This window comes from Actinomyces sp. ICM47 (assembly GCF_905369875.1).
Classification (GTDB): Bacteria; Actinomycetota; Actinomycetes; order Actinomycetales; family Actinomycetaceae; genus Pauljensenia.
In genome coordinates this window covers 1-113,730 of record NZ_CAJPJE010000001.1, presented here as the reverse complement: position 1 = coordinate 113,730, position 113,730 = coordinate 1, and the positions used below count along the sequence as shown (strand labels likewise).

105 protein-coding genes, 1 tRNA gene and 4 pseudogenes (1 of these 110 only partly in view) are annotated in these 113,730 nt (G+C 64.7%); 42 read left to right on the top strand and 68 right to left on the bottom strand.

Translation table 11 applies throughout. From position 1 onward, the window contains the following. Positions 1 to 1,578 carry the 5' portion of an MtrAB system histidine kinase MtrB gene (gene mtrB, locus QZ149_RS00555; RefSeq protein WP_291448597.1) on the bottom strand. The gene continues 30 nt to the left of window position 1, outside the view, so only the first 1,578 of its 1,608 coding nucleotides appear in the window; its start codon is at positions 1,576 to 1,578; the stop codon falls past the left edge of the window. After that, a complete protein-coding gene (gene mtrA / locus QZ149_RS00550) occupies positions 1,571 to 2,254 on the bottom strand; it encodes an MtrAB system response regulator MtrA (RefSeq protein WP_291448594.1) in 684 nt (227 codons plus the stop codon). Before mtrA ends, mtrB begins: the two co-directional genes overlap by 8 nt. 143 nt (positions 2,255 to 2,397) lie before the next feature. Here mtrA and QZ149_RS00545 point away from each other — a divergent pair, with 143 nt between their 5' ends. The 5 genes from QZ149_RS00545 to QZ149_RS00525 are packed head-to-tail and all read left to right on the top strand — an operon-like array spanning position 2,398 to position 7,931. Beyond that, a complete protein-coding gene (locus QZ149_RS00545; protein WP_291448592.1) occupies positions 2,398 to 3,636 on the top strand; it encodes a glycerophosphoryl diester phosphodiesterase membrane domain-containing protein in 1,239 nt (412 codons plus the stop codon). 3 nt (positions 3,637 to 3,639) lie between these two features. Continuing rightward, the gene (locus tag QZ149_RS00540; protein WP_314736456.1) at positions 3,640 to 4,272 is read left to right on the top strand and encodes a DUF4129 domain-containing protein; all 633 of its coding nucleotides are present in this window, start codon (positions 3,640 to 3,642) and stop codon (positions 4,270 to 4,272) included. Next, the gene (locus QZ149_RS00535) at positions 4,269 to 5,417 is read left to right on the top strand and encodes a DUF4350 domain-containing protein (RefSeq protein ID WP_291448590.1); all 1,149 of its coding nucleotides are present in this window, start codon (positions 4,269 to 4,271) and stop codon (positions 5,415 to 5,417) included. The genes QZ149_RS00540 and QZ149_RS00535 overlap by 4 nt, the downstream gene beginning before the upstream one ends. Next, complete coding sequence (locus tag QZ149_RS00530) at positions 5,410 to 6,591, top strand: MoxR family ATPase (RefSeq protein WP_291448589.1); 1,182 nt, start codon at positions 5,410 to 5,412, stop codon at positions 6,589 to 6,591. The genes QZ149_RS00535 and QZ149_RS00530 overlap by 8 nt, the downstream gene beginning before the upstream one ends. Positions 6,592 to 6,599: 8 nt before the next feature. Further along, on the top strand, positions 6,600 to 7,931 hold the full coding sequence (locus QZ149_RS00525; protein ID WP_291448587.1) for a DUF58 domain-containing protein: 1,332 nt from the start codon (positions 6,600 to 6,602) through the stop codon (positions 7,929 to 7,931). A gap of 80 nt (positions 7,932 to 8,011) precedes the next feature. On the opposite strand, the gene QZ149_RS00520 is transcribed toward QZ149_RS00525, so the two are convergent. Continuing rightward, entirely contained in the window at positions 8,012 to 9,007 is a 996-nt protein-coding gene (locus tag QZ149_RS00520) for a stage II sporulation protein M (RefSeq protein ID WP_291448585.1), read from the bottom strand. Positions 9,008 to 9,025: 18 nt separating this feature from the next. On the opposite strand from QZ149_RS00520, the gene QZ149_RS00515 reads away from it, so the two are divergent. After that, entirely contained in the window at positions 9,026 to 9,859 is an 834-nt protein-coding gene (locus QZ149_RS00515; protein WP_291448583.1) for an RDD family protein, read from the top strand. A gap of 3 nt (positions 9,860 to 9,862) precedes the next feature. Here the strand turns inward: QZ149_RS00515 and QZ149_RS00510 are convergent, their stop codons facing one another. After that, a complete protein-coding gene (locus QZ149_RS00510; RefSeq protein WP_291448581.1) occupies positions 9,863 to 10,315 on the bottom strand; it encodes a DUF3499 domain-containing protein in 453 nt (150 codons plus the stop codon). Positions 10,316 to 10,501: 186 nt separating this feature from the next. On the opposite strand from QZ149_RS00510, the gene QZ149_RS00505 reads away from it, so the two are divergent. Then, complete coding sequence (locus tag QZ149_RS00505) at positions 10,502 to 10,807, top strand: metallopeptidase family protein (RefSeq protein WP_291451799.1); 306 nt, start codon at positions 10,502 to 10,504, stop codon at positions 10,805 to 10,807. Between the two features lie 62 nt (positions 10,808 to 10,869). Here QZ149_RS00505 and QZ149_RS00500 read toward each other — a convergent pair whose 3' ends face one another. From QZ149_RS00500 to QZ149_RS00490, 3 genes are read right to left on the bottom strand one after another with little or no spacing between them, the layout of a single operon-like run. Further along, positions 10,870 to 12,408, bottom strand: a complete 1,539-nt coding sequence (locus QZ149_RS00500; protein ID WP_291448577.1) for a DUF5719 family protein — start codon at positions 12,406 to 12,408, stop codon at positions 10,870 to 10,872. Continuing rightward, entirely contained in the window at positions 12,405 to 15,563 is a 3,159-nt protein-coding gene (locus tag QZ149_RS00495; protein ID WP_291448575.1) for a glycosyltransferase, read from the bottom strand. The genes QZ149_RS00500 and QZ149_RS00495 overlap by 4 nt, the downstream gene beginning before the upstream one ends. Continuing rightward, the gene (locus tag QZ149_RS00490; RefSeq protein ID WP_009647886.1) at positions 15,560 to 15,856 is read right to left on the bottom strand and encodes a WhiB family transcriptional regulator; all 297 of its coding nucleotides are present in this window, start codon (positions 15,854 to 15,856) and stop codon (positions 15,560 to 15,562) included. The genes QZ149_RS00495 and QZ149_RS00490 overlap by 4 nt, the downstream gene beginning before the upstream one ends. Positions 15,857 to 16,167: 311 nt before the next feature. Between QZ149_RS00490 and QZ149_RS00485 the strand changes: the two genes are divergently transcribed. Next, on the top strand, positions 16,168 to 16,779 hold the full coding sequence (locus QZ149_RS00485; protein ID WP_366488005.1) for a hypothetical protein: 612 nt from the start codon (positions 16,168 to 16,170) through the stop codon (positions 16,777 to 16,779). A gap of 28 nt (positions 16,780 to 16,807) precedes the next feature. Here the strand turns inward: QZ149_RS00485 and QZ149_RS00480 are convergent, their stop codons facing one another. From QZ149_RS00480 to QZ149_RS00440, 9 genes are all read right to left on the bottom strand, one after another. Then, positions 16,808 to 17,773, bottom strand: coding sequence for a glycosyltransferase family 2 protein (locus QZ149_RS00480; protein ID WP_291448571.1), 966 nt, complete (start codon positions 17,771 to 17,773; stop codon positions 16,808 to 16,810). 13 nt (positions 17,774 to 17,786) lie between these two features. Next, the gene (rfbB, locus tag QZ149_RS00475) at positions 17,787 to 18,794 is read right to left on the bottom strand and encodes a dTDP-glucose 4,6-dehydratase (protein WP_291448569.1); all 1,008 of its coding nucleotides are present in this window, start codon (positions 18,792 to 18,794) and stop codon (positions 17,787 to 17,789) included. A gap of 131 nt (positions 18,795 to 18,925) precedes the next feature. Further along, positions 18,926 to 20,095, bottom strand: a complete 1,170-nt coding sequence (locus QZ149_RS00470) for an ABC transporter ATP-binding protein (protein WP_291448568.1) — start codon at positions 20,093 to 20,095, stop codon at positions 18,926 to 18,928. Between the two features lie 5 nt (positions 20,096 to 20,100). Then, positions 20,101 to 21,036, bottom strand: a complete 936-nt coding sequence (locus tag QZ149_RS00465) for an ABC transporter permease (protein ID WP_291448565.1) — start codon at positions 21,034 to 21,036, stop codon at positions 20,101 to 20,103. A 31-nt stretch (positions 21,037 to 21,067) separates the two neighbouring features. Next, the gene (locus QZ149_RS00460) at positions 21,068 to 22,036 is read right to left on the bottom strand and encodes a glycosyltransferase family A protein (protein WP_291448563.1); all 969 of its coding nucleotides are present in this window, start codon (positions 22,034 to 22,036) and stop codon (positions 21,068 to 21,070) included. Further along, the gene (locus tag QZ149_RS00455) at positions 22,026 to 22,952 is read right to left on the bottom strand and encodes an NAD-dependent epimerase/dehydratase family protein (protein ID WP_009647864.1); all 927 of its coding nucleotides are present in this window, start codon (positions 22,950 to 22,952) and stop codon (positions 22,026 to 22,028) included. The genes QZ149_RS00460 and QZ149_RS00455 overlap by 11 nt, the downstream gene beginning before the upstream one ends. Next, entirely contained in the window at positions 22,945 to 24,219 is a 1,275-nt protein-coding gene (locus tag QZ149_RS00450; RefSeq protein WP_291448559.1) for a glycosyltransferase, read from the bottom strand. Before QZ149_RS00450 ends, QZ149_RS00455 begins: the two co-directional genes overlap by 8 nt. 110 nt (positions 24,220 to 24,329) lie before the next feature. Next, positions 24,330 to 25,415, bottom strand: a complete 1,086-nt coding sequence (locus QZ149_RS00445) for a glycosyltransferase family 2 protein (protein WP_291448557.1) — start codon at positions 25,413 to 25,415, stop codon at positions 24,330 to 24,332. Then, on the bottom strand, positions 25,412 to 26,530 hold the full coding sequence (locus QZ149_RS00440; protein ID WP_291448556.1) for a glycosyltransferase family 1 protein: 1,119 nt from the start codon (positions 26,528 to 26,530) through the stop codon (positions 25,412 to 25,414). The genes QZ149_RS00445 and QZ149_RS00440 overlap by 4 nt, the downstream gene beginning before the upstream one ends. Before the next feature lie 91 nt (positions 26,531 to 26,621). Here QZ149_RS00440 and QZ149_RS00435 point away from each other — a divergent pair, with 91 nt between their 5' ends. Both QZ149_RS00435 and QZ149_RS00430 read left to right on the top strand, forming a co-directional pair. Next, positions 26,622 to 27,770 carry a glycosyltransferase family 1 protein gene (locus QZ149_RS00435; RefSeq protein ID WP_291448554.1) on the top strand — a complete coding sequence of 383 codons (1,149 nt, stop codon included), beginning with the start codon at positions 26,622 to 26,624 and terminating at the stop codon, positions 27,768 to 27,770. A gap of 36 nt (positions 27,771 to 27,806) precedes the next feature. Continuing rightward, positions 27,807 to 29,462, top strand: coding sequence for a DUF2142 domain-containing protein (locus QZ149_RS00430; protein ID WP_291448552.1), 1,656 nt, complete (start codon positions 27,807 to 27,809; stop codon positions 29,460 to 29,462). Between the two features lie 284 nt (positions 29,463 to 29,746). Here the strand turns inward: QZ149_RS00430 and QZ149_RS00425 are convergent, their stop codons facing one another. Genes QZ149_RS00425 through QZ149_RS00415 form a run of 3 tightly spaced genes read right to left on the bottom strand, consistent with a single transcriptional unit; the run spans position 29,747 to position 32,503 of the window. Further along, positions 29,747 to 30,730 (bottom strand): Gfo/Idh/MocA family oxidoreductase, encoded by a 984-nt coding sequence (locus QZ149_RS00425; RefSeq protein WP_291448550.1) that lies wholly within the window; start codon positions 30,728 to 30,730, stop codon positions 29,747 to 29,749. Position 30,731: 1 nt separating this feature from the next. Continuing rightward, positions 30,732 to 31,832: a DegT/DnrJ/EryC1/StrS family aminotransferase gene (locus QZ149_RS00420; RefSeq protein WP_291448548.1), complete on the bottom strand. Its 1,101-nt coding sequence runs from the start codon at positions 31,830 to 31,832 to the stop codon at positions 30,732 to 30,734. Next, positions 31,829 to 32,503 carry an acyltransferase gene (locus QZ149_RS00415; RefSeq protein ID WP_291448546.1) on the bottom strand — a complete coding sequence of 225 codons (675 nt, stop codon included), beginning with the start codon at positions 32,501 to 32,503 and terminating at the stop codon, positions 31,829 to 31,831. The genes QZ149_RS00420 and QZ149_RS00415 overlap by 4 nt, the downstream gene beginning before the upstream one ends. A gap of 108 nt (positions 32,504 to 32,611) precedes the next feature. Here QZ149_RS00415 and QZ149_RS00410 point away from each other — a divergent pair, with 108 nt between their 5' ends. Genes QZ149_RS00410 through QZ149_RS09965 form a run of 4 tightly spaced genes read left to right on the top strand, consistent with a single transcriptional unit; the run spans position 32,612 to position 36,873 of the window. Next, a complete protein-coding gene (locus QZ149_RS00410) occupies positions 32,612 to 33,292 on the top strand; it encodes a glycosyltransferase family 2 protein (RefSeq protein ID WP_291448543.1) in 681 nt (226 codons plus the stop codon). Continuing rightward, entirely contained in the window at positions 33,289 to 33,759 is a 471-nt protein-coding gene (locus QZ149_RS00405) for a DUF2304 domain-containing protein (protein ID WP_291448541.1), read from the top strand. The genes QZ149_RS00410 and QZ149_RS00405 overlap by 4 nt, the downstream gene beginning before the upstream one ends. 1 nt (position 33,760) lies before the next feature. Further along, positions 33,761 to 35,071 (top strand): LCP family protein, encoded by a 1,311-nt coding sequence (locus tag QZ149_RS00400; RefSeq protein WP_291448650.1) that lies wholly within the window; start codon positions 33,761 to 33,763, stop codon positions 35,069 to 35,071. Then, the gene (locus QZ149_RS09965; RefSeq protein ID WP_366487992.1) at positions 35,068 to 36,873 is read left to right on the top strand and encodes an LCP family protein; all 1,806 of its coding nucleotides are present in this window, start codon (positions 35,068 to 35,070) and stop codon (positions 36,871 to 36,873) included. The genes QZ149_RS00400 and QZ149_RS09965 overlap by 4 nt, the downstream gene beginning before the upstream one ends. 94 nt (positions 36,874 to 36,967) lie before the next feature. Here the strand turns inward: QZ149_RS09965 and galE are convergent, their stop codons facing one another. The 6 genes from galE to QZ149_RS00365 all read right to left on the bottom strand — a co-directional run bounded on the left by galE (position 36,968) and on the right by QZ149_RS00365 (position 42,993). Next, positions 36,968 to 37,963, bottom strand: a complete 996-nt coding sequence (gene galE / locus QZ149_RS00390; RefSeq protein ID WP_009648200.1) for a UDP-glucose 4-epimerase GalE — start codon at positions 37,961 to 37,963, stop codon at positions 36,968 to 36,970. Positions 37,964 to 38,024: 61 nt separating this feature from the next. Further along, a complete protein-coding gene (purE, locus tag QZ149_RS00385; protein ID WP_291448539.1) occupies positions 38,025 to 38,579 on the bottom strand; it encodes a 5-(carboxyamino)imidazole ribonucleotide mutase in 555 nt (184 codons plus the stop codon). A 64-nt stretch (positions 38,580 to 38,643) separates the two neighbouring features. Next, positions 38,644 to 39,798, bottom strand: a complete 1,155-nt coding sequence (locus QZ149_RS00380) for a 5-(carboxyamino)imidazole ribonucleotide synthase (protein WP_291448536.1) — start codon at positions 39,796 to 39,798, stop codon at positions 38,644 to 38,646. Positions 39,799 to 39,831: 33 nt separating this feature from the next. Then, positions 39,832 to 41,160 (bottom strand): ATP-binding protein, encoded by a 1,329-nt coding sequence (locus QZ149_RS00375; protein WP_291448535.1) that lies wholly within the window; start codon positions 41,158 to 41,160, stop codon positions 39,832 to 39,834. 23 nt (positions 41,161 to 41,183) lie between these two features. After that, on the bottom strand, positions 41,184 to 41,861 hold the full coding sequence (locus QZ149_RS00370; protein WP_291448533.1) for a response regulator transcription factor: 678 nt from the start codon (positions 41,859 to 41,861) through the stop codon (positions 41,184 to 41,186). Between the two features lie 97 nt (positions 41,862 to 41,958). After that, positions 41,959 to 42,993 (bottom strand): adenylate/guanylate cyclase domain-containing protein, encoded by a 1,035-nt coding sequence (locus QZ149_RS00365; RefSeq protein ID WP_291448531.1) that lies wholly within the window; start codon positions 42,991 to 42,993, stop codon positions 41,959 to 41,961. 226 nt (positions 42,994 to 43,219) lie between these two features. Between QZ149_RS00365 and QZ149_RS00360 the strand changes: the two genes are divergently transcribed. Then, positions 43,220 to 43,921: a nucleoside triphosphate pyrophosphatase gene (locus tag QZ149_RS00360; RefSeq protein WP_291448529.1), complete on the top strand. Its 702-nt coding sequence runs from the start codon at positions 43,220 to 43,222 to the stop codon at positions 43,919 to 43,921. 44 nt (positions 43,922 to 43,965) lie between these two features. Further along, the gene (gene dapD / locus QZ149_RS00355; RefSeq protein WP_291448526.1) at positions 43,966 to 44,922 is read left to right on the top strand and encodes a 2,3,4,5-tetrahydropyridine-2,6-dicarboxylate N-succinyltransferase; all 957 of its coding nucleotides are present in this window, start codon (positions 43,966 to 43,968) and stop codon (positions 44,920 to 44,922) included. A 65-nt stretch (positions 44,923 to 44,987) separates the two neighbouring features. Here dapD and dapC read toward each other — a convergent pair whose 3' ends face one another. Further along, positions 44,988 to 46,133, bottom strand: coding sequence for a succinyldiaminopimelate transaminase (dapC, locus tag QZ149_RS00350; RefSeq protein WP_291448523.1), 1,146 nt, complete (start codon positions 46,131 to 46,133; stop codon positions 44,988 to 44,990). Positions 46,134 to 46,152: 19 nt separating this feature from the next. Continuing rightward, a complete protein-coding gene (gene fdxA / locus QZ149_RS00345) occupies positions 46,153 to 46,494 on the bottom strand; it encodes a ferredoxin (RefSeq protein ID WP_009648216.1) in 342 nt (113 codons plus the stop codon). Between the two features lie 52 nt (positions 46,495 to 46,546). Between fdxA and QZ149_RS00340 the strand changes: the two genes are divergently transcribed. Next, on the top strand, positions 46,547 to 46,873 hold the full coding sequence (locus QZ149_RS00340) for a 2-hydroxymuconic semialdehyde dehydrogenase (RefSeq protein ID WP_291448519.1): 327 nt from the start codon (positions 46,547 to 46,549) through the stop codon (positions 46,871 to 46,873). 25 nt (positions 46,874 to 46,898) lie between these two features. On the opposite strand, the gene typA is transcribed toward QZ149_RS00340, so the two are convergent. Further along, positions 46,899 to 48,818 (bottom strand): translational GTPase TypA, encoded by a 1,920-nt coding sequence (gene typA / locus QZ149_RS00335; protein WP_291448516.1) that lies wholly within the window; start codon positions 48,816 to 48,818, stop codon positions 46,899 to 46,901. 227 nt (positions 48,819 to 49,045) lie between these two features. Between typA and QZ149_RS00330 the strand changes: the two genes are divergently transcribed. Genes QZ149_RS00330 through QZ149_RS00320 form a run of 3 tightly spaced genes read left to right on the top strand, consistent with a single transcriptional unit; the run spans position 49,046 to position 51,488 of the window. After that, a complete protein-coding gene (locus QZ149_RS00330; protein WP_291448513.1) occupies positions 49,046 to 49,900 on the top strand; it encodes a D-hexose-6-phosphate mutarotase in 855 nt (284 codons plus the stop codon). Between the two features lie 47 nt (positions 49,901 to 49,947). After that, on the top strand, positions 49,948 to 50,526 hold the full coding sequence (locus tag QZ149_RS00325) for a 1-acyl-sn-glycerol-3-phosphate acyltransferase (RefSeq protein WP_291448511.1): 579 nt from the start codon (positions 49,948 to 49,950) through the stop codon (positions 50,524 to 50,526). Continuing rightward, positions 50,523 to 51,488 carry a hypothetical protein gene (locus QZ149_RS00320; RefSeq protein ID WP_291448508.1) on the top strand — a complete coding sequence of 322 codons (966 nt, stop codon included), beginning with the start codon at positions 50,523 to 50,525 and terminating at the stop codon, positions 51,486 to 51,488. Before QZ149_RS00325 ends, QZ149_RS00320 begins: the two co-directional genes overlap by 4 nt. A 24-nt stretch (positions 51,489 to 51,512) precedes the next feature. Here the strand turns inward: QZ149_RS00320 and QZ149_RS00315 are convergent, their stop codons facing one another. The 3 genes from QZ149_RS00315 to QZ149_RS00305 form a co-directional block, all read right to left on the bottom strand. Next, positions 51,513 to 53,006, bottom strand: a complete 1,494-nt coding sequence (locus tag QZ149_RS00315) for a glutamine synthetase family protein (protein WP_366488003.1) — start codon at positions 53,004 to 53,006, stop codon at positions 51,513 to 51,515. Positions 53,007 to 53,233: 227 nt separating this feature from the next. After that, the gene (locus QZ149_RS00310; RefSeq protein ID WP_291448506.1) at positions 53,234 to 53,698 is read right to left on the bottom strand and encodes a MerR family transcriptional regulator; all 465 of its coding nucleotides are present in this window, start codon (positions 53,696 to 53,698) and stop codon (positions 53,234 to 53,236) included. A gap of 145 nt (positions 53,699 to 53,843) precedes the next feature. Further along, positions 53,844 to 54,434, bottom strand: a complete 591-nt coding sequence (locus QZ149_RS00305) for a GNAT family N-acetyltransferase (RefSeq protein ID WP_291448505.1) — start codon at positions 54,432 to 54,434, stop codon at positions 53,844 to 53,846. Positions 54,435 to 54,716: 282 nt separating this feature from the next. Between QZ149_RS00305 and QZ149_RS00300 the strand changes: the two genes are divergently transcribed. Next, positions 54,717 to 56,843, top strand: coding sequence for a hypothetical protein (locus tag QZ149_RS00300; RefSeq protein ID WP_291448503.1), 2,127 nt, complete (start codon positions 54,717 to 54,719; stop codon positions 56,841 to 56,843). Positions 56,844 to 56,867: 24 nt separating this feature from the next. Here QZ149_RS00300 and QZ149_RS00295 read toward each other — a convergent pair whose 3' ends face one another. Next, positions 56,868 to 57,965, bottom strand: coding sequence for an EcsC family protein (locus QZ149_RS00295; protein WP_291448500.1), 1,098 nt, complete (start codon positions 57,963 to 57,965; stop codon positions 56,868 to 56,870). Positions 57,966 to 58,073: 108 nt separating this feature from the next. Here QZ149_RS00295 and QZ149_RS00290 point away from each other — a divergent pair, with 108 nt between their 5' ends. The 3 genes from QZ149_RS00290 (at position 58,074) to QZ149_RS00280 (ending at position 59,866) form a co-directional block, all read left to right on the top strand. Next, positions 58,074 to 58,892, top strand: coding sequence for a YbjN domain-containing protein (locus QZ149_RS00290; protein ID WP_291448497.1), 819 nt, complete (start codon positions 58,074 to 58,076; stop codon positions 58,890 to 58,892). Between the two features lie 159 nt (positions 58,893 to 59,051). Continuing rightward, positions 59,052 to 59,351, top strand: coding sequence for a DUF1778 domain-containing protein (locus QZ149_RS00285; RefSeq protein WP_291448495.1), 300 nt, complete (start codon positions 59,052 to 59,054; stop codon positions 59,349 to 59,351). Beyond that, a complete protein-coding gene (locus QZ149_RS00280; RefSeq protein WP_291448493.1) occupies positions 59,339 to 59,866 on the top strand; it encodes a GNAT family N-acetyltransferase in 528 nt (175 codons plus the stop codon). The genes QZ149_RS00285 and QZ149_RS00280 overlap by 13 nt, the downstream gene beginning before the upstream one ends. Positions 59,867 to 59,959: 93 nt before the next feature. Here QZ149_RS00280 and QZ149_RS00275 read toward each other — a convergent pair whose 3' ends face one another. From QZ149_RS00275 to QZ149_RS00265, 3 genes are all read right to left on the bottom strand, one after another. Beyond that, positions 59,960 to 61,447, bottom strand: a complete 1,488-nt coding sequence (locus QZ149_RS00275) for an alpha-amylase (protein ID WP_291448490.1) — start codon at positions 61,445 to 61,447, stop codon at positions 59,960 to 59,962. A gap of 125 nt (positions 61,448 to 61,572) precedes the next feature. Next, on the bottom strand, positions 61,573 to 62,562 hold the full coding sequence (locus QZ149_RS00270; RefSeq protein ID WP_291448487.1) for an EcsC family protein: 990 nt from the start codon (positions 62,560 to 62,562) through the stop codon (positions 61,573 to 61,575). A 144-nt stretch (positions 62,563 to 62,706) separates the two neighbouring features. After that, complete coding sequence (locus QZ149_RS00265; RefSeq protein WP_291448484.1) at positions 62,707 to 63,795, bottom strand: hypothetical protein; 1,089 nt, start codon at positions 63,793 to 63,795, stop codon at positions 62,707 to 62,709. A 145-nt stretch (positions 63,796 to 63,940) separates the two neighbouring features. Between QZ149_RS00265 and QZ149_RS00260 the strand changes: the two genes are divergently transcribed. After that, complete coding sequence (locus QZ149_RS00260; protein ID WP_291448482.1) at positions 63,941 to 64,813, top strand: EamA family transporter; 873 nt, start codon at positions 63,941 to 63,943, stop codon at positions 64,811 to 64,813. A 204-nt stretch (positions 64,814 to 65,017) separates the two neighbouring features. Then, on the top strand, positions 65,018 to 66,010 hold the full coding sequence (locus QZ149_RS00255; RefSeq protein ID WP_291448480.1) for an Abi family protein: 993 nt from the start codon (positions 65,018 to 65,020) through the stop codon (positions 66,008 to 66,010). A gap of 73 nt (positions 66,011 to 66,083) precedes the next feature. On the opposite strand, the gene QZ149_RS00250 is transcribed toward QZ149_RS00255, so the two are convergent. The 3 genes from QZ149_RS00250 to QZ149_RS00240 all read right to left on the bottom strand — a co-directional run bounded on the left by QZ149_RS00250 (position 66,084) and on the right by QZ149_RS00240 (position 71,100). Further along, positions 66,084 to 66,665: a hypothetical protein gene (locus tag QZ149_RS00250; protein WP_291448649.1), complete on the bottom strand. Its 582-nt coding sequence runs from the start codon at positions 66,663 to 66,665 to the stop codon at positions 66,084 to 66,086. A 364-nt stretch (positions 66,666 to 67,029) separates the two neighbouring features. After that, a complete protein-coding gene (locus tag QZ149_RS00245; protein ID WP_291448477.1) occupies positions 67,030 to 67,911 on the bottom strand; it encodes a DUF6318 family protein in 882 nt (293 codons plus the stop codon). Positions 67,912 to 68,172: 261 nt separating this feature from the next. Beyond that, positions 68,173 to 71,100 (bottom strand): AAA domain-containing protein, encoded by a 2,928-nt coding sequence (locus tag QZ149_RS00240; RefSeq protein WP_291448474.1) that lies wholly within the window; start codon positions 71,098 to 71,100, stop codon positions 68,173 to 68,175. 303 nt (positions 71,101 to 71,403) lie between these two features. On the opposite strand from QZ149_RS00240, the gene QZ149_RS00235 reads away from it, so the two are divergent. Further along, on the top strand, positions 71,404 to 71,772 hold the full coding sequence (locus QZ149_RS00235; protein ID WP_291448472.1) for a hypothetical protein: 369 nt from the start codon (positions 71,404 to 71,406) through the stop codon (positions 71,770 to 71,772). 240 nt (positions 71,773 to 72,012) lie between these two features. Further along, positions 72,013 to 73,215: a DNA recombination protein RmuC gene (locus tag QZ149_RS00230; protein WP_291448470.1), complete on the top strand. Its 1,203-nt coding sequence runs from the start codon at positions 72,013 to 72,015 to the stop codon at positions 73,213 to 73,215. On the opposite strand, the gene mcrC is transcribed toward QZ149_RS00230, so the two are convergent. The 6 genes and pseudogenes from mcrC to QZ149_RS00200 all read right to left on the bottom strand — a co-directional run bounded on the left by mcrC (position 73,187) and on the right by QZ149_RS00200 (position 77,078). Continuing rightward, positions 73,187 to 74,242 (bottom strand): 5-methylcytosine-specific restriction endonuclease system specificity protein McrC, encoded by a 1,056-nt coding sequence (gene mcrC / locus QZ149_RS00225; RefSeq protein ID WP_291448467.1) that lies wholly within the window; start codon positions 74,240 to 74,242, stop codon positions 73,187 to 73,189. The genes QZ149_RS00230 and mcrC overlap by 29 nt on opposite strands. Next, positions 74,239 to 75,624, bottom strand: coding sequence for an AAA family ATPase (locus QZ149_RS00220; protein ID WP_291448464.1), 1,386 nt, complete (start codon positions 75,622 to 75,624; stop codon positions 74,239 to 74,241). The genes mcrC and QZ149_RS00220 overlap by 4 nt, the downstream gene beginning before the upstream one ends. 168 nt (positions 75,625 to 75,792) lie before the next feature. Next, positions 75,793 to 76,165 (bottom strand): annotated as a pseudogene (locus QZ149_RS00215) (PIN domain-containing protein). After that, positions 76,162 to 76,356 (bottom strand): type II toxin-antitoxin system VapB family antitoxin, encoded by a 195-nt coding sequence (locus QZ149_RS00210; protein WP_291448460.1) that lies wholly within the window; start codon positions 76,354 to 76,356, stop codon positions 76,162 to 76,164. Before QZ149_RS00210 ends, QZ149_RS00215 begins: the two are co-directional and overlap by 4 nt. A gap of 145 nt (positions 76,357 to 76,501) precedes the next feature. Beyond that, a complete protein-coding gene (locus QZ149_RS00205) occupies positions 76,502 to 76,837 on the bottom strand; it encodes a HigA family addiction module antitoxin (RefSeq protein WP_291448457.1) in 336 nt (111 codons plus the stop codon). Continuing rightward, positions 76,797 to 77,078: a type II toxin-antitoxin system RelE/ParE family toxin gene (locus tag QZ149_RS00200; RefSeq protein ID WP_291448455.1), complete on the bottom strand. Its 282-nt coding sequence runs from the start codon at positions 77,076 to 77,078 to the stop codon at positions 76,797 to 76,799. The genes QZ149_RS00205 and QZ149_RS00200 overlap by 41 nt, the downstream gene beginning before the upstream one ends. 397 nt (positions 77,079 to 77,475) lie before the next feature. Between QZ149_RS00200 and QZ149_RS00195 the strand changes: the two genes are divergently transcribed. The 5 genes from QZ149_RS00195 to QZ149_RS00175 are packed head-to-tail and all read left to right on the top strand — an operon-like array spanning position 77,476 to position 79,754. Further along, positions 77,476 to 77,919 carry an Asp23/Gls24 family envelope stress response protein gene (locus QZ149_RS00195; RefSeq protein ID WP_291448452.1) on the top strand — a complete coding sequence of 148 codons (444 nt, stop codon included), beginning with the start codon at positions 77,476 to 77,478 and terminating at the stop codon, positions 77,917 to 77,919. Positions 77,920 to 77,951: 32 nt separating this feature from the next. Then, on the top strand, positions 77,952 to 78,128 hold the full coding sequence (locus tag QZ149_RS00190) for a hypothetical protein (protein ID WP_009057414.1): 177 nt from the start codon (positions 77,952 to 77,954) through the stop codon (positions 78,126 to 78,128). 38 nt (positions 78,129 to 78,166) lie between these two features. Further along, a complete protein-coding gene (locus QZ149_RS00185) occupies positions 78,167 to 78,547 on the top strand; it encodes a hypothetical protein (RefSeq protein WP_291448648.1) in 381 nt (126 codons plus the stop codon). Next, positions 78,544 to 79,092 carry a DUF6286 domain-containing protein gene (locus tag QZ149_RS00180; protein ID WP_291448444.1) on the top strand — a complete coding sequence of 183 codons (549 nt, stop codon included), beginning with the start codon at positions 78,544 to 78,546 and terminating at the stop codon, positions 79,090 to 79,092. Before QZ149_RS00185 ends, QZ149_RS00180 begins: the two co-directional genes overlap by 4 nt. 14 nt (positions 79,093 to 79,106) lie before the next feature. Continuing rightward, on the top strand, positions 79,107 to 79,754 hold the full coding sequence (locus tag QZ149_RS00175; protein WP_291448441.1) for a hypothetical protein: 648 nt from the start codon (positions 79,107 to 79,109) through the stop codon (positions 79,752 to 79,754). A gap of 144 nt (positions 79,755 to 79,898) precedes the next feature. Here QZ149_RS00175 and QZ149_RS00170 read toward each other — a convergent pair whose 3' ends face one another. From QZ149_RS00170 to QZ149_RS00160, 3 genes are all read right to left on the bottom strand, one after another. Continuing rightward, a complete protein-coding gene (locus QZ149_RS00170) occupies positions 79,899 to 80,750 on the bottom strand; it encodes an ABC transporter transmembrane domain-containing protein (protein ID WP_291448438.1) in 852 nt (283 codons plus the stop codon). Continuing rightward, a complete protein-coding gene (locus QZ149_RS00165) occupies positions 80,747 to 81,067 on the bottom strand; it encodes an ABC transporter substrate-binding protein (RefSeq protein ID WP_291448435.1) in 321 nt (106 codons plus the stop codon). The genes QZ149_RS00170 and QZ149_RS00165 overlap by 4 nt, the downstream gene beginning before the upstream one ends. Positions 81,068 to 81,164: 97 nt before the next feature. After that, the gene (locus tag QZ149_RS00160) at positions 81,165 to 84,608 is read right to left on the bottom strand and encodes an integrin alpha (protein ID WP_291448433.1); all 3,444 of its coding nucleotides are present in this window, start codon (positions 84,606 to 84,608) and stop codon (positions 81,165 to 81,167) included. A gap of 469 nt (positions 84,609 to 85,077) precedes the next feature. Between QZ149_RS00160 and QZ149_RS00150 the strand changes: the two are divergent. Together QZ149_RS00150 and QZ149_RS00145 are read left to right on the top strand one after the other, a co-directional pair. Continuing rightward, a pseudogene (locus QZ149_RS00150) lies at positions 85,078 to 86,219 on the top strand (aldo/keto reductase). A 140-nt stretch (positions 86,220 to 86,359) separates the two neighbouring features. Next, entirely contained in the window at positions 86,360 to 86,956 is a 597-nt protein-coding gene (locus QZ149_RS00145) for a hypothetical protein (protein WP_291448425.1), read from the top strand. Positions 86,957 to 86,968: 12 nt separating this feature from the next. Here the strand turns inward: QZ149_RS00145 and QZ149_RS09960 are convergent. The 8 genes and pseudogenes from QZ149_RS09960 to QZ149_RS00100 all read right to left on the bottom strand — a co-directional run. Then, positions 86,969 to 87,602: pseudogene (locus QZ149_RS09960) on the bottom strand (terminase TerL endonuclease subunit); the annotation flags it as partial. A 161-nt stretch (positions 87,603 to 87,763) separates the two neighbouring features. Then, positions 87,764 to 88,063, bottom strand: a complete 300-nt coding sequence (locus QZ149_RS00130; RefSeq protein ID WP_291448418.1) for a hypothetical protein — start codon at positions 88,061 to 88,063, stop codon at positions 87,764 to 87,766. Between the two features lie 617 nt (positions 88,064 to 88,680). Continuing rightward, on the bottom strand, positions 88,681 to 89,169 hold the full coding sequence (locus QZ149_RS00125; RefSeq protein WP_291448416.1) for a hypothetical protein: 489 nt from the start codon (positions 89,167 to 89,169) through the stop codon (positions 88,681 to 88,683). Between the two features lie 74 nt (positions 89,170 to 89,243). Then, entirely contained in the window at positions 89,244 to 90,215 is a 972-nt protein-coding gene (locus tag QZ149_RS00120) for a recombinase family protein (RefSeq protein WP_291448414.1), read from the bottom strand. 154 nt (positions 90,216 to 90,369) lie between these two features. Further along, on the bottom strand, positions 90,370 to 91,443 hold the full coding sequence (locus QZ149_RS00115; RefSeq protein ID WP_291448412.1) for an AAA family ATPase: 1,074 nt from the start codon (positions 91,441 to 91,443) through the stop codon (positions 90,370 to 90,372). An 83-nt stretch (positions 91,444 to 91,526) separates the two neighbouring features. Beyond that, complete coding sequence (gene ychF, locus QZ149_RS00110) at positions 91,527 to 92,627, bottom strand: redox-regulated ATPase YchF (protein WP_291448409.1); 1,101 nt, start codon at positions 92,625 to 92,627, stop codon at positions 91,527 to 91,529. An 80-nt stretch (positions 92,628 to 92,707) separates the two neighbouring features. Beyond that, positions 92,708 to 94,033, bottom strand: a complete 1,326-nt coding sequence (locus tag QZ149_RS00105) for a hypothetical protein (RefSeq protein WP_291448406.1) — start codon at positions 94,031 to 94,033, stop codon at positions 92,708 to 92,710. 89 nt (positions 94,034 to 94,122) lie between these two features. Beyond that, positions 94,123 to 95,190, bottom strand: a complete 1,068-nt coding sequence (locus tag QZ149_RS00100; RefSeq protein WP_291448403.1) for a 4-hydroxy-3-methylbut-2-enyl diphosphate reductase — start codon at positions 95,188 to 95,190, stop codon at positions 94,123 to 94,125. Positions 95,191 to 95,348: 158 nt separating this feature from the next. Here QZ149_RS00100 and xseA point away from each other — a divergent pair, with 158 nt between their 5' ends. Genes xseA through QZ149_RS00085 form a run of 3 tightly spaced genes read left to right on the top strand, consistent with a single transcriptional unit; the run spans position 95,349 to position 97,917 of the window. Beyond that, a complete protein-coding gene (gene xseA, locus QZ149_RS00095; RefSeq protein ID WP_291448401.1) occupies positions 95,349 to 96,653 on the top strand; it encodes an exodeoxyribonuclease VII large subunit in 1,305 nt (434 codons plus the stop codon). Between the two features lie 58 nt (positions 96,654 to 96,711). Continuing rightward, positions 96,712 to 96,942: an exodeoxyribonuclease VII small subunit gene (locus QZ149_RS00090; protein ID WP_009648325.1), complete on the top strand. Its 231-nt coding sequence runs from the start codon at positions 96,712 to 96,714 to the stop codon at positions 96,940 to 96,942. Positions 96,943 to 96,984: 42 nt separating this feature from the next. Continuing rightward, on the top strand, positions 96,985 to 97,917 hold the full coding sequence (locus tag QZ149_RS00085) for a carbohydrate kinase (protein WP_291448395.1): 933 nt from the start codon (positions 96,985 to 96,987) through the stop codon (positions 97,915 to 97,917). Positions 97,918 to 98,001: 84 nt separating this feature from the next. On the opposite strand, the gene QZ149_RS00080 is transcribed toward QZ149_RS00085, so the two are convergent. After that, entirely contained in the window at positions 98,002 to 98,763 is a 762-nt protein-coding gene (locus tag QZ149_RS00080) for an isoprenyl transferase (protein ID WP_291448393.1), read from the bottom strand. Between the two features lie 174 nt (positions 98,764 to 98,937). On the opposite strand from QZ149_RS00080, the gene QZ149_RS00075 reads away from it, so the two are divergent. Both QZ149_RS00075 and greA read left to right on the top strand, forming a co-directional pair. Continuing rightward, on the top strand, positions 98,938 to 99,621 hold the full coding sequence (locus QZ149_RS00075; protein WP_291448391.1) for a hemolysin III family protein: 684 nt from the start codon (positions 98,938 to 98,940) through the stop codon (positions 99,619 to 99,621). A 118-nt stretch (positions 99,622 to 99,739) separates the two neighbouring features. Next, positions 99,740 to 100,219, top strand: a complete 480-nt coding sequence (gene greA / locus QZ149_RS00070) for a transcription elongation factor GreA (protein ID WP_291448645.1) — start codon at positions 99,740 to 99,742, stop codon at positions 100,217 to 100,219. Between the two features lie 100 nt (positions 100,220 to 100,319). Here the strand turns inward: greA and QZ149_RS00065 are convergent, their stop codons facing one another. Next, positions 100,320 to 101,825 carry an AI-2E family transporter gene (locus QZ149_RS00065; RefSeq protein ID WP_291448389.1) on the bottom strand — a complete coding sequence of 502 codons (1,506 nt, stop codon included), beginning with the start codon at positions 101,823 to 101,825 and terminating at the stop codon, positions 100,320 to 100,322. A gap of 106 nt (positions 101,826 to 101,931) precedes the next feature. Between QZ149_RS00065 and msrA the strand changes: the two genes are divergently transcribed. After that, complete coding sequence (gene msrA / locus QZ149_RS00060; RefSeq protein WP_291448388.1) at positions 101,932 to 102,558, top strand: peptide-methionine (S)-S-oxide reductase MsrA; 627 nt, start codon at positions 101,932 to 101,934, stop codon at positions 102,556 to 102,558. Positions 102,559 to 102,629: 71 nt separating this feature from the next. Here msrA and QZ149_RS00055 read toward each other — a convergent pair whose 3' ends face one another. Together QZ149_RS00055 and QZ149_RS00050 are read right to left on the bottom strand one after the other, a co-directional pair. Further along, on the bottom strand, positions 102,630 to 103,028 hold the full coding sequence (locus QZ149_RS00055) for an FKBP-type peptidyl-prolyl cis-trans isomerase (protein WP_291448386.1): 399 nt from the start codon (positions 103,026 to 103,028) through the stop codon (positions 102,630 to 102,632). A gap of 45 nt (positions 103,029 to 103,073) precedes the next feature. Continuing rightward, positions 103,074 to 104,069, bottom strand: coding sequence for a Bax inhibitor-1/YccA family protein (locus QZ149_RS00050; protein ID WP_291448384.1), 996 nt, complete (start codon positions 104,067 to 104,069; stop codon positions 103,074 to 103,076). Positions 104,070 to 104,119: 50 nt separating this feature from the next. Between QZ149_RS00050 and QZ149_RS09955 the strand changes: the two are divergent. Next, a pseudogene (locus QZ149_RS09955) lies at positions 104,120 to 104,221 on the top strand (hypothetical protein); the annotation flags it as partial. A gap of 3 nt (positions 104,222 to 104,224) precedes the next feature. Here QZ149_RS09955 and QZ149_RS00045 read toward each other — a convergent pair. The 9 genes from QZ149_RS00045 to QZ149_RS00005 form a co-directional block, all read right to left on the bottom strand. After that, a tRNA-Leu gene (locus QZ149_RS00045) sits at positions 104,225 to 104,298 on the bottom strand. Positions 104,299 to 104,334: 36 nt separating this feature from the next. After that, complete coding sequence (locus tag QZ149_RS00040; protein WP_291448381.1) at positions 104,335 to 105,312, bottom strand: exopolyphosphatase; 978 nt, start codon at positions 105,310 to 105,312, stop codon at positions 104,335 to 104,337. 60 nt (positions 105,313 to 105,372) lie between these two features. Beyond that, on the bottom strand, positions 105,373 to 105,882 hold the full coding sequence (locus QZ149_RS00035) for a DUF501 domain-containing protein (RefSeq protein WP_291448378.1): 510 nt from the start codon (positions 105,880 to 105,882) through the stop codon (positions 105,373 to 105,375). Beyond that, positions 105,879 to 106,652, bottom strand: coding sequence for a septum formation initiator family protein (locus QZ149_RS00030; protein ID WP_291448375.1), 774 nt, complete (start codon positions 106,650 to 106,652; stop codon positions 105,879 to 105,881). Before QZ149_RS00030 ends, QZ149_RS00035 begins: the two co-directional genes overlap by 4 nt. A gap of 109 nt (positions 106,653 to 106,761) precedes the next feature. Further along, the gene (eno, locus tag QZ149_RS00025; protein ID WP_016460196.1) at positions 106,762 to 108,039 is read right to left on the bottom strand and encodes a phosphopyruvate hydratase; all 1,278 of its coding nucleotides are present in this window, start codon (positions 108,037 to 108,039) and stop codon (positions 106,762 to 106,764) included. A 180-nt stretch (positions 108,040 to 108,219) separates the two neighbouring features. Next, a complete protein-coding gene (locus QZ149_RS00020) occupies positions 108,220 to 108,831 on the bottom strand; it encodes a hypothetical protein (protein ID WP_291448369.1) in 612 nt (203 codons plus the stop codon). A gap of 60 nt (positions 108,832 to 108,891) precedes the next feature. Next, on the bottom strand, positions 108,892 to 112,470 hold the full coding sequence (gene mfd / locus QZ149_RS00015; RefSeq protein ID WP_291448367.1) for a transcription-repair coupling factor: 3,579 nt from the start codon (positions 112,468 to 112,470) through the stop codon (positions 108,892 to 108,894). Positions 112,471 to 112,527: 57 nt separating this feature from the next. Further along, on the bottom strand, positions 112,528 to 113,130 hold the full coding sequence (gene pth / locus QZ149_RS00010) for an aminoacyl-tRNA hydrolase (protein WP_291448364.1): 603 nt from the start codon (positions 113,128 to 113,130) through the stop codon (positions 112,528 to 112,530). Then, positions 113,120 to 113,730 (bottom strand): SGNH/GDSL hydrolase family protein (locus tag QZ149_RS00005; protein ID WP_291448362.1); only part of this gene is annotated, 611 nt, incomplete at its 5' end. The genes pth and QZ149_RS00005, both read right to left, overlap by 11 nt.

Here is a 113,730-nt window from a genome sequence, read left to right as displayed (position 1 = left end):
TGTGGCGATCTCGTCGCCGGGGTGTTTGGGCAGCGTCATGAGGAACGAGGCTCCCTTCCCAGGTTCGCCGTACGCCTGGAGGCGACCGCCGTGAATCGCCACGTCCTCGGTCGCGATGGCCAGGCCCAGGCCCGTGCCGCCGGTCGTGCGTGCGCGTGCGGTGTCGGCTCGGTAGAAGCGGTCGAACACGTGGTCGGCGACCTCCTGGGTCATGCCGACGCCCCGGTCGCGTACGCGGCAGGCCACGTCGGTGTCACTCGTAGCCACGGTGATCGTCACGTCTGTCCCATCGGCGTGTTCGATCGCGTTGACGACCAGGTTGCGGATGACGCGTTCGATGCGGCGCTCGTCGATCTCGGCGGCGGCGCGGCTGGGGGCATCGATTATCACCGCGACGCCCTGCCGCTGCGCCAGTTCCGCGCAGCCTTCCACGACGCGGGTGACGATGGGGCGCAAGTCGTGTTCTTCGGCATCGAGCAGGGCGCTCGCCGCATCGTAGCGTGAAATTTCGAGGAGGTCGGCGAGCATCTGCTCCATGCGTTCAGTCTGGTCGTGCAGCAGCTCAGCGGAGCGGCGCGCGTGGGCGGGCAGGTCATCGCGGTTGTCCCACACGATCTCTTCGGCCATGCGGATCGTGGTCAGCGGGGTGCGCAGCTCGTGGGAGACGTCGGAGACGAAGCGCTGCTGGAGCTTGGCCAGCTCGTCGTAGCGGGTGATTGTGTCCTGGAGGGAGGAGGTCATCGCGTTGAAGGCCCGTCCCAGGGCCGCCATTTCGTCGGCACCGTGCACCTCGACGCGCACGTCCAGGTCTCCTTCCGCCGCCTTGGTGGCCGCGTGGACGGTCAGGCGCACCGGGAGGAGGAGGCGATGGAGCAGGGCGAACACGCCGATCGGCAGTGCCAGGATGATCGGCAGGGAGGTCAGGGCGAGCACGCGTAGAACGACGTCGACCTGGCTCTGGTCGGCTTCCAGCGAGTAGAGGATGTAGAGCTCGTGCGCGCCCGCGCGCGGCAACTGCACCTGAGTGCCCACGAGAATGCCGGGCGAGACCTTGTCGGTAGTGGAGGCCCGGATGGCCACCGACTGCCACTGGGCACCGCCCCCAGCCACGGCCTCGCGCATCTGGGGCGTGATGAGGCCGCGCATCTGCTCGTCCTCGACCTGGTTGATACGCAGCGAGGCCGTGGATCCCTCCGCTCGCAGCAGCGCCACGTTGGTCGCGCCAGCGCCGGCGGCGGAGGCTTTCAGCGAGGCCAAGGCGCCGCGCGCGGATTCCTGGACTTGGTCGGGGGACGTGGCCGTCGAGGAGGAGAACACCGACTGAGCCGAGGAGAAACGCAGTGAGGCGTCGGCGAGGATCGCATCCCGGCGCGTCTCGAACATGGAGGTGCGCAGCTGGGAGGCAACAATGACACCGAAGACGAGGAGGATCACCAGCGCGGCGGCCGTGATGGCCAGTGCGAGCTTAGCCGACAGGGAGTGACGGATGCGGTGGACGAGCTGCGTTGAGCGCAGGGACTTCCATGGCCTCGAAGTCGTGATGGTACGAACGAAGCGCGCCGCGCGGTGGCTACGCACCCGTGCCGGCACGGTACCCAACCCCGCGGACGGTCACGACCAGCTCGGGCTTTTCAGGATCGCGTTCGATCTTGGAACGCAGACGCTGGACGTGAACGTTCACCAGTCTGGTGTCGGCGGCGTGCCGGTATCCCCACACCTGCTCGAGGAGTTCCTCGCGGGAGAAGACCTTCCACGGGGAGCGCGCCAGCGTTGCCAGGAGATCGAACTCGAGAGGCGTCAGGGCGATCATGCGCCCGTCGCGTTTCACGATGTGTCCAGCCACGTCGATGGTGAGGTCCTGCAATGTCAGCCCCTCGTCGACCTGCGAGTCCTCGCGGCCGCGCAGGCGTGCGCGCACGCGCGCCACGAGTTCCTTGGGCTTGAAGGGCTTAGGCACATAGTCGTCCGCGCCGGCTTCGAGCCCCGTCACCACGTCTGCGGTATCAGAGCGTGCGGTCAGCATCACGATCGGGGCGTCGGAGACGCGACGAATCGCCCGGCACACGTCGAAGCCGTCCATGCCGGGAAGCATGACGTCGAGGAGGACCAGGTCTGGATTGTGCTCCTGAAACTGAGAGAGAGCCTGGGACCCATCGGAACAAAAGACGACGCGATAGCCATCGTTCTCGAGGACGATGCCGATCATCTCGGCCAGGGCGACGTCGTCGTCGACGACGAGGATGCACGAACTCATAGTCAAGATAGTGTCACGAATCGGTCACGGGTGCAGAAGATTCCATCGGCGGCACGAGCGTTTCTCACTGTCATAAGGTTTCGCACGTTGCGCACCTATGGCAGGATTGAGATCAGGACAACACAGGCAACCTGGAGGTATTGATGAGTTCCCCGTGGACCTCACCCGATCCGACCCAGTACGATCTGGGGCACGCGGACGCTGTTCCACCCCAGAACGGGCAGGCTGCGCAGGCGCCCCAGCCCGCTTACCCGGGTCCCTCCGGCCAGCCCGCCTTCGCGCCGCCCGGCGCAGGCCCCGCAGGCGTGGCCGCTCCCCAGCCCGCATACGCGGCCCCCGACACACCGGGTAACAGCGCTCCCACCGCATCCGGTTACAGCCAGGCAAGCACGTGGAGCTGGGCTCCCAAACCCGGCATCATCCCGCTGCGCCCACTCACCCTCACCGACCTGTTCTCCGGATCATTTTCCGCACTGCGCAAGAACCCCTCGGTACTGTTCGGCTTCACGATCATCGTCATGACTGTCGTGGCGCTGCTCAGCCTGGCGGGAACCATGCTGCCGCTGTTCTCTTTCACGTCGTTGATGAGCAACGATCTGGACCCGCAGGCCTCCTCCAAGGCCCTACTCGACTCCGCCTATCTGTCCGTCGTGTCAACGATCGTCGGCTACATCGCGCTTCTTGCTGGCTCTTTCCTGGCGGGTACCGTGCTCGACGGGGTCCTCTCGGTAGCCGTCTCGCAGCTCGTCATCGGCAAGAAAATCACGTTCAAGCAGTCGTGGGCGCTCGTCAAACCTCGACTCTGGTCGATGCTGGGGGCCTCGTTCCTCTCGATGCTCGCGGTCGGGAGTCCCCTGCTGGTCTTGGTCATCTTATTCTTCATGTCGCTGTACAGTTGGCCCGGCTCGGATGCATTCTTCAGTTTGTTTGGCCTGTTGCTTGCTCTGGCGCTTCCCGTGGTCCTGGTGAGCTACGTCATCAGTATCCGTTTCCTGTACGCACCGATTTGCGCTGTGCTGGAGGAGAAGGGACCCATCGAGGCCGTTAAGCGTTCGTGGGCGCTGACCTCCGGGTCGTTCTGGGTGACTCTGGGCAGAGTGATCCTGATCAACGTGGTGGTCGGTTTCATCGCGGGCTTGATCGTTCAGATCATCGGCATTATTGCCGTGATTTTCGTGTTCACGATCCTCGGGGATCCGTCCTCGGATCCAAGCAACGTGTGGTCGACGATCATGCTGTACGGAGTGATCTCGGCTCTCCAGATGCTCGCCTACTCACTCGTGGTCCCCATCCTGGCGGCGTACCAGACCCTCATGTACGTGGACGAGAAGATCCGCAAGGAGAATTTCGCGCCCCTCCTCGCCCACGCAAGCCAGGGCTAGGCGGTGTCGGCTGTGTTCGCGTGCGATCCTCCCCTGACGCCCGACGAGGGCGAGGCTCAGTCGTGGCTGAGCGAAGAACTCGCGCGCTCCGTTTACAACACCGATTCGAGCGGTTTTAAGCGTCTCCTCCAATCCGCCTTCACCAAGCTCGCGAACGCGTTCACCTGGCATGAGGTCGACACTCCGCCGATGTCCCTGATCCTGGTGATCCTCGCGATCATTATCATCGCGGCCATCCTGATCGCAGTGATCCTCAACCCGATCCGGTTGCGGATTCGCGCATCCCACTCGGTGTTCGAGGTGGAGGCCACCGAGGAGGATATTCGTCGGTGCTTCGACGAGGCCGTGGCTGCCGAGGATTGGAACCTCGCCTATGTGTGGGCCTACCGTCTGATGGTCGTTGGGTTGGATGAGTGTGAGGTTGTCTCGGCGACGCCGGGCTTGACGGCACGCGAAGCTGCGGTTGCCGCAACGCGCGTCGTTCCCGATCAGGGGACCGCACTCGGCCATCACGCACGGACGTTCGACCGCGTGCGCTACGGGCATTCGTCTGTTGCCGAGCAGGACGTCAACGCGCTGCGCGAGCTGACACCCATTTTGTTGGCTCAGTGCCGAAAGGCGCAGGATCACGCATGAAAGCCACGTCGACTCACGTTGTGACGCCCACGGCGCGCGAGCGCGCGAGTGCAGCGCGCCCCGCGCTCTTGATTATCGCCTTCGTGATCCTTGTTTTCTTCGGGCTCGCCGCGTTGCCTGACGGACGTATGAACGCCGTCCCCGTCGGCATTCGCAACCCAACGGGCGACGGCGCTCGAGCCCTCGCGCAGGTTCTCAAGAAGCATGGGGTCTCGGTGCGTGAAGTGACCGCGAAGCAGGCGGCAACGGTGGGCGAGGATACGACGCTCGTCGTTGTCTTCCCGTCCCGCATGTCGCCCACCATCGAGCAGGATGTGGAGACGCGCGCCAACGTTGTCTACATCGGCCTGGAGGAAGAATTTGGGAGTTCACCCGCCTATTTAGACGGACTGTCCGGTGATCGCGGGCCTGCGGGCAGCACGAAGGTCGCACCGGCTTGCGCGTCGGAGATCGCGGGACAGGCCGCGGAGATCATCCCGTCCCGGTACTCCGTGTCCGGCGCGGGTGCCAACTGGCAGATGTGTTTCACGTCGGACGGTGAGACCTACGCGTACGCCGAACGAATCCAAGATGGCCGATTCCGCGCCGTCATCCCGGATTCGGTGCGGGTGCGTAACCGAGGGATCCTGGAGGCAGGCAACGCCGCTCTCGCGCTCAACGCAATCGGGCGGACCCCGAAGGTCGCCTGGTATATCGCATCCCGCACCGACGGCATGTCGCTAGCCAAGACCACGCCGACACAGTCCCCCTACCTCGCCCCCGCGTTCCTCACCGTTGCGGGTTCTCTTGCACTCCTCGCCCTGGCTTTCGGCAGGAGGCTTGGTCCCTTGACGCCCGAGCGTCTGCCCGTCGAGGTGCCCGCCGCCGAGACCCTCATCGGCAAAGCACGTCTCCTACGCACGCAGCGTGCATACGGGCACGCGGCGTCGGCTCTACGCAGTGCGTGCGCCTCGCGCATCGCTTCGTCGCTGGGAGTTTCTACCAGCGCGGATCGCAACGCCCTCACGCAGGCGTTCACGCTTCGAGGCCTGCCCCCCTCCCGCTACGAGGCACTCCTGTGGGGTCCGCCCCCAGTCAACGAAGCAGCCCTCGTCCAACTCGCCAACGACCTCGACGCCTTTGAGAAGGAGATCCGTCATGACTAACCCCGTCCCCGGCCCCCGCCAGCCCTACGGCCCCGCGGGTGGCACGCCCACGTCGGGTTCTCCGACGCCGTCTGCTCCTTCCGGCACCTACCCGCCCCAGGGATCCCCGGCCTCGTACCCCGCCCCGACGGGAGTCCCCGTGTCGGCTGCGCGCGCGGGCGGACCCGTCTCGTACGCCGCCCCCACGGGCGAAGGCTGGTCGGGCCGATCCCTCAGCAGCTCCGAGAAGAACACCCAGGAGGCCCTCCTGGCCCTCAAGGCTGAAATCGGCAAGGCCGTCATCGGTCAGGACGCTGCGGTCACCGGTCTCATCGTCGGACTCGTCGCCGGCGGGCATGCCCTGCTCGAGGGCGTGCCGGGCGTGGCCAAGACGCTCCTCGTGCGAACGCTGGCGCGCGCGCTCGACGTCAACATGGCGCGCATCCAGTTCACCCCCGACCTCATGCCTGCCGATATCACCGGCTCCATGATTTGGGACGCGGGCCGCTCCGAGTTCGTTTTCCGTGAGGGGCCGGTGTTTACGAACCTGCTCCTCGCCGACGAAATCAACCGAACGCCTCCCAAGACCCAGTCGGCGCTCCTGGAGTCCATGGAAGAACACACGGTTTCCATCGACGGTGCAACCCGCACGCTGCCTGAACCCTTCATGGTCATCGCTACTCAGAACCCCGTCGAATACGAGGGAACCTACCCCCTTCCCGAGGCGCAGCTAGATCGCTTCCTCCTCAAGCTTGAACTGCCCCTACCCTCGCGCGAGGCCGAAATCGACATCATCGCCCGCCACCAGGCTGGCTTCGACCCCCGCTCTCTGGTGGAGGCCGGGATCCGCCCGGTCGCCGGTGCCGCTGACCTCCACGCGGCCCGCGAGGCCGCCGCGCGCGTGGAAGTGGCTCCCGCGGTCATGGCCTACCTCGTCGACATCTGCCGGGCGACCCGCACGTCCCCCGCTGTCCGCCTGGGCGTATCCCCACGTGGTGCGACCGCCCTCCTACGCACCTCGCGCGTGTGGGCTTTCCTCCAGGGCCGCGGCTTCGTCACCCCCGACGACGTCAAGACGATGGCTCCCTCGACCCTCGCGCACCGTCTCGGGCTGCGCGCCGAGGCGAACCTCGAGGGCATTACCGCGGTCAACGTGATCTCGGGTGTTCTCGCCGCGACCCCGGTCCCCCGCTGAGGCGACCCGTGATCGTCTCAGTGCGCAGCGCGCTCCTCGTTCTCGCCGGACTCATTCCCCTCGCGTTCGCCCCCTCGCGGGCGTTCGCGTGGACATGGTTCGGTCTCGTCGTCGCGGCGTGCATCCTCGACGCACTCGGTGCTCCCTCCCCGCGTACTCTGCGCCTGACGCGCGAGGTGACCGGGCCGATCCGAGCCGACCAGACGACCGAAGCGACGCTGCGTCTGTCCAACACTACGAAACGGCCGATGACCCTGGACGTGCGCGACGCGTGGCCGCCGTCCTTGCACCCCGCCCCGCCGCGCCGTCGCGTACGCATTGGAGCACGCTCGTCTCAGAAAATCGTCACGATCCTGGCCCCCACGCGCCGCGGCACGCGCCACGCGGACGTCGTCACCATCCGCTCCTGGGGGCCGCTGCACCTGGGCGCGCGCCAGGTCTCACTCAAGGCTCCACTCACCCTGTCGGTCCTGCCGGAATTCAAGGCGCGTGTCCTGCTGCCCTCGCGCCTGGCGCGCCTGCACGAACTGGAAGGCACCACACCGACGACGCTGCGCGGAGCCGGCACCGAGTTCGATTCCCTGCGCGCCTACGTCGAGGGCGACGACCCGCGCGACATCGACTGGCGGGCATCCGCCCGCTCCCCCGAACTCATGGTTCGCCAGTGGCGCCCCGAACGCGACCGCCATGTCGTGATCGTCGTTGACTGCGGACGCGCCTCCTCCGCGCTGCTGGGAGCACCGGTGCGCATGGAGGTCGACTCCATCGCACTTGGGTGCGCGCCCCGCCTGGATTCTGCCATCGAAACGGCTCTGCTCCTCGCCGCCCTGGCTGATCGCGCGGGCGATAAGGTGCACGTCCTGGCCGTGGACTCGCGCGTGCGCGCCCGCGTGTCCGGCGTGCGCGGCGCGAAAATCATTGAGTCACTCGCGCACGCCTTTACGGATATTTCGCCGCGCCTCGACGTCACCGACTGGACCGAGGCCGCGGCAGCGGTCGAGCAAACCGTCCGTCATCCCGCCTTCGTCGTCCTCGCCACGAAAATCCCGCCCGCCGGCATGGAAACCGAATTTACGGACGCGGTAGCGCGCCTCGCCGAGCGCCACACGGTGCTCGTCGCGTCAGCCACCGACCCCGACGAGCTGAGGGCCAGGAGCGGTCGAAGCGACGCCGAAGAAGTTTTCCTGGCTGCCTCTGCCGCGCTCGCCGAACGCGCCGACGAGGCCGGGGCAGCAGACGTGCGTCTCGCCGGTGCCTTGACCCTCCAGGCGTCCGCAGACCTGCTACCCGCACGTACGGCCGACCGCTACATTGATCTCAAGAAGAGCGGTCGACTCTAAGCCCGAGCGTCACCGAGCGGCTGCACCCGCGCGACCGTGGCCTCGTCCCTGGGACACGGGGACGAGGCCTCGCCGTCCGTTCACCCAGCGACCGGCTGGTAGTAGCCCGCGTCGATGCCCACATCCGCGCTGGCACCGGCCCGGTGCGCTCGCCGCCCCAGGATCAGGATGTACCCCCACGTCGCCGCGGTCAGCGCCACTCCAAGGCCAATCTTCACGGCGTCCGGCACGACATACGAGGGCGTCACAAACCCCTCCAGGAAGCCTGAGCCAGCCAGGAGGATCGCGCATCCCACCGCTACCGTCATCGCTTCACGCGCGGCCTTCCCCACGGCTTGGAACCTCGTCATGGCACCCGGCACAAGCAGCGCCCAGAAAATCCTGAGTCCCGCAGCGACCGAGATAAACACAGCCGTCAGCTCAGGCAGACCATGCGGCAAAATGAAGCGGAAGAAGTGCCACACGCCCCCATACTCGAACACCACCGCAGCCGACGTGCCCAACGAGGTGGCGTTTTGCCACAGAACCCACAGCGGATACACGCCCGTAATGCCAGAGATGATCGACTGGAAGGCAATCCAGGCGTTGTTCGCCCACACGGACATGCCGAACTCCAGGTGCGTGTCCTGATGGTAGTAGAAGACAAACGATTGCTTGGCGTAGGTCCTCAGCATCTCGGGGCTGCCCAGCTCGTTCACGGCCTCAGGAGTCGTCATCAGATAGTGCACCTGGATCGCACACAGAGCGATGAACGCCGTCATGACGCCCAGGATCACCCACCGGATCCGATAGAGCGCCAGAGGCAGGGAGACGACGAAGAACGTCGCGATCACGCGGCCCGTGAGTCCCCCGGTACCCGCCAGGCGCCCGCGGGCCGCCGAGAGGAGCCGGGAAAGCTCCGCGATCACATCGGGGTCGGGGCTGTGCGTGCGCACCCGCGCCAGGTCAGTGGTCGCTGATCGATAGAGCCGATCAAGCTCGTCAATATCCGTGCCACTCAACGTACGCTGACGAGTCAGTTCGTCGAGGCGCTTCCACTCGTCTTTTCCGCTTACCCGCAGCACATCGATGTCCATTGGACTAGCGTGTCACATATGAGCGCGCAACGCAGTCAGTCGGACACCCTTCAGGACGATTACGTCCGCACCGGCGAGGCGGTGAGCCTCGACGTCACGCCTGCCTCCCCCATGGAGCGCTTCGCCGCTGCCGTCTTCGATGCGACCGTGTACATGGGAAGCGCATTTCTGCTCCTCGCGCTGACCGCACGGTCGTGGGGCACGATGTCCTATTCGTCCCTGCGCGTCTTCTTCATCGCCGTGATCGCGAGCGTCACGTTCTTCGTTCCACTCGCCATCGAGATCGCGACCCATGGCCGATCGCTGGGCAAGTGGGCGCTGAACCTACGCGTCGTACGCGACGACGGCGGCCCTGTGACTGCCCGCCACAGCGCGGTCCGAGTCGGGGCCGGAGTCATCGAAAATTGGATGTTGGCGGGCGGCCTCGCCTTCGCGGCGGAAATGCTCAACGCGAAAGGCAAACGCCTGGGCGATCTCGCAGCGGGAACGATGGTGTGTTCGCAGGGCGCATCGGTGTTCTACCCGCCGCTCATCATGCCTCCGGGTCTTGAACAGTGGGGGGCAACCGCGACGATTCTGCCCCTCGACGATGCACTCGTCGCCGAGGCGCGCGCCTTCCTCGGGACGAACAGGGGCCTCAACCCGGTTCTGAGGGAACAGGTCGCCACTTCCCTCGCGGACCGCTTGTCCGCGCGCGTCCAGACTCCACTGCCTGAAGGGCTCCACCCTGAGCTTGTGATTGCCGCCGTGCTGGTTGCCCGCAGGGATCGAGTGTGGACGCGCGAGGTCGAGCGCCGCGCCCGCGGACGGCAGCGTTTCCACGAGGCCACGCAGGCACGCTTTGGCCTCTAGGGTTCAGTCGTCGCTTGCACCGTCCTTGCCGTTGACGACGGTGAACTGAGCGCGCCTTCGCGCGTAGGGGCTGGAGGGGTCCAGGGGACTGGACGTGTCAGGCCTTCCCACCGAACGTGCGGGGTTGAAAGGACCGCTACGCGTCGAACGCTTCTCGGAGGACGAGGCCGGGGCGTATTTCGTTTCTTGCGCAACCCTGCGCACGGCGTCGACGAGGGCGGCCAGATCGTCGACCGAGGGCGGAGCCGGCTCAAAGTTGGTGGCCAGGCGTACGACCTGCCACCCGAGGGGTGCCTTGAGGTTCTGGGCGTGTTCGTCGCACAGATCGTAGGAATTGGGGTCGGCGACGGTGGCGAGCGGGCCGACGACGACCGTCGAGTCACGGTAGTCGTAGGTCAGGGTAGCGACGGCGACGGCAGAGCAGCCGGGCTTTGAGCAGTGTCGTTGGGCAATCACGCACCTAAGAGTACGACACTCTGTGCCCGTATCGCGCGCTCCAGCACGCCATAGTTTTACCCTGGTGGGGTGTTTCCGACTAGACGTCATGTCATGAGCCGCGACCGCCATGGTCGGGGTCCCCGCGGACCCCTCTTTTTCCCGGGGACGCCGGCGTGGCGTACACGGCGAGAGGACTTCGATCTCATGGTCGCGGACCTCGTCAGCGAGCTGATCGGCCGCTGGCCGCAGGTGGCGACAATCGAATTCGCCGTGGAGGATGTTCCCCCGTCAAATCCGGCAGCGTGGGAATCGCATAACGTGGTCGTGGCCCGTATTTTTCCGGCGGATCGACGCCGTGGCCTGCGTGATCGGATCGTCGTCTATCGGCTGCCGATCATCCTGCGTTGCCCACCCGAAGAGGTGGGCACGATGACCAGGCAAGTTCTCGTGGAACGTATCAGCCATATCCTGGCGCTGCCGCCAGACGAGATCGACGACGCGATGCGTTGACGGCGCGCAGGCACCCTGTCGTTCACTGGCACGCGCGAGCGCCACGTGCGGGCATCCGCACCTCAGTTGACGGTGCGGATGGATCCGGAAACAGCGCTGATACCCTCGGTACCGACGTTCCACGTGGTCGTCATGCGGCCCACGGCGGTGTCTGCGGAGATGACGACGGCGGCCTGGATCGGCATGGGCGCGCTCACCTGTCCGGCTGCCTCGGGCAGCTCAACCAGGGTCGGAACGCCGGGTGCCAGGTAGAGGGTACGACCACCGAGCGTGACGGGGATGGCGCCAGGACTCGATGCGCTGACGCCGGTGGACTGCGCGTCACCCGCGTCACCGGTCGCCGTGGGACTCGGCGAGGGGGAAGCCCAGATGTTAGGGGTCGTCGTGGGCGTGGGAACGGCCGACTGCTCGCCGTCGCCGTTCTCCTGAGCCACGGCCTCGTCACCGTCTGTGACAGGCGCATAGAGCAGGAGGCTCGCGTGCGTCGAGCTGACACCGGACTCGGTCTCGAGCGATGTCTGGCGGATTGGTTTCGTCGACAGGACCGAAGAAGCCATGGTTTCCAGCGACGCGCGGCCCGGAATCGGAGCCTGCGTCAGAAGAGTGGCGGGTGCGGCGCTGGAACGCATAATCCACGCATTGGCACGCTCCGCCCACGGGGCACCGAGCGTGATCGTGGTCGTCTGCGCAACCACCTCGCGATCAGAACTGACGATCAGGGCAATTGGAGTGGAATCCTTCGAAGCACCATCGAGAGGCATCTCCAAGGTTGACCCCGCGGCGACGGTGGCATTGCCACCGCCCAGGGGATGTACGCCCGTCGAATCTGCAACCGACACGCTCACATGCGCATCCCCGGAGGGCGACACCAGGCGCAGCAGCGACGTGCCCTTGGGGTCAACGCCGAGGATCGTCTGCGTCGTCGCGGGGGCAATCGCGGAGGCCAACATCGTGCCCTGGGGAACCTCCCCGTTCATGAGGGACGCCTGAGCCCAAGCACTGACCCCTCCCCCGTCGGCCTGCACGTGGACGGCCAGGGAGTTTTCATCGGGGAACCAGCCTGCCAGCAGGACAGATACCGACGAGTTGGCGGCAACCGTCACCTGACGCGGAGCCGCATTGAGCGGACCGAACGCCCCGTACCCATCGACACTGACGACCGAAGCCGTCGGGCCGGGATTGGACAGGATGAGGACCATGTCAGCACCCGACGTGGTCGCGCCGACCGCGATCCACTGGGAGGTGCGGGGGGCCGCGCAGCCGACGGCACTGAGTCCTGCGAGTTCACCGCCACCCTGGCCGACAAGCGTCAGGCCCGTCGGGATGACGCCGCCGGTACCCGTGATCGAGGCCGGCGCGGGCGTGATCGGAGCGGACGAGAGGGACGACCACGTGGCGGCCGTCGCGACATGGCTGGTGTTGAAGGGGTCCACGAGCGCCGTCGGACAGGCGAGCTGTACCTGTGAGGGGTGCGCGCTCTGCGCGGTGCCATCGACGCTCGCGGGAGCAGACCCGACGAGCAGGGATCCGGTGGCCAGCGCGGCAGCCGCAATCCCGGCAACACCGAGCGCGCCCAGGGTGGCGGTCCGGGGCGTTGTCATCTCTTCCTCCACACGGATAGGGCGCTGGCGGCCACAACCACCAGGCAGATGCCCGCGCCGACGCGCCACGGAATGATCCACCAGGCATTGTAGGTCACTGTCAGGTGACCAGCGGCGGGCATGTCGAAGGCTTGAGCCCATCCGTCGACCGGGTCGGTGGGCGTCAGGGCCACGCCGTCGACGCTGGCGTGCCAGCCGGAGTCCGCGCGCTCGGCCAGAATGAGGGTGCCAGACGCGTCGACGTTGCCGTCTACGCGCAGCTGCGAGGAACCAACGTCGGTGGTGATGCCGCCGGAGGATTCGACGCGCACGCGCGAAGGCTTGATCGCGCCCGGGCGCACGCGCCACACAATACCGCTGTTGGTGTTTCCGATCTTCTCGAGGCCGCCCGCGCGGTCGAGTCCGAACGCGAGCGCCTGTGCACCGCTGGCACCGTAGGGCACAAGAATCGTGTCAACATCGTGGGCGGCGAGCGCCGCAACGGTCGCGTCGTCGGGGTAGACGACCAGGGTGTACGCGGCCTGCGCGAGCGAAGCCGTAGCGGGATCGTCAAGAGTCCCGGTGATCGAACCTGCACGGGCACGAGACAGCGCGAGCGCCCGCACGGTCGGCGAGGCATCCGTCAGGGATTGCCCGTTCCCTCGCCACAGGGCGGCGTCGACGGTGCCATTCGTGGGGTCGCCGTCGAGGACGAGGACGCGTCCGGCACGAGACGAACGCTGCGCTTGGGAACCGACCGCAGAGATGATGGGTGTCGCGACCGGCGAGACCGTCTCACGCTGGGCGAGCGCGTAGGTCGGAGTATCGGAGGCGTCTCCTCGGATCGCGAACGAGACCGCCGACTGGGTGGCACCGATGCCGACGAGGATCAGGGCGAGAAGGGTTGCGCCTCCCCGCCGGAGAACAGAAACCGAGGCATCCCACGCGAGGCGCTCGCCGTCCTCGTCCTTCATCGGCGCGATGAGCTGGCTAGCGGCGAGCAGGAGCAGTCCGAAGGACACCGAGAAGGCGGGGGATGTCCAGGCTGAGGCGACGAGGGCACCATCGAGTCCGACCCCGACGTGCGAGGCTGTCCACCCACACAGCGCGGCAACGAGCGCGGCGCTCAGCGCCGTCACGAGGGCGGTCGTGCGATGACGCGCGACTGCCAGGAGAGCAAGGAGTGCGACACCTCCACCAAGGACGCCGGAAGCGATCAGATCGAGTGTGCTCTGGGGGGCAGCCGGCGTTCCAAGGAAAGCGAGCCACGAGGACGCGCGAGTGTACGCGTGGACCCCACCGGTCGTCGAGGTCAGGGCCGCCCACGCCGACGGATGAACAAGAATGCTCAAGTAGGTAGGAGCGACGACCACAGCCGCGGGCAGGGCGACGATGCTCCGTCGGCGCGAGCGCCACATGAGCGCCACGACGCTCAGGGGCAGAGTCCATAGGGCACAGCAGGCTAGGACGAGGACGGCCAGACCCGCGCAGCCCGCGTTCACGCCGCGTGGATTGGTCGGCGCGGCCTCGACACCGGAGGCACTCGCGACCATAAGGGGTGCGGCGGCAGACACGCAGTAGGCGACCAGAATCGGCAGGGCAACGTGCGCGAGGGTTCCGGCCAGGACCCCGTGTGCCGCACTCATGAGCAGGGCCGGGGACAGCGCCCACGCGAGGGACACGAGGAAGCGCACGCGCAGCGAGGTCGTGAGGCAACGGGTGGGCACCCATGCGGCCATCGCGGCAAGCGGCGATGACGCGACGAGCAGGAAAGTCGCCACCGCACCTGGCGTGACTCCCAGAGGCGCGACGGGAGCGCTGAACAGCGCCATAAGGATGGTCAGCGGATCGGCTCCCCCGGCGTATCCATCACCGCCGGGAATCCACCCGGCCCACGCGGCGCTCCACAGATCCCACCACGAGGCGGGCAGGGAGACCCAGGCTCCGCCGACGAGTCCAGATGCGGCACCCCACCATTGGAGACCCGCAATCACCGAGGTCACAATGAGGAGTGCCAGCCCGGTCGACGCGGATCGGATCCGGTAGCTGCGCATGGAAGCGACGACCAGGGGATCGATACGTTCGCCGTTGTCATCCTCTTCGTCACCCGCGGGTTCTTTGCGCAGGGACGCGGGCGTGATCTCAAGGGCACGCAGCGAGGAACGCGGCACCGTACGCGACTGCGCGGCGCGAGCCCTGCCAGCGAGAAGACGCGGCGTCGCAGCCATGAGAGAGAGCAGCGCGGCAATTTCAGGCAGAGCCAGGGTGGCTCGCCCGGTGACGAAGCGCCCCAGGGCACGCGCGGGAGTCCACAGGAGAAGCCACAGGGCAAGGAACGGAAGAGCGAGAGCGGGCACGGCCTTGCACCAGTTGTACATCTGGGCGGCGCGACGCCGACGGAACGACTTGGCCTGCGCCGAGACGAGCCGAGCCACAGCCTCGGGACTATCAGCGTCCTCCCACAGAGTCGAGGCCTGGGTCGGGTCGATCCCGGGAGTCATCGACGTGCGGGCATGGCGCACGCGAGCTCGGGGAGCCACGATGACGCGATACCCGGCCAGGTGAAGGCGTCGACCCATATCGAGGCCGTCGCCGAAGGGGCCTAGAGCGGGGTCGAATCCACCGATGGTGTCATACGCCTCGGCGCGCAGGAACATACCCGCCGTACCGACGCCGAGGACGTCGGTCGTGCCGTCATACTGGCCCTGATCAATCTCATCGTCGCCGATACGCTCCAGGCGACGCGCACTTGCCGTCGCAAAGATACCCAGTTCCAGCAGGCGCGAGCCGTCCCACGACAGCTGTTTAACGCCGACGGCACCCACGGTCTTGCCGACGAGACCCGCCTGAACGAGTTCGCTCAAACACTCCGGCTCGGGGGCGCAGTCATCGTGAAGGATCCACCACCAGGGTTCGGAAGCGAAGGGGGCACCTTGAGCGTAGGCACGGCGGATCGCGTCACCCAGATTACGCGCGCGTCCGACGCGCACGAGTTCGGCCCCACGGGGGACGCGGTCAGCGGGAAACGGTGTGACACGACGGCCTGCAACGTCGATGATGGTAAGCGAACGCGGGGCCATCGTTTGATTCTCGATGGCCCGCAGAACGGACTGAGTGAGCGGCGCGTCCCCCCTGGTGACAAGGATCGCGCCGACGGCACGCGAAGCGGGACTCAACCGGCCATACGGCGCAAGCGCCGCCTCTCGCGTTCCGACATGCCACCCCAAATGCCGAAACGCTCATCGTTAGCGAGGGCATACTCGAGGCAATCTTCGCGAACCTGGCAGGCCTGACAAACTGCCTTGGCTTCGCGAGTGGAGCCGCCCTTCTCGGGGAAGAAAGCTTCGGGATCCGTCTGGGCACACAGCGCGTGCTGCTGCCACGCAAGGGGGCCGTCGATGCGGGCGTACAGCACCGCGTCGGCGTCCTCGGACCACTCGAGAGGTCCGTCACCGAAGATGTTCCACATTGCGGGAGCTCCTTATAACGAATCGATCAATACGAGAATTACACGCGTGTCAATGCAGGAAGTCAAGCTGTTTCGCGTTATTGAGACCTCAAGAGTAGCACCTGACCCGCCGGTAAATGCTTACAGTTTTGTAACGACTTCACAGTTACCTGTTAAACGGAAAGCGTGGGACCTTCGATATACTCACGACTATGGGGAATTCTTCTGAATTTAATGTGACCAGGCTCTCTTCACTTATCGACGTGGTTAACGCATGGTCAGGGCCTGCGCTGACTCAATATGGCCAGGTGCGAGTCGAGCTGGGCGGCCCCGTGGTCGCCCGCTGGCTCTCCAAGGTAGCTAATTACTTAACAACTGAAATCGCTGCTGACCTCTTCGGTTCAGGTGAACCAACACCGGCCCGTATCTACACGTCCCTCCAGCCGTGGCAGGATGTCCTCTGGCAGATCGCGGCCAGGGCCATGGGCTGGGAGCACCTCGATACGCGTCGCCCACTGCCCGGAGACCTCCTGGTGACAAACTCTCTGAACGACGAGGCAAACACCGCCCTCGAGAGCGGTGCTCACGTGTTGGCTCAGGCACCCACGTACCTGTCCTTCGCATGGAATGGCGAACTCGGTGGCGCCATGGATGCTCTCGCAGAAATCGCGGCGGCACCCGACGCCCTGGTCGTCGACACTCCCCCGACGCTCCAGGCTGCACGCGACGAGGCCCTGGCTGGGTTGCGTCCACCCGCTGACCTGCACGGACAACGCGTGGCGCTACTCTGGGAGGCTCGCACGGGTGCTGGACAGGTGCTCGATCAGTGGATGGCGGGGCGCTCGGTCGTAATCATTGACCCGACATACGTGTCACCCCGGGAGCTTCCACAGATTCTGACCACCGAGGCCGTCGACGCCGGATTGGTCGTCTACTCACGCTAAAGGGAGCGCAGCGCGGCCGCTCACTCACTTACCAGACGCGCAGAAAACGAGCGGCCGCGAGCTTCATGCCCTCGGTGCGGTCGCGCCGAATCTGTGGCCAGCGCAGAGCGAAGCGCAGGCGGGCCCACTGGCTGTCGGCCTCAAGCTCGCGCAGGATCGTGGTCAGTTCGATGCGACGCGGGGCATCGAAAGTGCCCACCTGCAGTGCGGCACGAGCGATCAGGATGAACTGGTTGCGGTAGAAGCCGTTGCGCAGCTTCGCCATGCGGGCGTCGCGCGCACCAGCCCCAGAATTCGCACCCTGGACGTTCGCGCTGTGCTGACGATACTCCAGCGTCGGTTCCTCCCCGATCACCCACGTCAGCCCAATCGCGCGGGCGAGCGCGTACACGTACCAGTCGTGCACGCCGATCTGCGAATAGTCCAGGCGCTTGATCACCTCGGCCAGCACACGATGCGCGTCAGGCGAAAACACGTACGTAGAGCCGGGTCCGGCGGCTTCAAACAGAAAGTCCCATGCGCGCATCGGCTGAGACTTACGAATGAGGCGACGTTCCCCCACCCCGCCGCCGGGCAGCGACTCAAACGCCGTGACGTTAGAAGAAACCACGTCAGCGCCGGTAGAGGCCATCAACGCAAGCTGAGAACTCAGCTTGTCCTCGTGCCACACGTCGTCCTGATCGGTGAAGGCCACGAAGGAACCGTCGGGCACATGCGTCGTAAACAGATGCAGGAAATTGCCCGTCACGCCGGGGGTGCCGTCGCGCTGGGGCAAGATGGTGATGCGCGGATCGGACGCGGCACGCTCCTCAAGATGGGAGCGCGTCGCGTCCGTCGACGCGTCATCGGAGACGACAAGAGAGACGTCCACCCCCGCCTGAGCGAGCACAGAGTCCACCTGCTCATCCAGCCACGCCCCGGCCTCGGCCATCCCGTTATAGGTGGCCATGAGGACAGTGACGCGCGGACGAGGCATGGCGCCGTCTTCGATCATGCTAGCCAAGAGATCAGTGCCCCTCGGCGGCGTACTTCGCCTCGACGGCCTCCTTGAGGGGAGCCCACCAGGCCTCGTTGTCGGTGTACCAGGCGATCGTGTCGGCCAGGCCGTCGCGGAAGTTTGTGAACTTCGGTTCCCAGCCGAGCTCGGTCACCAGTTTCGAGTTATCGATCGCGTAGCGCAGGTCGTGCCCCGGGCGGTCCTTGACGTGATCGAAATCGTCGGGAGCGTAGCCCATCAGCTCGTTGAGGATGGCAACGACGTCGCGGTTGTTCGTCTCACCATTCGCGCCGATCAGATAGGTCTCACCGATGCGGCCCTTCATCAGGATGTCCCACACGGCCGTGTTGTGGTCGCGCACGTGGATCCAGTCGCGCACATTCAGGCCGTCGCCGTAGAGGCGGGGGCGCACGCCGCGCAGGCGGTTCGTGATCATGCGGGGAATGAACTTTTCGATGTGCTGGTAGGGACCGTAGTTGTTCGAGCAGTTCGAGATCGTCGCCTCGACGCCAAAGGAACGCACCCACGCGCGCACCAGCAGATCCGAACCCGCCTTCGAGGAGGAATAGGGCGAGGAGGGATTGTAGGGCGTGGTCGGCGTAAACTTCGCGGGATCATCCAGCTCCAGGTCGCCGTACACCTCGTCGGTGGAGATGTGGTGGAAGCGCACCTTGTGGCGGCGCACGGCCTCCAGCAGGGTGAAGGTACCCACCAGGTTCGTCTGAATGAAGGGCGAGGGATCCAGCAGCGAGTTGTCGTTGTGGGACTCAGCCGCGAAGTGGACGACCGCGTCCGCCCCGGCGACGACGCCGTCGACCAGATCGGCGTCAGCAATATCGCCCTCAACGACGCTCAGGCGCGAGGCGAGCTCGGCGGGAACGTCAGTCAGGGACGCGCGGTTGCCCGCATAGGTGAACTTATCGAGGACGACGACGTCGACATCCGGATGATCCTCAAGGAGCGTGTGAACGAAATTCGCTCCGATAAAGCCGGCACCGCCGGTCACAACGATCTTCATGGGTTTTCTCCTTTGCGCGCCCGGGGCGTGTCGGGTTGTGTTGTCGAGTGCGATCGCCTCTGCCACCATTATGCCGTACGTCAGCACGGAGGTGATCGCGGGAACAGATCGCGGTTAGCGTGGGCGTCGTATCAGGACTCGACGACGATAGACGAATCCAGCGCCACCGGCCCCGAGCCAATTCCGTTTCCTTGGACGACCAGGTCCCATGCTCCGTCTCGCTGAGCGAAAGGCTGACCGCCCGCGTCGTCAATCGACACGTTCATCCGGTACATGCCCTCGCCCAGGGTCAGGGTCGGCACGGTGATGATCACCGTCGCGTCGCCCTCGATGGCCGGCAGGGTCGCCCCGGAGTTACGGGAGTTGTAGTAGTGCAGCTTCTGACCCAGGTTAGTATCCAGCGAGAAGGCGGTCACCCAGTCCTCAATGCGCTTGGATGCGGTCAAGTCTATGCGGATGCAGATCGTGTCGCCCGTCCGTGCGACGCGGATGGGTTCTCCACCCTGATCCGTCATCGCGATGTCTCGGATCGAGATGACACCCGTCTCCTCCGTGTGGATGGGGGCAGACAGCGCATCACGTTGGAAGCCCTCGCGCAGGATACGCACGGCATCCGAGGTCGAGCCGTCGAAGACGAGCTTGCCGTGGTCGAGGACGACGCCTCGCGTACACACGGACTCTACCTGCTCAGCGGAGTGAGAGACCAGGACGATCGCGCGCCCCTCCATCTGGAAGGAGTGGATCTTGTCCATGCACTTGCGCTGGAAGGGTTCATCGCCGACTGCGAGGACTTCATCGACGAGGAGGACGTCAGGGTCGGAGTGGACGGCGACCGCAAAAGCGAGGCGCACGTACATGCCCGAGGAGTAGAACTTCACCTGCGTGTCGATGAACTGTTCGATGCCGGAGAAGGCAACGATCTCGTCGAAGCAGGCTTCGGTTTCGGCGCGCGTCATGCCCAGGATCGAGGCGTTGAGGAACACGTTCTCGCGTCCCGTCAGATCCTGGTGGAAACCGGCACCAAGTTCGAGCAGGGCGGCCATGCGCCCGCGGGTCGTCACACGACCACTGGTCGGGCGGATGATCGACCCCATGATCTTGAGGAGAGTGGACTTGCCGGAGCCGTTGTGGCCCATGAGACCCACGGATTCGTTGAGGGACACGTCCACGCTCACGTTGTCAAGGGCGCGGAACTCTTCCACCCGTGCGCGCGAGGAGTGCAGCACGCGGTCCTTGACCGAGGTATCCCGATGAAGTTTAAAGACCTTGGAAACGTCCTGAACGCGGACGACTTCAGGCATTGACATTAGAGCTCCTGAGCGAAGTTACCTTCGAGGCGGGCGAAGACGCGGTGCGCTCCGAAGATGAGGACGATGCCGATCAGCGCCGCAACGGCCAGGCGGATCATGAGGTGCACGGGGTAGGGCTGATCAATACCCGCCGCCCACAGCGAACGCTGGAATCCTAGGATCGCCAACGTCACGGGATTGGCGAGGTAGATCTCATGCGCCACCGGGTAGTTCACAGCCAGCGCCTTTTGCACGTAGCTGTAGGAGTAGACGATCGGCGAAGCCCAGAACGCCAGGAACGTGATGACCTCAATGAGGTGCTGGATGTCGCGCATGTAGACGTTGAGCGCGGACAGAAGCAGCGCGAACAGGGTCGCGTACACGACCAGCACGACGAGAGCGAGCGGCAGGTAGGCCAGCTGCGCGAGCGACGGGATCGCACCCGTCACCACGATGGCGCTCAGCAGAATGACCAGCTGAATCGCCGAGTTCACCGCTGACGTTCCCAGCGTCGAGAGCGGGAAAATCTCGCGTGGAAGGTAGACCTTCTTCACCAAACCGGAGTTAGCGACAATTGACCCGGTACCGCCGGTGACGGTTTCCAGGAAGAAGCCCCACGCCGTCAGGCCCGTGAACACGAAGATCGCGAAGGACGGGATGCCTCGTGACGCGCCCAGGAACTGCCCGATAACGATGAAGTAAATGAGCAGCTGCGACAGGGGCTTGAACAGGGACCACACAAAGCCGAGGTTCGAGTCCTTGTAGCGTGCCTTGAGCTCACGGTTGATGAGCAGACGCAGCAGCTCGCGGCGTTTCCAAATGTCAGCGAAGGCGCGCTTGGTGCCGCCCACCAGGCCGCTCTTGTCACCCAGCTCTCGCAGGGGTTGGGCCTCGATACGCTCCACGCGGAGCGCGAGAGAGGACCCGGGGGAAGGGGTCGTTGATTCAGTCATATCAACTCACTATATCTGACCGTCTGGTCCCTTACTGACCATAGCGCTTGAGCGGGGAGCGAACACCCCTGCGCACGCCCCTCCACTTCTGCACGTGGTACGCGGGGTTGAGGAAGAAGCCGCTGATCTTGCGGCGCTTGCCTACCTCGCGGTCACGCGCCAGGCGCAGCGTGTCCTTCAGGATACCAGTCGTGACCATGCGCACGACCGTGGGGATCGAGGGCATCGCGACGTCGATACCAACCTCGCGCAGTCCCTGGGTCTCTTCGAACATGCGGTCATCATACTCGGAGACGGTCATCTCGTTGGAGTGCAGGACGGCAGCGCGGGGCGCGTAGGCCTTGATGTATCCGGCAGAAATGACGTCGCGGCCCAGGAGCTGATCCTCGGCGTAGGAAACGTCGCGGTAGGGAACCTCGCCGGTCAGAATATCCTTGCGGGCGGCGGAGTTGACGTCGGAGTAGAAGGTGACGGCGTTGCGCACACCCTCGTCCTGAATGAAGTCGTCCTCGTAGAACAGGGTGGTACCAAAGCCCGGGCCGAAGCCGTTGAAGACGCCCTTAATCTCGTAGCGCAGCAGCGGGAACGCGTCGGGGCGCGGGATCTGCGACCCCATGACGGCGACAATCCGGTCGGAGATCTTAAAGGGCGCAGTGATCTCGTGAAGCCACCTGTCCGAGGCCGGGGTTGCGTCGTGCGTCAGGTAGGCGACGATACGGCCCTTGGCCAGGTGCGCGCCGAGGTTGCGGGTCTTGCCGTGGCCGAACTCGCTGTTAGGGATCTGAACGAGACGCACGGACGGGTACTTGGCGATGAGGTCGAGCGTCGAGTCAGTCGAACCCGAGTCGATGACGAGGATCTCGTAGGTGCCGTCAAAACGCTGGGTGGTCAGCGAAGCGAGGATCTCGTCGATGTGCTGTTCACCGTTGTAGGTCAGGATGACGACGCTCGCGTCCAGTGACGCGTCCTTCGCCTCGATGTAGTCCGATTTAGTAACCATGCGCTTGAATCTCCTGCCATGTTTTCGCGATCCCCTCGTCGAGCGACGTCATTGTGAAGGGGCCGAACTCGTTGTTCACTCGCTCCGTGTTGAGGACGGATCCGAGAAGATAGGTCGAGGGTGTGGGGACATGCTGGATCTCCGGCGTCGCCCCGGTCACGCGCTCAATAGAGGCCACGATTTCAGAGACCGTCGTCTTGCAGCCCGAGCCGATGTTGTAGACGGAACGAGACGCACCGCGCTGGATCATCGTGGAGACCATCGTCGCAAAGTCCTCGACATAAATATAGTCGCGGAACATGGAGCCGTCACCCATGACCGTCAGCGGCTCACCGTTCAGGATGTGACGCAGGAAGATCGGGATGATGCCCTGGCGCTTGTGCGGGTTCTGCCGAGTACCGTAGGGGTTCGAGATGCGCAGCGACGTCGAATTCAGATCGTACTTACGCGCGAAGAAACGCATGTAGTTCTCGATGGTGAGTTTGCCGATGCCGTAGGGCGATACCGGAAGCGTACGGTCGTCCTCGCTGTAGCTTTCCTTGTCTTGGTCGCCGTAGATCGTGCCGCCGCTCGATGCGTAGTAGACGTGACTCACCCCGGCCTCGACGCAGGCGCGGAACAGATCGATACTGCCCTGGATGTTCGTGCGCACGTCCAGCGTCGGATCGTTCTCCGCCGTCGCGGGATCCGTCGTGGACAGCATGTGCACGACGATATCCATGCCCTGCACGGCGCGTGCCACGTCATCCCGGTTCAGGAAGTTACCGTCGAAGGCCTCGACTCCTTCAGCCTTCCAGTGTTCTCCGCTGCCGAACATGTCGAAGGCACGGATGAACGTGCCTTCCTCGGCGGCGAGGGCATCAACCAAGTGAGATCCGAGGAATCCGTTTCCTCCGACCACCAGAATGTTAGGCATTCATGGCCTCCTCAAAATCGGCGACGAACGTACGTCCCGAGTCTTCCCAGCTCAGAGTCGTCGCGGAGGCAGCAGCCTCACGCGAACGCTCCACCTGATCCTGCGCGTCCACAATCCGGATGATCTCCTCGGCCATAGCGCCAGGCGAAAGCGGCACGTAGTCGATGGCAGGGTTGTCCGAGACGAGACGGTTGTTGGGGGCATCGTTGACGACGGGGATTGTGCCGCACGACGCCAGCTCGAGCGGGAGCAGCGACAGGTTCGTCAGACTCATGACGAGCGCGACGGCGCACTGGTTATACAGCGGAGAGAGTTCTTCGAGCTTCATCGCTCCGTGGTTGACGTACTCGAAAGGAACCTTCCACTCCGACACGTCCCACCCGGCCATGTGAACGCGGATATCCGGACGACGCTTCTTGACGTCGGCCAGCACCATGCACCCCAGCTCAAATCCACGACGCATCGTGACCGGACGCGCGTAGAAGAAGACGTCCTTGCGCCGCGAGTCATTCGTGCGCTTGTAGAGCGTCAGCTCTGCGGCGAAGTCGAAGGGGTGAGTCGTCATGCCGTACTCGTCGTGGAGCTTCGTGGCCAGCCACTTACCGGCGGTGAAGGCCTCGAAACCGAAACGATACGTGTTCTCCGCGAGCTGGTTCTCGGATCCAACGGGGTAGAACGAGGGTTCGAAGTCCTGGACGAAGTAGAAGCGACGAGCGTTGGAACGATCCAGGTACGCGGGGTAGGCGGTCTCCCAGCCGGTCGCGAAGATCGCGTCAACGTCATCGCCGACGCCGACCTTCGGGTCATAGAGGGCGTAAGTGGCCTTCAGGGACGGGTAGTTGCTGGAACGCTCGACCATCTCGCGCACGCGATCCGCGTCGACAGGGATCGCCTGCGACCAGTAGAGGAAGATTTTGACGGTGTGACCGGCTGCCTCCAAGTAGGACAGGAAACGGAAGATGTTCTGGTGCCCACCGGAGGACTCCCCGGGGGGAGACATAATCCACGCGGTAACGAACGGACCCTCGCCGACGGTGCGCGGGTTCTTCTTCCAGTGAGGCTCGCTTACCCAGTCGAGGGCGGCGGCGTCAGAGAACTTGACGAGCATCCCGAGGGGGTACTGCGCCTTGCCTTTTCCCTTTCCTGAGTTTGCAATCTGATTGCCCAAGCCCTGCAAGAGACGAGCGGTCGTCATGCGACCCCCGTGTCGTTTGAGGTAGGAGGTACCCTTCGCGAACTTACGCACCAGCGGATTCGTCTGTGTCATGGTCGTCAGTCTAGCGCCTATAGGGATCGGACTTGACCGAGGAGTGACTCATCCCTTGCCGCAGCTCTGTATCTTTACTCACTTTCCAGCGTTTCCTTTGTGACAAGGAATCACCGTAAATGTGTCCCACCACGACGTGCTCGACGCGCGTGGCGCCGACGCAGCGCGGCCGGAATCGCGGCGATACCCTGGGCGATGCCGTGAGCCGCCGGACCGCGGAAGCCCTCGCGCGCGGCGCGCACGATGGAGCGAGCCAGCGCGTTGGCAACCACCGACCAGGCCGCGTGCTCAGCCGCGACGATCAGTCGGTTGCGCGCGTTGACACGGGTGAACATCGGCGAGGTCGCGTCCGAGGAGGCCGCGTGCTCGTGATCAACCACGGCCTCGCGCACGAAACGCACGCTGTATCCGGCCTCGTGGAGCTTGTAGGACAGGTCCGTGTCCTCGTAGTACATGAACAGGTCGGTGCGGATGCCGCTGACTTCCTCCCAGGCGTCGGAGCGAATCGCGCACGCTCCCCCACAGAGGCCAAAGACATCGGCGGAGGCATCGAGTTCGGATGCGAGGCACAGCCAGTCGCGGTCCTGCCCGTTGCCCGCGCCGTCCACGATATTCCCCGTCGAATTGACCAGGATCGTGCCCAGACCGGCCCGGGCCTCGTCGTCACTGAGCCGCACCCAGCGCGTGGGACCGTTTCCACTCAGGGCTATGGCCTCGCCGTCGCGCGCCTCGCGGTAGCGCCCGGCCAGGAGGATGAGCGCGGTCGTCGCCCCCACCATCGGGTCGCCGAGCGGAGCCAGGAGCGCGTCCAAAAAACCCTCACGGACCGTCGCGTCGTTGTTGAGTAGGACGAGAGCACCCTCACGCAGGTCGGAGGCTCCCGCCATCACGCCCGCACCGAAGCCATCGTTGACACCCGCGTTGACGATCTCGACGTCAGCGCCGCCCACGCCGGGGCGTCTGCCCGCGAGCGCACGCAGCTCAGGCAGGTGGGCGGCGAGGACGTCGAGGGAGTCGTCCCCCGAACCGTTATCGACGAGGATCAGGCGGTCACCCTGGCGCAGTTGGGGGGCGATCGAGCGGGCGGCCCGCAGGGTCAGGGGTGCATTCTTCCAGTTAACGAGGACGACGCGGGCGCTGCGCCGCGTGGCTCCGTTTTGTTCTCCCGCGCCGGGGGTGTTTGTCCCGGCGCTCATTGGGTGCCCGCCAGCGTTTCGTAGAGGCGGGCGTGGGCGGCTGCTGAGGCTTCCCACGTGTAGTTGGTGGCGCGGGCGAGGCCGGCCGCGGCTAGGCGGTCATGCTCGCTTCCGGCGGCGGCCTCCAGGGCGTCGGCGAGGGCACAAGCGTCGGTGGCCGGCACGAGGAGACCCGCGTCGATGCCTGTGATCTCCGCCATGCAGGTGTCGGCGCTGGTAACGACGGGGGTGCCGTGCGCCATGGCCTCGAGGACGGGCAGCCCGAAGCCCTCCCAGATCGAGGGGAACGTGAAGACGCGCGCTCCTGCATAGGCGCAGGCAAGGTCGGTGTCGTCGAGGCGTCCGAGGACGTGGGTGCGTTCGGCGGGCAGGTCCCCCCACTCGGGGTCTTCTCCCCACCCGGCGGGACCCACGAGGACCAGGTCGAGATCCGTGGACGAGGCCATGGCGCGGTATGCGCGCAGCAGCGTCGGCAGGTTCTTGCGGGGTTCGCGGGTGCCGACCCACAGGATGTAGGGGCGGGTCAGGCCATGGCGGGCGCGGAAGTCCTCCACCTGGGAGTCGGTGACGGGCGTGTGGGTGAGGCCGTGCGGGATGACGGTGATGAGCTCCTCGTCGATGCCCGCCTCGATGCAGTCGCGCGCGGTCGCCTCGGAGGGGACGATGACCGCGTCGGCACGGTGCTTGGTGATGTCGAGCGCGCGGTTAAAGTAGGCGGCCCCGTGGGAGGTGAAGTGGCTGGCATCGCGCAGGAACGCGACGTCGTGAACGGTGACTACCAGCGGGCACGAGGTCGGGGGAATCGCCCAGGTGGTCGCGTGCACGACCTGCGCTCCCCCACCCGATCCGACACCGAGCATTCGGTCCACGCGCGGCATGCTCAGGCGGTCCCACGCTGCGTACAGGAGGCGGCGCGGCAGCGCGGAGTTGAGCACAGGAATTGTCAGGCCTACCTCTTCCGGGGTGGGTTCGCCCGCGCTGTGTCGCGCGGCGACGCCGACGGCTCGTACCCCCTGCGCGGCCACGCTAGAGGCCACTTCCACGATGTATCGTCCTGAGCCTCCGGGCACGGGCTGCCACATCTGCTCAACTACCATTCCGACGCGTACGCTCATGCTTCCAGGATAGTTGAGATGTATGTCAGCGTCTGCCCGGCCAGATACTGACATACAATGGGAAAATCCTTCGCAACGACCGGAGACCATTATGCCTTCCTCTCTCTCGTCCAAGCCCGTCCGCGTCCTCATGGACGCCACTGCGATCCCCGCGAACCTCGGCGGAGTGGGCCGCTACGTGGATGATCTGGTGCCCGAACTGGGGGCCCAGGGCGTTGAACTCACGATGGCGGTGCAAGAGCGCGACGCAGAGCACTTTGCCACGCGCCTGCCATCCGCTCGCATCATCCCGATTTCTCCTCGCTTCGAGTCTCGTCCGATGCGTTTCGCGTGGGAGCAGACGGGGTTGCCCTCGCTCATCCGCAAGGTTCGCCCCGACGTGCTCCACTCCCCTCACTACACGTGCCCGCAGTTCCCGGGCGTGCCCGTCGTCATCACCCTGCACGACGCGACGTTCTTCTCCCACCCGCAGGCGCACTCACGTACGAAGCAAAAGTTCTTCACGTTCGCGATCCGTCGCGCGATCCGTCGGGCCGCTGCGCTCGTCGTGCCTTCCGAGGCGACGCGCGATGAGACGATCAAGTACGCGGGCGGTGACCCTTCGCAGTTCTACGTTGCCTACCACGGCGTGGACCGATCGATCTTCCACCCCGTGGATGACGCTGAACGTGCGCGTGTCAAGGAGTCCCTCGGCCTGGATGGCCAGGAGTACATCGGTTTCCTCGGCACTCTCGAACCCCGCAAGAACGTCCCGAACCTGGTGCGCGGTTGGACGCAGGCGGTTTCGGACCTGCCCAATCCTCCCGCACTGGTTCTGGCCGGCGGCAAGGGCTGGGATGAGGACATTGACCCAGCCCTGGCGGCAATCCCCTCGCACCTGACGGTTCTGCGTCCCGGCTACCTGCCTCTGGAGGACCTGCCCGGTTTCCTCTCCGGATGCCTCGTCCTGGCCTACCCCTCGATCGCGGAGGGCTTCGGTCTGCCCGTTCTCGAGGCCATGAGCTGTGGCGCTGCGACGCTCACGACGCGCCTGACGTCCCTGCCCGAGGTCGGCGGGGATGCGGTCGACTACTGCGACATCACTCCCGAGTCGATCGCCGACGCCCTCACCACCCTGATGAATGATCCGCAGCGCCGCGCCCAGCTGGGGCAGGCCGCCATCGCTCGCTCCGAGGAGTTCACCTGGGAGCGTGCCGCTGAAGTCCACGCGCAGGCGTTCCGCGCCGCAGCCGGACTCTGATCCCCAACGCACCGCGACACACAAGGACTGCCTTCTATGACCACTCACGACCATCCCAGTGACGAGGCGAAGCCCTTGGAGGGCGAGTTCGCTTCGGAGACGGATCAGCCTGACGAGAACGCGCGCCCCCTGGACACTGATCGCACTGAGGACGAGGACGCGGATCAGCCCAGCGAAGCACCGACACCGCATTCAGCTTCCTTCCGCGACCGCTTCAGTTTGTCCACCCGCGCCTGGCGCGTGATCGGCGTCATCGGCCTCGTGCTGTCCGTGTGCGGCGTTGGCCTCGCGTGGGCCGTGGCGTCCCCGCTCGGGGCCTCCCCCGACGACGACTACCACCTGGGTTCTATCTGGTGTCCTCCCCCGTTAGCGGATTCCGGTTGTACGACCGGCTACACCGAACGCGGAACCTTCGGCCCGGTTGTTCCCGAGTCCATCGCCGCCACCAGGGTCGCGTGCTACGCGTTCCACGGGAATGAGTCTGCCGTCTGCGCGCTCAACAACTCCGACGAGCGCACGATGGTGACCGACCGTTGGGATGACGGCAACTACCCGTGGGGCTACTACCAGTTCCACCACCACTTCATCGCTCACGACGCTGACCGGGCGGGCGTGACGATGCGTCTTATCAACGTCGGTATCGCGATTGTTCTCATCGGGGCGATCGGTGCACTCATGCCGAGCGCGATGCGCCGCGGCTATGTGTTGGCGATTCTGGCCGCATGGACGCCGATGGGTATCTATTTCATTGCCTCCACCAACCCATCTTCGTGGGCCTTCACAGGCGTGTTCGCCTTCGCGGCTGGTCTATGGTCGGCCACGCAGTCGTATGGGTGGCGGCGTTGGTCCCTGCTCGGTGCTGCCGCTCTGGGCGCTGTCCTGTCGTGTACCTCACGCGGCGACTCCGCATTCTTCCTGTTCGTCATCACCGTCGCCCTCGCGTTCGCGGTGCGTTGGCGTCGCGAGTACTGGCCCGAGGCCACGCTTGCCATCGTTGCCTCGATCATCGGCATCATCGTCATGCGCTCGACGAACGTCGCGAGCACCCACCTGGCGACGGCGCAGGGCGAGCATCGCTCACTCATTGACCTGCTCGGTGACAACATGTCCTTCCTGCCGCAGTACCTCGCCGGTTTCTACGGCTACCGCTGGGGACCGGGATGGCTGGACGTGAACTACGACGGCTCTATCTCGACCGTTGGCCTCCTGATCGCGGGTGCCGTCTTTATCGCCGGTGCGCGCACCTGGTCGTGGCGCAAGCTGATGACCCTGCTCACGCTGGTTGGCGCGATGGCTGGCGTCCCGACCCTCATCGGTATTCTCCAGGAGTTCAACAACGTGGCCACCTACCAGGCGCGCTACATGATGCCTCTGTGGATCGTGTTCCTGTTCTTCTTGCTGACGATGGATCGGCGCGAGCACATGGTCTCGCGTCCGCAGGCTGTCGTGCTCGGCGTGCTGGCGGCAGGAACCCAGTTCTGGGCGTTGTTCCTCCTGCTGCTGCGCTACACCCATGGTTCCTCGGTCATCCTGTTCAATCTGAGTCGGACGGCCGGGTGGTGGTGGCCGGGTGCCCCCATCGGCCCGAACACGGTCTGGGTGATCGGCACGGTTTCTTTCGCTGCGGCCATTGCTTTCGCGTTCCTCTTAACGCGTGAAGAACCCGACCAGAAGCCCGCTCTCGAGTCCTGATTCTCCTTCGTGCGCCCAGGTGCCTGCCCGGCAGGTTACCTGGGCGCACGCGTATTCGGATGACGAGGCCGTGGCGGGTTCGTCGGCTCGAGGCGGATTCAGGCGCTTCGATCCGCACGTGAACCCGCTATGAAGAGCGTGGGTCCTCTCTTCCGCACGTGAACCCGCTCATCGGAGCATGGGCGGGATCGCCCACGTGCGGAACAGAGGGTTTGCGTGCGGGATAGAGGGTTTGCGTGCGGAACAGGGCCGCGCGGTAGATGATGATCGACCGAACGCGTTCCCTACAGGTCGACGGAACGACCGGTGGCGGCCGAGGCGAGGATGGCCTCGACGACGCGCAGGTTGTCCAGGGCCTCGTCCATGGTGACGTGCTCGCTGCCCACGCCGAGAATCGCGTCGCGGAAGCGCTCGTGTTCGAGGGCGAGGGGCTCGCGCTTGGTGAGCGCATAGCGCACAATCTGGCCCTCGCTGACCCCGCGGAAGGCCGCGATGGCGTCCCACTGCAGGGGCGCGTGGCCGTTCTCGTAAAAGGTCAGGTCTCCCATCGCGGTGTCGGCGACGAGCGCGCCGCGCTCCCCCGTCACGATGGTCGTACGGTCCTTGTAGGGGGTCAGCCAGTTGACGAGGTGGTTGACGAGAATACCGCCGGCAAGCACGCCCGAAGCGACCATCATGTCCTCGTGAGGCCTACCCGAGCGCGCGGAGGTGCGCGCGTAGATGCTCTCGTAGGGGGCACCGGCCACCCACGCAGCCAGGTCCACGTCGTGCGTGGCCAGGTCCTTGACCACGCCGACGTCGCTGATGCGCGCGGGGAAGGGCGACTGGCGGCGCGTCGCGATCTGCTCGATGTCGCCGAGCTGCCCCTGAGCGATCCGCCGACGCATGTCGATGAGCGCCGGGTTGCAGCGCTCGACGTAGCCGACAGCACCCACGAGACCAGCAGCAGCAAAAGCGTCGCGGATGCGCCGACCCGCCTCCACGCTCGTGGCGAGGGGCTTTTCGACGAGGGTGTGTACCCCGGCCTCGGCCAGCGCCAGGGCTGCGGCTTCGTGGTGGGCGGTGGGGGCAGCGATGATCGCCGCGTCGATACCGGCCTCGATCAGTTCCTCGACGCCGCCCAGGACGGGCAGGTTGCCGGCGACGCCGAAGCGGTCGCCGCCCGGATCCGCGAGCGCGACGAGGTCTACCCCCCGCGTGGCGCGGGCGTTGCGCACGTGGTGTCGGCCCATCGAGCCGATGCCGAGGATTCCTATGCGAATACTCACGTCAGGCACCCGCCTCCGCGAGCGCGTTGACGCCGTGCGCGATGCGTTCCAGCTCGATGGGCGTCAGCGACGGGTAGATCGGCAGGGAGAGGACCTGGTCGGCTGCCTCGCGCGTGGCTGGAAGCTCCAGACCGGGGGCGAAGCGGGCCAGGGAGGGCAGCTCGTGGTTCGGGATCGGGTAGTAGACGCCCGAGCCGACGCCGTACTCCTCGCGCAGGGCGGCGGCGAAACCATCGCGGGCTTCGGGCACGCGGATCGTGTACTGGTGGTAGACGTGCGTGGCACCGGGGGCGACGTGCGGGACGGTGACACCTCGCAGGTGGGCGTCCAGGAAGGCGGCGTTGTCCTGACGTTTGCGCGTCCATGCGCCGACCTTGGTGAGCTGTACCCGACCGATGGCCGCGTGGATGTCGGTCATGCGGTTGTTGAGGCCCACGATTTCGTTGGCGTAGCGCGTCTCCATGCCCTGGTTGCGGGCGAGCTTCACGCCGCGGATGACGCTGGGGTCGGTCGAGGTGACCATGCCGCCCTCGCCGCTGGTCATGTTCTTCGTCGGGTAGAAGGAGAAGGCCGCGAAGGTGCCGAAAGAGCCGACCGCGCGCCCGTGCAGGGTGGCACCGTGTGCCTGGGCGGTGTCTTCAAAGAGCATGAGTCCATGCGCGTCGGCAATCGCCTGGAGCGCCTCCATGGGCGCGGGGTGGCCGTAAAGGTGGACGGGCATGATGGCCCGCGTGCGAGGCGTGATTGCGGCTTCGACAGCGGCCGGTGACAGTGTGAACGTGAGCGGGTCAATGTCGGCGAAGACGGGGGTCGCGCCCGTGATGGCGACCGAGTTGGCGGTGGCAGCGAAGGTGAAGGAGGGGACGATGACCTCGTCGCCCGGCCCGATCCCGGCGGCGAGCAGGCCCAAGTGCAGGGCTGAGGTTCCCGAGTTGACCGCGACGGCGTGGGTTCCGGGCACGAGGGTGGCGGCAAACTCCTCCTCGAAGGCGGCGACCTGCGGCCCCTGGGCGATCATGCCCGTACGCATGACGGCGGCGACCGCGTCGATTTCTTCCTCGCCGATGAGCGGGCGTGCGGGTGGAATGAATGGCTGCATCACTGGTGGTCCTCATGGGTCTGGGCCTGTGTGTCGGCGGTGTTCGGGGATGAGGCCTGGGTTTCCTCCGGCGTCAGGGTGCCGTTTCGCTCGATGTAGCGGCGACCCGAGGCCGGGCACACCCACGCGGCTGCCCCGGCCTCGCGGTCGGGTGCAGCGTCGGAGTCGACGGCCACGAGGGGTATCCCGGCCTCGCCGACCCATCCGACGCGGCGCGCGGGCACGCCGACGACGAGAGCGTAGGGGACGACGTCGCGGGTGACGACAGCGCCTGCTCCGACGCTTGCCCACGCGCCGATGCGCACGGGGGCCACGCACACGGCGCGCGCGCCGATGGCGGCACCGTGCTCGACGGTGACGCCGACGCGGTCCCAATCCGACGCGCTCTTCAGGGTTCCGTCGGTGTTGATGGCGCGGGGGCAGTGGTCGTTCGTGAAGACGGCTGCGGGGCCGACGAAGACGCCATCGGCCAGGGAGGCGGGTTCATAGACGAGGGCGTAGTTCTGGATCTTGCAGCGCGCACCTACCCGAACGCCTTCGCCAATGTAGGCCCCGCGTCCGATGATCGTTTCTTCGCCGATACGGGCGTTTTCGCGAACCTGGGCCAGGTGCCACACGCGGGCGCTGGGCGCGACCTGCGCACTGGATGCCACGTCGGCGCTGGGCTTGATCACGGTATCTCCCTTGTGTTGTCCTGTAGGCACGATCACGCACATCAGGTACGCCCCGTCAGATAGCAACACTATAGGCGCGTGGCCTGCCCTATGTGCGACACTGGAGAAATGCAGCAACGCTCCGACACGTGGGTCGTCATCCCCGCGTTTAATGAGGCGCCCGTCATCGGGGGCGTCATCGCTGGCGTGCGCGCTCTTTTTCCCCGAGTCCTCGTCGTGGACGATGCCTCCGGTGATGACACCGCTGCTCTCGCTCGCAGCGCCGGTGCCTACACGGCGGTCCACCCGCTAAACCTGGGGCAGGGCGCTGCCCTGCAAACCGGCTTCGATGCGGCCCTCGCCCGCGGGGCCCGCTACGTGGTGACTTTTGATGCCGATGGCCAGCACGATCCCGCCGACGCCGCGGCGATGGTTGATCGCGCGCGCAGGGAGGACCTTGCCTTCGTCCTCGGGTCCCGTTTCCTCGACGGTGGAGGCGCCCAAGTCGGCGCGCTCAAGCGCGCCCTGCTGCGCTTCGGTGCGATGGCCGCTCACGCCCGCACCGGCATGGCGCTCACCGACACGCACAATGGCCTGCGCGTCATCCGTGCCGACGCCCTCGCCCACGTGCGCCTGACCCAGGGACGCATGGCCCACGCCTCGCAGATCGTCTCGCAGCTGGCTGGCTGTGGCCTGCCCGGTGCCGAACATCCCGTGACGATCTCCTACACGGACTATTCGCGCGCGAAGGGCCAGCCGCTGCTCAATTCCGTCAACATCGTCGTCGACCTTGTGTTGGGAGAACGATGAGTGCCTACCTGCTGATTCGTGTCCTTCTGCTGCTCGCACTCGCCGTCATCGCGTGGTGGCTCACGCGCCCGGTTTCCTCAGCGTCCTCCCTGGCAATGCGCCGCATTGGGATCGGTGCGCTCGTCGCTGCTGCGGTTGTCGCAATCCTCGTGCCGTCCCTGGCGAACAGGCTGGCGCACGTGATCGGCGTTGATCGCGGGGTGAACCTGATAGTCTACGGCCTTGTCGTCGCGTTGATCGCTCAGATGGTCACCGCCTACCGGCGCGAAGCGCGCATGGAGGCACGTGTGGCGGCGCTCGCGCGTGCGCTGGCGCTGGCGGGGGTGCGTCCTCCTGACGAGGTAGTGGTTTCCACCGGCGATCACTCCCCTGAGACGAGGGATCCTCAGCAAGTGGAACACGCCGCTTCCCCACCACATTCCCCGACAAACACGACCGATAACGATATGGTTACAAGTGATGAGTAACATGAATCTGCGACCGATCCAGCACTCGGCTGTTAACTTTGGGCGCTTTGGCCTCCTGCGATATACGCTCGCCATCCTAATGGTCGGCGCTCTCTTCGCCACGTCAACGGCGTGCTTCCTCTACGCCAAAATCAGTGCCGATTTCGCCGACCGAGTCGTGGACATCGGCGACTATCAGATCGACGGGAACGCTCAGGCGACCCCGGATTCGTTTGACGGCCGCGCCCTCAACATTCTCGTCGTCGGCACGGACTCGCGTAACGGCGACAGCGGCAATGTCGGTGCAGGTGACGAGGAGGAGGTCCCCGGCCTTCGCAACGACTCGACGATGGTTATCCACGTCAGCGCCGACCGCTCTCGTGTTCAGGTCGTGTCGATTCCGCGCGACACGCTGGTCGATATCCCCGCGTGTAAGCACCGCGACGGATCGACCAGCGAGCCCATCGAAGAAGAGATGTTCAACAACTCCATGTTCTACGGTGCCGACGGTGGTAACACCGACGCCGACATCGCGCCCGGTATTGCGTGCGTGAAGTCGACCATCGAGAACATGTCGGGCATGATGATCGACTCCTTCATGGTCGTGAACTTCGCTGGCTTCATCAAAATGATTAACGCCTTGGGCGGTATCTGGTTCAACATTCCTGATCGCATCGAAGACGAATCCGCGCAGCTCTACATCGACGCGGGTTGCTGGAAGTTGGACGGTACTCAGTCACTGGCCTACATGCGCTCGCGTAAGGGCCAGGGCGACGGCTCCGACATCTCTCGTATCGGCCGCCAGCAGCAGCTCATCTCCGCGATGCTTCGCGAGCTTCAGGCCAAGGACTACGTCACCGACTCCGGCGCGCTCCTCACCTTCCTGCAGGCCGCGATCCAGGCTGTTAACGTTTCCTCTAACCTCGGTGACGCCAGCGCAGACACCAACTTGCTGCTCAAGGTCCTGTCGAAGACCGACCGCACGAGCATCCAGTTTGTGACGATGCCCGTCGAGGAACCCTACTGGGATCCGAACCGACGCATTGCTGCTGAACCGATGGCCCGCAACGTGTGGACCGCGCTCAAGCAAGACAAGGCGCTGCCCGTGGGCACGACCTACACGGATGGCAACGGCGCGCAGCTGGTGGTCCCCGATCCGAAGGCTGCACAGGCCACGCCCTCGCCGACGCCTGCTGCGGTCGACACTCAGAACGCCGATCAGCCCCAGAGCACCACGGACAACACCGCGCAGTCGGCCTCCGTTGAGAACAACGCAGCCAACGAGGCTGCCGCCCAGAAGAACGCCGCGACCTGCCCGCCGAAGGACAAATGAGCACTCCTCCCTCGTTCACGCCCAACCCGAAACGACGCCGCCCCGGATCCGATGACGTGCACGTCATCGGCCAGGAGGCTCCCTCCGGCGCACCCGTCCCACCGTCTGAGGGGATCGCGCCGCAGATGTGGTGGATTTCCGAGGACGGTACCGACGCCTCGCGCCCGCTGATGCCGCCGACCCTGGATCAGCCCCAGCGTGATCCGTCCTCGCTGTTTCCGAGGCGTTCTGCTCCTACCCCGCCCCCGTCGTTCACGCCGGGATCTGCCGCGCGCAAGTCGTTACGCACGCGCCAGGCGGACTCGTCACAGATCCCGTCGCCCTCCCCCCAGGCGACGTACCCTGTTCCGACACCTGCGTCCTCCCCCCAGGGGGCGTATCCTGTCCCGGCACCTGCGTCCTCCACCCGTCGGAGTGCGCCGGTTCCGAATCCGCCCGCCACGCCCGACGAGACGACGGTTGCTCCGACCCCGCCGTCCTTCGCGCCCGGCTCTGGCGACGCTGCAACGACCCACACCCCCGCTGCTCCCAGCTTCGCACCCAACGAAACGACGGTTGCTCCGACCCCGCCGTCCTTCGCGCCCGGCTCTGGCGACGCTGCAACGACCCACACCCCCGCTGCTCCCAGCTTCGCGCCCGGATCAGGTAGCCCCGTCGCGAGCGGCTCCCCCGCGGCTCCCAGCTTCGCGCCTGGCTCCAGCAACGCTCCAACGACCCGCACCCCAGCGGCTCCCAGCTTCGCACCCTCGGGTAACGGGCCGCGCCAGGTGAGCGCCACGCGCTCCCAGGCAATCCCCGACCCAGTCCCCACACCCGGCGCTACGCCGTCGCGCACCGCTCCAGCGACGGCTCCGAGGCCTCGGCGCAAGCGCCGCCGACGTCTGGTCCTCAAGACGCTGTCTGTCCTCCTGGTCATTGTTCTCGCGTGGGGCGGATTCCTCGTGTGGGACGCGAACACGAACATCGGGCGCGTGAGCGCACTGTCGGGTGCCTCGGATACAGCCGGTACGACGTACCTCTTGGCCGGTTCGGACTCGCGTGCGGACGGCGCCGTGCAGGACGGCTTTAAGGGATCCGAGCGCGCTGACTCGATTATGCTGGTCAACATCGCGGCGAACGGCCAGGCTGTCGCTCTGTCGATTCCCCGCGATACCTACGCTGAGATTCCCGGCGTCGGCTGGGACAAGATCAACGCTTCCTACGCCTACGGCGGCCCCCAGCTCCTGGTCGAGACAGTCGAGAAGCTGACGGGTCTGACCGTCGATCACTTCGTGCAAATCGGCATGGGTGCGGTGCCTGACATGGTGGACGCAGTCGGCGGCGTGGAGCTGTGCTACGACCACGACTCGAACGACGAGTATTCGGGCCTGAACTGGACTGCGGGCTGCCACACGGTGGACGGCCCCACCGCCCTGCAGTTCTCGCGTATGCGCTACCAGGATCCGGAGGGCGATATCGGTCGTACGAAGCGTCAGCGTCAGGTGATCTCCAAGGTCGTGTCCGAGGCTGCGTCCCCCGCGACCCTCATCAACCCCGCGCGGACCCTGCGCGTGGAGCGCGCGGGTTCCAAGTCGTTCACTGTCGATGAGGATTCCTCGATCATGACGGTCGCTTCTCTCGTGATGGCGCTGCGCAGCGCCTCCTCCGACGAGCTGATGGGTGTCCCGCCCATCGAGTCGCTGGACTATACGACCAGCGCGGGTGCCTCGGCGGTCCTGCTACGTGACGAGACGGCCCCTGACTTCTTTGCCAAGCTGCGCGCCGGTAAGCTCACGACCTCGGATTTTAACCAGATCGGCTGACGTCCTCAGGCGCACCCGAGCGCAGAACAAGCCGCGGCCTCGTTCCCTCATTCAAGGGACGAGGCCGCGGTCGTGTCAGGCGTTAAAGAGGCTCTCAGGCACCGGGTACCGTGATGGGTCGCGGACCTGCCTGCCAGCCTTCCCAGGCGGAGGTGAGGATCTCGTCGAGACCGTTGTTGGCCTTCCAGCCCAGGTCCACGCCGATGGACAGCGGGTCACCGATGAGCTTGGGCGGATCACCGGCGCGGCGCTCGAGGACCTCGACGGGGAAGTCCCAGCCGATGACGCGGCGCAGGCCGTCGATGATCTCCTGGACGGAGGTGCCCAGGCCGGTACCGACGTTGTAGGTGTGGTGGTCGGGCTGGCGGCCTTCAGCGAGGACGTCGAGGGCGGCGATGTGGGCCTCGGCCAGGTCCATGACGTGGATGTAGTCGCGCACGCAGGTGCCGTCCGGGGTGTCGTAGTCGGCGCCGAAGATCTTGGCGCTCTCCCCGCGCTCGAGGCGGTCGAGAACCATGGGGATGAGGTTCATGATGGCGGGGTCGGCCAGGTCGGGCCAGCCAGCACCGGCAACGTTGAAGTAGCGCAGGCCGATCCATTTCAGATCCCATGCGCGCTCGCAGTCGGCCATCATCCATTCGCCGATCAGCTTGGTTTCGCCGTAGGGGTTGATGGGGTGGCCAGCCATGTCTTCGGTGACGACCTCGGCGGTGGGCATGCCGTAGACGGCGGCGGAGGAGGAGAAGATCATCTGGTCGACGCCCGCGTCCTCCATGGCAGCCAGGACGTTAGCCATGCCGCCGATGTTCTGCGCGTAGTACCAGGCAGGGCGCTTGACGGATTCTCCGACCTGCTTGCGGGCGGAGAAGTGGATGACGGCGGTGACGTCCTCGTCCATCATGAGGGTGGACAGGGTGGACCGCGCTTCGTCCGTGGCGACGTCGAGGCGAACCAGGGGCGTATCCCCGACCCGGGCGGCGTTCGAGGTGGACAGATCGTCGACGACGACGACGCGATCCCCGCGCTGACGCAGGAGGCGGACAACATGGGCGCCGATGTAGCCGGCACCGCCACAAACGAGAATGCTCATGCCTTCAGGATACGACGGTGGGAGCGCCCGCGCCTACCCGCGCGGGGCTTGTTGGGGCCTGTCAGTAGTCCTCGGCGACGCGCTTGGCGAGGGCTGCGCCCTTGGCGCTGGCGACGTCGCGCAGGTCCTTCTGGAAGTCGCGCATTTGTGCGCGCAGACCTTCACACCACGATCCTTCGCCGGCGCCGAGGATACGGGCGGCGAGCAGCCCGGCGTTGCGCGCGCCCGCGATGGACACGGTCGCGACGGGCACGCCGGCGGGCATTTGGACGATGGAGTGCAGGGAGTCCACGCCGTCGAGGTGCTTGAGGGGAACGGGCACGCCGATGACGGGCAGCTCGGTGAGGGCGGCGAGCATGCCAGGAAGGTGGGCGGCACCGCCGGCTCCGGCGATGATGACGCGCAGCCCCCGCTCCGAGGCGCTCCTCCCATAGGCGACCATGTCCTCGGGCATGCGGTGGGCGGAGACGACGCCGACTTCGCAGCCGATGGCGAACTCGGCGAGTGCTGCGACGGCGGGTTCCATTGTGGGCCAGTCTGAGTCGGAACCCATGACGACACCGACGAGGGGGCAGTCGCTGGTTGCCGTGAGCTGGATGTCGAGGTCGGTGGTCATGGGCGGTCCTTTCGGGATGGGACGAGGCCGGGGCGCTCTCGCCGTTCGGCCGACGGTTGGGTGGTCAGTCGCTGGCGGAGGTGCCGTGCAGGGCCTCAACGGCGGCCCGTGCGCGCGTCAGAGCCACGTCCGGGTCTTTGTCGACGACGGTAACGTGGCCGAGCTTGCGGCCCGGGCGCACCTCTTTGCCGTAGAGGTGGACTTTCGCTCTGTCTCCCCCGGCTTCATAGGCCGCAGCGAGGGCATGCGCGGGCTGGTCGTAGGCGGAACCCAGCAGGTTGACCATGACGGAGTAGGTATCCGGTGCGCGCAGGTCGGTAGAGCCGAGTGGCAGGTCCAGGACGGCGCGCAGGTGTTGCTCGAACTGGCTGGTGACGGCCCCATCGATGGTCCAGTGTCCGGTGTTGTGGGGGCGCATGGCCAGCTCGTTGACGAGGACGCGCTCATCCGCTCCCTCTCCGACGACAAACATCTCGACGGCCAGGACGCCGGTGACGCCCAGCTCCGAGGCAATGCGTTCTCCGATGCGGCGCGCTTCAGCTGCTGTCTCGGGTCGGATACCGATCGCGGGAGCCGTGACCTCGGCACACACGCCGTCCACTTGGACGGTGGAGGCGACGGGCCAGGAGGCAACCTCGCCCGAGGGGGTGCGTGCCAGCAGGGCCGCCACCTCACCCGTGAAGGGCACCAGGGCCTCGGCCAGGAGTGAGCCGCCTCCCCACCATGACTCGACGTCGGCGGGACTGTGGGCCACCGCGACACCGTGGCCGTCGTAGCCGCCTCGCGGGGTCTTGACGATGAGGGGCCAGCCGATGACCGCTCCGAAACGCTCCAGCTCAGCCGCGTTGTCGACGCGTGCCCATGCCGGGCAGGGGATGCCCATCTCACTCAGGCGCGCACGCATCTGAAGCTTGTCCTGGGCGTACAGGAGAGCGGGGGCCGGGGGTTGCACGGAGACGACGCGCGCGGCTTCCTCCATGGTTTGGGCAGGAATATGCTCATGTTCGAAAGTGAGGACGTCCGCACCGTCGATGAGCGCGCGAACGGCGTCCAGATCCTTGGGGGCACCGACAGCCTTGTCGACGGTCACCAGACCGGTCGACCCATCCTCGGCCTCGACGAGGACCCGAAGGTTAATGCCGAGCGCGATAGCGCTCTCCTGCATCATGCGTGCCAGCTGTCCGCCGCCGATGACGGCCACGGTGGGAGGAGTCAACATATCGCGTTCCACGCCTCCCAATCTACCGCTCTCCTAAAAGCGACGCGAGCGGCGTCCCATGGAAATGAGCGGCCCTTCGGGCATGACGCGATCGGGGTCCAGGGACGCGGGGATTGCTGCGACGGATATCGTGAAAACGGGGGGAATGTTGGACTTGAGTTCCAGGCGCCCGCCCATCGCCTGGGCCAGGTCGTGGGCGAGAGCCAGGCCAATGCCCGTCGAACCGTGTCCAGACACACCCTTTTCGAAGATGTCGGGTGCTAGGGCTTCGTCGATACCTTCGCCTTCGTCACTGACCTCAATGATGACGCCGCGTTTGGAGGAGCCGGCGTGCGCCCACACGCGCGTCATTCCATCTCCGTAACGCAGGGAGTTTTCGATGAGCGTGGCCAGTACCTGTCCGAGTTTGCCGGCGTCGGCCAGGATCGGACGCTCAGCCTCATCGAGGAAGACGAGGGGACGGCCTGCCGCCTTGAACTGGTCCTCCCACTCTTCGCGGGCGGTGTTAAAGACTTCGAGGATGTGGATGGCCTCGGTTTGCCCACCGTTTTGGCGCTTGGAGACGTCGAGGAGTTCGGAAACGACGTTGGTCATGCGCTCGACCTGTTCGAGGCAGGTACGGGCTTCGGCACGCACTTCCTCCTCGGAGGAGATGAGTTCAATTTCCTCCAGGCGCATCGACAGGGCGGTGAGCGGCGTGCGCAGCTGGTGGGAGGCGTCGGCGGCGGCTTGGCGCTCGGCGGCGAGGCGTCCGGCCATGCGCTCGCCTGTGCGGGCGAGTTCCTCGGAGACCAGGTCGATCTCTTCGATGCCGGATTCTTCAACGCGGGCGCGCACGCCGCCGGAGCCGATCTGCTCAGCCTGTGCGGCCAGGTAGATGAGGGGCGCGGACAGGGAACGCGAGAGCGAGCGAGCCATGAGCAGGCCGATCAGCATAGAGCCGATCATGCCAGCACCGAACATGCCGCACGCCCACAGGATGCGGGCAGTCGCGCCCGAGGCTGAGGAAGTGAGCTGGACACTCACGCCGCTCGGGGACTCCGCAAAGGCTGCCATCGTACGCCCGGTCGGCTCAGTCTCGTCCGTAATGAGGTTGTGGCCGGGCACGAGAATACGGTAGCTGAGTTCGTCGCGGCCCTCATTCTGGTCAGCGACGAGCGCCGCTACTGACTCAGCGTCCGTGCTCTCGCCCGCCGCGTTGCGGCGGTCGATGCTCTGAACGATGCGCTGGGCAGCGACTTCCAGGTCACGCTGCTCGGAAGCCCAGATAGACACCGAGGCAAAAAACGCGCCGGGCAGGCCCATGACGACGCACACGACAGCGACGACGGAGACAATCATCCTCACCGCGCGTGCGCGCATGGTGACCCTCCTTTAGCGACGGATTATCGCGCGCTTTCGAATCGGAAGCCCATTCCGCGCACGGTCGTAATGTAGTGCGGGTCGGTCGCGTCATCGCCGAGCTTACGACGCAGCCAGGACACGTGCATGTCCAGGGTCTTGGTGGAGCCGGTCGGGTCGGAACCCCAGACCTCGCGCATGAGCGCGTCGCGAGCGACGACGGACCCGGCCTCGCGCAGCAGAACGCGCAGCAGGTCGAACTCCTTGGCCGTCAGGCTCAACTCCACGTCGCCGACGAAGGCGCGATGGGCTGCGACGTCCATGCGGATGTCCTGGGCGCGCAGCTCGCCTTCAGCGGGTTCTGCGACCTGACGACGCAGGAGCGCGCGCACGCGGGCGAGCAGCTCGGCCAGACGGAAGGGCTTGGTCACGTAGTCGTCCGCGCCCGCGTCGAGGCCGACAACCATGTCAACTTCGTCTGTGCGTGCGGTGAGAATGAGGATCGGGACCCGGTTTCCGGCGGCGCGGATCTCACGGGCGACGTCGAGGCCGTCCATGTCAGGCAGACCGAGGTCCAGGACGACCAGGTCGATGCTGCGTGTGTCGGCCAGGGCTGCACCGCCCGTGGCGTGCGCGCGCACGTCGTATCCTTCCCTGCCCAGGGCCCGCGCGAGGGGCTCGGAGATGGCCGGATCGTCTTCAACGAGGAGAACTGTAGTCACACTCTCATCTTAGCAATTCTGAACCAAAACTTTCACCTCTCTTGACCCAAAAAACGTGGGCGTCAGGAGTCAACGAAAGACGCTGAGAACGCTCGTGTCAGGCGACACGAGCAGAGAGCAGGTAGGGAGAAACAGGCCCAAAACCGCGCAAGTCTGCGGTCGGGAACTCCTCGAGTTCGTACCCCTCGCCACCCTTGCCAGCGGCGATCGCAGCCGCGGTGGCAGGATCGGTGAGTATCTTACCGACCGGTGCGATGTCCACGAGGCGAGACGCCAGATTAACGGTCGGACCGAAGACATCGCCGGAGCGCGAAAAGACGTCACCACGCACAAAAGACGCGCGTACGGGAAGCATTTCATCGTCGGCATTGAGACGTTCAATGAGGGCGGTTGCCACGCGCAATCCGGTGGGCAGGTCATCGGCGATATAGAGAACGGCGTCGCCGATCATCTTGACGACGCGACCGCCCTCTTCGATGACCGCCGTCCGACTTTCTTCCTCGAAGCGCTCGATGAGGCCGACCAGAGCATCCCCGAGAATCGTCGAGGACGAGGTGTAGGAGACCATGTCCACGAAGCCGAGGCAACGATTGAGCGGGAAGCGGCTGTGACGCTCCTCGTGACCGCGCTGAGAGACCTCGCGGTCAAAGCGCGAGAGGGTCGCCTCGAGCTGACGACGCCAGGAGTACACGAACATCTCCTGGAAAACGTCGATGTGCTCACGCATGTGGTCGAGCACGTACATGCGAGCCGTCGTGTCGTCCAGCATGAGCCGACGCATCGAGTCCTCCACCAGGGCCTCAAACTGCCACAGAGCGAGGCGGTCGGCCAGGTGGGAGTTGGCGCGGAGGAGCGAGCGCGACGTGGCGGTATCGATAACACCAGACTCGACAAGGTCGTGCCACTTGCCAAACACATCGAGGTCACGCTGGGAGAACATCGGCTCATCCGGATCGGGGGCTTGGAAGCCCAGGGCGATCCAGAACTGCAAGACGCGCTCGATCGGAGTGTCCGTCGCCTCGGCGAGGTCGCGGGCAGAGTATGTGAGATGACCACCGAGCAGCTGGGGAACGTAGCTGGTTGCGGTGAGGTCATCGGGAGATGCATGGGACGATGCCGCACGCTCATCCATCGCGATTCCCTCCTCGTCAGGCTGACTCAACACCACATCAGCGGATGATAAGTATAGTAGATCACGCTTTAAGGTCACAGTAAATTATGACCTCACGCACTGACAATTGTAGTAGACTGATTGATTTTTCACCACTCATTTGCACATTTACCTGCGATAACTCCGTTTTTTGCACTATTTTGCAGCTTGACTGCGCGCGACGTGACACATGGTCCACAATGTGCCTATGCGCCTCGTTCTTGCCTCCGCCTCCCCCGCCCGCCGTGCCACGCTCATCGCGGCGGGCATCACGCCAATAGTCCGGGTGTCCACCGTTGACGAGGAGGCCGTCCTCGCCGCGCTGCCCGGCGGACGCGCATTCTCAGGAGGCGCAACCACCCCCGCTGCCGAGGTGGCGACCCTCGCCGCCGCCAAGTGCACAGACGTGTGCGAGGCCCTGGCCCAGGGAGACCCAGAGCTGCCCGAGGGGGATCCCGTCCTCGTCGTCGGCTGCGACTCGATGCTCGAGATTGATGGCCAGATGCTCGGCAAACCCCACACCCCCGAGGTTGCCCGCGAGCGCATCCGCGCCATGCGCCGCACGACCGCCACCCTGTGGACGGGACACTCGGCAGCGATCCTCGCCCCGGCCTCGTCGACCGACGGGAGGACGGGCACGCGCACGGTAAGCGCAAGCGTCACCCGCTCCGCCTCGACCCAGGTCCACTTCGGAGACATCTCGGACGCAGAGATCGACGCGTACGTGGCGACGGGTGAGCCGCTGCACGTGGCAGGATCCTTTACAGTGGACGGCCTGGGCGGTCCCTTCATTGAGGGGGTGACTGGCGATTATCACTCGGTCGTCGGTATCTCGTTGCCGCTGCTGCGCTCCATGGCCTCCGAGCTGGGCGTGTTTTGGCCGGACCTGTGGGATGCACCGCGCCCCTGAGTTTCACTCCTCAACGACCTGCGTAATCCCCGTACTGTAGGGGCATGGATAACAGCACTGCATGGGGCGTCGGCCTCGCAACGATCACCCTGGACGGAACAACTCTCGACACGTGGTATCCCGCCCCGCATCTGGGCGAACCCGGGAGCGATGAGGAGCTGGCAACTTCGCTGGCCCTGCTGGAGCGCGTGGACGATGCGCGCCGCGTGCGTACCGTCGTCGTGACGACGACGATTGACCTGACAGCGGCCCCCGCCTCGACCGAGGACGCTTACCTGCGCCTGCACTTGCTTTCCCATCGCCTGGTGAAGCCCAACGCGATCAACCTGGACGGTATCTTCGCGGTGCTGCCCAACGTCGTGTGGACGGATGCGGGTCCGTGTGCGGTCGCCGATTTCGAGGTCACCCGCCTGCGCCTGCGCGCCCGCGACGGTCGCCCCGTGACCGTGCAGGGCATCGACAAGTTCCCGCCGATGGTCAACTACGTGCTGCCCTCGGGCGTGCGTATCGCCGACGGCACCCGTGTGCGCCTGGGTGCCTACCTGTCCGAGGGCACGACCGTCATGCACGCCGGCTTCGTCAACTTCAACGCGGGCACGCTGGGTCGCTCCATGGTCGAGGGCCGCGTCTCGCAGGGCGTCGTCATCGGCGACGGCTCGGACGTGGGCGGCGGTGCCTCCACGATGGGCACGCTGTCGGGCGGCGGCAAGCAGCGCGTGCGCCTGGGCGAGCGCTGCCTGCTGGGCGCGAACTCGGGCCTGGGCATCGCTTTGGGCGACGACTGCGTCGTCGAGGCCGGCCTGTACGTGACCGCCGGCGCGAAGGTGACGCTCATCGATTCGTCCGGCGAGGCCGAACCGCGCACGATCGCAGCGCGCGAGCTGTCGGGTGCGTCGAACATTCTGTTCCGCCGCAACTCTCAGACGGGTCGCATCGAGGCCATCGCCCGCGCGGGCGTCGTGGGCATCGAACTCAACGACGCACTGCACGCGTCGAACTGACGAGGACACACCGAACGAGGCCGGGGCGCGTTATGCGTCCCGGCCTCGTGTCGTTGTAGAAACCGTCAGCGGGCGGACCATGCCTCGCGGATGCGGCTGACCGCAGCTGCCACGCGCTCGTCGGTGGCGGTGAGGGCCACGCGCACGCGCCCGTGGGCAGCGGTACCGTAGAAGTCGCCGGGAGCGGCGAGGATGCCAAGTTCGGCCAGTCGGTCCACGAGCACCCATGAGTCGGTCGGGTTGGCGGGGTCGGCGACCCACAGGTACAGGCCAGCCGCACTGTCGGGGTCAACGTCGAGGCCGGCGTCGGTCAGGGCCTCGAGGAGGAGGGTGCGTCGCGCGGCGTAGACCTCCCGTTGGTCCTTGACGTGTTCGGTGTCAGTCAGGGCGAGGGCCATCGCATGTTGAACGGGGGCGGGCACCATGAGGCCAGAGTGCTTACGCGCGTTCACGATGGGGGCGACCAGCGCGGGATCGCCGTAGATGAGGGCGGCGCGGTAGCCCGCGAGGTTCGACTGCTTGGACAGCGAGTACAGGACGAGGAGGCCGCTCGCGTCACCGTCGCAAACGTCGACATTCAGCAGGGAGGGCACGCCCTCGCTCACATAGGGTTCGGCCCAGGGCAGGGCCGCGTAGCACTCGTCGGAAACAACGACAGCACCCTGGGAGCGCGCCCACGCGACGACTCCGCGCAGCTCGTCCTTACTCATGACGTGTCCATCGGGGTTTCCGGGCGAGTTCAGGTAGACGAGGGTGGCCTCGGGCCACGAGTCGGGGTTCGTCGGGTCGACGGGGACGGGAGTCGCTCCAGCCAGGCGGGCACCGATGTCGTAGGTCGGGTAGGCAACCTCGGGAACCAGGACGGTGTCGCCGGGGCGTACGCCGAGCAGGAAGGGGACCCACGCGACGGCTTCCTTCGAGCCAATCGTGGGAATCACGCCACCGAGGCCGACATCGACCATATTGCGTCGCGCCCCCCAAGCGAGGATCGCATCGCGCACCTCAGCGGTGCCAATCACCGTCGGGTAGCCGTGCGCGTTGGATGCCTCGGCGAGGGCATCTCGGATGAACGCGGGGGTGTCGTCGACGGGCGTGCCGACGCTCAGATCACAGATTCCCCCGGGATGTGCAGCTGCGCGCGCTTTAGCGGGTGCAAGCTGATCCCAGGGGAATTCGGGCAGGTCGAGGGGGCGAGGCAGCGTAGTTGTCATGCCACTACCCTATCGACTGTCAGAGGTTTTCTGCCTTCCATTCCTCATTCTGAGGAGGCAGCGCGGCAATCATCGGGTCGTCGTAGTCCTGGACGCCGGTCTTCTGGGCACCGCCGGGGCTACCCAGCTCGTTGAAGAAATCGACGTTGGCGCGCAGGTAGTCTGCCCACTCCTCGGGCAGGTCATCCTCGTAGAAGATCGCTTCGGTGGGGCACACAGGCTCGCACGCGCCGCAGTCCACGCACTCCTCGGGGTGAATGTAGAGCGTGCGCTCCCCCTCGTAGATGCAGTCGACGGGGCACTCGTCCACGCACGCGCGATCCTTGACGTCCACGCACGGCTGCGCGATGACGTAGGTCATGAGACGTTCCTCCTGGTCAGTTCTAAAGACTCGTTGATTCTATTATTCACGTATGAGCAGCCCCGAGTCACCCACCGCACATATTCCCGCGGAAAACGGCGCATTGTCGCCGCATGCCCAGCGCGCACACACCGACGCAGGAGAGCAAATTTCCGCACGCCTCCTTCGCGCAATTCCCGATCTGCCGTGGATGCGCTTCGAGGTCGGCGAGAGAATCGTCATCCGCTACCGCCTGGCAGACGGTCTGCACGACGCCCTGGGAGAGGTCTTAGAGGTGGCTCCCACCCACGTCACGGTCGCGACGAGGCGTGGGCCGGTTCGCGTGGATGCCCACACGATGGTGACGGGCAAGAGGGTGCCTCCCCCGCCCACGATCTAGCGGGCGGAGGGGGCACTCGGGTGGGTCAGCGGTTGGCGCGGCGCTCGCGAGCGGCGATCTTGAAACGCTCCTGAGCGTCCAGGACGACCTTGCGCACGCGCACGGCCTCGGGGGTGACCTCGACGCACTCGTCGTTGGCCGCGAACTCGAGGGACTCCTCGAGGGTCAGCTTGCGCGAGGGGGTCAGCGACTCGTACACGTCTGCGGTCGCGCTGCGGGTGTTCGTCTGCTTCTTCTCGCGGCAGATGTTCACGTCCATGTCCTCGCCGCGCGGGTTCTCGCCCACGACCTGGCCCTCGTAGACCTCCGAGGAGGGTTCGACGATGAAGGAGCCGCGCTCCTGCAGGTTCGTCATCGCGTACGGGGTGGCCTGGCCGGCGCGGTCGGCGACGAGCGAGCCGGTGAGGCGCTGCTCAATGGTGCCCTGCCAGGGGGCGTAGCCCTCGGAGATGGACGACGCGATGCCGGTGCCGCGCGTTTCGGTAAGGAAGCGCGTGCGGAAGCCGATGAGGCCGCGGGCGGGGACGACGAACTCGAGGCGAATCCAGCCCGACCCGTGGTTCGCCATGGTTTCCATGCGGCCCTTGCGGGCGGCCATGAGCTGCGTGATGGCACCGAGGTACTCTTCGGGGATGTCGATCGTCATGCGCTCCATGGGTTCGCTGAGGACGCCGTCGATCTCCTTGGTGACGACCTGCGGCTTGCCGACGGTCAGCTCGAAGCCCTCGCGGCGCATCTGCTCAACGAGGATCGCCAGGGCGAGTTCGCCTCGGCCCTGAACCTCCCAGGCGTCGGGACGCTCGGTGGGCAGGACCTTCAGCGACACGTTGCCGACGAGTTCACGGTCCAGGCGGTCCTTGACCTGGCGCGCCGTGACCTTCGCGCCTTTGACGCGACCCGCCATGGGCGAGGTGTTGATGCCAATCGTCATAGAGATCGCCGGGTCGTCGACCGTGATGAGTGGGAGGGGACGCGGGTCCTCGAGGTCAACGAGGGACTCACCGATCATGATGTCTTCGATGCCGGCGACGGCGACGATGTCGCCGGGCGCAGCGGAGTCGGTCGAGACGCGCTCGAGGCCCTCGGTGGCCAGCAGCTCGGAGATGTGCACGCGCTGGATGGTGCCGTCGTGGCGGGCCAATCCCACGTCGGCCCCCTTCTTGAGGGTGCCGTTGTGGATGCGCAGCAGGGCCAGACGGCCCAGGAAGGGCGAGGCATCCAGGTTGGTGACGTGCGCCTGCAGGGGCATGTCCTCGTCGTAGGAGGGACCCGGGATGCGGCTGAGGATAGTCTCGAACAGGGGTTCGAGGTTCTCGGTGGGCAGCTGGCCGTCGCCCGGGTTCTCGAGGGAGCACTTGCCAGCCTTAGCGGAGGCGTACACGACGGGGACGTCCATGAGGGAGTCCACGTCGATGTCGATGCCCTCGTTCATGAGGTCCTCGCCGAGGGAGAGCAGCAGGTCGGTCGTCTCGGAGACGACCTCGTCGATACGCGAGTCGGGGCGGTCAACCTTGTTGACGACGACGATGACGGGCAGGTGAGCCTGGAGGGCCTTGCGCAGGACGAAGCGGGTCTGCGGGAGTGGGCCTTCGGAGGCGTCAACCATGAGGACGACGCCGTCGACCATGGACAGGCCGCGCTCAACCTCGCCGCCGAAGTCGGCGTGGCCGGGGGTGTCAATGACGTTGATGGTGACGCCGTCCTGAAGGCCCAGGGCCTGCGCGGCGGGGCCGCGATAGTGGACGGCGGTGTTCTTGGCGAGAATGGTGATGCCCTTTTCTCGTTCAAGATCGCCGGAGTCCATGACGCGCTCGCCGGTCTTTTCGACCGTGTCACGCTCGGAGAACGCTCCGGATTGCCAGAGCATTGCGTCAACCAGCGTGGTCTTTCCGTGATCGACGTGTGCAACGATCGCGACGTTTCGCAGGTCGAGACGCGTGGGCATATCTGGACTCCTCACATGTGGACACCTATTATTGCGTGTGATGGGGCACAGAAGCCCGATTGACAATCGAACGGCTGACCGATTCCACGCACATACCCCTTCAGAATATCGGCATACGGAGGGCCTATGCGCATGCCATCCTGCGACATCCACCACGTCGCTACCCCACCCAGCTGGACCGATTGGTCTATTTGCCGAGAAACACCCCCACCACTTAACTGATAGATATGAGCGACATCGCCACCCTATCCGCCACTGTCCCCTCAGCCTCGACACAAATCACCCCTTTCGGGGCACACCTCCTGTCCTGGCACCCAACCAACGATGATGACGTCCTATGGCTTTCCTCCCGCGCCGTGCTCGACGGCACGAAAGCAATCCGCGGTGGGGTCCCCCTCTGTCTTCCCTGGTTCGGGGGCCCCGATGACTCCCCGTCACGCCCGGGGTCCGGCGCAGGAGCACACGGTTTCGCCCGCACCTCCACGTGGAAGCTCCTCTCCTCCACCCGCCCCACGAACGATGCCCCGGCCTCGTTCTCCTTCGAACTGCACCACACGGGCGAGACCTCCATGCTCTACCCCCATTCCTTCTGCGCGCGCCTCGATGTGAGCGCGGGTGCCGAGCTGGACATGAGTCTGACTCTGACGAACGAGGACGATCACCCCTTCGCGATCGAGGCCGCCATGCACACCTACCTGCGCGTCGGGGACGTCAAGGACGTGAGCGTCGAGGGACTGGACGGCGAGCGCTACTTCGACAAGGTGCGCGGCCGCTACACCACCCAGCGCGGCGACCTGAGCTTCGTGGGTTTCACCGACCGCGTCTACACGACGACGCAGCAAGTCAGCGTCATCGACCCGAAGCTGGACCGACGCATCATCGTGGATAAGAACGGCTCCGGCTCCACCATCGTGTGGAACCCCTGGTCACAGGGCGCGGCCACCATGAGCGATATCGGCGAGGGCGAGTGGCAGCACTTCGTGTGCGTAGAGACCGCGGCGGTGCGCGAGAGGGCGCTGACGCTGTGGCCGGGCCACCCTCACATCATGACGCAGACCCTCGCCGTGGAGACGCTGGACTGAGCGGCCCGCGGGTAGGATTGAGGGCAGCTACGACCAGAAAGGCCACCATGGCTCTCACCTCCGCGATTGCGTCCGCCTACCTGTCTGTTTCCCGGTGGAAGCTGTCTACGCAGCCCTTGCCGGACAAGGTCATCGTTATCGGTGCCCCGCACACCTCGAATTGGGACGGCGTCTTCATGGCGATTTCTATGTGGAAGTCGGGGCGCACGTTCTCGTTCCTGGTGAAGGATTCCGTGGTGAAGGCCCCGCTGCTGGGCTGGTTCGTCAAGAAGATCGGCGCGGTTCCCGTGGAGCGCAGCGCGGCCCACGGCCTCGTCGAGCAGGTCGCCCAGCGTATCCGCGAGTCCGACTCGTTCACGCTGTGCATCACCCCGAAGGGGACGCGTTCGCCGCGTGAGTTCTGGAAGTCGGGCTTCTACCGCATCGCCATGGAGGCGGATGTGCCGATCCAGCTGGGCTTCATCGACCGCAACACCCGCACCTTCGGGTGGGGGCCGACGTACCGTCTGACGGGTGATGTGCGGGCCGACATGGACGTGATTCGCGCGTTTTACGCGGGCAAGGTGGGCGTCAAGCCCGCCAAGACCTCGGTCCCGCGTCTGCGTTCCGAGGACGAGGCGTCGTGAGGGGTGCACGCGCAATGGCCTGCGCCGGTGGGGCGCTGGCGCTGTGTGCGCTCGGTGCGCCCGCCGTCGCGGATGATCCGACGCCGATTCACCTGGCTGAGGTCTACGACATCACTCCTGGGGTGTCCGCCACCCACGAGGTGACGCTCTCGACGGATCATCCGCTCATCGGCGAGCAGTGCCAATCGATGGGGACGGGCGCGCAAGCGTCCTCCGCCGTGCTAGTTGACGTCAACGGTATCGACGGCTGCCGCTTCACGTGGGTGCTACCCAGTGCGGGGTCGGAGATCGTGACGGTCGACTCTGGCGGCGTTTTCCACTTTCATTCGGAATCCGCCCGCCTTCTCGAGGGGTTTTCCACGCCCGAGGCCGTCGCCACCATCGACTCTGTCACGCTGGTCGCGCACGCCTCCGAGATCGTCGAGGCCTCGGAAGGCGGGGCCGTCACGTCTGCGGGCTTCTCAACGAAGACGGACGCGAGCACGGTCACGTGGACGAATGTGCGCGACGATGTGACCGCGACGGGCACGGTGAACGCCGACGCGGCGGCCGCGTCCCCCACGCCTTCCGTTTCTCCCACACCGTCACCGTCGCCGTCACCGAGCCGGGAACGAGGCGGGGGTTCCTCGCGCTCGTCCCTGACCCCGATCTTTGCGATCACCGGCGGCGTCCTCGCCCTGGTTCTCGTGGGCGCGTTCATTCAGTGGACTCACCGGTCGCGTCAGGCGGCGGCCGACGCCCAATTCGACTGGGATGCATCCGTGCGAGCGTCGCAGCGCGAGGCCGCCTTGGAGGCGAAGACGGGAGCAGCGCCCTACGCGTCCCCCACGCCTGGGTCCGCGCTGTCGGCGCTCACGCCTGCGCCGCCCGCACCGGAGGCCGATTCGTCTCGCGAAGACCCCACAGATATACCGCCGACCCCGGAGTCCAGCGAGCGCTTCGCTCCCCCGCCGGGTGACTGATCATTCGAGCAATGCTCGGGTGTTCTAGCCGATGTGGAAGTAACGTTCAACGAGTTCTTCGACGGACACCCGCGAGTCGGCCAGGTCGTCTCTCAGGTGCATGTCGCCCAGCTCGACCAGGCGTGCGGCCCACGAGTCAATGAGACCGGCCGGGAACACACCGCCTTCCTCGTAGTCTTCGCGCTGCGTGAGAAGGCGGCCCGCGGCCTCGAAACACGACGAGGGCAGCTGGTCGAGGCCGGGGGTCTGTGAGGCGTCACCGTCAACTTTGCGCTTGCTCGCGTAGTCGGCCATGCCGGGTCGTGTCAGCCCGATGCGCGCGGCAACCACAATGCCCGCCAGGAGCAGATGGATGGCCGCCGACCCGTCCGGGCTGCGCAGCTCGATGGTCTGGGAGTCGTTAGGAAGTCCTGCGATGGGCGGCTCGTTCGGGTTCGCGTCCCGGAACATCGAGTCGTCGATGTTCTGCCACCCGAGAGGCACGCGCACGAGGACCGAGCGGTTACGGTCACCCCAGCAGATCGCGGTCGGTGCCTCCTGATGGGGCACGAGGCGCAGGAACGAGGTAGGCACGGTGTTCCCGAAAGCCGTCAGCGACGCGGCGTGCGACAGGTAGCCGCCGATGACTTTCAAGGCCGCCTCCGTGAGGCCCGATCCCGTGGAGAACTGGTTGACGCCGTCCTTGACCAGGCGGGTATGGAAGTGCATGCCGGATCCGGCCTGCCCCACCGCAATCTTGGGCGAGAAGGACACTTCGATGCCGTATGAGTGGGCGACCTCGCGCAGCACCCACTTGGCCAGCACCATCTGATCGGCCGCGGCGCACGCGTCTACGGGCAGGAATTCGATCTCCTGCTGGATCATCTGACGCCCATCCGACACGAAGTTACCGACCTCGGAGTGGGCGTACTTGACGGCGCACCCCATGCTCACCAGGTGGAGCAGGGTCTCGGTGCGTACGTCCTCCCACTTCGAGAACGGCCCAGACTCGTGGTAGCCGCGCTGGGGTTCGACCCGGAACAGCGGGTCCTCCGGGGAGAAGAGGTAGTACTCGAGTTCGCCGAGGGCCTCGAGGGTGCATCCTGTCTGCGCCTCGAGGGCGCGCTGAGCCTTGCGCAGGATCTCCTGCGGGGCCGAGGCCAGGGGCGCCCCGCTCACATCGTAGAAACCACACAGGAACTCCACCGTGGGGATCGCGGAGAAGGGGTTGAGGAACGCGGTGGCCAGGCGCGGTACCACGTACAGGTCGGAGGAAGTCGCCTCGACGAAGGTGAAGAGCGAGGATCCGTCGACGCGTTCACCGAGGGTGAGGACGCGGTCGAGATGCGCCTTGGATTGAATCGCAAAGTTAAGGGTCTTGAGCCGGCCATCTCCGCCGACGTAGCGAAGGTTGAGCATCGAGATCCGATTGTCTTCGATGTATCCGATGATGTCGGCCTTCGTGAACTCTTGCGCGGGCTTCCCTAAGGCTTGCACGAGGGGATTCGGACTGAGGGAGACGGTGTCGGTCGAGAGCATCTCAAACTCCTCTTTGAGCATGACTTGTTTCACACGATCACCTCACACGTTACCACCACACAGCTACTCCAACACCCGCACACCACCATCTGAAGTCCACACACCGCGCCCCACTGAAAGAGACCGCGGACATAAGTGAGGGCCGCGCGCCAATTCAGACACGCGGCCCTGTGCCCCCTAGCGGGGCGAGGTCCGGAGCAGGCATGGAACCCCGCCCCGCCAGGCTCCTATGAGCGCGGCGACCACGATTTCAAGCGCTCAGCAAGTTCACGCGCGCAAGTATCCAAGCGCTCAGCTTCTAGCGCGTCCTCACGTTTGACTGCACGCCAATAATCGACCTTTGTGTGCAAGAACTCACGGCGCAATTCGATGATCTGCGCCTCCTCCTGAAGGCGCGCATCCTGCTGCTCAAGGAGGGAAATAAACTCGGAAATATCACGGTCCACGCCCAACCCCGAGCGCACATAGTCCCGCATATCAGCAATCGACATACCCGACGCCGACAGACACGCGACCCAGGTAAGCAACTCCAGATCGCCTTCCGTGTAGATACGATGCCCACTCGAGGGATCGCGCGCAATGGCAGGAATAACGCTGACGTCCTCGTAATAGCGCAGGGTAGACGGGGGCAAGCCAACGAGCGCCGCTACCTCCTTAATAGAGTACGTGCGCCCGGAGCCTGTTCCTGCCATGACCTCACCCTAAAAGACCTCAAGCCCTTGAAGTCAAGCGGAATTGGGGGACGTGCATCACGCGGCGCGACCTGCACAAAGATCGCCTCCGCGCGACCGTGCGGCCACTCACGACCGCGACGGGAGTTCGACCGCTAGACCACCATCATCGGAGAAGCTCCGCTCGATGCTGGAAGGCCCAAATCGAGAAGGGTTCATCTCGCATTTTCTTCTCCGCACGCCCCAGCAGCTCGCAGCCACCATTCATATAAAAGCGAGCATTGGATTCCGTACACGTCACCAGTCCGTACGCGCGCCCACCCCGCTTCGCCACGAAGTCGGGAAGGACTTTGGCAACGAGCCATCGGCCTACTCCCCGACCCTGCATCCGCTTATCGACCGACAGAATCTCGAGATACCAGTCAAAATCGCCATTATCAATAGCGATCTGATCTCCGTCGTAGGACGCCTGGGCAAAGTCAGCCACCAGGAGCGGAGATGCGTAGCGGAAGAGGCGATACCCGCCGCTGACCACGTTACGCCAGAAGCCGATTGGCCGATCATGCATGAGTGCAACGGCGATAACCTGTCCCTCATGTTCAACGACGAGAGCGTTTCTGGAGGTCAGGTAGGCTTTCGCCATCATCTCATTGAGGACAGCCAGACATTGTGGGTAACGCTCCGTCTGGTAGACATATGGCTTGAGCGTGAGATGAAATGGATAGTCAAGAAATCCTTCCGTGATAATGCGTGTCATTTCAGGAATATCTGCACTCGTTGCGGGCCGACACTTCACAGCGCCCCTCCTCTGTTAGACCGGATAGCACCTCGTAATAAGGTCGAAAACCTGACGTCAGGTAGACAGTTGTCATACTACGCGATGATTTCTCAGGAGACCTTGTCAGTTAGAGGATTTTTTCTTTGGCATGCGAGGCATACCAACTTGACGTTCGGTCAGACATTCTCAGGCCCCGGCCCCTCCATTGCTTTGCGCGCGCGAACAGACGATAATCGAGTGACCTAGATCCAGGAGGATTGCATGCGACTTTTCCGCACCCTGTGCGCAACGCTCGGGACCCTATTCATCGTGTCGACCCCGTCGTTAGGGGCCTACGCAGCCGCGATCCCGCCTTTGTCGGAGACGTCCGTCCTGGCTACGGACGTCCACCTCACTGACGCGGCATCGGCCCTTTCTGTGGAGAACAAGGGCAGCGCCACCGTGGCCGCACCGTTGCGTGCCGCCGCTGAGGAGGCATCGTCGACTCCATCTTTGTGGCTATTGACCGCCCTGATCATCAGCATCATCATCCTTGTTCTGGTGGTCGTCTTCATCGTCTACGCCTTGCGTTCACAGAAGGCCAAGAAGAAGTCACAGGCTCAGCGTGTCCCTCCCTCAAGCCAGGGAAGCGTTCCTTTCCCGGTACGGCCCGGCATGCCCGAGGCCTCGGCATACACTGGCGGTCCCGCTCAGTTCGGTCAGGGGGCAACGTACAACCCCTACCCTGCGCAGGATGCGACACCCGGTGGCCCGACGCCGCGCGAAACGGGCTTCGTCTGGCAACGACAGACGGGTCCCGCCCCGGCTGCTCCTCAGCAGCCCATCCACGCTCCCACAGCTGGCGGCACCCCCGGCCGGCCTCTCGGCGCTCCTATGAGCATGTTCCCCTCCGCTCAGCGCGGCCCCAACCCTGCAGCGCCCGAGAACGCACCGCAACAGCCCCCGATGGGCGGTGCCGCGGTGGTCGGCGGCACCGCTTCCATGTCGGGTGAGAAGACAGAACTGCTCACGACATTTGGCGGTTCAGATCCCGACGCGAAGACGCAGTTGTTCGGCACCTACGACGGCCAAGCCGACCCCGACGCCAAGACACAGCTATTCGGCACCTACGACGGCCAAGCCGACCCCGACGCCAAGACACAGCTATTCGGCACCTACGACGACCAAGGCGCAGCTGCCGCGGCTCCCGCTGCTGAGCCGGTCGAGGCACCCAAGCCGGAGTCGGTCGCAGCGTCCCATGGGGCAGCACCCGCAGCCCCCATTCCTGCGCCTGCGCCTGAGACCGCTCCTGCCGCGCCAGAGGACCCAGGCTTGGTCACCGTCAAGCTCCCACGCTTCAAGCCCGAAGCACAGGCACAACCCACACCCGAAGCAGAGTCCGCCGCAGCACCCGAAGACCCCGGCATGCTCACCGTCAAGCTCCCACGCTTCAAGCCCGAAGCACAGGCACAACCCACACCCGAAGCAGAGTCCGCCGCAGCACCCGAAGACCCCGGCATGCTCACCGTCAAGCTCCCACGCTACAAGCCCGAGGCGCAGACGGATCTCGCACCCACACAAGATCCCCAGCCCGAGCAGCCTGCCCCCGCTCAGTCCGCCGCGCAGCCGGAGCAGGTCGACGCGCCCACTCCCGAGCAAGCGCCGGCCGAGGCACCTCAGTACGTTGACGTCCCGACCGTCAAGCTGCTGCGGGTCCCCACCCAGCAAGCATCTGCCGCGTCGCCCGAGCAGGCCGCACCTCCTGAGCCGGAACACGTCGCGTCGCCCGAAGCGTCCTCCACTCCCGTAGCGGCTCCTGCGCCTCAGCCGGTTGCCCCGCCGCAGCCACCCGTTGCGCCCGAGGCGATGCCCGCCCCGGCCTCGTCCCTTGGGAATGACTCGGATGAAGGCGTGCCCACCGTGCAGATGCCTCAGTTCGACAGGATGGATTCCTTCGACTGGGACTCCCCCGCCGCGAGCCAGCAGGCACCGCAACCCCAGCAGGCACCGCAACCCCAGCAGGCACCGCAGACTCCTGCGGTGCCGGCCGCGCCGCAGATGCAGGTACCTCAGCAGCCCATGCCGACGGCACCCGCTCAGCCCTTCCCACCGGTAGATCAGGGCGCTGCCGCGCAGCAGGTTCCCACGGCACCCCAGGCTCCCGAGCAATCCGGCGGCTTCCAGGAGAGCTGGACCTCGCAGTTCTCGTGGAGCGAAGAGATCCGTCCGGAGCCGCAAGCACAGAAGAAGCGCCGCTGGCCCTGGTCGAAGCGCCGCAAGCAGAAGGGTGAAGAAGAGGCCGCACAGGCGCTGCCCGAGGGCAATGCGCCCGGCGCTACCGCGCACATGCCGGTGATCGCCGTCGACGCGCAGGACGACGACTGGCAGAAATGGAACTCACGGAACTGACGTGTGAGACCCGAGGGGCGTTCGTTAGTGCGAGCGCCCCTCGGTTGTTGTCTCTTCCAGGGTGGAGGCGTTATCGGCGCTGATTTCGTCGGCCACCGCGGCGCTCACGACACCCGTAGAGTCTTCCCCGGCCTCGTCAATGTATCCGTAGCGTTCCGCGAGGAAACGTTCCCGGTAGAGGTGGTCGGCCGTGTCGCCGATCGTGCGCATGAGGGAGGCATTCAGAAACGCGCCCACGAGGATGCCAATGAACGGCACGATTTGGGCAACCTTCATGCCCGCCAGGCGCGAGCCAAGGGAAGCAACCAAGGGGTTCACGGCAGCCGAGATCGCGTTGGTCCCGACGGCATCCATTGGCCCTTGCTTGGCGATGTCACGCACGACCTTGTTGACGGCGATCAACGTCGTTTGCTTTTCGACGACCTGGTTGCCGGTAGCGCGTTTCGGATCGATCGCCTGGGAGAGAACCATCGTGGCGAAATAGTTTTCCGCGGGATCAACCGTGTCGTAGCCGTAATAGGCCGCCGTGTGGGAGACCAGGCGCGTCGCAGCGCCCAGGAACGTTACGATGTCGAGGGCGAGCGCAAAGGTCGTGATCGCAATGCCGGGGGCCGAGATGATCCCGAGGCCGAGGACGGCAGCGACCGAACCTCCCGTCGCGACGATGCTGGTCAGCGCACCTTCGATAGCCACGGCGCTCGAATACGCGATCTTCAAATGAGGTCTCACCGGGCGAATCTGGTCGAGGCTCAAACCGAGGCTACGGATATCCTCCAGCCGCTCAACATCGTAACCCGCCTCTCGGTAAGACTTCAGAATGCGCTCGCGACGCACCGAGGCATCGGATACCGACGTCGCCTTCTCCATGAGGCGCAGCGCCGACGAAGACATCGTCGAGGCGATGGCCGCGCCGCCGGGGACCTTTCGCGCGAGCCTGACTGTCGCCCTGACAGGTGCCATTGCGTAGGCGCGCAGGCGCTGGGAAATGACGCGAGGACGCAGGGGACTAATCTGTGCCTCTTTCCACTGCTGAATCTCGTCCCATTGGGCCGCATCGGCGGCGCTCATGCGGGCACGCGTGTCGTCGGGCGCAGGTCCCTCGGTCGTAGCCTCTTCCTTCACGCTTCCACCCTACACAGCAGCGTCCTCCCATGCCCCTCGGACGTTTCCCCTCCCCTGTTATGCTTGTGTTTCGGTACTCACTCATGACCTCACGTGGGAGGAACGTCCGTGGATTCGCGCTCACAGCTCATCGCGCAGATCAATGCTCTGCATGAAGAACAAGAACACCAGAAGATCATTGCGCTCATCGAACGCGATGCGCCGACGTCGCTGGACTACGAGCTGACTGGCCTGCTGGCGCGCGCCTACATTAACTACGCGCAGCCGTACATGGATTCCTTCAAGGAACTCATCGGGCACGCCGTCGAGCTGCTGCGCGGCGTTGAAGCTGAGGGCATGGCAGACCCGGTGTGGTATTACCGCATTGGTACTGCCCTGTACTGGCAGGATGAGGAGGAGAGCGCACTGACCTACCTCGAGCAGTGCCTCGCCATGGATCCGACCAACGAGCACGCGCCGGAGGTCATCGAGCAGTGCAAGCGCGCTCTTGATCGCCGCCGGATTGTGCGCCCCGTTGATCTTCAGCGGGTCGTCGACTTCTTCGAAACGAATGACTACGCCTACGACGTGAAGGACAACCGCCTGCACACGGGCTTCACGAACGGCTTCTACGTGTTCTCGGTCGTCAACGACGGCGCGGACGTGAGCATGTGGGGCGCTGTGCGCGAAGAGGTCTCGATGGAGCTGCGTTCGCGCCTCCTACAGGCTTGTAACGACTGGAACGCGTCCACGACGTGGCCCAAGGTCTACGTCGCGACTCTGGACGACGGCCGTCAGCGCCTGTGCGCCGAGCAGTATGTGACTGCCCGTCTGGGCCTGACTGACTCGCAGCTGTTCGTCAATCTTGATCGTTTCATCTCGAGCGCCGAGTCTTTCTTCAAGGATCAGATCGAGCGCATTCCTGCCCTGGGCGGAACGGAGGAGTAAACGCCCCCACCCGTCCGCGCCGCCGCTTCGGTAAGCCGCGAGCGCGCACTGACCCGGGCCTCGTCCCTGTCGACGAGGCCCGGGTTCGTTATGTGCTCAGCTGTCGCCACCCTCCCCGATCTGACATACAATGTATGTACGAGCGGAAAGGAGCACGACGTGTCTGCGCACGCAACTGCCACAAAATCATCTCGCATCAACCTGCGTTTGACGCCTGCGCAGGAGGAAAAGCTGCGCTACGTCGCGAGCACTGTGCAGACATCGCTGAGCGATTTTGTCCTCGCGTCCGCCCTGGAACGCGCGGATCAGGCGCTGGCGGACCGCACGGAGTTCGTCGCAACAGACGAGGACTTCGAGCGCCTGTTGGAGGCCCTGGACGCGCCGCTTCCGACGATAAAAATCCAAGCACTCGCCGCCCGCCCCTCCCCCGTCGGATCGACGCTGACATGGACGGACTAGAGATCCCGGCGCTCAATGCTCCCCGCCGGTTGGCGCGCCATGACAAGCGCAGCGATTTCACGTGTGGAAACGACGAACTGAACACCTGGTTTCACCGCTATGCGTGGCACAACCAGCGAGCCAACAACGCGGTGACCTACGTGTGCCAGCAGAGCGGGCGTATCGCCGGCTACTACGCGCTAGCGGCAGCAACGATTCGACGCGAGTGGTCGCCGGATGACTTTGCTGCCCACCGACCCCGGTCAATCCCATGCATGCTCCTGGCCAGGCTCGCGGTTGACCGCCGAGTGCAGGGGCAGGGTGTGGGCGCGACGCTCCTGCTCGACGCGCTTCGCCGGACTCTCGCGGCATCGGACCAGTTCGGAATCGCCGCGCTGCTCATCCACTGCAAGGACGAGCACGCACGCGACTTCTACACGCATCACGTTGACGCCCTGGTCTCTCCCATCGCCCCGCTGCAGCTCATCGTGCCGACGCAAACGATTGCACTCGCGTTGGGTACCGCGCACGAGTAGCTGCCCTCCGTCACGCGCCGCCGCTTCGGTAAGCCGCGAGCGCGCACTGACCCGGGCCTCGTCCCTGTCGACGAGGCCCGGGCTGCGTCACGCTCAGACGCGCGGCACGTAGACGCTCAGGCCCCCGTCACTGACGATGCCCGTCAGCGTACCGTCCTCAGCAACGAACACGGCTGGGTGGCCACCGATGAGGCACTCCCACTCCTCGCCCGCGTGGTGGGTTCCCACGTACAGGGTTTTCTCGGCGGCGCAACGGTCGGAGAGGATGACGGCGCAGCCCGTGCCGGGCACATCCGCCCGACCTTCGCGGGAGAAACCGACGACGTCCGGGTTGTCGAAGGCACTGTGCTGCGGGCCGATCGCGGCGCGGAAGCGCACGCCCATGAGGATGGGGAGCTCACGCACGGCGGGCAGGTCGCCGGTCTCGGGCGTTCCCAGGAGGTCCCCCCAGAAGACACAGGGCACCCCGGCCTCGTTCAGGAGGATCAGCGCGTAGGCGGCCGCCTTGAACCAGGAGGCCACCGTGGAGGCCAGGGACTGTCCGGGCTGCGTGTCGTGGTTTTCGACGAAGGTGACGGACAATTCCGGGATCGACGCCGTCAGCGTGTTCTCCCACAGGCTCGACAGGTCGACGTTGCCGTCCGAGACCGATGCCTGGTGGAGGTGGTAGTGCAGAGGCACGTCGAAGAGCATGGCGTTGGGAACCTCATGCAGGTAGGCCTCGAGTTCGCGCACGTCGCCACTCCAGTACTCGCCGACGGCGGGCAGCAGGCGACCCGTGGAGGTGCGCAGGTCTTCGAGCCAGCGCGCGTAGAAGTCAGATCCGACGTGTTTAACGGCGTCCAGGCGCAGCGCGTCCACGCCGGTCGTCTCCACATACCAGCGTCCCCAGCGGTCCAGCTCCTCGCTGACGCGCGGGTCCGTGACGTGCACGTCACAGCCCATCAGGTAGTCGAAGTTGCCGAACTCAGTGTCGACGGACTCGTTCCAGTGCTTGCCTTCGAAGAGCCACAGGCCCTTGCGCCGCGTCGCCTGGTCCCAGTCGATGCCGTGGAAGCACGTCCAGTCCCACGTGAAATCCGAGTAGGCGCCGCCGCGCCCCGGGAACGTGAAGCGGGTCCACGCCTCGATCATTTCGGGTTCGCCGATCACCTGATGGCGGTCCTGCTGGTTGATAGGAGTCGCGCGCACCATCTCGGTCGCGTCCGCGCCCATGCGGTGGTTGAGGACGATGTCGGCGCACACGGCGATCCCCGCCTCATGCAGGGCGTCGATGGCGGCCAGGTATTCGTTCTTCGTCCCGTACTTCGTGGGAATCGTGCCCTTCTGGTCGAATTCGCCCAGGTCGTACAGGTCGTAGACGCCGTAGCCGACGTCATTGAGACCGTAGTTTCCCTTGTAGGCGGGCAGCAGCCAGATAATCGTGACGCCCAGGTCCGCGATCGATTGCGCGTGCTGTGCCAAGTAGCGCCAGTGGCTCGCATCCGGCGCCATGTCCCACGCGAAAGCCTGCAGCATCAGGGGCCCTGCCTCTTGCGTCGAAGAATGCAGGGGCTTCTGTTTCGTGTCACTCACCCGCATATGGTGGCAGGTTGCCGGGCGTTGGGCGTCCTCGTTCGACAAACAGTGGCGAGTTAAACACACGAGGCCGTAGTCGGGCTGAGCAAGTCCGCGCGGTTCCCAGCCACGGCCTCGGGCGTGAGCGTCTACTTCCCCTTCCGCAAGCGTTGTTTCACGCCACCCGCAATCCCCGTGGCACCCTCAGCGATACCCGACACCGCGCTCTTCGCCCCGACCATCACGACCCGCGCCTTGCCTTTCATGGTTTCCTGGACCTCGTCCGCCACGAGCTGCTTGCCGCGCGCCGGGGTCGTGTCGAGGACGTGCTGCGCCCAAGCCTCGGCGTCGATGCCGGGAGGGGGCAGCTCACGCAGATGACCCTTCAGACGTGCCGACTGGGTCTGGAGCGCCATGAAGGTCAGGCCGCTCGACACGAATCCGCCAATGACAGGGACGATCTTCGAGGCCCCCTTCGTGAAGCTACTCTTCGTGATGTTGATGCCGATGACGCGCAGCGAGTACTTCACGACCGGGTACCACGTGATGCTCATGAGAGCCCGCTTGGTCACGTGCTTCTGATAGGCGGTCTTGGCGGCGATGCGCGCGAAAGCCGTCAACGACTGGGCGGCTCCACCGACCCCCAGCATGACGCCGAAAAACACCGCGAGCACGTCGAGCATTTCATCGTCCTCGTCCACGTCGGCGAGGAGGTCACGCCACCCGTACAGGTAGGCGAGCTTCTGCATGATCCGCAGAGCGTGCGCGTAGTACTGCATCAGGTCCGCGGGAATCGTGCCGAGCATCGCAAATCCTCCGGGCAGACCCGCCGCGAAGGAGAGCGCGGCCGATTTGTTCGTCTCGTAGGTGATTGTCTCGTCTGCGAGGGTGTCGAGCGCCAGCAGCGGAACGCCCGCCAGCGCGGGGCTGGTGGCCAGTGCCCGCTCGATGGCCTCCTCGCTTGCGCGCAGCTTCGTCAGTTCCTGGCGCAAGAACTCATCACGGTTAATCCGCACGCCCGGGAATCGAACAACCTTCTTCAAAAAGTCGAGTCCGTGCTGCTCCGCCGACGAGGCCTGCTCAGCGGTAATTCCACGCAGCTCGCCATCCACTCCATAGTCATTTATTTTGCCGCGCATTGCGCTCCTTCACGTCTCGCTGCCCGCCGACAGCTCACTGACATCTACGCACACTCTAGCGTGTGACCTGCCTCTCCTCATGCACGAGGCCGGGGCTGAGTTCACGGATGAGCGCGCCTCAGTCCCGGCCTCGTCTCCGAGATGCTACTTATTCCAACCGAAGAGCCCCTTGACGCCGCCAGTGATCGCGGAGGCGGCGCTCGTCGCACCTCCGGCGATGGCGGAGGCGGCGCTCGTCGCACCGTCGGCAACAACCTTTGTCGTGCTCTCCAATGCCTGCTGGGCGCTATCCAGCACGCCCGGCCCCTGGTCCTCGGGGGTCGCTTCGCTGACCGATTGCTTCCAGACCGCAGCGTCGACTCCGGGAAGCGGCAGCTCGCGCAGGTGGCCCTTCAGGCGAGTGGACTGGGACTGGAGTGACACAAAGGTCATGCCACCCGACACGATGCCTCCAATGACGGGGATAACCTTCGAGACGCCCTGCGCGAAGCTCTTCTTCGTCACATTAATGCCAATGAAACGCAGGCAATGCTTCATCACCGGGTACCACGAGGTCTTCGTGAGGGCCTGCTTAGTCACCTGCTTCTGGAACGCCGGCATCGCGACCGAGCGCGCGAACGTCGTCAGCGACTGGGCCGCGCCACCGACGCCGAGCATGACGCCGAAGAACATCGCGAGGACACCGATCGTCTCGTCATCTACCTCATCCATGTCACTGAGGAGCTCACGCCAGCCGTAGAGGTACGCGAGCTTCTGCATGATCCTGAACGCGTGCACGTAGTACTGCATCAGGTCCGCTGGGACAGTACCGAGCATCGCGAAGCCGCCGGGGATGCCCGCAGCGAAGGACATCGCCGCGGACTTGTTCGTCTCGAAGGAGATGATGCCGTCAGCAAGCTTGTCGAGATCGGTCAAGGACACACCTGCGAGCACCGGATTCGAGTCGACCGCGCTCGCGATCGCCTCGTCACTCATGTGAAGCTTGCGCAGCTCCTGACGCAGGAACTCATCCCTCGTGATGCGCACGCCACGGATACGCACGACCTTCTTGAGGAATTCAATCGCGTACTTTTCGGCCTCCGAGTCCTGCTGGGCGATCGTTTCGCGCAGCTCATCGACACCCTCGGCTACTTCGCCCGTGAGTTCTGCTTCGCCGCTCGTGTCGAGCACGATCTCCCGGCCGTCTTCTTCGAATTCACCGTTGACCCCAAGCTCGTCGATGTTTTCGCTCATCTTGTTCCTTTACATAGCGTTGTTGCCTCAACACAGAGGCGAATAGTCAACAACTATAACCTACTTTTTTCGCGATCTGACGCCCATGACACACCGTCATTTTGCTCGGGTGCAAGAACATCAGGAACGGGCCTACTCTAGTCTCATGTGGTTACTCGCCGCCTGCTTGTCCGCCCTGTTTGCGGGGCTGACGTCGGTCCTCGCGAAAGCTGGGGTGGCGACGACAAGTTCCACAGTGGCGACGGCCCTACGAACGGTCGTCGTCGCGGCAGGAGCGTGGGGCATGGCCGCCATGGTCGGATCGGCGTCATCCCTCGGCACCATCGACGGGCGGTCGCTCCTGTTTCTCATCCTGTCGGGCCTGGCCACCGGGGCCTCGTGGCTGTGCTACTTCGCGGCCCTCGCGCGGGGCGACGTATCCCGCGTGGCCCCCATCGACAAGCTGTCGACGGTCCTGGCGATCCTCCTGGCCCTGATCCTGTTGAGCGAGCCTGTGACCGCCTGGAGTGTTGTCGGGATCGTTGTAATCACGGCGGGGACCCTGCTCATGGTCGACCCCGACGACCTTTCTGGGCTGCCGCTCGCCCTGCGCTGGGGCGGAAGTTGGCTCACGTACGCGCTCGCGTCCGCGCTGTTCGCCGCGTTGACGTCGATCTTGGGCAAGGTCGGTATCTCCGGGGTCGATCCGACGCTGGGAACTGCGGTGCGCACGCTCGTCGTGCTGGCCATGGCGTGGGTGATCGTGGCATGGCAGGGGCGTATTCGCGAGGTGCGGTCGATCCCCGCGCGCGAGCTGGCCTTTATCATCGCGTCGGGTGCCGCGACATGCGCGTCGTGGTTGGCGTACTATCACGCGCTGAAAGACGGGCCCGCATCGGTCGTCGTCCCCATCGACAAGCTGTCGATTCTCGTCACCGTTGCCTTCTCGGCGGCCGTGTTTCACGAGCGTTTCACGCGGCGATACCTGGCTGGCCTCGCCCTCATGTGCGCGGGCACGGCGGCCATGGTGGTGGCGTAGGACCCGTTGCACGCAGCACCACACACCCAGCATCAATCCGCGTACACGTACTGCCTTGCCTTGACAGACACCGGGGCCTGAGTGTTACTATCGACGCACAACGTAGGCTTAGCCTGGTTCGCCGGGCCGGGTCGGGAGGGGATCGATCATTCTGGTCGCATTCCCTCCTTTTTATTACTGCGCAACTTCGAAGGTGATGAACGCATGCGCCATTACGGATTAGATGAGCAGATAAACCATCTCCGAGAATCCGGTATCACATTCAGCATCATGTCGGAGGATGATGCACGAACGTTCCTTCGAGAGAACACGTACTACTACAAGCTCAAGTCTTACAGACATAACTACCGGCGCGGCGATGACGGAAAGTTCTCCTGCGACTTCGCACATCTCGTCGAACTATCGCGAATGGACATCGCATTGAGCCGTCTGTGCCTCGACCACTGTCTGGCCATCGAACACGCGCTGAAAGTATGGCTCAACGCCCATCTCATGGAGGAGAACGATCCGGGCATGGCAGATCGAATCCTTCGAGAATCAGGGGTGAGTTGGCACGCAGAACAGACGCCAGCTCCCTCCAATCCATACGTTGAGGATTTATTGCAGCACTGCGGAACTGATCGCTCCCTATGGCATTGGTGGGAACTCGGAACGTTCGCATCCCAGGCACGCCTATACTCGTCATACTGCCACATCAAGGGACAGGAAGCACCTCTCGAACATCTCCTATTCATTGTGCGAAAGCTGCGCAACGCCGTGTCTCACGGTTCTTGCTTACTATCGAAGGTACACATTCCCGCTCCCGTACACGCGGCAGGTACAGATCAGGAAACCCCTTTCGACAATCAAGTTCTTCGTCAAGGCATGTGGCTATGCGGACGCAACCCCGCTTCCAAATCTGTTAGGAAGAGTTCACTGGGAAAGAGCTACAAAAAACTTATCGTACACAACTATTCCACCCTCCTCTACACTTATCTACGTCTGGTAAATAGCGAAGGAATGCTCGAACACTCAGTGCATGAGGTGCGGAAGCTCAATGCTCGCCTAAACAAGAACCTTGATAATTACTACGGACGTGGTCACAACATGCCGACGGAACAAAACCCTGAAATTTATCGAACGATCAAAGCATTGACCGAGATCGGCGAAGGATACTGCCAACGCGTGAACGAGCGATTCGCAGTCCTTCCCGACTGACTTGACGACGCGCCGGACCACCACGCCACAACCCACCTCATGTGGAGAGGGTACAGTTTGGATCAGCCTGTGACTAGTGGCCTTGTTTTTCTTCCCAGGTGTCGGTGTTGTTGATGACTAGGTGGGACAGGGGAAATTTGCCGGTTGTTTCCGTGGTGGTGACGAGGCCGTTGATGGTTTGTGTTTCCCCGGTGAAGGGGTTGGTGGCGGTTCCACTCCACGTGGTGGTCAGGGTGATGTCCCGGTCCTCGTGAGGGTAAGGGCCATCCAACATCGAGCGCCAGCCTTGGGATGGGGTGTAGTAGTGGCGGATCAGGTTCGGGTCGGTGTTCAAATCCATGCCCTCGGACCACACTGATCCTGTGGAGGTGGTGACCAGGTTCGGAGTTCCATCTCCCCAGTTCCATTCGTAGTTCGTGGCGGTGAGCGTGATCGTGATGTCGCGTCCCAGCAGGTTGATGACGTGTGTTTGGGTGGGGCTGGTGACCGCGACAATCGTGGGAATGAACTTATTCGTGTAGGAGACCCCCAACGGTCGCTTGTACAACCTGGCCCCGTCGGCGTGGATCACGGTGGAGGCCAGGTAGAGGATGTCGCGCGTGGTGGGTACACGCCCCGGGTCCTGATTGGGTCCACCCTCAGGATCAGGAGGCAGCTCGCACCGAACGATAGTGGCGTCATCAGAAACAATCGGACTGTTAGCCGCCTTCCCAATGAACAGTTCCTTACAACGATCTTTGTAAGAACCAGACGCAGGATCAGCCTTCACATCAGCCGTCTGTTTTGCCCTCTGAGCGTCTAATGATGGCGGAGACGTATTAGGGGCAGGATCGGGCGCCCCGGAGCGCTCCCTTTTCCATGCACTTGTATTGATACCATCAGGAGTTGCAGAAGCACAAAATCCAAAAGGATCGTTTGCACCATCCGCGCATGGCGCACTTACGTGACTTGCCACAGCAGGTTGTATATTCATGCACAATATGAGTGTAATGGCTGAAGCGCCCTGAAGCAATACTGCACTAACTTTCGACATCAAAATCGACGCCTCCATCGGTGAGGATCCAACGTCCATTCTTCCATGTCATGAATAGATCTAGATCTGCTTTGTATTTAGAGGTTCTATTAGTTATCTTCTGCCTAGTGCACGCGATTCCGTCCTCTGTTTCAATTTCAAATGCTACGCCGATGGTATTGGGTTCAACATGGAATTTCTCTACCGAGACAGGTTCAACTGCAACAATGTTCGTGATAGTGGAATTGTTTCCGAATAGCCATCCTTTAGAGTAGATGTTATTTATATTTTGAATGTAGGTTTCTCGAAAGTTCTCTCCGGGTTGCGTGATGTCTTCGAATGGTTGTGTGTCTCCGGTGTTCCATGCGTAGGTGAGTGTGTCGAGGAGGTACTCGGCTGCGAGTTCCGCGCCCCTCTCGGTGTTCTCCTTGGCTTCTTCGGGTAGTTCTGGTTTGGTGTAGGTGGATGCGGCGTGTTCGGCGGGGCGCACGAGCACGCCGTCGGGTCCGATCTGGTAGCCGCCCGACATCGCCGCATCGGTGGAACTTGACGCGAATGGTGCGGGCCTTGCTGCGGGTGTGGTGGCTGTGACGGTGGGTTTGTCTCCCCATGCGCGCCACCAACCGTTAGCGACGCCGTTGATGTAGACGGCGAAGACTGCTCCAACGACAAGCACAACGTAGGCGGCGCGCATCCCCCAATAGAACGGCTCAACGTGCAGCCAGGCCCGCACCCTGGCCTTCGCGCCCTTGGGGCGGTTGGCTGTCGTCTCGGCTCGATAATCGGCCCACCGCTGACGCAGCGTGTATTTGCGCGGCATGGATTCGCGGCGGAACTGCTCCTCGTCCTCCTCAGTGACGGGCCGCTCGGACAACGGTGGAACCATCATGTTCTCTCACCCTCCACGATGAGGTAGCTATCCTCCAGCGCACCCCCACCATCGGAAACGCGCCCTGTTAAGAACACAGGCTACGCCCAGAACCAACACAAAACACTAAGAATGCCCAGTAACCACCACGAAACGTTCTCCCACCCCATGCGCGCGCCACCACGCAACTCCGCCCCGACCTCGTCAAACGCGGATGAGCGACAACCACAGGGCAGTGAACACAGCTGTCACACATCCCACCAATCGGACACCGACCACCGATCAGAGCAGCTTGTCGAGCGCCTCTCGGATCAGGCGCTCCTCCCCCGATCCGTTCGTCGGCAAGCGCAGGACGGGAACGCCGTACGCGGCCATGATCGAGTCTTTGCGCGCGTCGCGCTGCTGCTGTTGCTCGCTGCTGCCGTGATACTGCCAGCCGTCGACTTCGATGGCGAGGACCAGGCGCCCGGTCACCCGCGAGTACACCCCGAAGTCGAGGGCGCTATCCGTGAACACGAAGGCGCGCTGCTCCTCGCTGAGGCGACGAGTGTTCGGCAGCGCGTCCCTGAGGAATACTTCGGTCTGATAGCCGAAGCGAGCGTACCTGGGTTCCGCGAGCGCCTCGCGCAAGCATTGGTCGGCAATGTTCTCGGCGGGCGAGCGCCGACGGTCAGCCCACTTGGCGCGCGAGTAACGTTCGAGCGACGCGCTGTAGGCGTTGTAGAGGACATCGAAAATGGAGACGATGTCCGACTGGACGACGGCGCTTGGGTCGTACATTTCGATGTAATCGAGCAGTGTCCTAATGTTTCGGCTCAGGCGGACGCCGCCGTGCGTGGTGACGACGATAAACCGGTCTTTGGCGCGCGACACGATGACGTTCGTCATGGCGTCAGAGTCGTAGAACTCGCACGCAGCGGCTCGGTCGTGCGCGTTGAGGACCGTGGATAGGACCACCGTTCCCGCGCCGCGTCCCTGGAATTTGTGCGCGGTCTCCGCCAGCCATCGGGCGTGCTGGCCTTCCCCGAGGTCCGCGCGGATACGCTGGCGCAGGCCGGTCGCTTGCGCCCGGAACGGGGTCACCACGCCGAGGACGAAGTCGCCGGACTCGTCCTTATCATTCGCCTCGATCCCCTCGCGGATGACCCGCATGTCTTCGAGCTGGGCGATAATCTCGATCTCTCTTTGGGAGAAGAAGCTTCCCCCGCGCGCAGGCCGCCGCGCGTGGTTTCCCGGTGCGGCGTAGACGATCGCGAGCGGATCGGGGGCATCCTCCGCCGGCACGCGCATCGGGATGAGCTGGCCGCCGTAGTACATGCGGTTGCAGAATTCGATGATTGCAGGGTGGCAGCGGTAGTGTTCCTTGAGCAGGGTGCTGGGAACTTGTTCAGATTCGGTCATACCCTTGATGGAATCGAGCAGCGATACCGAGCGCACATCAAATCGTTTCGCGGGCGGTTGCCGTTTGCTTTCGTCCCAGCCCTGGAAGATCGGCCCGATCTGCCGCGCGTCGCCGACAATGACGGCGTTGCGTGCCTTACTCAGCGCCGCCATTCCCTCCGGGAGCAGGACCTGCGACGATTCGTCGATGATGATCCAGTCGAGCAGGGTGTCCTCGGCCAGGTTGTGACGGATCGAAAAGCAGGTGGATGCGATCACCGGGTAGGTGCGCAGGAGGATGTCCGTCTGTCGGTTGAGCCACTGATTGGGGTTCAGACGGCTCGGGCGTTCGCGCTCGAAACGGTCCTGGAGGGCGGTGTCCAAAGCCTCGCGGGAACGGCGACGGTACTGCGCACTCCCCTCGACGAGGCCGTGGCGGGCCGCGCGCGCCTCTGCTTCCTCGATGCGACGGCTGAGTTCGCGTTCGCGGGTCTGATAGAAAGCGAGTTGAAGCGCCGACTGGACATCCGGGTCCTCCAGGTCGATACCCTTCAACGATCCGTAGGCGAAGTAGCGGCGTACCCGCTCGATGAAGCCCCGAGGGCTGCGCCCAGGCCTCGGCGCGCAGCGGGCGAGGGCAAGCAGGTCAGCGATGGTCTCGGAACTGCGCCGCACGACGGCCAGACGCGAAATATCCGCGATCGGGCGGCGACTTTCCTTCACTTTCTCTTCGAAGAGGAAGCGCTCACGCTGGGTCGCGGTCAGCCGTGCCCGGATCTGCGGGATGTCTCGTGCGTCCTCCCACAGGGCGACGAGCTGTCCCTCCTCGGCCCGCAGCGCAGCCTCGTTAGCACGGACGGATGCACCCGGCGAGGCAGTGGACGCCTTCTTGGCCCAGGCCTCGCGCCGCTGCTCGAGAATCCCCTCACGCTGGTGGAATTCCTTGACGCGCTCCGCTTTTCCGAGGCTGGCCACCAGGAATCCGTAGCCTTCCTCCGTCAGCTTGTCGATGACGTTGTCCACCGCGGAGTTGGCACCCGCGACGACGCCGACGGTCTTGCTCTGTGCGATGAGGGAGGCGATCAGGTTGAGGATCGTCTGTGTCTTGCCCGTGCCGGGAGGACCGTCGATGATCGAGATCTGGTGGGTGAGCGCGGCGCGAATCGCGTTGCGTTGATCAATGTTGGAGTGGAAGGGCATGATGAGATGGTCGCTCGCCCCCGTCGTCGTGGACGTCGAGCCCGCGAGGAACGCTTCGAGGGCGGACCCTCGCGGCGCTTGCGGAAGCCGCTCCCACACGTTCGCGAGAATGGCCGACGGCGCAGACGTACCCTCGCCCACCCACCGGGGATAACGCTCGCTCGTGTCCAACATCGCCCCGGCCCGTCGAGCCTGCGCACGGACTTCCTCGCGCACGTAGTCGAGGATGGAGGCGTTCTTGCGCTGCTCCGGCGTCGCGAACGACGCCCTCACCTCGTCACTTCCGTAGCGCCGAAGCGCAAGCGTGCCGTCAGCTTTCCGATACGCCAGCGTGTAGCGCGGATTACGCGGGTGACCCGCGCGGCGAAGCGTCCAGATGATCTCGACGTTATTCCAGCGCTGCCCGCACACCCGGATCTCATCGAGGGCGTCGACCTTGCGGCGCTCAACCTGGTCGTAGAGACGTACCCGATCCTCGCCGTATGGATACTGTTTGCCGTTGGTATAGGTGACCACGATGCGATTCCCGTCGCGGCGCGCCTTCGCGACTTTCCAGGTGTGATCCTGCCAGTTCGGCGTGTTCTTATCGCTAATCAGGACGTGCATCGTGCGCGGATCGACGGCTTCCATACCCCTCCCCCGTGAGTCTTACACCCAGGATAGGCGACTGATTGGACGTGGGGTCGATTGGTGGCGGCTTGTGCTGGAGCTCTGCGGACAGGCGTGGGATGCTCACTCCGCGAACAATACTATGTCGCCCACATCGATTTGACTCCATTTGACATAGATATTAGGATCTACGTTAAACGCGACGTTGACGATCCTAAGTTGACACCGGCCGCTAAGTGCCATTACACTTAGCGGCAAGTAAAGAGAATCTCCACCGAGAGGAGGGAGACAGTCTCAACAATCCGACACGAAAGGAAACAACAAATGATTGATCTTCAATTTTTTACGGACTTCCTATTCCTGGCACTCCACCTGATCCCACTTGCCGTCAACTGCGCATCAGACCTGAGCTTGTGGTTTGCCGACAGGTTCCGCGCCGAGAGCAACACATGCGAAGACGACAGGATCGAGAAGCAAACCCTAGTTTTCTACACTCCCAACCACCCACCTCTGCTGCTGTCCCCCAACAACTCACGAAGCTCACTGCCTCCGCTCACCGTGCCTCTCAGCCAGTACCTCGGACTCAACCAGGAAACAAACCACATCCACATTCACGTCCATTTAGAGAGTCCGAACAAATGGATCGACGCCCAGCACACGCGACATGGCAAGGCGATTTCATCGCGAGCGTGAGCCAGGATTCACCCCCAGGGACGACTAATGACGACTTCAAGCTGACGAGGTATCGACCTAACGGGAGCACACGTTTCATAGCGCGATCATGCCCCTCCTACAAGAGGCCACAGATCCGCATCTATGGGTTTATACACCAGGCTTAGTCTGGCATCTCAGGGACCCCCACCACTATGGTGGGGGTCCCTTGTTATAGATTCTGTGGACGCAGATGTGCATGGCCCTTCGTATCGTGCCGTTATGGGTATGTCACTTGTTTTTCTCCTGGTTGGACTGGTTGTGGGTGCTCTGCTCGGATACGTGGGGGCGGTGGCGCGCCGGGCGTCACAGCCGGGCGATGATGTGGTCGCCTTGCGCGCGCAGGTCGCCCGGTGGCAGGCGCGCGCGGAGGAACTCTCGCGTCGCGTCGAATCCGCCGAGGCTCGCTCCCAGGGCGACGCCTCTGTCCTGCAGGCGCTCGCCCCGGTTCGCGTCCAGCTTGAGCAGATGACGCAGCGCGTCGATCAGATGGAACAGACGCGGGCGCGCCAACACGGCGCCCTCGCCGAGCAGCTGCGCGAGTCCGCCCAGCGCGAGGCCGAGCTGGCCCGCACGACCGCCTCCCTGGAGGGCGCGCTACGCTCGCGCAGTGCGCGCGGCACGTGGGGCGAGGTCGAGCTGGCCCGCGTCCTCGAGGCAGCGGGGATGATGCCGCACGTCGACTTCGCGGAGCAGCGCTCGGTTGGTTCGCTCACTCAGGGACGAGGCCTGGGCGCGGAGAGTGCATCGGGTGAGCGCGGGCGTCCCGACGTGACGATTCACCTGCCTGGACAGGGTTTCCTGGCACTCGACGCGAAGGCTCCGATGGATGCGTACCTGAGGGCCTGCGGCATCGAGGAAAGCGGCGAGATGGCGGAGGCCCGCCGCCGCTCGGAGTTGGCGGCGCACGCGAAGGCCCTGCGTTCTCACGTCGAGGCGTTGGCGTCGCGCGACTATGCGCGTCTGCTCGGCTCTTCCCCCGAGATGGTCATCCTGTTCGTCCCCTCCGAGGCTGCGCTGTCGGCGGCGCTGCGCGCGGACGCATCGCTCCTGGACGACGCGATGGCACGCGGGGTGGCCCTGTGCTCCCCCGTCACGCTGCTCGCGGTTGCGCGCACGTGCGCGACGGCGTGGGCGCGCACGAACATCAACGAGCAAGCGGATCAGATCATCGCTCTGGGCCGCGACCTGTACGAGCGGCTCGGCGTCGTCGCGAGCCACATGGCGAACCTGGGCAAGAGCTTGGCGCGCAGCGTGGACTACTACAACAAGGCTGTTTCCTCCATGGAGAACCGGCTCTTGTCCCGGGCGCGCTCCGTGAGCGCCCTCGAGGCAGCGTCGAAGAAGACCATGACAGCCCCTGAGATAGAATCGGACGCTGCCCAGGTCCGCTCCTTCACGAAGCCGGAGTTGACGGACCAGTAAGCGATTCGGCGATGCCGTCCAACTGCGCGCGGATCTCCTCGAAGGGACGATCCAGGTCCAGCGTCGTCGCGCTGATTCGATTGCCACTCATGCGGTAGGTGGCGTTGGGCTGGATGTCCTCGTCGGTCGCGGCGTACAGGAGCATGCCCGACACCTCGACGCTCTTCCCCGCGCGCTCGAACGCAATCTGTTTGTTCTTCACGTACGCGAAAATCTGGTACAGGTTCCCCGAATGCACAGTCTTCTTGTTGAAGTTGCTCTGCAACGTGGAAGCGTAGTACTTCGCATCGATGATGAGCACGCGGCCGCGAGCGCTCAGCGTGATGTCGGTGCGCATGGCGGGCAGACCCTCCGAGGCCTCGTCGTCCAGCGCCCACTCAATGAAAGACGCACTGGCGCGCAGCTGCGGGTGTTCCCTGCGGTAGTACTCGAGGATGAACTTCTCGTAGAGGCGGCTCATGCGCTGCTCGTCGAAGAAATCCATCATGCGCGTGGTGCCGTCGCTTTGAGTTTGGAGCAGCCCCTTGACGACGAGCCAGCACACCGCCATGAGCATGCGGTACGTGCGATTGTTGCGGTCGTATCGCATGTTCCAGTCGACGGTGTGCAGGTCGATGTCGCGCACGTCCGCGAAGAACACCATGAGCTTCTTCAGACTCTTCTTGTGTGCTTTGGAGATATCCGAGCGCACAAGCAGCGCGACCGTCGCCTTGATGATGCGGTTCATCGTCGTGTCGACGCTGAACTCGTCGTAGGAGCACACCAGCTGGCGGCGCAGGATTGCCTGAGACTTCACGGAGTCAGTGACCTCGATTTTGCCGCGCAGGGAGGAGCGTGCCTCGGTCCGATTCACGTACTCCTGGCCGAGGCCTCGTTTGAGTTGCGCTGACACGCCCCGCTCGAGGATCGCGGCGCACAGCTCAGCCGCATTGTCAAAGTCCTCCGTGGCCACAGAACGGTAGCCCTGCTCGGTGAGCGCCGAGAAGGCGTAGGCAAGCATGTGGAAGATGTTGCGGACGCGAATCACCGCAACGACCTACGCAGCCTGTCGCTCCATTCGTGGACCTTACCGGGTTCGTCGAACCAGTATTCCTTGAGCATCGGGATGAGCTCGTAGTCCACGATCGAGGCCAGGGCCGCGTCAGTGCAGGTCTCAGGTTTCATGTTGCAGAAGTAGCTGTGTCCGATGCAGAATCCTTCGCCGAGCGACTCGTCCTCGGCGATCGCACGGTTGAGGGATTTCACTACGCGTACCAGGTCTTTGAACCTCTGATTGCCGAGGCCCTCGCAGTAATCGCAGAAGCCCACAGAGTCGAAGGCGGGGCACAGTTCAACGAAGGCGAATCGGCGGCGCAGCGCGTAGTCGAGCATCGCAAGGCTGCGGTCTGCCGTGTTCATCATGCCGATAATGTGGACGTTGCGGGGCACGTAGAAGAGCTCGCGGGAGTAGAGAAGTTGGAGTTCACTTCCGCGCTTATCGCTCTCGATGAGCATGAACAGCTCGCCGAAAATCTTGGAGAGGTTGCCGCGGTTAATCTCATCGATGATGAAGAAGTAGTCGTTCTCCTCATCCTCAGCTGCCTTCTTGCAGAAGGAATAGAACGCACCCTTCACCAGCTCAAACCCCGCGCCGGAGGGACGATACCCCTCAATGAAATCCTCGTAAGAGTAGCTCTGGTGGAACTGAACGAGCTTGACGCACGAAACATCCTTGACGCCCATCATCGAGTACGCGAGGCGCTTAGCTGCGTAGGTCTTACCCACGCCGGGCGCGCCCTGCAAGATGATGTTCTTCTTGGCGCGCAACAGACCCACAATCGCGTCGTATCGCTCACGATCCATGTAAACAGACGTCAAGAAGTCTTCAGCGGAATACTCGGGGAACACCATCGTTGCTTCCTCGATGTCAACAGAATCATCACTGTCCAGAAATGAGGTCTCAATTCGCTTAACGAGTTCCTGGTCGTAGGTAATATCGGTGAGCGTTTTCAACGCTAATGTTCTATCGATGTTCCAGTTTCCCACGTGAGTCCAGTCAACCTTGCGAATGTGTGGAAATTGCCTCCATTCCTCATCATAGACATACTCACCCGTGACCACACCACGCCCAATGATCTCGGAACGTCCCTTCTTAGCGAAGATAACATCTCCCAGCTTCATCTCGCTCACAAACTGCCAGGCGGCATGAATATCGTTCGTCTGCCTCCCGTATTCTGGGTAGGTCTCGAGCATCCGTTTTTTCACGTCTTGTTTACTGTTGCATACAGACAAATCACCGAGAGCACCCCAGCCCAGCCCCATGACTCCGCGCTCGTAGAACTCCTCCCACATGTGTGCTCCCTCGCCCGGCGCGTACAACCAGTAGCGCACGGTCTGAACGCCGTCATCCCCGAGAGCTGCTCCCTGCATTGTTACCTCCTTGAGAACCACAGCCATGAGTACTGGCTATTTGTCGTCATGGCCACACCCTACCACTCAGGTGATCGGCGACACGATTCACACTCGCACTCAACCGACAGCAAAGACGGGCCACGCTCTCGCGCGACCCGGCCACTACCTCGTCAGAGTTCTCCTGCCTCACACGAAGTCCGTCAACACACCCACGTCGCGCGCTGCCTGACGCAGACGCTTATCGCCCGTCCATAGCGCCACGCCAGGGGTTACGACAGCACTTGCCAGGAGTGCCACATCAACAGCACTGAGGCCCCTACCCCATAAGGTGCCGCTCCTCAACAAGATGCCGCACGCCTTGATCATCAACATTGCGCACGATCATCAAGCGCTCAAGTGCCTTCAGGAAGATCGATCGATTCTTGAGATTCCCCAACGCGAGTTCCGTGATGACACTCTGATGCACGCACACCTGGTCACGCTCGAGCAGATCGACCAGAACCGGCTCAATTTTCCGCAGGTGGTCGATCCAGATGTTCGTGTCAACAAGGACTCTCACGCGCGCGCTCGACTCCGAGGCGCGGCCTCCGCCGCCGGATCACTGCCGCCGAGCGCAGCGAGCTGCCGCCCGCTTTCAATGCGTACCAGAAGCTCGAGAGCGCGCCGAATCAGCGCTGCATGGTCATCTATTCCAGTGAGGGCAGCAGCGCGCGTAAACGACTCGTCGTCAACGTCAATTGTCAATCGCATAGGACCCTCCAGCACCAGGATAGGGCCGATCTTCACAATCAGGCGATGTGCTGATCAGAACCTGTCCACGCTCACACTTATTCAACGCCAAAGCCGGGCCACACCCTCGCGCGACCCGGCCACGGCCTCGTCAGACTGAGGCGGTTTAGGCGACTTCGACCGTCGTGAGCGGAACGATTCCACTCAACGTATCCCCCAGCGCATCTTCGGCGCGATCAAGCTCGTATCGCATCTGCAGGTTCATCCAGAACCCCGGGGTCGTACCGAAGTAACGAGAGAGCCGCATCGCGGTATCGGCTGTAATTCCCCGCTTCCCGTGAACGATTTCATTGATACGACGCGGCGGAACATCGATAGCGACGGCAAGCTTGTGCTGCGTAATTCCGAAGCCCTCAATGAAGTCTTCCATGAGAACTTCACCCGGGTGAATCGGAGCAATTTTAGTGGTAGTCAACGATCTCAACCCCTTCTGGACCAGCATCGCCCCACTTGAAGCAGATACGCCACTGATCATTAATTCGGATACTGTACTGCCCTGCTCTATCACCGCGCAGATGCTCGAGCCGATTGCCCGGAGGAATCCGAAGATCCTCTAGACGACACGCAGCGTCGACCTGACGCAACTTGCGCAGCGCGACGCGAGCGATGCGTGGGTCGAGGGAAGGAACAGGCTCCCTCGCAAACAACCGCTCGGTCTGACGATCCCCGAATGACTGGATCATGACGCATACAATATATCGGGACACGTTATTAACGCAAGGCGTTAAGTTGCATCGTCGTCAGGACCTCCTTTTCCGCACACTAGATGACCGGCAACAGCAAAGCCGGGCCACGCCCTCGCGCGACCCGGCCACGGCCTCGTCGTGAAGAAAATTCTCGTGACCTCGTATCACTATTTACCACTCGCCAGTGACACATCTCACTTAACGAGATCACAGCGTTTTTTCAACCAACAGGATCCGACAAACCACGGAAGAATGGTCGCGGGGAGCAAAACCAGGGCGATCAGCAGGGCACACAAGCTAATCGCGGTGCCTACGATGACACATCACTGACCCGTTGCTTGAGCCGCGCATCACCCCAGCGGCCCCCACCTTCGATTCAATGAAAGAGGCTCACATGAGCGACAACAACGAGAACGTTGAACAGGACAAGACCCCCGAGGGTCCCCTCCAGACCGACCACGGCACGACCACCATTGAGGAAAACGTCGTCGCTAAGATCGCCGGCATGGCCGCCCGCCAGGTGCCCGGCGTGTACGGCATGGGCAACGCCGTGCGCCGCGCCTTCAGCGCCGTAACTGACCGCATCCCCACCACCCAGACCAACGTCACCGGCGGCATCACCGTACACAAGGGCGAAACCCAGACCGCCATTGATGTCATCGTCGTCGTCGAGTATGGCTACTCCATCATCAACGTCTGCAACGATATTCGCAGCAACATCATCGACCAGATCGAAGGAACCACCGGCCTGGAGGTCGTCGAGGTCAACATCGACGTCACCGACGTCCACCTGCCCGAGGAGGAAATAAACACCTCCGCCTCAACCGATCTGAAGTAGTCGACCTCGACGCCTGGATCTGAGGAATTCTCATGAAGACAACGCACCTGGCTCTCCTGGTGGGCCTGTTCATGGGAGCCGTTCTCGCGTTCGGTTCCTTCGCCAGCTTCGTCCTCGTTGCCCTGTGCGGCGTCGTCGGATGGGTAGTGGGCCTCTATCTGGAGGGCCGGGTCGATGTCCAACGTATCCTCGATTGGCGAAAGAGGTGACGAGCGTGGCCGCGCCTGACTCCGCAGTCACGCAGTCGATGCCGTCGCGCAAGAAGGATTCTTCTTTGACGCAGCGTGGCACCACGACTATCCCGGCCAATGTAGTCGCCCGAATCGCCGCTCAAGCCGCGTTTGAGTTCGCCGCCGTCGGCTCGAACGCAGGTGGAGTCCTCGGAATTGGTTCCCGCCGAAACTTCGGGTCTCGCCCCGAGGCCACGTGCCAACTCTATGGACAGCGCGCGATCCTCCATCTGGACCTCGGCCTCGTCTTCCCCACCCCCTTGTCCTCCACTATCGAGGACCTGCGCGCGCACGTGAGCGGTCGCGTCGAAAAGCTGTGTGGGGTACGCGTCGCCAAGATGTCCATCGACATTTCGTGGCTCAACCCGAGCAATCATATCAGGAGGAGCCTGAGATGAGAGCACCCGTACCGGCACTCGTTTATCGCCCGACCCGGAGCACACCCGCCACCCTGTTGGCGTTGCTGCTCATCATCGTCGGAGGACTCGGCACATGGCTGACGGGATACCGCCTTCTCACTGGGGCCTGGCCGCAGCGCACCGTCACCACGCTCAACGCGGTCGGCACGGTGTCCTTCAGCTCCATCGCAGCACTTATTGCTGCCGGATTCGCGGCCGCATGCGGCCTGTTGATGTTTGTCGCAGCACTGTGGCCTGGCCGCCCCAAGCACATCGCATTTCTTCCCGACGATATCCCCGGGCAGACAGCACTTCACCGTTCTGACCTGGCGATCCTCGTGAAGCGGCACGTCGAACAGCTCGCCACGATTCGGTCCGCTTCCGCCACGGTGCGCAGGTCACGAGTCGAGGTTGTCGTCTTCAGCGACGCGGACGACTTAGACGCCGTGCGCGAAGCCGCGTCCAAGAAGACCGACGAGGCCCTGGAGGTTTTCAACCCCGAGGGCATCACCCGCAGCCGTGTCCGCGCCAAGCGCGTGAGCTGAAAGAGAACCGATTTATGCGTTCAGTTTCTGCCGCTCTCAACAGGGTTCTCCTGGCATTCTTCGGACTGCTTATCGTCTGCGCGTCCGCTTGGTTCCTCGCGTCCGGCCTCGACGTCGGCCACCATCTGCCCGTCATTTCCGTATACCTAGCTGCGGCGCACGACCAGATCGGGGCGATTCTTTCGCCTCGCGCCCACTGGCTCGTGCCATGTGGCGTTCTGGCATCTGCGCTCGCCTTCGTCGCTGGTCTGTTCCTGCTCCTCATGCAGGTGCCGCGCAGGCCTGCGAATTCTCCGCTCAGGCTCAGCGGCTCCGATAGTGCTCTGCTGGCTACTCTTTCCCCCGATGTCCTGTCGCAAGCCCTCTCCGAGCGCGTTCAGGACCTTCCCGGTGTCGAGCGCTGTACCGTCTTCGTTACCGGTTCTCCGAGCAAGCTCTGGGTTCAGGCGGACACGAGCGTCGCGCCGGACTGCGAGGTCGAGTGGACCGTGACCGAGCTCCGGAAGCTATTGAACGAGGACGTGGCTACGTCTCTGGGAACGCCTCCCAAGCGGCTCGACGTTCTCGTACGCCTGGCGCGCTCGGTGAGTTCGACGTCAACATCGAAGGCCGTCACGGGCCAGCCGTCGCCGGCAATCACAGGAACGGGAACAGGCGCATGAGACGTGGGGCAGGGCGGGCGTCGCCTTGCCCCACGTTTGTTGTGGGCAGGGCACCCCCATTCACGAGGCCGGGGCTGAGCCTGTCGTCACGATTCGCCCAAAGTGCAGACCACTTCGCTCCAATGAGGCGTTTTTCGCGACTTTTTACCGAGGTGGCCTGATCCACGAGACGACGATCGCGGCCGTCACGAGGAAGAGGGAGAACACCCCCTCCATGACGAACAGGATGAGCTGATTCCGCGCGAGAACCCGCATGACGGCGAGGCGGTTGTCCTCGCCCGTGCGCGCCAGGCGCTCCCCCACGCGGTCGGCCGCGCCGATCCCCACCAGAGTGGACAGGCCTTGGATGGCTTCGAGGAACTGGGCGGACAGACGGGCCCGCATCTCGCGCGAAGCCGACGAGTCGTCGCGGACGAAGCGCTGGAAGAGAGCGATCGAGAGGGGGACGAAGGGGATGCAGGCGACGAGGACGAGCGCGGCGACCGGGTCGATGAGCGCCCCGACGACGACGAGGACGAGGAAGGGCGTGGCGACGGCGCCGATGAGTTCGCCGATGTAGGCCTGCCGGTATTCGACGACGCGTTCGACGGAGTCGGTGAGCAGCGAGATCAGGCGCCCGGTCTCCTCGGCGCCGATTCGCGCGGGCCCCAGGCGGAAGGCGTGCTCGAGCAGGGCCCGCCGTATGCGGCGGGCCTCGCGGCTCCGGGAGGCGTCGGTCTCGCGGCCGAGGGCGAGCCTGGCGAGGCAGACGACGAGGATCCACACCGCCGTCAGGATGATCGAGGACTCGTGAAGTCGGGCGCCGACCAGGTGCGCGGCGAGGACGTCGGCGATGCCGATCAGGGCGAGAGCCGCGGCGCAGGCGCGGATCGAGATGAGGAGGGCTTGACGCGCGATCGCCGGGTTCCCGGGGGCGAAGAAGGCGCGCGCCTCCGGGGAGCGTCCCCGAGCCGTCGCCGCTTCGCCCCCGAGAGGGCCGCGTCCTCGGCGTCTCACCGATGCACCTCGGTCATGATCTTCTCGTAGCCGAGAGGGAGATTCGTGCCGGCGACCGCCGAGGCCTCGTTCATCGGCAGGAGCACGATCCGCTTGTTCTTCACGGCGGGGACCTCGGCCAGAGCCGGGTTCGACAGGAGTTCTTGGAAGGGGTCCATGCCCGCTCCCATGAAGTCCTCGACGAAGACGATGTCGGGGGCCGCGCGCACGACGAGTTCGGCGTCGATGGGAGCGGTGGCGGTCAGTCCGGCTTCCTGCGCCGCGTCGGCGCCTCCCGCGCGAATCGCGAGCGCCGGGATGGTGTTCTCGGCGCCCATCGCCCGGCTGCGAAATGAGCGCCCTTCCCCGACGGGGGAACGCATCGAGGAGCCGTCCCCCGTTCGCGGGGACGACTCCTCGATGAGGTTGGAAGGATCAGTCCTCGGCGCCGCGGCGCATCAGCACCGCGCCCGCCGCCAGGCAACCGAGTGCCACCGCGATCATGCCGCCCGCGGTGAAACCGGTGCGCGCGAGATCGGCCTTCCCACGACCCGGCCCCTTCGCGACCTCGGCACCCGGGGAGGGCGTCTGAGTCGTCGAGGACTGAGCGGTCGACGAATCGCCGGGACGCGCGTTCCCGTCGGGCTTCGGCGCGGCGCCATCGGGCAGGTCGACGGCCCTGGCGAGGATGTGCGCCGAGTGGGCGAAACCTTGGTCGCCGGTCGCGGCGTCGTCGATCACGCCGTCTCCGCCGATGGCGACCGTGGCCTTCCCGAGGTAGTCGCCGATGAAGGCGACGGCGCGGCCGAATCGGGAGCGCTCGCCGCGCGAAGCGATCTCCGTCGCCTTGATATCGGCGATTCCTCGAGGATCCGACGCGAACTCGTCGGTCGAGAACACCCACGCGCGCCCGTTCCCGGTCGAGCCGTAGGCGCCGACCACGAGCATCGCCGAACCCGATCCCGGAATCGGGAGGGCGTCGACCGCGTATCCGAACCCGTGGTCCTTCTCGCCTTCGGGGCCGGTGATGATCCTGACGCGCGCCGACGTCGCGCCCGGGTCCTTCGGCGAGATCACGACGTCGTCCAGCTCCTGGCCGATCGCGGCCTTCTCGCCCGCCACGAGCGCGACGCCGCCGGTTCCCTGGTTCGCGAGCAGGCCGCCGTCGAATCCGATGACGAAATCGTCGATCGAATCGCCGGTCACGTCGCCGACGTTCGCCACCGAGGTGCCCGCGCCGAGCCGGTGAGAGGCGTCGAAGGGCATCGTGAGCGCGAAGCCGGCACCGGGGGCTCCGGCCCGGACGCGCGCTCCGGCGGCGGAGCGGTCGCTCGTAGCGTCGGCGGCCCGCCCGTAGACGACCCACGCCTTGCCGGGGATCACGTAGTCGCGCATGTGCTGGAAGTCGGTCACGACGTAGTCCGCGGTGCCGTCGCCGTTCACGTCGCCCACGCGTGTGAAACTGTTGAAGGTGTTTCCCTCCGGCGAATCGATGCGCTGAAGAACGGCCGGGTCGTTCTTCGTGAGGTCGCGCATGTCGACGGGCGCGCCATCGGCCTTGCCGCGGAGGATGAACGCCGCGCCCTGCGGGGTCGCGTTCTTGTCGGCGGAGACGGCCGCGTTCGCGACGATGAAACCGACATCGGCCATGCCGTCGCCGTTCACGTCGCCCACGCGAGTGATGTTGAACGCGCCCGCGCCCACCGACGGAAGATCCACGTACCAGCCGTGCGCCGGATCGAGCTTGTTGAGGTCGACGTCGCGCAGGTGCGAGCCGCCGAAGACGACCCACACGCGAGACATCGTGTGCGAGCCGAAGGCGATATCGTCCACGCCGTCCTTGTTGACGTCGCCCAGGCACGCTACGGAGAACCCGATGTTGGCGTCGGTTGCGGGGTCGGCGGTGCGACGCGGGCCGAGGATCGAGATCGTCTCAGCGGAGGGGAGGGCTTGACCGGCGGTACCGCCCGGGATGATCGAGATCTCGCCGGTGACGTTCAAGATCCAGCCGCGCGTGGGCGTGCTCTCCGCGTAGTACGGATCCCACTTCCATTGGGACCGCACGACGTTGCCCGAGATGATGTCGGGGCGCCCGTCCCCGGTCACATCGCACGCGCCTCGCGCGAGCGAGCCCCCCAGGCCGGACGAGAACTCGCCGAGCCACGACTTCTCGGTCGGGGTGTCGAGCGGGACGAAGGAGGTCTCCTCCTTGCGGGGCTGGGGCTCGGGGATCGGAGCGACGATCTCCTCGTCGTCGCTGTGGGTCTTCTCGCCCTGGCGCGACATGTCGACGGTCCATACGTCGATGCGGCCCTTCGAGTCCGATGTGTAGACGCCCTGCAGAGGGTCGTCTCCTCGGCGCGGAATGATGCCGAGCCCCGCGCCGGGGTCGCTCTCACCGCCCTCGGCGGAGACGAATGTCGCATGGTGCGCGCCGGGGAGATCGAGGATCCCCTGCCCCGCGTTGAAGTCCTGCGTGAACGCCTTCGCGGAGATCGCGAGCGCACCGGGGTGCTCGCCATCCTTCGGGCGGCCGACGAAGAGGGCGCCCGGATACTCCCCGCCGTCGACCCACGCGAGTGACGCGCCGAGCCGTCCGTACAGGGGGCTGCGGAAGAGATAGCCGGTCCGTTTCGCCGATTCGCTCGCATGAACCGGAGCGGATGCCGTGGAGTCGAGGTCGATGACGGTGTCGATCCCCGCTTGAACGACGGCGAAGGCGCCGGCCTCGTTGTTGTGGCCCGGCGCGCCGACGGCGAGATCAGGAGCGCCGTCCGCGTTGATGTCGCCGATCCGGGCGATCGCCGCACCGAATTCAGCGCTTGCTCCCTGCTTCGACGCGCCGACGATACGGGGCGCGCCGTCGAGGCTGCTCGCCGACGCCGGGGCGTAGGCCACCGTGCTCGTCGCGGGAGTGCCGACCGCGAGGTCGGATCCGAAGGCGAGCAGTGCGAGGCCCTTCGAGGTATCGACGTTCCAGGTGGCGGAGGCGATATCGCGCAGCAGGCGGCGCGCGCCGGGCGCGCTCGCGTCGGCGGTTCCAGCACCGGCCGCGCTCGCGTCGGATTCGGCGCCGGTCTCGGTCGCGCTCCGCTCCGGGGTTGAGTCGTCGGAGTCGAACAGGTCGGCGACGTCGGGGTCGAGTTCGCCGCCCGAGCCGAGAGGAGGTTCGGGGCCGTCCTCGTTCCACTCGTCGTCGTTGGATCCGGTGGGGGGATCCGAGGGCGGAGCGGGAGGCTTCGGCGTCGTCTCGAAGCGCGCGGTATCGACGATCGTGACCTTATCGGCCGTGCCGACCGCGAGGAACGGGCTGTCCGGGCTTCCCGCGATCGCGAGCACATCGGCGTCGGGGTCGATCGCGGCCAGGAGTCGAGGGGCCGCGGAGTCGGAGGAGTACAGGTAGACCGCGCGCTCGCCGGCGACGGCGACGTGGGGCGCGCCCTTGATGGAGACGCAGGTGACGGCATTGCCGAATGCGTTCTCACCGGCCGGGGCCGCGGTGGTGAGGAGGTTGCGCTGTTCGCTCAGCGAGATCTCGACCTCGTCGCTCGGATCACCGTAGGGGATGTAGGGGAGGACGTGGAGGCCCGTGCGATTCGCGAAGATCATGTCGGCCAGACTATCGCCGGTGATGTCGCAGGATACGGGAGTCGTCGCGCCCGCGTCCTTGTACGTGAGGCGATCCGTCTTGCGAATGATGTCGCCGTAGCGCGACTCGTAGATCCAGGAGAATCGCAGCGAGTCCGAATCAGCTCCGCTGGCGCGGCGTTCCCCGTGCTCGGTCGTCGACGTCGGGTTCGCCGGTTCGGAACCGGACGCCGGACTCGTCGCGACGGCTGCGAACGTCGGGCTCGCAGTACCGAGCGCGAGCGATGCCATGGCGATTCCTGAGAGTGTTCGTGAAAGTGTCTTCACCTCGGCCCTTTCGTAAATTTATGCAAGCCTAACCTTAGACGTGGCGGGTGATTCTTGGGAAGAAGATGAAGCGGACGACACACGGAGCGAGGGATCGAGGACGCAGCGCTGGGCTCGCTGATCGGAGATGCTGGTCGAGCAGGTGATGGGCGATCGGTTTCCACAGGCCGAGTGGGGTCTGCGATGCTTGCGGAAGCGGATCCGGCCGGCCGGCGCGTCGCGGAGTTCTCGCTCCGAGGCGCGGCAGGGGCGCAGGCCCGGCCCTCAGCGGGGATTCGACGGAAGAGCGACGCCCCACGGCCGACGACGAATCGAACGCACGGAGAGGACCGATCATGGAACGCACGACGCTGGGCACGACCGGCATCTCGATCCAGAGGCTCTGGCTCGGCGGGATGAGCTTCGGGAAGGTCTTCCCCGCTTCCACTAGTGGATGGTCCGCGTGGACGAGACCGAGGCGATCATCACCCGCGCCCTCGAACTCGGCGTGAACTTCATCGACACGGCGAACACCTACGCGCACGGCACGAACGAGGAGTACATCGGCGAAGCCCTCCGTCGCCTCGCCGTGCCGCGCGAGGACGTCGTCCTCGCCTCGAAGGCCTACTTCAACGAGGGACATCTGTCGAGGGGGCGATCGAGCGGGAGATCGAGGGGACCTTGACGCGCCTCGGCGTCGACTACCTCAACCTCTACATCATCCACCGCTTCGACCTCTACATCATCCACCGCTTCGACTACTCGACTCCCATGGCCGAGACGATGGAGGCGCTCGACAGGCTCGTCCGCGACGGTCGTGCGCGGGCGCTCGGCGCCTCCGCGATGTACGGCTACCAGCTCCACAACCTCCAGCGGGTCGCCGACGAGAACGGATGGACGCGCTTATCGAGCCTGCAGAACCACTACAACCTGCTCTACCGCGAGGACGAGCGCGAGCTCATCCCGGTCGTGCGCCAGTACGGCATGAGCCTCACGCCGTACAGCCCGCTCGCCTCGGGCCACCTCACAAGATCGACCTGGGACTCCGACTCGGTCCGTTCGACGACGGACGGGACGATGCGCCAGAAGTACGATCGCGATCGGGAGATCGACATGCCGATCGTCGTGCTCGAAGCCTTCGAGGGTCGACGACGCCGTCCGCGCGTTCTCGCTAGAGCTCTCGGCCGAGGAGGTCGCCTTCCTCGAGGAGCCCTACGTCGCCCACGACCTCGTCGGACCGCTCGCGCGCCCGAGCGAGAAGGCGCTCGCGGGGACGGTCGTTCCGCAACAGCCGGGACAGAAGAACGCATGACGACGAGGGCGCAGTCGGCCGCCGGGAATGAGGTCGAGGACTACCTCGCCTCGATTCCGCCGACCGCGCGCCCTCGTTTGGACACCGCGCGCCCTCGTTTGGACACCGCACGCCCTCGTTTGGACACCGCACGCCCCGCCCTCACGGGCCTGACGCTCGCAGACCACGCGAACTGCGCGCTTAGGCAACTCGGGACCGAACCTTCCCGGGCACACTCCGATTCTCCTTCGCGAGACTCGGAACAAACCCCAGGACGCTTCAGAACGAGTAGCCACCGCTCGTGAGCGCGTGGTCGTCAGCTTGGCTGAATGTTGATGCCGCGCAGCCAGTCGAAGAATCCCATTTGCCTCACCTTTCACAGATAAGATCAGATCGATGACCGGGGAAGAAGCGTGTGCCCGATTAGAGACAATGGAGCAAACCCATGACCAGGAAGTCAGTAAAATCATCGGGCAACAAAACCCGAGAGAAGAAGAAATCTTGGCGCAGTTGGATCTCCGCATCTGAGGCAATTTCGCTAGTTTCACTCATCATCGCCGTAGCGGCACTTGGCTTCAACATCCATGATCGCAATCGCGCAATCGAGGCAGAACAATTCCACCAAGCAAATCAAGCATTTGCCCGAATAACAATTAGCGCGGACATCTCACAGGTCGAATCAGGCCAGTATGGGAAAGAGATCACTTCCACCTTCCACAACTCGTCACCGAATCCAGTATTCAACCTGGTTCTAGCCATGCCCAAACCGCTTAATACCTTAAGCGTCTCCGGCGATAATTACCACGAATTCCAGAATACGGAGCATGGATTCGAGATCCCCTTTCCGACCGTTTCACCTGGCGAGAAGGTTGAATACGCGAACACGTACAGTCAGGATCTATTCAGTTCACAACCACCCCGCGTAATCTTGAACGAGAACTTTCGCTTTTGCTTTACAGATGTCAACGATCAGCGGTGGATGGCAGACCATCACGACGCACAGAGGATCTCTTCGACAAATGAGTGCATTGAAGACAAGTAGATCGGCAATTCGCTAGAACACCAACAGCCCTCGTTCGTCGTAGACTCTGCCCGAGCCTGGCGCGCTGCCGTTTCTGATGGCTCGGTCGAGGGCCATGATGGTGGCGACGACTCCGCCAATCTTCTCGGTGGACTCTTGCTTGTCGGGTTTGATGTTGCCTGCCGGGTCGGTTCGGACATGGATGTCGTCGACCATCCATGCCAGTACGGGGTGGCCTGCGTGGGCGAGGTTGCCTTCTCATCAGTTCCTTGGAGGGTGGGTTCATGTCTTTGAAGCCTTGCCCGAAGGCGATGACGGCGAAGCCCGCTTCTTCGAGGTTCTGGCTCATCTGGACCGCATCCCATCAGTCGAACGCGATCTCACGGATGTCCAAGCGCTCCCCTAATTGTTCGACGAAGGTTTCGATGCCGGCGTAGTGGACGACGTCGCCTTCGCCGGTTTGCAGGAAGCCTTGGCGTTCCCACAGGTCATACGGGGCATGATCACGGTTCACGCGCTGTTCGATGTTGTCTTTGGGGATCCAAAACCACGGCGCGATCACGCACTTGTCGTCGCCGGTCTCTGGCGGAAAGACGAGGACGAACGCCGTGATGTCAGTGGTGGAAGCCAGGTCGAGTCCGCCGTAACACACCCGGCCTTCCGACTCTGTGAAGCGTCGGCGGAGAGGTACGCCGCACGCGCCAAAGCCAAACGCGAAGCAGAAGCAGCCGAGCACAAAGGCCCGAACACCATGAGAGGGCGAACACGGAAGCGCCCCCAGAGCCGACGAACGGCCCCCAGGGGCGCAACTAGGACGACAACGGGACGCTACGCCCGCACCTCATCCCGACACGTCGACAGCGCCACCAAGGTGGGGACGAGATCCGCGAGCGTCCGGCGGAGCGCCTCGAGATCCCGGAGGGTGTGCGCAGTCGTCAACGCGTCCACAGTTGGCCCGCCCTCGTCGTTCACGGTGACCTCGAGGAGGATCTCCGCGCCGTCGCCGGGCGCCTCGAGGACGAGACTCCGGTACCAGGTGGCAGGGTCGCCGGGGTCAGTTGAGAGGGTGGAGGAGCACCACCAACGGGCAGGGGTGAGATCCCGGAAGGGAATCGTCGAAGCGTTCATCGGGCCACCGCCTCGAGGGCGTGGAGACGGGCGGACCCCAGCCGTGCCGCTGGAGCATCGCCGGGGTCAGGCTGGATGGGGGTGAACGTGCGGGTCATGGTGTTTCGCCTTTCGGAAGCAGCGACACCGTGCCCGGCGTGAAGCGTCCGTGCGGCTGCTATACCCCACGCACCGACGTTCCGAACGCATATGCGCAGGTCAGATAGCATTGGGTGGAGCTAAGGGAGCACGTGTCGAACTCATCCTAGGACGCGATCACCTGCTGCTCGTGGCACTTGCCCTATAGAGGACGTAATGCGTTCAGATGTGTGCAGTGTGTGCAACACCAAGTTTTCCTTGGTATCTCAACAAAAAGTACTGTACACATGATGTGTGCACAATGTGCACAATGTGTGCAATGTGTGCAATGTGTGCAGCACTGTGTGTTCCCGGTCTCATTCACATGTTGCCGACCAGATGCATGGGCATTTCACCTCACGAGCTCGTCCTCCTGTGCGGATGAGCTCGCGCCCCGAAGGGACGCTGACCAGTTTCGCCTTTTCGCGCCCGCAGGGTGCGGTCTTGTATGCTTCTGGATCCCCACCTGGAGCACCCAACGTCAGCACCTCGGAGCCACTTCACTTCCACACGATTTCAACCGACTCAGGATCAAAGCCCTTTTTGCCCTGCTTTGCCCGCTTGAGCGTCACGGTCATGAGCGTGTCGATCATGGTGCGCTGCAACGCGATGGGAGCCTCCAGGAAAGCCGCTGCCGGGTCTGGTGTGCCGAGGATCGGCGCGAGCACCGTTCCGGTTCCAGAGGCGAGGCGCTCGGCCTCAAGGCGGGTGATCTCAGTGCGAGCAGCGTCGCGGATGCGGGCGAGGTCAGCACCCTCGATCACCTCGGCGTCGTAGTCTCGCTCAGCACGAGCAATGCGTGCGCGCTGCTGTGCGATCTGCTCCGAAAAAGCGTCCTTGACCTCGGGGTCCGCCTGCTTCTTGTGACGCCTGAGGTCCTTCTTCTGGAGCCGGGCGACAACGAGAGCCCGCACGAAGTCATCAATCGCGTCTCGGGTTCGGTTGAGATGCCCGGCGTTGCAGCTGTAGTAGCGGGCGCGGGTTCGCACCGGCTCCCCACACTCACCGCATCGATAAAGCCCTGCCCCCAGGTGTTTGCGAACGGTGGAGCCGCTGCGGTTCGTCACGCGGGCAGGGTCGTCGAGAAGGTTCTGAACTGTCCACCATTGATCTGCTTCGACGATCGCCTCCCACTGCCCGAGGACGAGCTCCCCGTTCTCATCCTTGACGAGGGCAGGGCCTTACGGCGCGATTCCCCGGCCTCCTGCCGACGAGTGTCCTTCGAGGTGTAGACCGAGTACCCCGCATAGCGAGGGTTCCGCAGGATGCCGAGCACCGTCGAGGGTGACCAGGGCTTGTCATCGGGCACCGGGCGAAGCTGCTTGCCCTCAGCCTGCCGTCGAGCATTGCGTTCGAGGACGATCGTCCGACTGTGCAGGGGCACGCGCGGAACCCCAGCCGCCTCGCCGTCGGCCTGAGCGCCGCTGAGGGCGCGTGCGATTCCGTGCAGCGAGTCCCCTCGAAGGAAGGCAGCGTAGATGGCACGCACAGCCTCAGCCTCGTGAGGGATGAGCTCGCCAGCGGTGGTATAGCCCATCGGACGAACCCCTTTGGGTGGCCTCCCTTGCCGGGCACGTTGGACGTGCGCCCGAGACTGGCGAGCGCCCTTGCGCTCGACCTCCGCTCGCGCGACCGCAGCCTTGATGCGGGCGTACATGCGCCCGCCGTCGGTGCCAAGGTCAGCGTCGCCGTTCGCAGTGACAAGAAGTAGGCCACGGGACTCTGCTCGGTCGATCCAGTCTTCAAGTTCCCGAGGCTGTCGGGCGAGCCGGTCGAGGTCGTAGCACACGATCGCGTCAAGAAGCCCCGCCTCGTAGTCAGCGACCATCCGCAGGTAGGCAGGGCGCTTTTTCGTCTTATCCGAGGCCGAAATTGATTGATCGACGTAAGTCTCGACGATCTCCCAGCCACGGAACTGAGCGAGCTTCTCGCAGTCCTCGCGCTGACGGTCAATCGCGAGGCCGTCCATCTCACGGTCGAGAGAGATACGAAGGTAGATGGCTGCACGGACAGGCTGGGAGGAGGTCGGCTTCATGCCTCCAGTTTACTTCTTAGACGTAAGCCCCGTGCGAAACTCCACGACATCGCCTTCCAGCACATTTACCCCTGCACGCAATGCTCATGACACCTCATCTGAGCCAGAACAGTCATTCGCGGCAAGCAATCTTAAGGCACAGACTCTCTAATCATTATTTCTGATATCTCTTAACCCGTTTGAACCAGTCCTCAATGACTTCGATTTCGTTTTCTAACTCGCCGACTTCTGGTGGAGAGTAGTTGAGTTCAGGATGAGGGTCATGCCGTGATGCCCACCCAGAGATACGACTGTAGGAGTCATCGTAGGTTTTCACATCTTGTTCTGTAACGCGACCAATAATACGTAGTTTTCCGACTCGAACCTCTAATGACGCAAAGTCGACCAGAGGCTCCGCGATAACTTGGCTAATTATCCGCTCCCAAGTTTGAGACATGTGGCCTGCGATCTTTTCGGTTTCTCGTTGATAATCCTCTTCAGGCATCCCCTTTTCCTGTCGGCGCAGAGCCGCAACTTCCTGCCTTAACTTATTGACACGTTGTGCTGCGTCTTTTGCAGTCCAGGGATGATGTTCAGTCGTATAACCCGGCTCTGCTTTCCTTCGCTTTTCAATGCCTCGCGTAGCATACGGTACGGCGATTTCGTCTGCCGCCTTACGCAGGAGCATGGTGAAGGCTACGTCATGCGTGAACACCACAACTTGTCTATCTTTAGCTAACTCAACGATTCGCCTAGCAACAGATTCACGTTTCATATGATCAAGAGAGGAAACCGGATCATCGAAGATCAGTGCTGACTTACTAGCATCGAAATGTGCCTCCGTGAGAAAACCTACAAAACCAAGCGAAGTCTGTTCTCCCTCAGAAAGGACCTCAGTAAGCTTCGTTCCGGAACGGGCATCTCGAAAATCCGCCTTATGCAGTTGAGAACCTTGTCGCGCTCTGGTAGCCCTAAACCTAACATGTTCCAGACCAAGATTCTGCGCCTCGCGAGTAAAGAACTCGTCCGCCTCCTGAGTTACGTAGGCGCGAGTAAGTTCGCTGACTTTCTTGGTAATTGAACGGGTGTTTGTCTCGGACAGCTTCCTATCAAACTCATTTATCATCTGAAGTCGAGTACGTTCAGCTTCAATGAGTTGCCACCCATCGTGCATCGCAATTTGATCGCACAGTTGACGCTCTTGCGCTTCTGCTTTCGCCAGTTGCACTTCGAAACCCTCTGAGTTCATGCTATCGGCTTGGTCGCGATGAGTGACGGTGGTGTCAATGGGTGGTAGCAATGAGTTGGTTGAGAAGAAGGAATGCTCTACACTCACTTCTTACCCCCAGACGTAAGCCCCGTGCGGAACTCCACGACGTCACCGTCGTGCATCACATAGTCCTTGCCTTCCATGCGGACCTTGCCGGCGGCCTTCGCGGCGGCCATGGAGCCGGCTTCGACCAGGTCGTCGTAGGAGACGACCTCGGCCTTGATGAAGCCCTTCTCGAAGTCCGTGTGGATGACGCCGGCGGCCTTGGGGGCGGTGTCGCCCTTGTGGATCGTCCAGGCGCGCGCTTCCTTCTCGCCGGCGGTGAGGTAGGTCTGTAGGCCGAGGGTGCCGAAGCCGACGCGGGCCAGCTTGTCCAGGCCGGACTCGTCCTGGCCGGATTCGGCGAGCATCTCGCGGGCGTCCTCGTCGTCCAGTTCAACCAGTTCGGCCTCGAACTGGGCGTCTAGGAAGATGGCCTCGGCGGGGGCGACGAGGGAGCGCAGTTCGTCCTTCATCTCCTCGTTGTCCATCTCGGCGGCGTCCATGTTGAACACGAAGATGAAGGGCTTGGAGGTCATGAGCTGGAAGGAACGCAGCGCGTCCTGGTCCAGCTTGGCTCCCTCGGGGCCGGACAGCAGCTCGCCGCGCTCCAGCAGGTCGAGGGCCGCCCGCGCGGTCTCGAGGACGATCGGCTCGGTCTTCTTGCCGCGCACCTCCTTTTCGAGGCGCGGGATCTGCTTCTCGATCGTCTGCATGTCGGCGAGGATCAGCTCGGTCTTAATGGTCTCAATGTCCGAGGCCGGGTCCACCTTGCCGTCGACGTGCACGACGTCGGGGTCGGAGAAAGCGCGCGTGACCTGGCAGATCGCGTCGGCCTCGCGGATGTTGGCGAGGAACTGGTTGCCCAGGCCTTCACCCTCGGAGGCGCCGCGCACGATGCCTGCGATGTCCACGAAGGAGACGGTGGCAGGCAGGATGCGCTGGGAGCCGAAGATCTCCGCGAGCTTGTTCAGGCGCGGGTCGGGCAGGGGCACGACGCCAACGTTGGGCTCGATGGTCGCGAAGGGATAGTTCGCGGCGAGTACGGTCGCGCGGGTCAGGGCGTTGAACAGGGTGGACTTGCCGACGTTGGGCAGTCCAGCGATACCGATAGTAAGAGACACGCCCCCATCCTATCGGAGCAGGCCGGACGGCGTAGCACCCACGCGCTACGTCACGCCGACGCTCAGGGCAGCACACCGAGCTAGTCGCGCGGGTAGAAAGCCTTCATTTCCTCGAAGCTTCCGAGCTGGAGCCGCAGCCCGAGGAGTGTATCGACGCTAAGGGCGCGCTCTCCAACGCGGAAGAATCGCGTGTAGGCGAAATGACTGGTGGTGCGCCCCGCGAAGGCTGGCCCGACCATGTTTGTCAGCGTGGTACACAGCTGCCAGGCGGCGCCTGCCACCTGTTGGTCGTCGTTCCACTCCTCGCCTTCGGCGGGGGAGACGATGATCGCCCATTCGCCGTTGTGCTCGGGCTGGTAGGCCGCCCAATCAGTGCAGACGATGGCCTGCTTTGTCAGGTAGGTGCCGTTTTCCCCGCCCAGTCCGCGTGTCAGGAGGTCGGCGATGGGCGCGCCGCCCAGCCACTGCTGGACGAGCCACTGGAGCTGCTCGGTCGTCAGGCCTGCGCGCATGGGCGCGGGGTTGTCCCGCGTGGTACGAGGCCTGGCTTCCTCCTCAGCGTCGCCCGCGGCCAGTGCAACGGCGGTACGCAGGTCGTCGAAGGTCAGGCCGGGGCATCGGTTGTGCTCGGTGTCGGGGCCGAACTCGTCCCAGTTGTGTTCTTCCATCCACGCGATCTGTTGGAGCAGTTCGGGGGTTTCCCGTCCCGTCAGGCTTGTGGGGCCGATGCTGAAGCCGCGGGATTCCAGGAAGCGTACGTCGCGCAGCGGTGCCCCTTGCGCGAGGCCCGCGAGAATCCGCCCGATTCCCATCTGGAAGCCGGGCGGCAGCGTAACGGAGTCGCCGGTGACGTCGCTGGAGATTTGGACCCCGTCGACGGTGGCACGCACGGTGACGACGCCCAGGGCGGTGACGCTCATGTCCCACTGGTAGACGATCTGCGGACGCCACGCGGGTGGGAGTTTCGCCAGGTCGTGGGGCAAGGACCGGAAGACGGGATCGAAGACCTCGTCGAAGAGTTCCCAGTTGTAGCACAGGCATCCGCAGCGCTTAACCCAGGCGTCTTCCGGCGTTTCGGGGCCGAGAAGAATCGCCCAGTGGAAGGGCGTGTCCTGCATGAGGCCCCACTTAACCTCGCGGAACTCCTCGTCCTCGGCGTGCTCGGTATCCACGAAGCTCACCGACACCAGGGGCATATCGGGCCTGTCGCCGCCGCTAATCGCGAGCGTCCGCCCGCCAACCCGCCATCGCGCCTCGCTCCCGTGTCTGCCTCCGCCGACGATGACGGGGCGTGCGGGCGCGAGGAGGGCTGCTGCGTCCAGGAGGAACTGGTGGTAGTCCTCGAGCGTCAGGTCACGCCCAGCCAGGGCGGCGACAGAGTTGCTGACTCGTTCGATGGGATCCATGCACAACCTCCGCGTTGGCTCGACAATCGACGAATACTCGTCCTTGCAAGCCACTTTACCGCACTGTCAGACGGTCGGGGGTGGCGGTCTCAGCTGGTGTGGTCGGGTCCGGCGACGCGGAGTGCGTGGGGGCGAGCGGGTGCCATGCCGGCCTTCTTCAGGTCGGCGCGCAGGTCGCGGGGCAGCGCGAAGGTCGTCGATTCGGTCTCGGTACGGGCCACCTCGACGGTGGGGAATCCGCGGTTCTGCAGCCATTCGATGACGTCGCGCACGAGGATTTCGGGAACGGACGCGCCGGAGGTGAGACCCACAGTACGGGCACCCTCGAACCAGGACTCATCGAGTTCCTCCGCCTTGTCGACGCGGTACGCGGACCCCGCCCCGGCCTCGAGCGCGACCTCGACGAGACGCACCGAGTTCGAGGAGTTCGCCGAGCCGACTACGACCATGACATCCACCTGGGGCGCGATGAATTTCACGGCACCCTGGCGGTTCTGGGTGGCATAGCAGATGTCGTCCGACGGCGGGTCGATGAGCTGCGGGAAGCGCTGGCGCAGGCGGTCCACGGTCTCGCGGGTCTCGTCGACGGAGAGTGTGGTCTGGGAGATCCACACGACGCGCGAAGGGTCGCGCACGACAACGTTGTCGACCTCGTCGGGGGTGCCGACGACCTGGATGTGGCCGGGGGCCTCGCCGAAGGTGCCCTCGACTTCCTCGTGCCCCTGGTGGCCGACAAGGATGATGTCGTAGTCTTCCTTCGAGAAGCGCACGGCCTCGCGGTGCACCTTGGTCACCAGCGGGCAGGTCGCGTCGATCGTGGCAAGGTGGCGGGTGGCGGCGGCCTCGTGGACGGCCGGGGAGACGCCGTGCGCGGAGAAGACGACACGGGCGCCCTCGGGCACCTCGTCGGTTTCCTGGACGAAGATCGCGCCGCGCTTGGTCAGCGACTCGACGACGAACTTGTTGTGGACGATCTCTTTGCGCACGTACACGGGTGCGCCGTAGAGCTCGAGGGCTTTTTCGACGACGTCGACCGCGCGGTCCACGCCGGCGCAGTATCCGCGGGGGGCCGCAAGGAGAATGCGGCCGCTTCCCTCTCCGTGGGGGGCGGGCAGGGGGGTCTCGGCGCTGGCTCGCAGGTCGACGTTTTCATTCATGCGTCCACCCTAGCGCCCGGGGGCGAGAGCGTGCGCGGGGGCGTGGGAATCACACATTGTCACCTCCGGAACGAGGCCTGGGCACGCCCACGCTGCCGACTTCCCACACGCTTGTGGGCGGGGACGCAGACGGGGGCGGCGTGTGGCATCCTGTGGGAGTGACCTCGCCTTATGCCCCTTCCTCCCCCACAGCGGGGACCGCGCACGCTCCCGCGCGTCCGCCCGCTGCGAAAGCTGCCGACACGACGCGGGATAATCCGTGGCCGCTGCGCAGGCTGACGGAGAACATCAAGGTGTACGTGGACCGCATGAGTCCCCTGTGGGTGGAGGGCCAGGTCGTCGAGTACAAGGTGCGCCCGGGCGCGAAGATGCACTTTTTGACGCTGCGCGACCTGGAGACGGACACGTCGATGACGGTGACCGCGTGGGCGGGCATCATGGAATCCACGCCGCTCACCGAGGGTGCGCGCGTGGTGACGCGCGTGAAACCCGTGTTTTGGGAGCGCTCGGGCCGGCTCAACCTACAGGCGGCGGAGATTCACCTGCAGGGCGTGGGCGACCTGCTGGCCCAGATTGAGGCACTGCGTGCCCGCCTGGCCGCCGAGGGTCTGTTCTCGGATACGCGCAAGAAGCCGTTGCCGTTCCTGCCGCGCACGATTGGACTGATCTGCGGTCGGAGCGCGAAAGCGAAAGACGACGTGGTCGTCAACGCCTCGGATCGCTGGCCAGACGCACGCTTCGAGATCCGTGAGGTCGCCGTCCAGGGCGATCACTGTGTGCCCGAGGTGGGCCGAGCACTGCTCGAGCTGGACGCCATGGACGACGTGGACGTCATCGTGATCGCGCGCGGCGGCGGAGCGGTCGAGGACCTCCTCCCCTTCTCCGACGAACGCCTCGTGCGCGCGGTCGCGGATGCCCGCACCCCCGTCGTGTCCGCCATCGGCCACGAGGGCGACTCTCCCCTGCTGGACCTCGTCGCGGATTACCGCGCCTCAACCCCGACGGACGCGGCGCGCCGCATCGTGCCGGACCGCGCCCGCGAGCGCGACGGTGTCGCCCAGGCCGTCTCCCGCATGCGTGGAGCGTTGGCCGGTCGCCTCATGACGGAGCGATCTCACCTGTCGCTCCTGACATCGCGGCCGGTTCTCCAGGGACCGGGGGCCATCGTCGACGGGCATCGCGCGGCCCTCGACCAGCGCGTGACCGCGCTGCGCACGGCGGTCGAGCGCCGCCTGGCATCGGAGCGTCAGAGCCTGACCCGTGCACGCGCCACGCTGACTGCCCTGTCCCCACAGGCGACACTGGATCGCGGCTACGCGCTGCTGAAGACCCCGTCAGGCCAGCTCATCACCTCCTCGGCACAGGTGAAGAAGGGGGACCTCATCGAAGGCATCCTCGCGTCTGGCCGCATGGTCGCCCAGGTCGTGGGGGCCACCGCCCCCACTGCGCCAACCGAATCGTGACCCGGGACCTCAGCCCCAGCCTCGTCCCACCCGCCCATCAATCGTAAGGAAAAACACAATGACCCCGACCGATCAGCTTCCCGATCCCCAGTCCTTGGGATACGAGGCCGCGCGCGACGAATTGGTGCGTATTGTCCAGACACTTGAGAGTGGCCAAGCACCGTTGGAAGACACGCTGACACTCTGGGAGCGCGGGGAAGCGCTGGCAGCTCGCTGCTCACAAATCCTCGACGGGGCACAGTCTCGCCTGGCGGAGCGCACGGGGACGCAGGCGGTCGACGCCCGCTAGGCTGGTTTCTGGACGTTTTCGGACCGCAAGCGAGGAGACCAGATGACACAGCCCATCCCCCACGTGCTCGCAATCGGCGAAGCCCTCATCGATGTCATGATCACGCACGATCAGCCGGAATTCCCCGTGGAAATCCCGGGTGGATCCCCCGCGAACGTCGCGCTGACCCTCGGGCGGCTCGGACGGCCAGTTGAACTGGCGACGTGGATCGGCTCGGACGCGCGTGGACGCCTCATCGAGTTCCATATGGCCGACTCGGGCGTGCACATCACCGACGCCTCGCGCGGCGCTTCGCACACGTCGTCCGCGTTGGCGCACCTGGACGCAAACGGTGCGGCCTCCTACACCTTCGACTTGGAGTGGGCACCCACCGCCCCCATCGAGGTTCCCGAGACAGCTCAGATCCTTGAGGCCGGTTCCATTTCAGCGATCATTGAACCGGGCGCGTCGGCTGTCCTGGATGCGCTGGAGCGCGGACGCGAGCACGCACTCGTGTGCTTCGACCCGAACGCGCGCCCCTCGATCATGGGCGATCCTAAGACGGCGCTCGCCTCGATTGAGCGCTTCATCGCTCTGTCTGACGTCGTCAAGGTGTCGGACGAAGACATCGACTGGCTGACGGGCGGGGCTTCCATCGACGAGGTCGTGGAACGTTGGCTGGGCTTGGGTCCGTCGCTCGTGGTCGTCACGCGTGGCAAGCACGGTTGCCTGGTTGCCACGGCCTCGGGCCTGCGTTTCACGAAGACCCCGGGCGACGTCAAGGTCGTCGACACGGTCGGGGCGGGCGACTCCTTCATGGGCGGCATGATTGACGCTCTGTGGGGCATGGGACTGCGCGGCACAGGCGCACGCGAGGCGCTGCGCGGCCTCCCGGAGGAACAGGTGCGCGCCATCATCGACCGCGCCAGCGCCGTATCCGACGTGACCGTGTCACGCAGCGGTGCAAATCCGCCCTGGGCGCACGAACTCGCCTGAGCAGGTGCCGTCTGGCGCCTCCAGATTCACCAACGAGGCCGGGTCCCGTGATGGGATCCCGGCCTCGTTGGTTGGTGGGCGCGGCTACTTGCCCATGCGGCGCTCACGCTGGGCGTAGGAGCGCAGGGCGCGCAGGAAGTCGACGCGACGGAAGTCCGGCCAGTAGACCTCACAGAAGTAGTATTCGGAGTGCACGGACTGCCACAGCATGAAGCCGGAGAGACGCTGTTCTCCCGAGGTTCGGATGACGAGGTCGGGGTCGGGCTGATCCTTCGTGTACACGTGGGCGGTGATGTCCGCGTCGGTGAAAGAGTCGGCGAGTTCGTCAAGGGTGAGTCCCTTTGCCGAGGCCTCGTGCATCATGGCACGCACAGCCTCAGTGATCTCGTGGCGGCCACCGTAGCCGACCGCGACGTTGACGGTCATACCCTGCACGCTTGCGGTGCGTGCGACGGATGCACGCAGGTCCTCACTCACCTGCTCAGGCAGCAGAGCTAGGTCGCCGACGACGGCCAGCTTCCAGCGTCCCTGGTCCGCCAGGAGGGAGACGGCCTCGCAGATGATGCGCAGCAGCTCACCCAGCTCGCCCTCGTCGCGCGCCAGGTTGTCGGTAGACAGAAGCCACAGCGTGACGATGGAGACCCCAGCGTCCTCGGACCAATCGAGAAACTCGGCGATCTTGCCGGCTCCCGCGCGGTGTCCCTGCGAGGCGGTTGCCCCCAGCGACTTCGCCCAGCGCCGATTTCCATCCAGGATGACGCCGATGTGTTTGGGGACTGCTGCATCGGACAGCTCGGCTTTGAGGCGACGCTCGTACATGTCGTAGAGCACGTTCCACTGGCCCATGTCGTCTCTCCTTCGTGTCGCACAGGCCGAAGCGGCCTACTCTTATAACAGTAAGGGTATCGCGCCGTTCGTCACGGGGAAACAGAAATACTCTCGCAGTGCGAGAACAGGCCAAACCCCGGAATTAACGCCATAGTAACCTACGGTAGCGTAAGAAATTGATGAGGTGAAGAGATGAAAATCGCATCGCTCACGCCCAAGCAGTGGGCGTCCGGACAGCTCGTCCAAATCAAGCCGAAGCTGCGCGGCTGGCTCCACCTGGCAGCCGCCCCCCTGTCGCTGACCGCATCCATCGTGCTCGTGTGCTTGGCCCCCACGACCCCGACCAAAATCGGGTCGGCCGTCTATCTGGCATGCTCCCTCATTCTCTTCGGCGTCTCCGCGACCTACCACCGCTTCTACTGGGCCCCGCGCTGGGAGATCATGTGGAAGCGACTGGATCACTCCAACATCTTCCTACTCATCGCGGGCACGTACACGCCGCTGACCATCGCGCTCCTAAGCCGCTCCGACGCCACGATCCTCCTGTCCGTCGTCTGGGGAGGCGCGATCATCGGCATCCTCCTCAACCTCTTCTGGCCCACCGCACCGCGCTGGCTCAGCACCCTCGTGTACGTCGTCCTCGGCTGGGTCGCCGTCTGGTACCTGCCTCAGCTGTGGGCAGGAGGCGGCCCCGCCATCGTGTGGCTCATTGTCGCGGGCGGTGTCCTCTACACGCTGGGAGCTGTCGTCTACGGCGCGAAGAAACCCGACCCCTCCCCCACCTGGTTCGGCTTCCACGAGATCTTCCACGCCTTCACCGTCGCCGCGTGGGCCTGCCACTGCATCGCCGTCTACCTGGCAGTCCTAGGTTCCTAACGCGACGACCGTGCATGCCGACCGCGTCGTCATGCACATTGTTGCTACACTCAACACCGTGCGCGCCGACACCCACGTGTCGGCGCTCAATCGACTGACACACGTCAATGGAGGAACCATGGCCGACACTCAATGGCTTACGCAGGCCCAGTACGACCTGCTCGCGTACGAACTCAAGGAACGCATCGAGGTCAAGCGAGTCGAGATCGCACGCCTGATCGATGCAGCCCGCCAGGAAGGCGACCTGCGCGAGAACGGCGGCTACCACGCCGCGCGCAACGAGCAGTCCATGAACGAGACGCGCATCCAGGTCCTCCAGGAGATGCTCGAGCACGCCGAGGTTGGCGACACCCCCGCCGACGACGGCATCGTCGAACCTGGAATGGTTGTCACCGCCATCGTGGCCGGTCGCGAGCAGACGTTCCTGCTCGGCTCTCGCGACGCCGGAGGCGACCTGGGCATTCAGGTCTTCTCCGCGCAGGCACCCCTCGGTGCCGCCGTCATCGGTCACAAGGCAGGCGACAAGCTTTCCTTCGAGGCTCCCACCGGCCGCATGATCGACGTTGAGATCATCGAGGCCAAGCCTTTCGAAGGCTGAGCCTGCGCGCAGCGTTCGCGCTGCCGAGTGCTACATACGAAACGAGTGGGTCCCACCATCAGGTGGGACCCACTCGCGTCTCCGTATTCGAAAGGGAGGATCAGGCCTCCACGTGGGGCGTCGGGGGTTCACCCGACTTCTCCCCCGCAGATTCGGCAACCGCACCGGAGGGGGCGGGCGCCTCCCGCTCCACGCGAACCTCGGCGTGAGCGTCCACGGATGCCACGACCTCGTCCCCATCGGCCTCGAGGACCGACATGTAGGGACGCGTATCAGGCTTACCAGCGTACGTCGCGGCGATCTGCTTCTCGAGCGTTCCCGGGGGGCCTCCCGGCCGGTCCTGCGCCGTGGCCAACTCAGGCATTGGGTCGTAGCCGTGCAGGTACATGACCGTCGCGTTAATGAAGGCCGCAATCGGCACGGAGAAGACCGCGCCCGCGATGCCCGCGATCGCTGATCCCGCGGTGATAACCAGCATGACGGCCACGGGATGCAGGGACACCGCGTTCGACATCATGAAGGGCTGCAAGATGTTGGACTCGATCTGCTGGACGACCAGGATGATGATCAGCATGATGATCGCCTTCGACAGACCGCCGTTCAGCGCAGCAACCATCACCGCGATGACACCCGAGGTCAAGGCACCCAGAATCGGCACGAATGCCGCGAAGAACGTGATAACACCGATCGGGATGGCGAGGGGCACACCCAGAAAGAACGCGCCCAGTGCAATGCCGACCGCATCGATGGCCGCCACCTGGATCTGCGTACGAACGTAGGAGCCGAAGGTCGCCCAACCGCGGATCGCGCTCTCGTGGACGGGAACGCGCGCGGGAGCGGGCAGCAGGCGCACGCACCACAGCCAGATCGAGCGCCCTTCCCTCAGAAAGAAGAACAGACAGAAAAGCATCGTCAGGCCGGAGGTGGCCAGCGTGCCCACCGACGACGTGATGTTGAGAGCACCGGTCGCCAGCGTCTCCTTGTTCGTGTTGAGCCAGTTCATCACCTCACTGCGCATCTGGTCGGCCGCCTGGTTCAACATGGTCGTGTCGAGTTTGAGCGGGCCATTCTTCAGGTAGTCGTTGGTCGAGATCATCTGGATGAGGGTGCCAAAGCCCTCTGCAGCCTGCACGGCCAGCTGTGGGACCTGCTGGATGAGCTCGGCAGCTGCCTGACTCAGCGCCCCGGCAACGGCGAAGAAGAAAACGAGGAGGCCGACGGCTGCGGCCAGGGACGAGGGGAAGTGCAGCTTGCGCCGCATCCATGAAACGAGGGGTTCGAGCAACACGGCGAGAGTCAAGGCAATCGCGACCGGCATGATGACAAGCGTGAGCCAGGCGGCGGCCCACAGGACAGCGGTGACCAACCCGACGACGACGAGCGTGCGCCACGAGAAGGCCGCGGCCACGCGCAGGGTACGCGGCACCAAGGCGGAGGCATCAAGTTCATCGTAGTTTTCCTCGCGCACCGAGAGAACCACGGGGGCGGGAGCATGCATCTCGCCGGAGAATGCTCCTCTTCCGACATTCTTCGCGGGTAGCGCTGCGTTCAGCCGCCCCATCAGGTCCGACAGATTCCAGCGCGGTCGTTTAGGTGCTGTAGCCACTGGTTCTCCTTTTCTCACGCCCCAAGACTACCCGCGCCTGTCACTTTTTCCCGTCTTTACGCGCTCATCGGGCGCATGTGGGGGTGGCGGTGGTCAAATGTGAGACATGGATACTTTCTTTCGTCTGGCACGGACGGGGGTCCGTTCCTCCGTACACGCCGTGTTTGGGACGCCTCTCATTGACGAGGCCGGGGCCGGCCAGGAGGTTATCTTCCTGGCCGCGGGGTGCTTCTGGGGTGTCGAGAAGGCACTGTGGAATGCGCCCGGTGTCGTCTCGACGGCGGTGGGCTACATGGGCGGGCACTTCCCCGATCCGTCCTACCGGCAGGTGTGTTCGCATTCGACGGGCCACGCGGAGACGGTGCGCGCCGTCTTCGATACGTCGGTGACCAGCGCGGTCAACCTGATCCGTCTCTTTTTCGAGATTCGCGACCCCACGCAGGTGGGCGGCCAGGGCAACGACATCGGCGACCAGTATCGCTCGCAGATCTGGACGACCACGCCTGACCAGCTGCGCGTCGGACAGGCCCTGCGCGAGGCCTACCAGGAGGTGCTTAGTGCGCGCGGCTTCGGCCCGATCCAGACGGTGATATCTCCGGCTCCTTCGCCCGAGTCGAACGCCCGCTTCTGGATAGCCGAGGAGTACCACCAGCAGTACCTGGTGAAGAATCCTGGCGGCTACGAGTGCCACGCTCGCACCGGGGTTGCCTGCCCGGCGCTTCCCCACGAGTAATTGGAGGACGCTTCACGCACGCGGGGCGGGCCAGCACATCAGTGCTGGCCCGCCCCGTTTGTCAACTGCGATTAGTTCACGCCGAGGATGTCCGTGACGAACACGAGGGTCGCGCCGCCGGGGATGCCGGCCTGCGGGACGCCGCGCGCGCCGTAGCCAAGCTCAGCGGGGATGGACAGCAGGACGCGGTCACCCACGCGCTTGCCGACCAGGCCCTCGTCCCAGCCGGGAATGACCATACCCACGCCGATCTGGAAAGACAGGGCACCGCCGCGATCAAAGGAGTTGTCAAAGTCAGTGGCGGAGCCGAAGACCGCACCGTAGTAGTGGCAGGTAATCGTGTCGCCGGCCTCGACCACCTGGCCGTCGCCCGCGCGCAGGACCTCAACGACGAGTTCGTCGGAGGGGGTGCCCTCAAAAGCGAGGGCGGGCTTGCGGCCGAATTCGCCGGTGACAAAAATGTTCTCCATGGTGTCTTTCCTTGTTGGGGTAGGGGTCGCTGAGAGGGATAGCCGTCAGTCGCGGCGCATGAAGTAGGACAGGAGCTTGAGGATCTCGAGGTAGATCCAGATGACGTCCGTCATGATCGCGAAGGTGCACAGCCACGAGTACTTGACGGGCACGCCGGTGTTCACGCCAACCTTGACGGCGTCGAAGTCGCGAACGAGGCATAGGACGCCGATGATAATCGCGATCACGCCGATGATGACCCCGAGCGGAATGAAGCCGAACACCTTGTAGTTGTTGACGGCCGTCATGTCAACCGCGCCCGAACGAGACAGGACAAGGCTGATCATGTAGTAGAAGAAGAACGAGATCGAGCCGATGGTCGCAATGCGAGTAACCGCGCCCGAGTTGCGGATAAAGCCGAAGCTGAAGGCCCCCAGCGTCACGCCGATAACAACGAGGGTCGCCAGGACAGCGGTCACCACGATGCCCGGATACACGATCTCGAAGAAGCAGGACAGCGCACCAAGCACCACGCCCTCAATGAGCGAGTAGGCAATGATTGCGCCGGGGCGCACCTTCTTCGAGAACTGGACGAACAGGCCGAGGCCCAGGGTCACGAGGCAGCCGACGAACATGCTGGTCACCGCGATGAAGGGCGACGCGAGACCCATCATCCAGCCGACGGTCGCACCTGCCAGGAGCAGGCCGAAGCAGATGAGGGACTTGACCACGACGTCGTCGTAGGTCATGCGACCGCGATCCACCGCATCGGCGGCGGGAGCGGTCATCATCGCCTCATAGGAGGCCATCGGATCACCGTACGCTCCCTGCTGCTGGCCGTAGGCCTGCGGATCGCCGTAACCGGTCGGCTGACCGTACGCCGGAGCCTGCTGGGCCGCGTACGGGTTCGCCTGTCCGGCGTACGGGTTCGCCTGTCCGGCGTACGGGTTGGGAGCCTGCTGCGAGGCGGGCTGGTAGCCGGGCATGGTCGGGTATCCGGCGGGGGTTGTCTGCTGGGTGGACCAGTCTTTGACGATTGAGTTCATCACCGGGTTGGCCATATTTCCTCCTTGTTCAGTGATGTGTTGCCTCTAGTCTCGCACGGAGGCACGCACGGAGGGAAACGTACCGTTATGCGTACAACGAAACTGGCCTCCGCCTGGGACGCGCGCACGCGCAAGGAGCCACGGCCTCGTCCATGAGGCGCACGTGACAGTACCCCCGGTGGGACTCGAACCCACAACACACCGATTTTAAGTCGGTTGCCTCTGCCAATTGGGCCACGGGGGCGGGACGCTACCAGCCTACGGGAGGCTGGCACGCGCATCAAGCCTGGTCGACCATCGCCATCGCGATACCGTCGAGGATGTCGTGCTCGGAGGTGATGATGTCGTTGATAGGGTGCCCGGCCGCCTCCGCGCGCGCGAGGACGCGGATCACGATCCGGCTCCAAATGAGCGCGCCGGCGGCGATGACGTCCTCGCGGCCCTCGGGCATGAAGCCCAGGGATGCTTTGACGGAGGTCGGCTGGTCGACCATGAAGCGCACGGCCTGGTCGAACTGGGCGGCGCTCAGGCGGGCACCGTGAATGCGCTCGGGCTGGTAGGAGGTCAGGCCCAGGGCCTGCGCGGTCAGCGTCGTGACGGTCCCGGCGACCCCCACGAGGGAGCGCACGCGCGCAAGGTCCACTGCCTTCTCGGCACCGTCCAGCTGCTCATCGATCCATGCGATCGCGCGAGCCTGGTCCTCGGCAGGCACGCCTCCGGACGGATCCACGTGGGCGAAAAACTTCTCCGTGACGCGCACGGCACCCATGTCGATGGAGATCGCCTGCTTGACGCTCGTCGACCCCAGCACCAGCTCGGTTGAGCCTCCGCCGATGTCGACGACCAGCATGGGTGTGCGCGCGGCGCCCCCCAGCCCGCCGACGGCACCGCGGAAAGACAGCGAGGCCTCCTCCGTGCCGACGATAACCTCGGGTTCGACGCCGATGACGGCCTTGATCTGGCGGACGAATTCGGCGCTGTTAGAGGCATCGCGCGTCGCCGACGTCGCAACGAAGCGGGTGCGCGTCGCACCAAGTTTCTCGATCATCCGTTGGTATTCGATGGTGGCTTCCACGGTCCGCGAAATCGCGCCCGGGTCCAGGTAGCCGCGCGCGTCCACCCCCTTACCCAGGCGCACGATACGCATCTGGCGCGTCAAGTCGGCGAGGCGGGTGCGACCGTCCTCACCGACGGTAGCGTCGGCGACGAGCAGTCGGATTGAGTTTGTTCCACAGTCAATGGCAGCTACGCGGGTCATCGCTTCGTTTCTCGTGTATGTCGTCCCGGACGAGGCCGGGGCTAGCTTCGGTGGGCGCGGTCAGCAGGAGCAGCGCGCGGTCGAAAAGAGACCGCGTTCCTCCAGCATTGCGAGTGCCCGGTCTCCGATGGGATTCACGCCGGGACCCGCGGCCAGGGAATGGCCGACGAGGGCGTGCAGGCACTTGACGCGCGTGGGCATGCCGCCGGCGCTGACGCCGAAAATCTCGGGGACGTCGCCCAGGGTCAGGCGCGCGTCGATGTAGGCCTGGTGGGCGCGCGCGTAAGCAGCTCGCAGCTCCTCGTCGGCGGCGAGTTCCTCGTTGAGGGTCTCCATGACGTGCTCGGCCTCAAGCGTCGAGGCACCCTTGACGGCGGCCGGGTGGGTCAGGTAGTAGGTCGTGGGGAACGGAGTCCCGTCGGGCAGGCGCGGAGCCGTTGCGACGACCGTGGGACGCCCGCACACGCAGCGCGCGGCGATACCGACGACGCCTCGGGGCACGCGGCCCAGCTGGTCGCGCAGGACCTCAAGGTCCGCTTCGGTGGCGTCCATGGTGTTAACGAGGCTCATTCTTCGCTTTCTTCGCCGGTGGTGTTCTCCTGACCCGACTCGCCGGTATCAGCAGACGGGATGGGATTCGAGGTGGGCGGCTGGTCCGCCTTCCCCACTAGGATAGCGACCTGCTGCACCCAGGGGCGTGCGGGTCCGGTGCGCGTCGCCGCAGCAGCCATGGCGGAGTCCTGATATTGCGGCCCCGGATCAACCACCGTGTATTGAGTTTCACCCGGACGCACGTATCCCAGGCGTTCGCGTGCCTGCGTCGAGATGTAATCGGGATCGTTCCACAGGTCAAGCTGACGCTGCATGTCAGCGTTCTTCTTCTGCTGCTCAGCGACCTGTGACTTGATCTGCACGAGTTCGCGTTCCTGCTGCCACCACTGGAAGAGGCTGGGCACGAGCATAACCGAGAGGATCGCCGCGACGACGATGACGACGACAAGTCGCGTGGACACGTCCAAGCCGCCGATCGATAGGATGTTGCCATTCTCGCGCGGCGTTCGCTTCGCGCCGCGTTCACGAGTGCGTGCGGCCAGTCGCTCACGGGCCGAGGACGCGGTTGCCTTCGCGGAATCCGACTGAGTACGCCCGGCTTTCTTGCGATCCGCTTTGCTGGCTTTCTTCTTTCCCCGCGCCGAGGCCTCGTCTTTCTTTGCGGCCTGTGCGGCAGCCCGGCGCTGACGTGACTTTTCCGCGTTGATCTCGCGCGTCGAACGCGCACCGTCAGAGGAGGATGCGCGACGGCGCGGGGATGGGCGGGAGGAGGGACGACGACTAGCCATTCTTCTATCGTGCCCTATCGGGGCGATTTTGGCCTGGTTCCACGCCGTGAAAAAACTCCGCGCGGACCCTTGCGGACCCGCGCGGAGCTATGCGGCTAGTTGCCTAGGCTCACTTGAAGCGAGGGAAGGCAGAGCGGCCGGCGTAGACGGCGGCCTCGCCCAGCTGTTCCTCGATGCGCAGCAGCTGGTTGTACTTGGCGACGCGCTCGGAGCGAGCGGGAGCACCGGTCTTGATCTGGCCGGAGTTGGTGGCGACGGCCAGGTCTGCGATGGTGGTGTCCTCGGTCTCGCCGGAGCGGTGCGAGGTCATCGAACGGTAGCCGTTGCGGTGCGCTTCCTCGACGGCGTCGAGGGTCTCGGTCAGCGAACCGATCTGGTTCACCTTCACGAGCAGCGCGTTCGCAGCACCCAGCTCAATGCCCTTCTTCAGGCGGGCGGGGTTGGTAACGAACAGGTCGTCGCCGACCAGCTGGACGCGGCCACCGATCTCGGCGGTCAGGGCCTTCCAAGCATCCCACTCGTCCTCATCCAGCGGATCCTCGATGGAAACCAGCGGGTAGTTCGAGATGAGCTTCTCGTAGTACTCAACCATGTACTCGGTCGAGCGGCCTTCACCCTCGAACTGGTACAGGCCGTCCTTGAAGAACTCGGAGGAGGCGACGTCCAGGGCCAGGGCAACGTCCTCGCCCGGCTTGAAGCCAGCCTTCTCGATCGCGGAGACGATCAGGTCGAGGGCCTCAGCGTTGGAGTCCAGGTTGGGGGCGAAGCCGCCCTCGTCGCCCAGACCGGTGGACAGACCGCGGTCCTTCACGACGCCCTTGAGCGTGTGGTAGACCTCGGCGCCCCAGCGCAGGGCCTCACGGAAGGAGGGAGCGCCGAGGGGGGCGATCATGAACTCCTGGATGTCAACGTTGGAGTCCGCGTGGGAGCCACCGTTGAGGATGTTCATCATGGGGACGGGCAGGACGTGAGCGTTGGGGCCGCCCAGGTACTTGTACAGGGGCAGGTCCGCGTACTTCGCGGCGGCCTTGGCGACGGCGAGGGAGACGCCGAGGATGGCGTTCGCGCCGAGCTTGCCCTTGTTGGGGGTGCCGTCCAGGTCGATCATGGCCTGATCGATGTAGCGCTGATCGTCAGCTTCCTCGCCGATGAGCTCGGGGGCGATCTGCTCGACGACGGCGTCAACAGCGTCCTGGACGCCCTTGCCGAGGTAGCGGCCCTTGTCGCCATCGCGACGCTCGACGGCCTCGAACGCGCCGGTGGACGCGCCGGAGGGAACGGACGCGCGCGCAGCGGTGCCGTCCTCAAGGACGACCTCGACCTCAACGGTCGGGTTACCGCGCGAGTCGAGGATCTCGCGTGCACCAATGCCTTCAATAACTGCCACGTCATTCTCCAATCGATGTTGTTGCGTGGAAGCGGTCAGTACAACGGTAATACGGACCGCCATGTGTGGTCACCCCCGATGAGGCGACGTCTTATTGTTTGGAGCGAAACGCTCCTACGCGCGACGCCGGACAAGCGACATTAGTCCCCCGCCTACTGTGAGCGAGCACTCACACGTGCGTCACTGCGTCTTAGGGCCATTCGTTCCCCCGCCCATCAGCGAGGACACGTCGGGGTCCTTCGGAGCGGCGACTGTGTCTCCGTACAATGGGACCTCCGGTCTGTTGGTTCCGCCGAGGGAAGGCTGAACGAAGCGCGGGTTGAGGATGGCACCGGAACTCTTCTGAGCCTGCTCCAGGGCGGCGGATGCGATCTTTCCAGCCGCCGGATCGACCTGAACCTGCGCGTTGATAAGCTGGCTGATCGTTTCAGATTCGAAGACGGCGCGGGTCGCACGCCCCATTGTGGCGGGTACGACACCTCCAGCCTGTGCGACATCCTGCGCGATCACCGTATCAACCTGTTCGTCGGTGACGGTAATGCCCACGCTGGCACCTGCGGCGGCCAGGGCTTCACTATTCATCAGACTCGTGCGGATCCCATACTCGGTATCCACCGACTTCGTGAGCTTCATGTCGAACAGCTCCTGGGCAGCTTCCTTGATTTCCGCGTTGGAGTATGTGACTCCCGACGAGGTGATGACGGCAGCGCCGGGATGGGCGGAACACGCCCCCATTCCCAGTCCTGCGGCCACAATCAGGGCGGTGGATGCCAGCTGGCGTGTGTAGCGCACGAGCGTTCCTTCCTCAGATGTGTTGCGACGCAATAGGACCAGTGTATTCCACCACAGGCACTACTCGCCAAAAGGTACGAGGATCTTGGTCACCAGCGTCTCCACCCACTCCAGGAGCGGGCCATCGGTGAGCGTCGACCCGCCGACGCGTGAGGTGAGCGGGAGCGGCACGAGGACCTGGCGGACAGCAGCCTTGATGACTGTGCCCGGATGCAGGCGTTTGAGGCGCATGACCTGGGAGTCGCGCAGCTCGACGGGCGAGACGCGCAGGTACTTGCCCTGAGTGACAATCTCCGTAATCCCCGCGCGGCGCACGGTCTCGCGCAGGCAGGCAACCGCGAAGAGCAGGTCGACCTGGGGAGGAATCGGGCCGTAGCGGTCGACGAGTTCCTCGCGCACGTCCTTCTCCTGCTCGGGGGTGGTCGTGGCCGCGATCTTGGCGTAGACCTCAAGGCGCAGGCGTTCGCCGCGCACGTATCCCTCGGGAATGTGCGCATCCACCTGCAGGTCCATGCGCACGTCCGCCTTTTCCGCGGGTGCATCGCCACGGTAGGCGGCCACGGCGTCAGAGACCATGCGCACGTACAGGTCGAATCCGACGCCTTCGACGTGGCCGGACTGGGCGCCACCCAGGAGGTTGCCGGCACCTCGGATCTCGAGGTCGCGCTGGGCCACTGCCAAGCCCGCGCCCAGCTCGGTGTTCGCCGCGATTGTTTTCAGGCGCTCGTGCGCGGTCTCGCTCAGGGCCTTATCACCCGGGTAGAAGAAGTACGCGTAGGCGCGTTCGCGGCCTCGTCCGACGCGCCCGCGCAGCTGGTGGAGCTGGGAGAGGCCGAAGGCGTCAGCGCGGTCAACGATGAGCGTGTTCGCGTTGGAGATATCCAGGCCAGTTTCGACGATGGTCGTACACACGAGGACGTCGAACTCGTGGTTCCAGAAGTCCTGGATGACGGCCTCAAGCTGGTGTTCGTTCATCTTGCCGTGGGCGGTGCGCACGCGCGCCTCGGGGACCAGCTCAGAGATATGAGCGGCGACCGAGGAGATCGAGTCGACGCGGTTGTGCACGTAGAACACCTGCCCATCGCGCAGCAGCTCGCGCCGGATCGCGGCGCTGACCTGGGCGTCCGTGTAGGCACCGACGAAGGTCAGGACGGGCTGGCGTTCTTCGGGCGGGGTCTGGAGGATCGACATCTCGCGGATACCTGAGATCGCCATCTCGAGGGTGCGTGGGATGGGGGTGGCGGACATGGATAGAACGTCCACGTCGGTGCGCAGGGCTTTGAGGGTTTCCTTGTGTTCGACGCCGAAGCGCTGTTCCTCGTCGATGATGACCAGGCCGAGCTTCTTGAAGGAGACGGTGCCGGTCAGCAGGGAGTGCGTGCCGATGACCAGGTCGATTTCGCCCGAGGCCAGCCCCGCCTTGACCTCCTCGGTCTCCTTCGGGGTGGAGAAGCGCGAGAGGGTACCGATGTGCACGGGAAAACCGGCGTAGCGTTCGGCGAAGGTCTCCGCGTGCTGGGTGACCAGCAGGGTCGTGGGCACGAGGACCGCAACCTGGTAGCCGTCCTGGATGGCCTTAAAGGCGGCGCGCACGGCGATTTCGGTCTTTCCGTAGCCGACGTCGCCGGTGAGCAGGCGGTCCATGGGGACGGGTTTTTCCATGTCGGCCTTGACCTCGTCGATGGTGACGAGCTGGTCGGGTGTCTCGACGTACGGGAAGGCGTCCTCGAGTTCGCGCTGCCAGGGCGTGTCGGGTCCGAAGGCGTGACCCTTGGTCTGCTGGCGCACGGCGTACAGGCGGATGAGTTCCTTGGCGACCTCGTTGACGGCCTTCTTCGCGCGGGCCTTGGTCTTCGCCCAGTCAGCCCCGCCCATCTTGGTGAGGGAGGGTTCGTCGGATCCCGTGTACTTGGAGATCTGGTCCAGCGCGTCGGTGGGCACGAAGAGCCGGTCGGCGGGCTGGCCACGCTTGGAGGGCGCGTATTCGATGACCAGGTAGTCGCGCGTGGAGGCCGCGTCCCCACGCCCGATCGTGCGGGAGACCAGCTCGATGAAACGCCCGATGCCGTGCTGGTCGTGGACAATGTAGTCCCCGGGGTGCAGGGTCAGGGGGTCGACACCCTTGCGCCTGCGCGAGGGCATGCGCCGCATGTCGCGCGTGGTGGCTCCGACGCGACCGGTCAGGTCTCCCTCGGTGAGGATCGCGAGTTTCAGGTGGGGCGCGACGAAGCCGACGCCGGCCTGCGCGGTCGTGATGGTGACGAGGCAGGGGTCGGGCCTCGCTTCCACGCTGTCCGCGAGCGCGGCCGGGCACGAGGCATCGGTGAGGATAGATCGGATGCGTCGGCCGGGGCCGGGGCCTTCGGTGGTAACGACGATGCGCCAGCCGTCTCTGGCCAGGTCGGTGAGGTCGGCGGCGGCGCGGGCGAAGTCTCCGCGGTAGGGGTGCACGTCGCGGGCTCCCACGCGCATGAGGGTGGGTGAGACGACGACGGGCGCGGGGCCGTCCGCTGAGGGCGAGTCGGCCTCGTCGATGGCGGAGGCGAGGTCGGCGGGCGGCAGGTCGGTGAGCTCCCACCAGGGCCGCGTCCCGCTCCCCCACAGGTCTCCCAGGTCGAGGAACGAGGCCTTGGAGGCCTCGAGGGGGGTGTCGGCTCCCCCGGCTGCGGCGCTCCACGCGGCGGCAAGGAATTCCTCGGTCGTGGCGACGAGGTCGGCGGCGCGAGCACGGATGCGTTCGGGGTCGGAGGCGAGGACCGCTGAGCCTGCGGGCAGCAGGTCGAGGAGGGAGTCCATGCCGGACACCAGGATGGGGGCCAGGGATTCGATGCCGGGGGCCGCGATTCCTTCGGCGGCGAGGCTGAGCATCTCGGCGGCACCGGGCAGGCGGTCGGCGGCCTCGCGGGCGCGGGCACGCACAGCCTGCGTGAGGAGCAGTTCGCGGCAGGGTACAGCCCACACTCCGTCGGCGGCCTCGCCGAGGGTTCGCTGGTCGGAGACGGAGAAGGCACGGATGTCGTCAACTTCGTCGCCCCACAGCTCCACGCGCAGGGGGTGGGGTTCCTGGGGCGGGAAGACGTCGAGGATGCCGCCGCGCACGCTCATCTGGCCGCGTCCTTCGACCATGTCGACACGCTCGTAGCCGAGCTCGGCCAGTCGGTTTGTGACGTCCGTGAGGTCCAGGATATCGCCGGTGCGCACGCGCACGGGTTCGAGGTCTGCCAGGCCGGAGATAATCGGCTGGAGGAACGCGCGAATGGGGACGACGAGGACCGAGATCGGACCCGCACTCTCGTCTCCGGCCACCGGGTGAACGAGGCGGCGCAGGACGGCGATGCGGCGCGCCATCGTGTCAACCTGGGGCGAGAGACGCTCGTGGGGCAGGGTCTCCCACGCGGGCAGCATCGCGACACCCGGGATCCACGAGGCCAGGGCGTTGGTCAGCGTCTCGGCGTCGCGCCCGGTGGCGGTGAGGACCACGAGCGGCGTTGCCGCGCGCGTGGCGACAGCTGCGAGGAGGGGCGGTCGGATACCGACAGGGGCGACGATTGTGCCCGAGCGGCCCGCCTCGATGGAGTCGGTGGCCGTCTCGATCGCGGGATCGGTAGAAATGTCCGGGAGGAGTCCGGTAAGTAGCACGCGCTGCCTTTCGCGGTGAGGGTACGCGGTGGTGCCCAACGTGGGGCACCACCTTGTTCAGGACCCGGTGTGCAGGGCCATCTGGGTGGAGGCAAAACCCTTGGTCGCGATGTCTTCGACGACGTCAGCTGCCTGCTCGAAGGTCACGTCCCAGTCGGGGCGTTCCTTGGAGGGCAGGGCGGCCAGCACATAGTCAGCGGGATCCATGCGCCCCGGGGGACGCCCGACGCCGATGCGCAGGCGCGCGTAATCACGGGTATGCAGGTGCTGCGTGAGGGACTTCAGGCCGTTGTGGCCGCCCTCTCCCCCGCCGACCTTCAGGCGCAGGGTGTGTGCGGGCAGGTCCATGTCGTCGTGAATGACGAGAATACGAGCCGGGGGGACCTTCAGGAAGGAGGCGAGCACGCTGATCGGGCCGCCCGAGGTGTTCATGTAGCTGTCCGCGCGCGCGAGAATCACGCGGGGGCCGGGCACGCCACCCGGGCCGATCCCGAGGCGCACGTCGGCAGTGTGCGTACGCGAGCGGTGCGATGTCAAAGTCGCACCGCCACGCGCAGCCAGCACGTCAAGGGTCAAATACCCGACGTTGTGTCGAGTGGAGGCATACTGCGCGCCGGGGTTACCCAACCCGACGACGAGCCACGGTCCGTCAGTCGTCATACTCCGATTGTGCCACCCGCGCCGAGAGCATGTCCCACTGGGGAGCGTCCTCAACGACGGGGGCTGGCTCACGTCGGGACTCGGCCCACGCGTCGGCGAAGAGCTGCGCCCACTTGGCGTAGGCGGCCGAATTGGGATGGAAGAAGTCCGCCGCGTGGTAGGCGAACGTGTACGTCGGCAGCGAGTATTCCTGGGTGAGAGAACGCAGGTCGACCAGGTGTGCGTCGGAGTCCTCGACAGCGGCGCGGATGCGGTCGGACATGTCCTGCGCGCGGCTCTCCTGCGGCATGATGCCAAACGACGGGATCGTGGAGACGAGGGCACCGGACGGCAGCGCAGCCAGGATCCGACGCAGACGCTCCTCGAACTGGCCGGGGGCCATATCCTCGGCCATCACGTCGTTACCACCGATAGTCAGCGTCACCAGGTCGGGGCGGTAGGGGCCGTCCAGCAGACCCAAGCCACGCATCTGCGGGAGCTGGGTGAGTTCCACGGATTCGATGGTGGCACCCGACAGGGACAGGTTAAGCAGCAGAACCCCGCGATCCATCTGCTGCGTAATCGCCGAGGCCAGGCGCGCCGGATAGGACTCGGTGACGC

Excerpts from the sequence above, each read along its gene's own strand:
- mtrA (WP_291448594.1), bottom strand. The coding sequence starts at position 2,254 with ATGAGTTCGTGCATCCTCGTCGTCGACGACGACGTCGCCCTGGCCGAG.
- QZ149_RS00545 (WP_291448592.1), top strand. The coding sequence starts at position 2,398 with ATGAGTTCCCCGTGGACCTCACCCGATCCGACCCAGTACGATCTGGGG.
- QZ149_RS00535 (WP_291448590.1), top strand. The coding sequence starts at position 4,269 with ATGAAAGCCACGTCGACTCACGTTGTGACGCCCACGGCGCGCGAGCGC.
- QZ149_RS00530 (WP_291448589.1), top strand. The coding sequence starts at position 5,410 with ATGACTAACCCCGTCCCCGGCCCCCGCCAGCCCTACGGCCCCGCGGGT.
- QZ149_RS00520 (WP_291448585.1), bottom strand. The coding sequence starts at position 9,007 with ATGGACATCGATGTGCTGCGGGTAAGCGGAAAAGACGAGTGGAAGCGC.
- QZ149_RS00515 (WP_291448583.1), top strand. The coding sequence starts at position 9,026 with ATGAGCGCGCAACGCAGTCAGTCGGACACCCTTCAGGACGATTACGTC.
- QZ149_RS00505 (WP_291451799.1), top strand. The coding sequence starts at position 10,502 with ATGGTCGCGGACCTCGTCAGCGAGCTGATCGGCCGCTGGCCGCAGGTG.
- QZ149_RS00500 (WP_291448577.1), bottom strand. The coding sequence starts at position 12,408 with ATGACAACGCCCCGGACCGCCACCCTGGGCGCGCTCGGTGTTGCCGGG.
- QZ149_RS00490 (WP_009647886.1), bottom strand. The coding sequence starts at position 15,856 with ATGTGGAACATCTTCGGTGACGGACCTCTCGAGTGGTCCGAGGACGCC.
- QZ149_RS00480 (WP_291448571.1), bottom strand. The coding sequence starts at position 17,773 with ATGATCGAAGACGGCGCCATGCCTCGTCCGCGCGTCACTGTCCTCATG.
- rfbB (WP_291448569.1), bottom strand. The coding sequence starts at position 18,794 with ATGAAGATCGTTGTGACCGGCGGTGCCGGCTTTATCGGAGCGAATTTC.
- QZ149_RS00470 (WP_291448568.1), bottom strand. The coding sequence starts at position 20,095 with ATGCCTGAAGTCGTCCGCGTTCAGGACGTTTCCAAGGTCTTTAAACTT.
- QZ149_RS00465 (WP_291448565.1), bottom strand. The coding sequence starts at position 21,036 with ATGACTGAATCAACGACCCCTTCCCCCGGGTCCTCTCTCGCGCTCCGC.
- QZ149_RS00460 (WP_291448563.1), bottom strand. The coding sequence starts at position 22,036 with ATGGTTACTAAATCGGACTACATCGAGGCGAAGGACGCGTCACTGGAC.
- QZ149_RS00455 (WP_009647864.1), bottom strand. The coding sequence starts at position 22,952 with ATGCCTAACATTCTGGTGGTCGGAGGAAACGGATTCCTCGGATCTCAC.
- QZ149_RS00450 (WP_291448559.1), bottom strand. The coding sequence starts at position 24,219 with ATGACACAGACGAATCCGCTGGTGCGTAAGTTCGCGAAGGGTACCTCC.
- QZ149_RS00445 (WP_291448557.1), bottom strand. The coding sequence starts at position 25,415 with ATGAGCGCCGGGACAAACACCCCCGGCGCGGGAGAACAAAACGGAGCC.
- QZ149_RS00440 (WP_291448556.1), bottom strand. The coding sequence starts at position 26,530 with ATGAGCGTACGCGTCGGAATGGTAGTTGAGCAGATGTGGCAGCCCGTG.
- QZ149_RS00435 (WP_291448554.1), top strand. The coding sequence starts at position 26,622 with ATGCCTTCCTCTCTCTCGTCCAAGCCCGTCCGCGTCCTCATGGACGCC.
- QZ149_RS00430 (WP_291448552.1), top strand. The coding sequence starts at position 27,807 with ATGACCACTCACGACCATCCCAGTGACGAGGCGAAGCCCTTGGAGGGC.
- QZ149_RS00410 (WP_291448543.1), top strand. The coding sequence starts at position 32,612 with ATGCAGCAACGCTCCGACACGTGGGTCGTCATCCCCGCGTTTAATGAG.
- QZ149_RS00405 (WP_291448541.1), top strand. The coding sequence starts at position 33,289 with ATGAGTGCCTACCTGCTGATTCGTGTCCTTCTGCTGCTCGCACTCGCC.
- QZ149_RS00400 (WP_291448650.1), top strand. The coding sequence starts at position 33,761 with ATGAATCTGCGACCGATCCAGCACTCGGCTGTTAACTTTGGGCGCTTT.
- QZ149_RS09965 (WP_366487992.1), top strand. The coding sequence starts at position 35,068 with ATGAGCACTCCTCCCTCGTTCACGCCCAACCCGAAACGACGCCGCCCC.
- galE (WP_009648200.1), bottom strand. The coding sequence starts at position 37,963 with ATGAGCATTCTCGTTTGTGGCGGTGCCGGCTACATCGGCGCCCATGTT.
- purE (WP_291448539.1), bottom strand. The coding sequence starts at position 38,579 with ATGACCACCGACCTCGACATCCAGCTCACGGCAACCAGCGACTGCCCC.
- QZ149_RS00380 (WP_291448536.1), bottom strand. The coding sequence starts at position 39,798 with ATGTTGACTCCTCCCACCGTGGCCGTCATCGGCGGCGGACAGCTGGCA.
- QZ149_RS00375 (WP_291448535.1), bottom strand. The coding sequence starts at position 41,160 with ATGCGCGCACGCGCGGTGAGGATGATTGTCTCCGTCGTCGCTGTCGTG.
- QZ149_RS00365 (WP_291448531.1), bottom strand. The coding sequence starts at position 42,993 with ATGGATGAGCGTGCGGCATCGTCCCATGCATCTCCCGATGACCTCACC.
- QZ149_RS00360 (WP_291448529.1), top strand. The coding sequence starts at position 43,220 with ATGCGCCTCGTTCTTGCCTCCGCCTCCCCCGCCCGCCGTGCCACGCTC.
- dapD (WP_291448526.1), top strand. The coding sequence starts at position 43,966 with ATGGATAACAGCACTGCATGGGGCGTCGGCCTCGCAACGATCACCCTG.
- dapC (WP_291448523.1), bottom strand. The coding sequence starts at position 46,133 with ATGACAACTACGCTGCCTCGCCCCCTCGACCTGCCCGAATTCCCCTGG.
- fdxA (WP_009648216.1), bottom strand. The coding sequence starts at position 46,494 with ATGACCTACGTCATCGCGCAGCCGTGCGTGGACGTCAAGGATCGCGCG.
- QZ149_RS00340 (WP_291448519.1), top strand. The coding sequence starts at position 46,547 with ATGAGCAGCCCCGAGTCACCCACCGCACATATTCCCGCGGAAAACGGC.
- typA (WP_291448516.1), bottom strand. The coding sequence starts at position 48,818 with ATGCCCACGCGTCTCGACCTGCGAAACGTCGCGATCGTTGCACACGTC.
- QZ149_RS00330 (WP_291448513.1), top strand. The coding sequence starts at position 49,046 with ATGAGCGACATCGCCACCCTATCCGCCACTGTCCCCTCAGCCTCGACA.
- QZ149_RS00325 (WP_291448511.1), top strand. The coding sequence starts at position 49,948 with ATGGCTCTCACCTCCGCGATTGCGTCCGCCTACCTGTCTGTTTCCCGG.
- QZ149_RS00315 (WP_366488003.1), bottom strand. The coding sequence starts at position 53,006 with ATGCTCTCGACCGACACCGTCTCCCTCAGTCCGAATCCCCTCGTGCAA.
- QZ149_RS00310 (WP_291448506.1), bottom strand. The coding sequence starts at position 53,698 with ATGGCAGGAACAGGCTCCGGGCGCACGTACTCTATTAAGGAGGTAGCG.
- QZ149_RS00305 (WP_291448505.1), bottom strand. The coding sequence starts at position 54,434 with ATGACACGCATTATCACGGAAGGATTTCTTGACTATCCATTTCATCTC.
- QZ149_RS00300 (WP_291448503.1), top strand. The coding sequence starts at position 54,717 with ATGCGACTTTTCCGCACCCTGTGCGCAACGCTCGGGACCCTATTCATC.
- QZ149_RS00280 (WP_291448493.1), top strand. The coding sequence starts at position 59,339 with ATGGACGGACTAGAGATCCCGGCGCTCAATGCTCCCCGCCGGTTGGCG.
- QZ149_RS00275 (WP_291448490.1), bottom strand. The coding sequence starts at position 61,447 with ATGCGGGTGAGTGACACGAAACAGAAGCCCCTGCATTCTTCGACGCAA.
- QZ149_RS00270 (WP_291448487.1), bottom strand. The coding sequence starts at position 62,562 with ATGCGCGGCAAAATAAATGACTATGGAGTGGATGGCGAGCTGCGTGGA.
- QZ149_RS00265 (WP_291448484.1), bottom strand. The coding sequence starts at position 63,795 with ATGAGCGAAAACATCGACGAGCTTGGGGTCAACGGTGAATTCGAAGAA.
- QZ149_RS00260 (WP_291448482.1), top strand. The coding sequence starts at position 63,941 with ATGTGGTTACTCGCCGCCTGCTTGTCCGCCCTGTTTGCGGGGCTGACG.
- QZ149_RS00255 (WP_291448480.1), top strand. The coding sequence starts at position 65,018 with ATGCGCCATTACGGATTAGATGAGCAGATAAACCATCTCCGAGAATCC.
- QZ149_RS00245 (WP_291448477.1), bottom strand. The coding sequence starts at position 67,911 with ATGATGGTTCCACCGTTGTCCGAGCGGCCCGTCACTGAGGAGGACGAG.
- QZ149_RS00240 (WP_291448474.1), bottom strand. The coding sequence starts at position 71,100 with ATGGAAGCCGTCGATCCGCGCACGATGCACGTCCTGATTAGCGATAAG.
- QZ149_RS00235 (WP_291448472.1), top strand. The coding sequence starts at position 71,404 with ATGATTGATCTTCAATTTTTTACGGACTTCCTATTCCTGGCACTCCAC.
- QZ149_RS00230 (WP_291448470.1), top strand. The coding sequence starts at position 72,013 with ATGGGTATGTCACTTGTTTTTCTCCTGGTTGGACTGGTTGTGGGTGCT.
- QZ149_RS00220 (WP_291448464.1), bottom strand. The coding sequence starts at position 75,624 with ATGCAGGGAGCAGCTCTCGGGGATGACGGCGTTCAGACCGTGCGCTAC.
- QZ149_RS00210 (WP_291448460.1), bottom strand. The coding sequence starts at position 76,356 with ATGCGATTGACAATTGACGTTGACGACGAGTCGTTTACGCGCGCTGCT.
- QZ149_RS00205 (WP_291448457.1), bottom strand. The coding sequence starts at position 76,837 with ATGCTGGTCCAGAAGGGGTTGAGATCGTTGACTACCACTAAAATTGCT.
- QZ149_RS00200 (WP_291448455.1), bottom strand. The coding sequence starts at position 77,078 with ATGATCCAGTCATTCGGGGATCGTCAGACCGAGCGGTTGTTTGCGAGG.
- QZ149_RS00195 (WP_291448452.1), top strand. The coding sequence starts at position 77,476 with ATGAGCGACAACAACGAGAACGTTGAACAGGACAAGACCCCCGAGGGT.
- QZ149_RS00190 (WP_009057414.1), top strand. The coding sequence starts at position 77,952 with ATGAAGACAACGCACCTGGCTCTCCTGGTGGGCCTGTTCATGGGAGCC.
- QZ149_RS00185 (WP_291448648.1), top strand. The coding sequence starts at position 78,167 with ATGCCGTCGCGCAAGAAGGATTCTTCTTTGACGCAGCGTGGCACCACG.
- QZ149_RS00180 (WP_291448444.1), top strand. The coding sequence starts at position 78,544 with ATGAGAGCACCCGTACCGGCACTCGTTTATCGCCCGACCCGGAGCACA.
- QZ149_RS00175 (WP_291448441.1), top strand. The coding sequence starts at position 79,107 with ATGCGTTCAGTTTCTGCCGCTCTCAACAGGGTTCTCCTGGCATTCTTC.
- QZ149_RS00165 (WP_291448435.1), bottom strand. The coding sequence starts at position 81,067 with ATGGGCGCCGAGAACACCATCCCGGCGCTCGCGATTCGCGCGGGAGGC.
- QZ149_RS00160 (WP_291448433.1), bottom strand. The coding sequence starts at position 84,608 with ATGGCATCGCTCGCGCTCGGTACTGCGAGCCCGACGTTCGCAGCCGTC.
- QZ149_RS00145 (WP_291448425.1), top strand. The coding sequence starts at position 86,360 with ATGACCAGGAAGTCAGTAAAATCATCGGGCAACAAAACCCGAGAGAAG.
- QZ149_RS00130 (WP_291448418.1), bottom strand. The coding sequence starts at position 88,063 with ATGAACGCTTCGACGATTCCCTTCCGGGATCTCACCCCTGCCCGTTGG.
- QZ149_RS00120 (WP_291448414.1), bottom strand. The coding sequence starts at position 90,215 with ATGAAGCCGACCTCCTCCCAGCCTGTCCGTGCAGCCATCTACCTTCGT.
- QZ149_RS00115 (WP_291448412.1), bottom strand. The coding sequence starts at position 91,443 with ATGAACTCAGAGGGTTTCGAAGTGCAACTGGCGAAAGCAGAAGCGCAA.
- QZ149_RS00105 (WP_291448406.1), bottom strand. The coding sequence starts at position 94,033 with ATGGATCCCATCGAACGAGTCAGCAACTCTGTCGCCGCCCTGGCTGGG.
- QZ149_RS00100 (WP_291448403.1), bottom strand. The coding sequence starts at position 95,190 with ATGAATGAAAACGTCGACCTGCGAGCCAGCGCCGAGACCCCCCTGCCC.
- QZ149_RS00090 (WP_009648325.1), top strand. The coding sequence starts at position 96,712 with ATGACCCCGACCGATCAGCTTCCCGATCCCCAGTCCTTGGGATACGAG.
- QZ149_RS00085 (WP_291448395.1), top strand. The coding sequence starts at position 96,985 with ATGACACAGCCCATCCCCCACGTGCTCGCAATCGGCGAAGCCCTCATC.
- QZ149_RS00080 (WP_291448393.1), bottom strand. The coding sequence starts at position 98,763 with ATGGGCCAGTGGAACGTGCTCTACGACATGTACGAGCGTCGCCTCAAA.
- QZ149_RS00075 (WP_291448391.1), top strand. The coding sequence starts at position 98,938 with ATGAAAATCGCATCGCTCACGCCCAAGCAGTGGGCGTCCGGACAGCTC.
- greA (WP_291448645.1), top strand. The coding sequence starts at position 99,740 with ATGGCCGACACTCAATGGCTTACGCAGGCCCAGTACGACCTGCTCGCG.
- msrA (WP_291448388.1), top strand. The coding sequence starts at position 101,932 with ATGGATACTTTCTTTCGTCTGGCACGGACGGGGGTCCGTTCCTCCGTA.
- QZ149_RS00055 (WP_291448386.1), bottom strand. The coding sequence starts at position 103,028 with ATGGAGAACATTTTTGTCACCGGCGAATTCGGCCGCAAGCCCGCCCTC.
- QZ149_RS00050 (WP_291448384.1), bottom strand. The coding sequence starts at position 104,069 with ATGGCCAACCCGGTGATGAACTCAATCGTCAAAGACTGGTCCACCCAG.
- QZ149_RS00040 (WP_291448381.1), bottom strand. The coding sequence starts at position 105,312 with ATGACCCGCGTAGCTGCCATTGACTGTGGAACAAACTCAATCCGACTG.
- QZ149_RS00035 (WP_291448378.1), bottom strand. The coding sequence starts at position 105,882 with ATGAGCCTCGTTAACACCATGGACGCCACCGAAGCGGACCTTGAGGTC.
- QZ149_RS00030 (WP_291448375.1), bottom strand. The coding sequence starts at position 106,652 with ATGGCTAGTCGTCGTCCCTCCTCCCGCCCATCCCCGCGCCGTCGCGCA.
- pth (WP_291448364.1), bottom strand. The coding sequence starts at position 113,130 with ATGACGACTGACGGACCGTGGCTCGTCGTCGGGTTGGGTAACCCCGGC.